The sequence below is a fragment of the Streptomyces sp. CRN 30 genome (genome assembly GCF_034105845.1).
Genome location: NZ_JAVRHI010000439.1, coordinates 1 through 115,063 on the forward strand (window position 1 = coordinate 1; position 115,063 = coordinate 115,063).

A 115,063-nucleotide genomic window follows, 5' to 3' on the forward strand; every position below is an offset into this window, starting at 1 on the left:
CCCGGGTCGGAGGCGGCCACGGCCGCCGCCCCGCGCACGGCCGCCGCCGCGGACGACGGTGCCGTCGCCGCCGTGAGCCCGTCCGTCCGCGGCGATGCCACTCAGGTCAGGGAGGTCCGATGAGTGCCGGGGATGCCGGGCCGCGCAAGGGGCGTTTCCCCCTGCGGGTCAGGCGGCGGCCCGTCGTGTGGGAGCGGCAGGTGCCGACCTGGCGGCAGGCGCGGCCCGCGATCATCACCGGGGCGCTGAAGCGGGCCGGTGCCCGGCCGTCCGGCAACTGGTTCGTGCTCGGCGCCCGGAGCGACGTACGACCGGGCCGTCCGCTCGCCGGGACCGTCGCCGGTGAGGAGGTCGTCGTCTGGCGGGACGCGCGCGGGCGGCTGGTGGGCGGGCCGGGCGTGTGCCCGCACCTCGGCGCACCGCTCGCCGACAGCCCCGTACGGTGCGGCACCCTCGTCTGCCACTGGCACGGACTCGCATTGGACGGCACGCCGACCGCCGGATGGGAGCCCCGGCCCGTGCACGACGACGGCGTCCTGGTCTGGGTCCGCCTCGACCGCGCGGGCGGGGAGGAACCCACCGCCGCGCCCGTGGTGCCGGCGCGGCCCCCGCTCGCCACGGCCGTCCACTCGGTGTGGCGCGGCGTCGGACGCTGCGACCCGGAGGACGTGGTCGCCAACCGCCTCGACCCCTGGCACGGCGCCTGGTTCCACCCGTACTCCTTCGTCGATCTCACCGTCGTGAGCGAACCCGACGGGACCGACGACGGCGACCGGTTCGTCGTCGACGTGTCCTTCCGGCTCGGCGGCCGCCTCGTCGTCCCGGTCCGCGCCGAGTTCACCGCCCCCGAGCCCCGCACCGTGACGATGCGCATCACGGAGGGGGAGGGGGTGGGGTCCGTCGTGGAGACGCACGCCACGCCGCTCGGGCCGGACGAGTCCGGCCGCCCCCGTACCGCCGTCGTCGAGGCCGTGCTCGCCGCCTCGGAGCGGCCGGGGTTCGCGGTCGCCCGGCGGCTCGCACCGCTGCTGCGCCCCGCGATGGGCGCCGCCGCCGGCCGGCTGTGGCGCGACGACCTCGCCTACGCCGAACGGCGCAGGCACCTGCGCGACCGGGGCGAGTTCCCCGGCTGACCGACGAGACCGATGAGGAAGACGCCATGCAGACCTTCCTTCCGCACCCCGACTTCCGCGCGTCGGCCCTCGCACTGGACCGCCGCCGCCTCGGCAAGCAGCGGGTCGAGGCGCTCCAGGTGCTGCGCGGCCTGACCGTGCCGGGCTACGGCTGGCGGCGGCACCCGGCGGTGAGGATGTGGCGCGGCTACGAGGAGGCGCTGGTCCGCTACGGCCTGGACATCTGCCACGTCTGGCGCGACCAGGGACACCAGGACAGCGTCGCGGCCTCGCTCGTCGCGGGCATCGGCGAACTGCGCCCCGGCGCCCCGGTCCGCGGCCAGGCGGAGCTCGCGGACGCGGGTGAGCTGCCGCCCTGGCTCGGCGACGAGGCGTTCCACCTCAGCCACCGCTCCGCGCTGGTGCGCAAGGAACCCGAGGTGTACGCGGCCCTGTTCCCCGAGGCGCCGGACGACCTGCCCTACGTCTGGCCCGACTCCGACCGGGCGGGCCTGCTGTGAGCGGGCACCTCGCGCGGCCGCTCCGGGCGGGTTCCCCCGGCGCCTTCTATAGGGTGACCGCGTGGCGAGTGCGGAGGACCGGGGCAGCCGGGGACGACAGCGGGGGACGGACACGACGGCGGGAGCGGCGCCCCCCGACACCGGTCTGGCGGCCTTCGCCGTGCAACTGCGCCGGGCGAACGGCGAGATCAACCGGCTCGTGCACGGTTTCGCCGGTGAGTACGGTCTGCACGCCACGGACGTGCAGGCGCTCGCGGCGATCCTCGACGCCGAGGAGCCCATGACGCCGGGGCGGCTGCGCGAGCACCTCGGTCTCACCTCGGGCGCGGTGACCGCGTGCGTGGACCGCCTTGAGCGGGCGGGACACATCCGCCGGGTCCGGGAGAGCGCCGACCGCAGGGTCGTCCACCTCCACTACGCGTCCGGCGCGATGGCGTCGGCCCGTTCGTACTTCCGGCCGCTGGCGCGGGCGACGGACGCGGCCCGCTCGCGGTTCACCGAGGACGAGCTGGCGGTGGTGGTGCGTTTCCTCGCCGCGCTCAACGAGGAGATGTCCGCGCTCGGACCGGACCGGAAGTAAAACTCTCTCGATGATTGAGATAACTTGATGATTGAGATTGTTCCGTCATCGAGCTAGCTCTGGAGAGCCATGCCCGTCTCCCCGCGCCGGACCCGCTGGGTCCGGTGGCTGCTGCCCGCCCTGCTGCTGATCGTCTGGCTGGGGGCCGGCGGGACCACCGGCCCGTTCGCCGGCCGCCTCGGCGAGGTCGCCACCAACGACCAGGCCGCGTTCCTGCCCCGCAGCGCCGAGTCCACCGAGGTGATCGACGAGCAGAAGGCGTTCTCCCAGGACGAGACGCTCCCCGCGATCGTCGTCTGGACCGCCGACGGCGACACCGCCGTACGCGACCGGCAGGGCGCGGCCACCGAGGCGCTCGCCTCCCTCACGGGCACACCCGGCGTGACCGGTGAGGTCTCGCCCGCGGTCCTCGCCGAGGACGGGAAGGCACTCGAAGGCGTCGTCCAGCTGCGGCCCGACCTCGGCGACGGCCTCGCCGACGCCCTCGACCGCATCCGGGACGCCGCGGGCGAGGTCCCCGGCACCGAGGTGGGCATCGCCGGACCCGCCGCCAGCCAGGCCGACCTCTCCGACGCCTTCGCCGGCATCGACGGCCTGCTGCTCGTCGTGGCACTCGTGGCGGTCCTCGTCATCCTGCTGCTGGTCTACCGCAGCGTGCTGCTGCCCTTCGTCGTCATCCTCGGCGCGGTCTTCGCGCTCGGCGTGGCCTGCGCCGTCGTCTACGTCCTCGCCGACCACGACGTCGTACGGGTGGACGGCCAGGTCCAGGGCATCCTCTCCATCCTGGTGATCGGCGCCGCCACCGACTACGCGCTGCTGCTGACCGCCCGCTACCGGGAGGAACTCGCCCGCCGCGAGGACCGCTTCGCCGCGATGCGCGCCGCGCTGCGCGAGTCCTGGGGCGCCGTCGTCGCCAGCGCCGCCACCGTCGCCCTCGGCCTGCTCGCCCTGCTGCTCAGCGACCTCACCAACAACCGCGCCCTCGGCCCGGTCGGCGCCATCGGCATCGTCTGCGCCGTCCTGACCACCCTCACCTTCCTGCCCGCCGTCCTGGTCCTGCTCGGCCGCGCCGCCTACTGGCCCGCCCGGCCCCGGCAGGCCGAGGAGCGGCGGGGCATCTGGCACCGGGTCGCCGGCCTGGTCGACCGTGCCCCGCGCAAGGTCTGGGCCCTCTCCCTGATCTGCCTGCTGGCCGCCGCCGCGTTCGCCCCCGCCCTGGACTCCGAGGGCGTCCCGCTCGACGAGACCTTCGTCGGCGAGGCGCGGTCGGTCGAGGCGCAGCGCACCCTCGGCGAGCACTTCCCCGGCGGCTCCGGCAACCCCGCGGTCGTCATCGCCGACGCCGGCCGCCTTGAGCAGGTGACGGCCGCCGCCGAGAAGACCGACGGCGTCGCCTCCGCATCCCCCGTCACCGCCTCGGGCCGTCCCGGCGGCGGGGAGCCGCTGACCGTCGACGGCCGGGTCCGGGTCGACGTCACCCTGGCGGACGCCGCCGACAGCGACGCGGCCAAGGACACCGTGGCCCGGCTGCGCGACGCCCTGCACGCCGTGGACGGCGCGGACGCCAAGGTCGGCGGCTACACCGCCCAGCAGTACGACACGCTGCGCACCGCCGAGCGGGACCGCACCCTCATCGTCCCCGTCGTCCTCGCCATCATCTTCGTCATCCTGGTGGCGCTGCTGCGCTCCCTGCTGCTGCCGGCCGTGCTGGTGGCCACCGTGGCGCTGAACTTCCTCGCCACCCTCGGGATCTCCGCCCTGGTCTTCCCGCACGTCTTCGGCTTCACCGGCACGGACCCCTCCGTACCGCTGTACGGCTTCGTGTTCCTGGTCGCCCTCGGCGTGGACTACAACATCTTCCTGATGTCCCGGGTCCGTGAGGAGTCCCTGCGGCACGGGGTGCGCCAGGGCATCCTGCGCGGTCTGGTCACCACCGGCGGGGTGATCACCTCCGCGGGCGTGGTGCTCGCCGCGACCTTCGCGGCGCTCGGCGTGATCCCGCTGGCGTTCCTGGTGCAGATCGCCTTCATCGTCGCCTTCGGTGTCCTGCTCGACACCCTGGTGGTGCGGTCCCTGCTGGTGCCCGCGCTCGCCCGGGACATCGGCCGCCGGGTGTGGTGGCCGGGCCGGCTCAGCCGTAAGTGATGTGACGCCGCGCGCGGCGGTGCGCCGACCCGGGGGGTCAGCGCATCGCCGAGCGCTCCTTGGCGAAGTCGTACAGCTCCTCGGAGGTCGAGATCAGCTCCTGCTGCTCGGAACGGGAGCCGACCATCGGCTGCGACCCGTGCAGCGGCACCTGCGCGCTCTCGGGGAGGAACTTCACGGTCACCAGCCCGATGACACCGGCCACCATCAGGTAGTACGCCGGCACCAGGTCGTTGCCGGTGGCGTTGACCAGCGCCTCGGTGAACAGCGGGGTGGTGCCGCCGAACGCCGCGACGGCGAAGTTGAAGCCGATGCCCATGGCGGCGTAGCGCACCGCCGTCGGGAAGAGGGCGGGCAGGGTGGCGGCGCTCGGCGCGGCGAAGCAGGCCAGCAGCGTGGCGAGGATCAGCACGCCGAACACCGGGCCCACCGTGCCGTCCGCCTTCAGGAGCAGGAAGGAGGGGACGGCGAGCAGGATCATCGCGACGGCGCCGACCGCGTACAGCGGACGCCTGCCGACGTGGTCGCTGAGCCGGCCGAGGAAGGTGATGAGCAGGACGATCCACACCATGCCGATGAGGACCAGCAGGTCGGCGAAGCTGGTGGAGCGGCCCAGTGTCTCGGTCTGGTAGGTCGGCAGATAGCCGGTGACCATGTAGTTGGTGACGTTGTAGAGCAGGACCAGGCCCATGCAGATCAGCAGCGGCCGCCAGTGCCTCTTCACGATCGTCCTGAACTCGCTGCCCGCCGACTCCTGGGCCATGTTCTTCTCGTGCTCGTCCAGTTGCTGCTGGAAGGCGGGGGACTCCTCCAGCTTCAGCCGCATGTACAGACCGATGACGCCCAGCGGACCGGCGATCAGGAACGGCAGGCGCCAGCCCCAGGAGAGCATCTGGTCGTCGCTGAGCGCGAGGTTGAGGATCGTCACCAGCGCGGAGCCGAGGGCGTATCCGACGAAGGTGCCGAAGTCGAGCCAGCTGGAGAGGAAGCCGCGCCGCCGGTCGGGTGAGTACTCGGCGACGAAGGTGGTGGCGCCGCCGTACTCGCCGCCGGTGGAGAAGCCCTGCACCATCCGGGCGAGCAGCAGCAGGATCGGCGCGGCGATGCCGATGGTGTCGTAGCTCGGGATCAGACCGATGCAGAACGTGCCGGCCGCCATCATGATCATGGTGGTGGCGAGCACCTTCTGCCGGCCGATGCGGTCGCCGAGCGGCCCGAAGACCAGCCCGCCCAGCGGCCGGACGACGAACGCCGCGGCGAAGGTGGCGAACGACGAGATCAGCTGCGCGCCCGGCGAGGCGCCGGGGAAGAAGACCTTGCCGACGGTGGCGGCGAGGTAGCTGTAGACGCCGAAGTCGAACCATTCCATGCAGTTGCCGAGGGCGGAGGCGCCCACCGCGCGTTTGAGCAGGGGCCGCTCGACGACCTGCACGTCCTCCTCGCGGAAGGCGCGCTTGTTCCGTCGCAGCCGGCGGGTCAGCTCCTCACGGACCTGCCCCGGCATGTTCGCGACCGCTTTCGGCATCTTCATCCGGCCCAGAGGACCCGACCGGCCGTCGGGCTTGGCGTCTGACACGCTGCCGCCTTTCTGTTCCGTCACGGCTTTTGCCTACGCGAATTCTGTGCCGCACTGATCGTCCGGCGCACGCCGTGGCTGCTGCCCGGGTCGGCGCCGAGTCACACGGGGTCAGTGCGTGACAGTACCCGTTCCGGGGTGCTACGAGGCTTTTGTGACCCTCTGTCCGGTCGGGTGCGTGCCGCCGAACAGGTGGCGTACGTCACTCGTGCGCCCTGTGGGGCACCGCCGTTCGATTCAGTGACAAAGAGCAGGCGTGTTCGAGGAAAGTGCGGGTACGCGACCTGTTGCCGGTCCTCGCGGACCCGGCACTGCAACGGACGACTCGGGAGGGCGCGTGATGACGGCGGCGATGACGACGCGGAAGACGGACGTCGACGGGGAAACGGCCCGGCTGCCCACGGTCGCCGACCCGTCCAAGGTGGCGCCGAAGGACGCCCGTGAGCTGTCGCGGGTCTTCTTCGACCAGCTCGCGGTGTTGGAGGAGGGGACGCACGAGTACCAGTACGCGCGCAACACCCTGATCGAGATGAACATGTCCCTGGTCCGCTACGCGGCCTCCCGGTTCCGCAGCCGCGGCCCGGAGGAGCGCGAGGACATCGTCCAGGTCGGCATGATCGGGCTGATCAAGGCCATCGACCGGTTCGAGCTGACGCGCGAGGTGGAGTTCACCTCCTTCGCCGTGCCGTACATCGTCGGCGAGATCAAGCGCTTCTTCCGCGACACCTCCTGGGCGGTGCACGTGCCCCGCCGGCTCCAGGAGGCCCGGGTGGAGCTGGCCAAGGCGACGGACGAACTGCGCAGCCGGCTGGGCCGCACGCCGACCGTCAAGGAACTGGCCGAGCTGATGAGCCTGACGGAGAACGAGGTCGTCGAGGCCCGGCTCGCCGCCAACGGCTACAACTCCTCCTCCCTGGACGCGGCCCTCGGCGGCAGCGAGGACGGCGAGACCGTGCTCGCGGACTTCATCGGCACCGAGGACGCGGCGCTGGAGCTGGTCGAGGACTTCCACGCGCTCGCCCCGCTCATCGCCGAACTCGGCGAGCGCGACCGGCAGATCATCCACATGCGGTTCGTGGAGGAGATGACCCAGGCCCAGATCGGGGAGCGGCTCGGCGTCTCGCAGATGCACGTCTCCCGGCTGCTGTCGCGGACCCTGGCCCGGCTGCGCGAGGGCATGCTCACCACGAAGTGACCTGACCTCCGGTACGGCAGAGACCGGCGCCCCCGTCCGACGGGGGCGCCGGTCTCTGTCGTGGCCGCGGGCCGATCCTGTTCAGTCAAAGTTGACGAAATTGTTGACGATAACTCGGCGGGGTCATACGTTCACGTGCGCATCAGGCGTCCCGCAGCAGACAGGAGTGACGTGATGAAGCGCAGGAACATGGTGAGGGCGGTGGCCGTCACCGCCGCCGCACCGGCGCTGGCCGCCACAGCCGGGCGCGCGTCGGCCGCCGTCCGCCCGAAGAGCGACCCCCTCGCCTTCGACCCGGACGCGTACACCACGCTCACCGCGACGATCCCCACCGACGAGGGCGAGAAGACGGTGACGTACCGCTTCCACCGGGCCGTCACCTATGTCGCCCGGCCGGTCGACGCCGCCTACCAGTCCCTCAACGTCAGCGTCCCCGTCGCCGTGGACGGCCGGCCGGTCGACGCCTCCCGCGCGCCGATCCTGTTCAGCAACGCGGTCGGCGGCTACATGCCGTCCTCCACGGCGGGCGCGACCGGCGTCACCCTCAACCGGCCCAACCCGCCGCTGGCGCTCGCCGCGGGCTACGTCGTCGTCGAGCCCGGCGCCCGCGGCCGCACCCTCGTCGCCGCCGACGGCACGTACTACGGCACCGCGCCCGCCGCGATCGTCGACCTCAAGGCCGCCGTCCGCTACCTCAGGCACAACGCGGGCCGGATACCGGGCGACACCGAGCGCATCGTCGCCACCGGCGTCAGCGCGGGCGGCGCCCTGACCTCGCTGCTCGGCGCCACCGCCGACGACCCCGCCTACGAGCCGTACCTCCGCGAGATCGGCGCGGCCGACACCAGCGACGCGGTGTTCGGCGCGGCCCCGTACTGCCCGATCACCGACCTCGAACACGCCGACATGGCGTACGAGTGGAACTGGGGCACCAACCCGCTCCCCGGCGGCGGCCGGGCGGACCCGGCGCTCTCCGCGGAACTGCGCGCCCTGTTCGCCGAGTACCAGGCGTCGCTCCGGCTCGACGGACGACGGGGCTTCGGCCGCCTCACCGCCCGCGGCTACGACACCTACCTGACCAGGACCTATCTGGAGCCGTCGGCCACCGCCCACCTCGCGGCCCTGACGGCCGACGGGCGCGCCGCCTACCTCGCCGCCAACCCCTGGATCACCTGGAAGCGCGACAAGGCGTCGTTCACCTGGGACGACTACCTCACCCACGTGGGCACGCGGAAGAAGAACGTCCCGTCCTTCGACCTCCTCGACCTCTCCAGCCCCGAGAACAACCTCTTCGGCACCGGCACCGTCAAGGCGCGGCACTTCACCGAGTGGAGCCTGCGCCGCGCCACCGGCGACGACCGGGCCCGCCTCGACGCCGACCTGCCCGCGAAGCTCCGGCTGATGAACCCCATGCCGTTCCTGCGGCAGGGCAACCCGCACCGCGCCCGGCACTGGTTCATCCGCGTCGGCGCCAAGGACACCGACACCTCGCTGACGGTCGTCGGCAACCTCGCGGCGGCGCTGGAGAACCTCGGCGACGATGTCGACACCGCCTTCTACTGGGACGGCGGCCACGGAGTGAACCTGGACGCGCCCGACTTCGTCGCCTGGATCGGCCGGACCTGCGCCCGGTGACCCCGGGGCCCGGCCGACCCTGTCGGCCGGGCCGCTACCGGCGGCTGCGGACCAGCAGCCAGAGGAAGTACGGCGTGCCGATGACCGCCGTCATCAGACCGGCGCCGAGCTGCGACGGCGCGATCACCGTCCGGCCGAGCAGGTCGGCCGCGCAGACCAGCGTGGCGCCCAGCAGCATCGCGACGGGCACGACCCGCACATGGCGCCGGCCCACCAGGGCACGGGCCGCGTGCGGCGCGACCAGGCCGACGAAGCCGATGGTGCCCGAACAGGCCACGGCGGTCGCGCTGAGCAGGACGCCGATCAGGAGGAAGCCGAGGCGTCCGGCGCCCACCCGCAGCCCCAGCAGCCGGGGCGTGTCCTCGTCCAGCGACACCAGGTCCAGCTCGGTGCGCCGGGCCACCGCCACGACGACACCGACCAGCAGGACCAGCGCCACCGGCAGGACGTCCGGCAGCGTACGGCCGTAGGTGGAACCCGACAGCCAGGTCAGCGCCTTGGTGGCGTTGAACGGGTCGGTGAGCACGATGAGCATGCTGATCAGCGCCGTCGTACCGGAGGCGACACCGATGCCGACGAGGACGAGGCGGTTCTGCCGGAAGCCGTCCCGCGCGGCGAGACCGAAGACCAGGACGGCGGTGACCGCGGCCCCGGCCAGCGCGGCGCCGGCCAGGCCCCAGGAGGTGGCGGCGGCGGGCGCGGCGGTCACCAGCACCACCGCGCCGAGCGCGGCGCCCCCGGAGACCCCGAGGACGCTGGGCTCGGCCAGCGGGTTGCGGGTGACGGCCTGCACGAGCGTGCCGGACAGGGCCAGCGCCGCGCCCGCCGTCAGCGCCGCGAGCACCCGGGGCACCCGGGTGTCCAGGACGAAGGTGACGGTCCGTCCGGCCCGGCCCTGGAGCCAGTTGACGACGTCCCCGAGGAGCAGCTTGCTGTCGCCCACCAGGACGGCGGCGATCACGACCCCGACGAGGACGGCCACCAGGACGGCGGTGGTCGCCAGGAAGGCGGCGCGGCCCGGGATGCGCAGCCGGTCCGGCGCGCCGGACTCCCCGGTGTCCCGCACCCGCAGCGCCATGGAGACCAGGAAGACCGCGCCGACCAGGCTGGTGACCACACCCGTGGGCACGGCCACCGCGGTGTCGGCGGGGACCAGCGCCCGCAGCAGCACGTCCGAGCCGAGCACGAGCACCGCACCCGTCAGACCGGCCACCGGCATCGCGGCGCGGGCCTTGACCAGCCCCCGGAACCGGCGGGCCAGCGGCCGCGCCAGGGCGGGCGCGCACAGGCCGACGAAGCCGATCGGCCCGGCCAGTGTCACCGCTCCGGCGGAGAGCAGCGCGGCCAGCACGACGGCGGTGACGCGGGTGGAGCGGACGGGGACACCGAGGCCGCGGGCGGCGTCGTCGCCGAGGGCGAGCGCGTCCACCCGGCGGGCCGTCAGCAACAGCCCGGCCAGCCCGAGCACGGCGACCGGCAGGATCTGGAGCACGCCGTCGAAGCCGTTCTGGCTGATGCTGCCCTGGTTCCAGGCGTAGAGGCCCTCGGTCTCCTCGGGGAAGAGCAGCAGCAGCCCCTCCGTGACGGAGCTGAGCCCGAGGGCGAGGGCGGTGCCGGCCAGCACCAGCCGGACGGTGCCGGTGCCGAGGCCGGAGAGGCCGAGGACGACGGCCGCCGCCGCCAGGCCCCCGAGGAACGCGACCCCGGAGGAGGCGAGCAGCGGCAGGGAGAGACCGGACGCCGCCGCCAGGCCGAGCGCCAGGTACGAACCGGCGTTCACCGCCAGGGTGTCGGGGGCGGCGAGGACGTTGCGGCTGACGGACTGGAGCACCGAACCGGCCATGCCGAGGACGATGCCGACCAGCAGGCCGGCCGCCGCCCGCGGCAGCCGCGAGGCGATCACCACGGAGGCGTCGGAGGGGTCGGCCCGGCCGATCAGTGCCTTGCCGACCTCGGCGGGGCCGACGGAGGCGGTGCCCTGGGTGACGTCGACGACGGCCAGGGCGGCGACCAGGAGGACGAGTACGGCCGTCACCGCGGCCGCGCCCGACCGGGTGGTCGGAGCCGCCGGCGGGCCGATGGCGGGTTTCGTGGCGGTGACGGCCATGGCCTCGCTACTTCGTCAGGGTCTCGACGACGGCGTCGATGTACGCCGACATCGACCCGGGGCCGCCGAACATCCAGATGCCGTCGTCCAGCCGGTGCACGTCGCCGGCCTTCACGAACGGCAGGGACTTCCACACGGCGTTCTTCTTCAGCGCGCCGGTGAAGGGCGTCGCGCCGTCGTCCTCGTCGTTGCCGATGTACGCGAACCGCGTGTCCTTCGGCAGGTCGGTCAGGCCCTCGACGTCGGTGGAGCCGAGGCCGTAGGACTCGTCGCCCTTGACCGTCCAGGCGTTCTTCAGACCGATCGCCGTGTTCACCTCGCCGATGAGCGAGATGTCGGTGTACGGGCGCAGCGTCACCTGGTTGGAGGCGACGTAGCCGTCGGCGAAGGCGAAGTCCGTGCCGTCCAGGCCGGCGTCGGCGATGGCCTTCTTGCCCTCGTCGACCTTGGCCTCGAAGTCCTCGCGGAGGGCCTCGGCCTTGTCGGTGGTGCCGGTCGCCTTCGCGATCATGTCGACGTTGCCGAGCATCCGGTCGATCTGGCCGGTGCCGTCGGCGGACTTCACCGAGAGGACCGGGGCGATCTTCTTGAGCTGCTTGACCGCGGAGGCCGGCAGGTCGGTGGTGGCGACGATCAGGTCCGGCGAGAGCGCGGCGACGGTGTCCATGCTGGGCTCGCCGCGGGTGCCGATGTCCTTGGGGTCGTTCTTCAGCGGCACCGACGAGTCCCAGGTGTCGTACCCCTTGGGGTCGGCGACGCCGACCGGGTCCACGCCGAGCGAGACGAGGGACTCCACGACGTTCCACTCGGTGGCGACGACCTTGGTGGCCGGGCCGTCCAGCTTCACCTTCGCACCGGAGGAGTCGGTGACGGTGATCGCCTCCGAGGACTTCTCGGCGCTGTCCGCGGCCGGCTCGGTGGTGCCGCAGGAGGACAGGGCGAGCGCCGCGGCGGTGACGGTGACCGCGGTGAGGAGCGTTCGTCTCATGAGGTGGTGCCGAGCCTTTCACGTCGGGTGTGGTGACGGCCGATCGGGCGGGTGCGCAGCCGGCCGGTGAGGGGGTCGGTGTCGACATCGATGCGGATGCCGTAGACGGCGGTGAGCCGTTCCGGGGTGAGGACCTCTTCGGGCGTGCCGTCGGCGACGATGCGGCCCGCTTCGAGCAGGGCGACACGGTCGGCGACGGCGGCCGCCTGGTCGAGGTCGTGCAGGACGACGCCGACGGCGATGCCGTGGTCGTCGGCCAGGTCACGGATGAGGTCGAGGAGTTCGACCTGGTAGCGCAGGTCGAGGTAGGTGGTCGGCTCGTCGAGGAGCAGGACACCGGTCTCCTGGGCGAGGCAGCTCGCGAGCCAGACCCGCTGGAGCTGTCCGCCGGAGAGGTGGTCGGCGCCGCGCTCCGCCAGCTCGGTCACGCCGGTCAGGGCGAGTGCCCGGTCCACGGCGGCCGGACCGTCCGGGTCGGCCCGTCCCCAGCGGCCCCGGTAGGGGTAGCGGCCGAACTCGACGACGTCGCGCACGGTCAGTCCGCCGGGCGTGGGACGGCCCTGGGTCAGCAGGGCGACGTACCGCGAGAACTCACGGGACGTCAGCGCCAGGCCGTCGGTGTCGGTGTCGATCCTGAGCGTGGCGCTGCGGGCGCGCTGGAGCCGGGCGACCGTGCGCAGCAGCGTCGACTTGCCGCTGCCGTTGGGGCCGACCAGTACGGTCACCTCGCCGGGGCGCAGGTCGACCGCCGCGCCGTGCACGACGTCGACACCGTCGTACGCGACGGTCACGTCCGTCGCGGACAGCTCATGACCGCGCAACCGACGGGCGCTGTCCGTTTCTTCACCAGATCTCACCTGGCGAAGGTTAGCCTAACCTCTCTTCGTCCAGGATTCCGGCTTCCACAGGCCCGCGCGGTTCAGGGACGCCGGGCAGTGCAGGTAGATCTCGTCGATGTGCAGCACGAGCGCCAGCGCCGGGCGCTTGCCGTCCCGCGCCATCGCGTCGAAGAACGGGGCGTCGGTGAGGATGCGGGCCCGGCCGTTGATCCGCAGCACCTGCTTGCTGCCCGGTATCAGGTACAGCAGCCCGGCGTGCGGGTTGTCGAGGATGTTGTGGAAGCTGTCGCCGCGCCGGTTGCCCGGCCGGTCGGGCAGGACGACGGTGCCGGCGTCCAGGACGTGGGTGAAGCCCGGGGCGTCACCGCGCGGGGAGACGTCGCAGTTCCCGGCCGTGTCGGAGGTCCCCAGCAGGCAGAACGAGGAGCGGGCCAGGATGTCCAGGTCCTCCTCGGTCAGCCGGTCGTGGACCTTGTCGATCACGAGCGGCCACGGCTCGCCCAGCAGTTCGCGCAGCTCCGCGCGGGAGCCGAGTTCGACCCAGCCCTCGCCGGTGACGGTGACGGTGTCCGGCCGGTTCTCGGTGGTGTCGATCGTGTGCGGCAAGGCCCGCTCCAAGCTGTGCGATGTCGATGGGTGGTTGCGACTGGGTGGTTGCGACCAGAACATTATCTGATGTTAGGTTCGCCTTACCTGATCACCGGTTGTTCCCCGTCCGGTGACTCGGGCCGCTCATCTGCCCACAAGGACCTCCCCATGCGCCCAGCCCCTCCCCACCGGCCGGCCCTCCGGTGAACGCTCCCGCCCCCGCCCCCGTGCGGGACGACGGGACGGCATCCAAGGCCACCGGCCGCCGGTTCGGCGGCGCGGCCCTCACGGCGGGACTCGTCCTCCTCGCCGCCCTGCTCCTGGCCTCCGTCATCCTCAGCCTCGCCGTCGGCTCGTCTCACGTGCCCCTGCGTGACGTCGTGCACGGTGTGTTCGACCCAGACCGCTCCGTCCGCGCCCAGCTCGTCGTCCGGGAGGTGCGCGTCCCGCGCACCCTGGCCGGCCTGCTGGCCGGCGCTGCCCTCGGCCTCGCGGGCACCGTGATGCAGGGCGTCACCCGCAACCCGCTGGCCGACCCCGGCCTCCTCGGTATCAACGCGGGCGCGGCCGTGGCCGTCGTCTTCGCCATGAGTGTGCTCTCCCTGACCGAACCCGGCCAGTACATCTGGTTCGGTTTCCTCGGCGCCTGCCTCGCGGCGGCACTCGTCTACGGGGTGGCCAGCTTCGGACGCGAGGGCGCCACCCCCGTGAAGCTCGCCCTCGCCGGCGCCGCCGCCTCCGGACTGCTGATCTCCCTGACCGACACGATGCTGCTGACCGACAGCCAGACCTACGACCAGTACCGGTTCTGGCAGGTCGGCGCGCTCAACGGCCGGGACCTCGACGTCATCCGGCAGGCGCTGCCCTTCGTCGTCGTCGGCGGCATCCTCGCCCTGGCCATGGGACCCCGGCTCAACGGACTGGCGCTCGGCGACGACATCGCCCGCGCCCTCGGCCAGCGGGTCGGCGTGGCCCGGCTGACCGGAGCCGCCGGCGTCGTCCTGCTCTGCGGCGCGGCGACGGCGGTCGCCGGACCCATCGGCTTCGTCGGACTCGCCGTCCCGCACGCCGTCCGCATGCTCACCGGCCCCGACCACCGCTGGATCCTGCCCTACAGCGCGCTGCTCGCCCCGCTCCTGCTGCTGGTGGCCGACGTCATCGGCCGGGTGATCGCCCCGCCCGGGGAGGTCCAGGTCGGTGTCGTCACCGCCGCCGTGGGCTGCGTGCCGTTCATCCTGCTCGTCCGCAGACGTGGAAAGGCGGAACTGTGAACGCCCCTGCCGCCCAGGCCCGTCCCGCCCCCGCCGCGGTCGCCGAGGCGGCCGCCCGCGTCGGCCGGCTGCGCCGCGTCCGCCGGGCCCGCTTCACCGCCGTGTGCGCGGCCCTCGCACTCGTCGCGTTCGCCGCGCTGGTGCTCTCCCTCACCGTCGGCGACATCGACGTCCCCCTCACCGACGTCCTCGCCGTGCTCACCGGTCGCGGGGACGCCGGCACCTGGTTCATCGTGGGGGAGCTGCGGCTGCCCCGGGCGCTCCTCGCCCTCCTCGTCGGCTGCTGCTTCGGACTCTCCGGCGCCGTCTTTCAGGCACTGCTGCGCAACCCCCTGGCCAGCCCCGACGTCATCGGCGTCAGCGCGGGCGCCAGCGCCGGAGCCGTCCTCGCCTCCATGGCGTTCGGCCTCAGCGGCCTCGCCATGTCCGGCAGCGCCCTGGCCGGCGCGCTCCTCGCGGGCACCCTCATCTACGCGCTGTCCTGGCGGGGCGGGGTCAGCGGCGGCCGGTTCGTGCTCATCGGCATCGGCGTCGGCACCGGACTCGTCAGCCTGCGCTCCTACCTGATGACCCGCGCCGAGGTCACCGAGGCCGCCAACGCCTTCGTCTGGCTCACCGGCAGCCTCAACGGCCGCTCCTGGGACCAGTTCTGGCCGCTGCTCGGCTGCGCCGTGGTCCTCCTGCCGCTCACGCTGGCCGCCTCCCGCGGCCTCGGCGCGCTCCAGCTCGGCGACGAGGCGGCCGGCGGCCTCGGCGCCCGGGTCCAGCACAGCCGCCTCGCCCTGCTGGCGGGCGCCACCGCCCTGGTCGGCGTGGCGACCGCGGCGGCCGGACCCATCGGCTTCGTCGCCTTCGTCTCCCCGCCCATCGCCCGCCGCCTGGTACCCGGCCAGGGCGCCGCCCTGGTCCCGGCCGCGCTGACCGGCGCCGCCCTGGTCTGCCTCGCCGACTTCGGCGCCCAGCACCTGCTGCCCGGCACCCAGGTACCGGTGGGCGTGATCACCAGCGTCATCGGAGCGCCGTACCTGCTGTGGCTGCTCGCCCGTGCCAACCGGGTCGGCCGCGGCGGCTGAACCGCGTACGCCCCTGCTCCCTCCCTTCCCGCCCGCCCCACCGTCCCGACGTAGGAGAACCCGGTGTCGTCCCAGCACACTCTTCAGACCCGTGACCTCGGTCTCGGCTACGGGGAGCGCCAGATCATCTCCGGTCTCGACGTCGACCTGCCGCCGGGGCGGTTCACCGTCGTCGTGGGACCGAACGCCTGCGGCAAGTCGACGCTGCTGCGCGCCATGGCGCGGCTGCTGACCCCCACCGCCGGCACCGTGCTCCTCGACGGCGAGGACATCCGCCGCACCTCCACCCGCGAGGTCGCCGCCCGCCTCGGCATGCTGCCGCAGAGCCCCGTCGCGCCCGACGCCATCACCGTCTCCGACCTCGTCGGCCGGGGCCGCTACCCGCACCAGGGCTGGTTCCGCCGGTGGACCGCCGCCGACGACGAGGGCGTCGCCGCGGCCATGCTCGCCACCGACGTCCTGGACCTCGCCGACCGGTCCGTGGACGAACTCTCCGGCGGGCAGCGCCAGCGGGTGTGGATCGCCATGGCCCTGGCCCAGGAGACCGACATCCTCCTCCTGGACGAACCCACCACCTACCTCGACATCAGCCACCAGCTCGACGTGCTGGACCTGCTGACCGACCTCAACCGGGACCGCGGCGTCACCCTCGCCGTCGTCCTGCACGACCTCAACCTGGCCTGCCGCTACGCCGATCACCTGATCGCCATGAAGGCCGGCCGGGTCATCGCGGAGGGAGCGCCGAACGACATCGTGACCGAGTCCCTCGTGCACGACGCGTTCGGACTGCGCTCGACGGTGATCCCGGACCCCGCGTCCGGCACCCCGATGGTGGTGCCCCTCGGGCGCCACCACGTCCCCTCCACCACCTCCCACTGAACCGCAGCACCGCACAGAGAGCCCAGACACCCTCATGTCCTCCAGCACCCCCCGCAGAGAGCGCCGCCGCGCCTGGCGCCTGTTCGCCCCCGCCCTGGTCCTGACCCTGGCGGGCTCCCTCGCCGCCTGCGGCGGCTCCTCCGACGACGACTCGGACGCCGCCTCCGCCGACTCCTCGGCCAAGGCGTCCGCGAGCGCCTTCCCGGCGAAGGTCGCCACCAAGTTCGGCACCGTCACCGTCGACGAGCAGCCCAAGCGCGTCGTCGCGCTCGGCTGGGGCGACGCCGAGACGGCCCTCGCCCTCGGCGTGCAGCCCGTCGGCCAGAGCGACTGGCTCGCCTTCGGCGGCGACGGCGTCGGCCCCTGGGCCGAGGGCGAGTACGACAAGAGCCCCGAGAAGATCGGCACCCTGGAGCCCGAGTACGAGAAGATCGCCGCGCTCAAGCCGGACCTGATCCTCGACACCAAGTCCAGCGGCGACCAGACCCGTTACGACACCCTCAGCAAGATCGCCCCGACCGTCGGCGTACCGAAGGGCGGCGACCAGTACAAGATCGGGTGGGAGAAGCAGACCACCATGATCTCCCAGGCGCTCGGCGTTCCCGACAAGGGCGAGGAACTGGTCGCCGAGACCGAGGAGAAGTTCGCCGCCGCCGCGAAGGAGCACCCGGAGTTCAAGGGCAAGACGATCACCGTCGGCTCCCGTACCTCCGTCGGCTGGGGCGCCTACGTCCGGGGCACGGACCGGATCGGCTTCGTCGAGGACCTCGGCTTCGAGAACAACCCGAAGGTCGAGGCGGAGGCCGGCGAGGCCTTCTCGGTGACCGTCTCCGAGGAGAACCTGGAGATGCTCGACGCCGACCTCGTCGTCATGGCGCCCATCGGCATCAAGGCGTCCAAGATCTCCGGCGACGCGCTCTACAAGTCGCTGCCCGCGGTGAAGGAGGGCCACGACGTCGTCTTCGACGACACGGACATCAGCACCGCCTTCGCCACCAGCTCCGTGCTGTCGATCGGCTACGCCCTCGACAAGGTCGTCCCGCTCTTCGCCGACGCCCTGAAGTGACCCGTCAGAACGCGTAACGCACGCGCAGCCAGGGGGCGTGGACACCGATCAGCTCACGCAGGGTGTCCACCGCCGCCGCCTTCGGCCGGTTGCGGTAGCGCACGTTGCGCGCCCCGTTCTGGGACACCTTGGCCTGCTGGAGCTCCGGCCGCCACAGCAGCTCCTCGGCCCGGGGGTGCCAGCCGAGGTTCACCTCGTGCAGCCCCTCGTTGTGCGTCAGCATGATCACCTCGGCGGCGGCCTGCCGCTTGACCCGCTCCGGCAGGACGTCGTCGAGGTGGACCAGCAGCTCCCGCCAGGCGTCCTGCCAGCCGGGGCGGAGCACCACGGGGGAGAGGTTGAGGTGCACCTCGTACCCGGCGTCCAGGAAGTCCGCCGCGGCGGCGATCCGCTCGGGCACGGGCGAGGTCCGCAGGTCCAGCAGCCTGGCGTCCTCGGGCGGCATCACCGAGAAGCGGATCCGGGTCCGGCCCCGCGGCTCCAGGGCGAGCAGGTCGGGATTGACGAACTTCGTGGCGAACGACGCCTTCGCCGTCGGCCACTGCCGGAAGGCGCGCACCAGGTCCGCGGTGTTGTCGCTGATCAGCGCGTCCACCGAGCAGTCGCCGTTCTCCCCGATGTCGTACACCCAGGCTTCGGGGTCGCACTGGTTCGGCTCGGTCTTCGGGCCCTGCCGGGCGACATGCCGGCCGATGTGGGCGATGATCCGGTCGATGTTGGTGAAGACGGTGACCGGGTTGGCGTACCCCTTGCGCCGGGGCACGTAGCAGTAGGCGCAGGACATCGCGCAGCCGTTGGAGGCGCCCGGCGCGATCCAGTCCGCGGACCGGCCGTTCGGGCGCGTGACGGGCCGCTTGCGCTCGCCCAGGACCAGGGTCTCGCCCTTCACCCGGACCCAGCGCTCCACGTTGCCCTCGTTGCCGTGCAGCCCCGGGATGCCCCAGTGGGACTCCACCTCGATCAGCCGCGCCTCCGGGAAGCGCGCCCGGATCTCCCGGCCGCGCGGCGACACGGCCGCCGCGGGCTCCGCGTAGATCTCCCGCACGAAAAGCATCCGCCGGGCCGCCTCGGAGTCCCGGAACCCCGGTCCGGCCGGCGGGGCCTTCGCAGCCGGGGCGAGCGCGTCGAGTCCGAACAGCGCGTCGGAACCGGCGTCCGGGGTGCTGGACGGAGAGGGCATGAGAACTCCGGGACAGAAGGTGCGCGAGGTACGGAAACGGACCCCGCCCTTTCACTCTACGGCGCACACGGTACGTGCTCGACCTGTCACCCCCGGTCCGCGCACGGGCGCCGGAGAACGCCCCGTGTCCGGAACCCGACCCGGGGCATACGGGTGACACGACGTCAGGAGACGTCACCGGAACCGAGGAGGCCCCGTGCTCGCCATCGTCGCCGCCGTGCTGTTCTTCATCGCGTTTCTGATCAACGCGGCGGACATCTCGACCAACGACATCTTCACGTCGGTCAACTTCATGCTCGTCGGGCTCGCCCTGCTGGCGCTGCACGTCGGCGGGATCGGCAGCGGCTGGGCGGCCCGTGGCCGCCGCCGCTGACGGGCCGCCGTCAGCGAACGCGCGCCACCGCGGCGTAGATACCGCTCTCCTCCGGCCCGGGGCTCTCCTGCCCCGGGCCGGACCACTCGGTGGCCGTCACCAGGCCGGGCTCGACCAGCTCCAGGCCCTCGAAGAACCGGGCGACCTCCGGCCGGGTACGGAAGCCGAGGCGGATGCCGCCCTTCGCGTACTGCGCGACCACCTGCTCCGCCAGCTCGGGGAAGAGGTCGATCGCGGCGTGCGAGAGGACCAGGTAGCTGCCGGACGGCAGGGTCGCGACCAGCCGCCGGACGATGCCGTGGGCGTCCTGGTCGTCGGGGACGAAGTGCATCAGCGCGATCAGCGACAGCGCGATCGGCCGGTCGTAGTCGAGGACCTCGCGGGCCCGGCGCACGATCTCGTCCGGGGTGCGCACATCGGCCTGGATGTAGTCCGTGGCGCCCTCGGGGTGGCTCACCAGCAGCGCCTCGGCGTGCCGCAGCACGATCGGGTCGTTGTCGGCGTAGACGACCCGCGCGGTCGGCACGGCCCGCTGGACGATCTGGTGCAGGTTGGGCTCTGTGGGGATGCCCGTGCCGATGTCGAGGAACTGGTCGACGCCCTGCGCGGCCAGCCAGGCGGCGGCACGGTGCATGAACGCGCGGTTCTGCCGCGCCGCGTCGTGCGCCTCGGCCGGCAGGGTCCGGCCCACCGCCTCGTCGACGGGATAGTTGTCCTTGCCGCCCAGCAGCCAGTCGTAGACGCGCGCGGGGTGCGCCTTGCTGGTGTCGATCTCCAGGGGGCGGGAACTGTCCGTCGTCATCACAGGGCTCCGTCGCGTCCGGGGTGCGTCGGGACCGCACCTGCGGATCATCGTACTGCGCACGCGGACGGGCCTTGACGACAGGTGAGTTGGGGCCGCGCCGGTCAGTCGGCCTTGAGCGTGCGCGGCGGCCGGTAGGACCACTCACGGTCCGCGTCGGTGATCCGGCGCAGCACCTGGGCCGGGGTGCCGGCGACGACCGTCATCGGCGGGACGTGCGCCGTCACCACACTGCCCGCGCCGACCACCGACCCCCGGCCGACGGTGACCCCCGGCATGATCTGGGCCCCCGAGCCGATCCACACGTCGTCCTCGATGACCACCGGCGCCGAGAACTGGGTGCCGTCCCGGCGCAGCTCCGGATGGACCGGGTGGCCGGTGGTCGTGACGGTCACGTGCGGCGCGAACATCACCCGGTCACCGACGACCACCTCGACGTCGTCGACGAGGGTGAGGCCGAAGTTGGCGTACACCCCGTCGCCGAAACGCGTGTTGCGGCCGTAGGCGACATGCAGCGGCGGCTCGATGAACAGACCGGTGCCGACGGCGCCGAACAGCTCCCCGAGGAGCGCGTCGCGGCCCGCCTGGTCGCGGGCGCCGGTGCGGTTGTAGGCGTCGGCCAGTTCCTTGCCGCGCAGCCGCTCCTCCGCCAGCGCCTCCAGGCCGGGGTCACCGTCGCAGTACAGCTCGTGGGCCGCCATCCGGCGGCGGGTCTCGGTCTCGCGGGGATCGGGTGTCACGGGTCCTCCTGGAAGGGCGACGGTCCGCGCGCCCCCCGGCGGGGGGCGCGCGGACCGGGAGCGGTGTACTAGAGGGCCTGCCGCAGGACGGCCACCTCGCGCGGGCCGAGCACGAGCGTGCCGTCGGCGCCGGTGGTGCCGGTGAGGACCTCACCGGGCACGTCCGTGACCGGCACGGTGTCGTCGGTGCGGTTGACCAGGAACACGTACCGGGCGTCGGCACCGCGCCGCACGGCCGCCTCGACCCGGCCGCGCAGGGCGGCGGGCAGCTCGCTGGAGACCCCGGCGGGCTCCAGCAGCCGCGGCAGCAGCGCGGTGAGCCCCGCGACACCGAGCCGGGTGGAGACGTACGCGGCCGAACCGGCGCCGGCCGGCCGCCGGGTGACGGCCGGGCGTCCGGCGTGCACCCCGGTGCGGTAGCCGGCCAGGACCTCGGTGGCCGGGTCGGTGACGGTGACCCGGTCGGTCCACAGGCTGCCGGTGGAGGCGTCGTCCAGCTCCACGGTGTCACCGGCGAGCAGCGGACCGAACTCCTCGACGCGGATGCCGAGCAGCTCGCGCAGGGCGCCCGGGTAGCCGCCCAGCCACACGTGGTCGTTCTCGTCCACGACACCGGAGAAGTACGTGGTGACCAGGTGCCCGCCCTGCTCGGCGAAGCGCGTCAGCTCCTTGGCCAGCCCGGCGGGGACCAGGTGCAGCACCGGCGCGATGAGCACCTTGTGCCGGTGCAGGTCGGCGCGGGTGGTGACCACGTCGGCGCGGACCCCGAGCGCCAGCAGCGCGGAGTACCAGTCCAGCGCCTCCTGCCGGTAGTCCAGCAGCGAGGTGGGGTGGGAGTCCTGCTCGCTCGCCCACCACGACTCCCAGTCGAAGAGGATGCCGACGTCGGCCGCCTCCCGGTCGCTGCCGGCGACCGGCGCGAGGGTCTTGAGGGTGTTCCCCAGCTCGACGACCGCCCGGAAGAGGTCGCTGTCGGCACCGGCGTGCGGCACCATCGCCGAGTGGTACTTCTCGGCGCCGGCGGCCGACTGCCGCCACTGGAAGTAGCACACCGCGTCCGCGCCGTGCGCCACGTGCGTGAGCGAGTCACGGGCCAGGTCGCCCGGCCGCTTGGCGATGTTGACGGGCTGCCAGTTCACGGCGCTGGTGGAGTGCTCCATCAGGAACCACGGCCGGCCCGCCGCCAGGCCGCTGGTGAGGTTGGCGGAGAAGGACAGCTCGTCGCGGTCCTGCGGGCCCGGCACCACGTAGTGGTCGTTGGAGACGAAGTCGACCTCGGCCGCCCAGTCCGCGTAGTCCATGCCCTTGGTGCCGCCCATCACCATGAAGTTGGTGGTGACCGGAATCTCCGGGGTGATCTCCCGCAGGATCTCCCGCTCGGCGCGCAGGTGGTCCTTGAGCGCGTCCGAGGAGAACCGCTTGAAGTCCAGCTGCTGCGTGGGGTTGGGGTGCGAGGCGGCCAGCCGCGGCGGCAGGATCTGCTCGAAGTCGGTGTAGCGCTGCGACCAGAACGCGGTGCCCCAGGCGTGGTTGAGGGCGTCGAGCGAGCCGTACCGGGCGCGCAGCCAGCCGCGGAAGGCGCGGGCGGCGTCGTCGGAGTAGTCGTAGATGTTGTGACAGCCCAGCTCGTTGGAGACGTGCCAGGCGACCAGCGCCGGGTGGGCCGCGTAACGATTCGCCATCTCTCGCACCAGGCGCAGCGCGTGCTCCCGGAAGACGGGGGAGGTGGGCCGCCAGTGCTGCCGGGCGCCCGGCCACACCGTCTCGCCGCGCTCGGTGACCGGGAGGATCTCCGGGTGGGCGGTGGTGAGCCACGGCGGCGGTGAGGCGGTGGCCGTCGCGAGGTCGACGCCGATGCCGTTCGCGTGCAGCAGGTCCATGACCTCGTCGAGCCAGCCGAAATCCCAGGTGTCCGGACCCGGCTGGAGCCGCGCCCAGGAGAAGATCGCCACGGAGACGACGTTGACGCCGGCCTCGCGCATCAGCCGGACGTCCTCCTCCCACACCTGACGGGGCCACTGCTCGGGGTTGTAGTCGGCGCCGTAGGCGAGACGGGGAGTCCGGTCGTCGTCCGGGCCGCCGGGCCGCGACAGGAGGGTGGAGATCATGGCGGTCCTTCCAAGTGGTGCATGTGCGAAGGGGCGGCGCGGTCTCGCCGCGCCGCCCCCTGGGGTTCTTGCTACTGCTCGGCTACTTGACGGTGAAGCCCTGCTCGTTGCCGTACTTCACCGAGGCGTCCTGCCAGCTCTTCAGCGCGTCGGCGAGCTTGGTGTCCGAGGCGTAGGCCTTGCCGACCGTGTCGTTGAAGATCGAGTTGGCGTAGACCTGGTAGGGCAGGTACGCCCAGTCGTCGGCGACCTGGGCGGCCGACTCGGCGAAGATCTTGTTGGCCTGCTGGCCGCCGAAGTACTCGAACTTCTCGTCCTGGAACTTCGAGGACTGCAGGTCCTCGGTGGTCGCCGGGAAGGCGCCGCCCTCAAGACGGGTCTGGACACCCTTGCCGGAGTTGGCGTACTCGACGAAGGCGTAGGACAGGGCCTCGTTCTTGCCCAGCTCCGGGAGGGCGAGGGCGCTGCCGCCGTTCTCGGCGCTCGCCTTGCCGCCTTCCTTCCACTGCGGCAGCGGCGCGACGCGCCAGTCACCGGAGGCGTCCTTGGCGCCGGACTCCAGGTTGGCGGGCATCCAGGCGCCGGTGGGCAGGGCGGCTATGGTGCCGTCCGCCAGGCCCTTGAACCACTCGTCGCTCCAGCTGCTGACCGGGGCGACCAGGTCCTCGTCGAGGAGCTGCTGCCAGGTGTCGGCGAAGGTCTTGGCGCCCGAGTCGGTGAAGTCGATGCTCACGTTGGTGGAGCCGGTCACCGAGTAGGGACGCGATCCGGCCTGCCACAGCAGGCTGGTGGTGAAGCCGGCGTCACCGGTGTCCGCCATGATGTACGCCTTCGGGTCGGCCTCGTGCAGCTTGCGGCCGGCCTCGACGAACTCGTCCCACGTGGCGGGGACTTCGATGTCGTACTTGTCGAAGACCTTCTTGTTGTAGAACAGCGCCATCGGACCGGAGTCCATCGGCAGCGCGTACACGCCGTCGGTGCCCGCCTGGACGGCGGTCCACGGGCCGGGGGAGTAGTGCGCGGCGAGCTTGTTGGCGCCGTAGGACGTGAGGTCCGTCAGCTCCTTGGTCAGCGCGTACTGGCCCATGGCGTAGTACTCGATCTGAGCGACGTCCGGGACGCCCTTCTTCGCCGAGATGGCGTTGGAGAGGGCGGTGTACTGGTCGGCGTTGGTCCCCGCGTTGACGAGGTTGACCTTGACCTTCGGGTGCTCCTTCTCGAAGTCGGCGGCCACCTCCTTCAGGGTGGGCTCCCACGCCCAGACGGTGATCGTGCCGCCCTTTTCGAGAGCTGCCTTGATGTCCGACTCGGACACGGACTTCTGGCTGGATCCGTCGTCGGAGTCACCGCAGGCGGTTGCGCCGAGGGCGAGTGCGCAGACGAGTCCGATACTGCGCAGCAGGCGGCGCGAGTGCTTGTGCATGGTCGAGCTTCCACTTCCTTGTGGCCGTCATTGGCCCTGTCGGGGGTGTGCAGGACATGGAACATGCGTGGGGGGACTACGTGGGGGACGCTGCTGTCACTCCTTGACACTCCCGGCGGCGAGCCCGGACTGCCAGTACCTCTGGAGCAGCAGGAAAGCGGCGACCAGCGGCACGATGGTGATCAAGGAACCGGTGATGACCAGGTTGAACACAACCTCGCCACCGGCCGTCTGCGCCTGAGCGTTCCAGGCGTTCAGACCCAGGGTCAGGGGGTACCAGTCGGGGTCCTTGATCATGATCAACGGCAGGAAGTAGTTGTTCCACGTCGCGACCATGGTGAACAGCAGGACCGTCACAATACCGGGAGCCAGCAACGGCAGTGCAACTCGGAAGAAGGTTCGGGCCTCGCTCGCACCGTCGATACGCGCGGCTTCCATCAGTTCGGTAGGAATCGCGTCGTTGGCGAAGACCCACATGAGGTACAGGCCGAACGGCGAGATCAGCGACGGGATGATGACGGCCCAGGGCGTGTTGGTGAGCCCGAGCTTGCTGAACAGCAGGAAGGTGGGCACCGCGAGCGCGGTGGTCGGCACGGCCACAGCGCCGATGATGACCGCGAACACGGCCTTGCGGCCCGGGAACTTGTACTTGGCCAGGGCGTAACCGCCCATCACGGCCAGGAAGGTGGCGCCGCCGGCCCCCACGACGACGTACATCAGGGTGTTGAGCAGCCAGCGGGTGAAGACGCCGTCGTTGTAGCTGAACGTCTGGCTGATGTTGTCCCAGAGGGCGAAGTCGTCGTCGAACCACAGGCCGAACGAACCGCTCAGCCCCTCCTGGGTCTTGGTGGCGCTGATGACCAGCCAGATCAGCGGCACCAGGCTGTAGAGCAGCACCAGGCCGGTCAGGACGGTCAGCAGCACACTGCGCTGCGGCTTGCTGGCGGAGCTCTGCCTGCCGCGGCGGCGGTGGGAGCGCAGCCGGGGCGCCGCGTGCGAGCGGCCGGCCGGGGTGCCGTAGGTACGGCTGGAAGCCTGGGTGGTGGGGGTGGTCATCGCTGCTTCACGCTCCCTTGCGCATGCCGCGGAGCTGGACGACATAGGCGATGACCATGGTGATCAGACCCATGATGATGGCGACCGTCGCGGAGTAGTTGTGCTGCTGCCCGTTGAACGACAGCGAGTACGTGTAGAAGTTGGGCGTGTAGTCCGTGGTGATGGCGTTCTTCGCCAGCGGCCGCATCACGCTCGGCTCGTTGAAGAGCTGGAAGCTGCCGATGATGGAGAAGATCGTCGCGATCACCAGCGCGCCGCGGATCGCCGGGAGCTTGATGGCGGTGATGACACGGAACTGACCGGCGCCGTCGATCTGGGCGGCCTCGTACAGCGAGTGCGGGATGACCCGCAGCGCCGCGTAGAAGATCAGCATGTTGTAGCCGATGAACTCCCAGGTGACGATGTTGCCGATGGAGGCCAGCATCAGGTCCGCCGAGAGCGGGTTGGGCAGCGATATCCCGAACGCGTCGTTGATGTCGCCGACCAGGCCGTAGCGGGTGCCGTAGATGAACGACCACATCAGGGTCGCGACCACGGCGGGCACGGCGTACGGCAGGAAGATGGAGATCCGGAAGAAGTCACGGCCGTAGAGGCGCCCGCTGTCCAGTGCCAGGGCGACCAGCAGCGCGAGCCCCAGCATGATGGGCACCTGCACGACCAGGAAGAGCAGCACGCGGCCGAGCGAGTCCCAGAACCGCTCGTCCTGCAGGGCCTGCTGGTAGTTGTCCAGGCCGACGAAGGTGTTGCCGCCGATCAGCTGCTCGCGGAAGAGGCTCAGCCAGATCGAGTACGCGATCGGCGCGAGGAAGACCAGGGCGAACACGGCCACGAACGGACCGAGGAAGCCCCATCCCGTCCAGGATCGGCGGTCGCGTCGCGCGCGGGGCGGTGCGGGCCGCGGTCCGGTGGCCGCTGGGGGGTGCAGCGTCGTCATGATTTTCCTTGCTGGTTCACTTTGTGTGACTCTCGCGATGTTTACGTAAACATCGCACAGCGCGGAGACGGGCTGGGGTTGTTAGGTTTACGTCAACATCCGGTGGCGGCATGTCTACCGTGCCCCGGGGAAGACGGTCAAGTGGCCTGTGGGCCACGGCCGGGGCAAGCACGACGCGAGCAAGGAAAGGCGGTGGACGGCGAGTGGACACGGTCGAGCGGGCCGAGGCGAACACGCCCGCACCGGCGGGACCCCCGGGGCCACCCGTGACAGAACCGCGGCGCAGGCGCGGCGGCCGGGCGCAGAACGCCTCGATGGCCGATGTGGCCAGGCTGGCGGGGGTCTCCTCACAGACCGTCTCCCGTGTCTCCAACGGCTACGCCGGGGTGACCGAGGAGACCCGCAGACAGGTGCGGGCCGCCATGGAGCAGCTGGGTTACCGGCCCAACAGCGCGGCACGGGCGCTCAAGAGCGGTGAGTTCCGCACCATCGGAGTGATCACCTTCACACTGGCCACGACCGGCAACGTGCGCACGCTGGAGGCGATCGCGACCTCCGCCGCGCACGAGGGGTACGCGGTCACCCTGCTGCCGGTGGCCGTGCCCACGCAGGACGAGGTGCGCGGCGCGTTCTCGCGCCTGGAGGAACTCGCCGTCGACGCGGTCATCGTCATCATGGAGGTGCACCTGCTGGACGCGGCGACCGTCACCCTGCCGCCGTACGTGCAGGTCGTGGTCGTCGACTCCGACGCGGGCGAGCACTACACGGTCGTCGACACCGACCAGGGCGGCGGCACCCGCGCGGCCGTGCGGCACCTGCTGGATCTCGGCCACGAGACGGTGTGGCACCTCGCCGGCCCGGAGGACTCCTACGCCGCGCAGCGCCGCGCGGACGCCTGGCACACCACCCTCACCGAGGCGGGGCGCACACCGCCGCCGCCGGTCCGCGGCGACTGGTCGGCCGAGTCCGGTTACCGGGCCGGTCTGGAACTCGCCGCGCGCGAGGACTGCACCGCGGTGTTCGCCGCCAACGACCAGATGGCGCTGGGGCTGCTGCGCGCCCTCAACGAGAGCGGGCGGCGGGTGCCGGACGACGTGAGTGTCATCGGCTTCGACGACATCCCCGAGGCGGGTTCGTTCCTGCCGCCGCTGACCACCGTCCATCAGGACTTCGCCGAGGTGGGCCGGCTGTGTGTGGCGGCGGTGCTGCGCAAGATGCGGCAGGACGTTCCGGAGCACGGGACGACGCTGGTGCCGACCCGGCTGGTGGAACGGGCCAGTACGGGGGCTCCGCCGGGGCGGTGAGGGCCGGTGCGCGCGGGTGGCGGACGAGTGCCCGCGCAGGCGGGCAAGTGTGCCCCGACGGGCAGGACCGGTGTCTCGGCCGACGCGGGAGTCAGGCGTCGTCGGTCCCCTCCCCGGCACGGGTGTGCCGGGGGAGCCAGTGGTGTTCCCGGAACCAGTGGCCCACCAGCGCCCCGCCGAACACCACGAAGCCCACGCCGATCAGCCAGGACTCCACGACGAGGACGATGCCGACCGTGCCGTAGCTGATCGCGTTGTCGAGGATGAGCGGGGTGAAGACCAGGTACGAGAACCCGCGCAGGCCGATGAGACCCACCATCGTCGCGACCGCCCCCGGCAGCAGGTCGCGCCAGCGGACCTGACTGCCCAGCAGGAAGTGCTGGCCCCACCAGAAGAACAGGGTGCCGGTCACCGTGGACAGCACGATCCGCGCGGCACCGTGCAGCCCGGTCCGCGTCTGCACCTCCTGATAGAGGTAGGCGGTCAGCATCACCACCCAGGTCAGCTGGCGCCAGACGCGGTGCCAGGGCCCCGAGGGCAGGCCCCAGATCCGCTCGTAGCCGTTCTGCACGCTCGCCGCGAAGGAGACACCGAACACGGCGAGGAGCAGACCGCCCCAGATGCTGGTGGTGCCGATGACCTCACGGGGCGGGCTGATGATGTCGGTGAGGACCCGCGCCGACCGTCCCGACAGGCCCATGCCGTCGGCCAGCCACGCCGCGAAGCCGCCGCGGCCGAGCGGGTCGGCGGCGGCGACCACGATCAGCAGGGGCGCGAGGGTGACCAGCGCGAGGGTGGCGAACCCCATGGCCCGGTGCATCAGCTCCAGCTCCCGGCCGCGCCGGACCAGGGCGGTGGCGGCCAGCCGGTCCCACAGGCGGTGGAACGGGCTCAGGAACCGGTTCACGACAGCGCGCTCCTCGGGACGGTCCACGGGACGGCCCGTGGGCGGGGCCGTCCGCACCGGGCCGGTCGAACCAACGTAGCCCGCCGCCCGCCCGGCCGCGCGCTGCGCGGGCCACGCGGTCGTAGGAGGGGTCGCCGCCTCAGACGGAGCGCGGCGGCGCCGTCAGGTGGGCGCCGAGCTGCTCGACCAGCTCGCCCATGGTGTGCCCGACGAGGCCCGCGTCCGCCTCCTCGCCGGTGACCACCGCGAGGTGCGCGCCCTCACCGGCCTCCACGATGAACAGGATGCCGCCGTAGAACTCGGTCATCGCCGAGCGCACCCCGCCGCTGCCGTCGCCGAACTCCGCGGACGCCCCGTGGGCCAGTGCCTGGATGCCGGCCGCGATCGCGGCGAGCTGGTCGGCCCGGTCGGCGGAGAGGCCGGGGGTGTGGCACAGCTTCAGCCCGTCGCGGGAGAGGACGAGCGCGTGGCGCGCGCCGGGGGTGCGCTCAAGGAGGCCCTCGATGAGCCAGGTGAGCTGGGAGTCGGCGGTCGTGGTGCCGGTCATGGGGTCGTGTCGCCTTCCGGTCGCGCGAGCGAGGGAACGGGCCGGCGGCCGGCCGTCCGACCCGCCGACCGTCACTCCGCGTTCAACGAGCGATCACTATACGAGAGTTACTGATCGATTCGGACTTCTCCGCACCTTCTTCACAGCCGTTCCCCGGCGACCTCGGCCTCGTCCGGGGGCGCGCCCTCGGGCCGTCGGCGGCGGGCCCGGCGCAGCCGCATCCGGTCGAGCCGGGAGACGACCGGCGAGGCCGTCGTGCCGTGCAGGACCACCGAGACCAGGACGGTGAAGGTGACCACCGCCCACAGCTCCTCGGCGGGGACGTGGAACTCGTGCGTGCCGAGCGCGTACGCGAGGTAGAACAGCGTGCCGATGCCGCGCATCCCGAAGAACGCGGTCACCAGACGTTCGCGGGGCCCGGCGGCCGTCCCGAACTGCGCCGCCCAGCCGGTCAGCGGCCGTACGACGAGCAGGAGCAGCAGGCCCACCAGGGCGCCCTGCCAGGTCAGCGCGGCGAGGGCGCCCTGGGCGACGTACGCGCCCAGCAGGAAGAGGAGCCCGGCCGTCAGCAGCCGTTCGACCTGCTCGACGAAGTCGTGCAGGACGGTGTGGTAGCCGTGGTCGTGTTCGGCGGCGCGGATGGCGCAGGCCGCGACGAAGACGGCCAGGAAGCCGTAGCCGTGGACGAGTTCGGTCACCCCGTAGGCGAGGAACGTCGCGCCGAGGGCGACGAAACCCTCGCGGTGCTCCGACAGGCGCAGCGCCTGCCGTCCGGCGCGGAAGAACAGCCAGCCGAGCAGCCGGCCCACCGCCAGTCCGGCCAGGACGCCCGCCGCGCACCGGTAGGCCACCTCGACCAGCAGCCAGTCGCCGATCCAGGAGCCGGAGAAGCCGGTGCCGGCGGCGGCGGTGAGCGCGCAGGCGGCCATGACGAAGGGGAAGGCCAGCCCGTCGTTGAGGCCGGCCTCACTGGTGAGGGCGAACCGCACCTCGTCCTCGTCGTGTTCGGAGTCGGTGGGGGCACCGACCCGCACCTCGGAGGCGAGCACCGGGTCGGTGGGGGCGAGGACCGCCGCCAGCAGCAGCGCGGCGGCCGGCGGCCAGTCCAGGAGCCACCAGGCCAGCAGGCCGGTCACCGCGACCGTGACCGGCATGGTGATGGCGAGCTGACGCCAGGTGGACTGCCAACGCAGGCGTCCGAAGGGGCGGTTGAGGGCGAGTCCGGCACCCATCAGCGAGACGACGACGCACATCTCGGTGAGGTGCTCCACCCACACCCGGTCGGTGACCGGGTCGATGTCGGGCACGGGGCCCGGCAGCAGGTGCAGGGCTATCCCGCACAGCAGGAAGACGAGGGGCATGGACAGGGGGCGTCCGGCCACCAGACGGGGCAGGACGGCGGCCGCGAGAGCGCCGGCCCCCAGCAGCATGAAGAGGAAGTCGGCCGTGGTCACCGCTGTCGTGTGCCCCCGGCACGGTGGGCGTACGCCCTCCCGTCAGGTCAGTCTGCCTCCCTCGCAGACGCGCCGGGCGACGTCCCGCAGCTTCTCGTTGCGCTCCTGGGAGTAGCGGCGCAGCACATCGAACGCCTGCTTCTCGGTGAGCTTGTGACTGCCCATCAGGATGCCCATGGCCTCGCCGATGGTGTGCCGGGTCTCGATGGCCTGCTGCATCTGGGCGTGCTGGCGGGCGCTGGAGAAGGCCACCGCCGCGTGCGAGGCGAGCAGCCAGCCGGCCGTCTCGCTCGCCTCGGTGAAGGCGCCGGGCCGGCGGGAGTAGAAGTTCAGCGCGCCGAGGTCCTCGTCCTCGGTGTACAGCAGGATGCCCATCATGCTGCCGATCCCCAGCTCGCGGGCGCGGGACACATAGGCCGGCCAGTGCTCCGTCTCGGCTGTGAAGTCCCTGATCCGGAATGTGCGCTCCTCGGAGGCGGTGCGGGCCACGTCGAAGCAGGGGCCCTCCGCGAGGCTCTCCTGGAGCCGGTCGCTGTCGATCACGAGCTGCTCGGTGGGCGCCAGCGACCGGACCTCCTTGTCGCGTACGAGCAGGATGCCCGCGGCCTCGCACCCCTCGACCAGTTCGGTGGCCGCCCGGGTGATCCGTTCCAGGGTGTCGTCCACCGACTGCTGGGCCAGCAGGTCCCTGGAGAGAGACGCCATCTGCCGGGCGAAGATCTGCCAGTCCACCGTCATGCCGTCCTCCTTCCTGTCGGTCCGATGACCCCCGGGTCCCAGCATGCAGGGGTCCGGCCCGGTACGCCTGCCCGGGAACGGACGCGGCAGGCTCAGACGTCGCCGTCCACGGAGGCGCGCAGCCGGGCGCTGGCCATCCGCATGTGCTCCGCCATCGCCCGGTCGGCGGCCTCCGGGTCGCGGGCGCGGATGGCCTCCAGTACGGCGTCGTGCTCGCAGAGCGTCCCGCTGACCGTGCCCTCGATGTCGCTGACCCGCTCCATCCACACCTGGAGCAGGGCCCGGATGCTGTGCAGGATGTCGCTGAGGACGCTGTTGCGGGCGATGCGGGCGCACTCCAGGTGGAAGGCGATGTCCGCGTCGATGAAGGCCGTGACGTCGCCGCGCGCCGCGCGCATGTGCCCCAGGTGGGCCTCCAGCAGGGCCACGTCCTCGTCGGTGGCCCGTTCGGCGGCCAGCCGGGCGGAGACGCCCTCCATGTAGGTGCGGACCTCGACCAGGTCCTGGGTGCGGCGCTGGCCGAGCATCAGCCCCCAGTTGATCGCCCGGGGCAGGAACTCGGAGGTGCCCTCGCGCACGTACGAGCCGGAACCCGGCCGGATCTCGATGATGCCCAGGACGTCCAGCGCGGACAGCGCGCCGCGCACGCTGGAGCGCGCGACCCCGAGCGCCTCGGCCAGCTGCCGCTCGGCGGGCAGCCGGGTGCCGGGCTTGATGTGCCCGGCGGAGAGGTGGTCGAGGAGCCGCTTGGCGACCTCGCTGACGGAGGACTCGCGCACCACGGGGCGCAGCAGCCGCGCCAGGTCGGGAGCGGCGTCCGGGGACTGCTGATCAGGCTGACTGGTCACGGTCACCAGTCAACCAGATGGCCCCGCACCCGCACTGACCAGCCGGTTCATCGGCCGTACGAGTGAGGTTTGTCAAGAGTTGGGCTGCTTCGAAATCTATGATCGTCGCCACACTGGTAAATTGGTGACCAATTTGGATCGGCGGCATAGCGTGAGATCGATCCGGACGGCCGCCCTTCGTCGGCGTGCCGCCGCGTGACCCACCCCGGACGGAGCTGTCCGGGCGAGCCGAGGAGTCGCCATGGTCGCCGACGCGCCATCCGCGGCAGTCGAGAGAACTGCCATCAAGAAGATCTCAGTCCGCCTCGTTCCGTTCGTGGCCCTGATGTTCTTCGTGAATTACCTGGACCGCACGGCCGTCTCGTTCGCGGAGCCGAACGGAATGGGCCAGGACCTTGCCCTGACCGCCGCCCAGTTCGGGTTCGCCTCCGGAATCTTCTTCCTCGGCTACATCGTGCTGGAAGTCCCCAGCAACATGGCCCTGCACCGCTTCGGGGCCCGCCGCTGGCTGGCCCGGATCATGGTGACCTGGGGCATCGTCTCCCTGCTCTTCACCTGGGTGAACAGCAGCGGCGGCCTCTACACGCTGCGCTTCCTGCTCGGCGTCGCCGAGGCCGGGTTCTTCCCGGGCGCCATCCTCTTCCTGAGCCAGTGGGTGCCCTCCCGCCACCGCACCAAGATCCTCGGCCTCTTCTACCTCGCGCAGCCGCTGACCACCGTCTTCGGCGCCCCGCTCGCGGGCTGGCTGATCGGCCACCACGGCCTCTTCGGCCTTGAGGGCTGGCGCGTGATGTTCCTCTTCGTGTCGATCCCCGCGATCCTGCTGGGCGTCATCGCCTGGTTCTACCTGATCGACAGGCCCGCCGACGCCAAGTGGCTGACGCCCGCCGAGCGCGACTGGCTGACCGCGGAGCTGGCCGCGGAGAACGCCCAGAAGGACGGCCACGAGGAGAAGCACGCCAAGGGCGACCTCAAGAAGGCCTTCACCAGCGGCCGCGTCTGGATCCTCGCCGTCGTCTACTTCGGCTTCATCTACGGCCTGTACGCGCTGGCCTTCTTCCTGCCGACGATCATCAACGGCTTCCAGGACCAGTACGACACCACGTTCAGCGTGATGGACAAGGCCTGGATCACCGCCATCCCGTACCTGCCGGCCGCCATCGTGCTGTTCTTCTGGACCCGGCACGCCACCAGGCACGGCACCCGCACCTGGCACGTGGCCGGCCCGGCGGTCGTCGGCGGCCTCTCCATCCCGCTCGCCCTCTACATGGGCTCGCCCACCGCCACGGTCGCCGTCATCACCGTGACCGCGTGCGCCATCTTCGCCGCCCTGCCCGTCTTCTGGTCGGTGCCCTCCCGCTTCCTGACGGGGGCCGCCGCCGCGGCCGGCATCGCCCTGATCAACACGGCGGGCAACGTCGCCGGGTTCGCCTCCAGCTACATCACCGGCTGGCTCAAGGACTGGACCGGCGCCTACTACGTACCGCTCTACCTGGTCGGCTTCTTCATGCTGGTCTCCGCCGCCCTGATGATCTGGCTCGCCACCCGCCACAGCACCGACGAACCGGCCCCCGACCCCGAGCACCAGACCATGGAGGCCCTTCGATGACCCGCCTGTTCAACGACCCCGCAGCCTTCGCCGACGAGGCGCTGGAAGGCTTCGCCGCCGCCCACCGGCGCTGGGTGCGGCCCGTCACCGGCGGCGTCGTACGAGCCGGGGGCACCCCCGAGGGCCAGGTCGCCGTGGTGATCGGCGGCGGCTCGGGCCACTACCCGGCCTTCTCCGGCCTGGTCGGCCGGGGCCTCGCGCACGGCGCGGCGGTCGGCAACGTCTTCGCCTCGCCCTCCGCCGCCCAGATCCGCTCCGTGGCCCGCGCCGCGCACGGCGGCGCCGGAGTCCTGCTGATGTACGGCAACTACGCCGGTGACGTCCTGCACTTCGGGCAGGCCGCCGAACGGCTCGCCGCCGACGGCGTCGACGCCCGCACCTATGCCGTCACCGACGACGTGGCCAGCGGCTCCCCCGAGGAGGCGGACAAGCGCCGCGGCATCGCCGGCGACCTGCCCGTCTTCAAGGCGGCGGCCGCCGCGGCCGAGCGGGGACTGCCGCTCCAGGAGGTGCTGAACGTCGCCGCGCACACCGGCGCCCGCACCCGCTCCTTCGGCATCGCCTTCTCCGGCTGCACCCTCCCCGGCGCCGACCACCCGCTGTTCACCGTTCCCGAGGCCCGCATGGCCGTCGGCCTCGGCATCCACGGCGAGCCCGGCATCGGCGAGCAGGACCTCCCCACCGCGGACGAGGCCGCCCGGCTGCTGGTCTCCGCCCTGCTGAAGGAGATACCCGAGGAGGTCGGGGAGGCGTCCGGGCAGCGCGCCGCGGTCGTCCTCAACGGCCTCGGCTCCGTGAAGTACGAGGAGCTGTTCGTCGTCTACCGCAAGGTGGCGGCCCTCCTCGAAGAGGCCGGCGTGGAGATCGTCGACCCCGAGGTCGGCGAACTCGTCACCAGCTTCGACATGGCCGGTGTCTCCCTCACCCTGACCTGGCTGGACGACCTCCTCGAAGAGCTGTGGCGGGCCCCCGCCGACACCCCGGCGTTCCGCAAGGGCACCCTCGGCGAGCCCGAGCAGCCGGTCCGTCCGGCGGCGGAGGCCGAGGAGACCCAGGACGCGGACATCCCCGCCGCCTCCGACGCCTCGCGGCGGGCGGCCGGGACGGTCCTGGCCGCGCTGGAGGCGGTGGCCGCCACCGTCGACACCCACGTCGAGGAGCTGGGCCGGATCGACGCGGTGGCCGGTGACGGCGACCACGGCATCGGTATGCAGCGCGGCTCGACGGCCGCGCGTCTGGCCGCGACCGAGGCGCGCGCCCTGGGTGCGGGTGCGGCCACCGTCCTGACCCGTGCCGCCGACGCCTGGGCGGACAAGGCGGGCGGTACCTCCGGTGCCCTGTGGGGTTCGATCCTGCGTGCGATCGGTTCCGCGCTGGGTGACGAGGAGGCTCCGGACGCGGCTCGTGTGGCCGCGGGGGTGGCGGACGCGTCGGCCGCCGTCCGGCGGCTGGGCGGCGCCGAGGTCGGCGACAAGACGATGGTCGACGTGCTGGTGCCGTTCGCCGACACGCTCGCCGCGCGGGTGTCGGCGGGCGACGGCCTGAACACCGCCTGGGACCGGGCCGCGACGGCCGCGTCGGAGGCCGCCGTCGCCACGGCCGGCCTGCTGCCCCGCAAGGGCCGGGCGAGGCCGCACGCGGAGAAGTCCCTGGGCACGCCGGACGCCGGTGCCCACTCCCTGGCCCTGATCACCCGCGCCGTGCACGGCGTGCTGACCGAGCAGATCGAGGAAAGCTGAAATGAGCGACAAGCTGCGGATCGTCGTCGGCTGTGACGACGCCGGCTACCAGTACAAGGAAGCCCTGAAGAAGGACCTGGAGAACAGCGACCTGGTGGCCGGGGTCGTCGATGTCGGTGTGGACGCCGACGGGCACACCGCCTATCCGACGGTGGCGATAGCCGCCGCCGAGATGGTGGCCCGGGGCGAGGCCGACCGCGCGCTGCTGGTGTGCGGCACCGGGCTGGGTGTCGCGATCGCCGCCAACAAGGTCAAGGGGATCCGCGCCGTCACCGCGCACGACTCCTTCTCCGTGGAGCGGGCGGTCCTGTCCAACAACGCCCAGGTGCTGACCTTCGGCCAGCGCGTCGTCGGCCTGGAACTGGCCCGCCGCCTGGCCAGGGAGTGGCTGACCTACCGCTTCGACGAGACCTCCGCCTCCGCCGCGAAGGTGCAGCTGATGTGCGACTACGAGGCCGAGGCCGCCTGATGTCCCGCCCCGTCCTGCTGGGGGTGAGCCTGAAGATGTACTTCGGTCACCACCAGACCCTCAACTGGGCGCGCAAGGTGGCCGACACGGCCCAGCGGCACCCGGCGGTCACCTCCGGCGCCGCCCGGCTGTTCGTGCTCCCCGCCTTCCCGGCCATCGTCCCCGCCGCCGGCATCCTCACGCCCTACGGCATCGAGGTCGGCGCCCAGGACCTGGCCACCGAGGACGCGGGACCGTACACCGGCGAGGTCGGCGGCCCCTTCCTCAAGGAGATCGGCTGCCGCTACGCCGAGGTAGGCCACGCCGAACGCCGCCGCCTCTACGGCGAGGGCGACACGGTCGTCGCCGCCAAGACGGCCGCCGCCCTGCGCAACGGACTCACCCCCGTCCTGTGCGTCGGCGAACGCGACGAGGTGCCGCCCGCGCGGGCCGCCGAGCGCACGGTCGCCGAGGCCGAGCGGCTGCTGCACGGACTGAGCGGCGCGGTCGTCCTCGCCTACGAACCCCAGTGGGCGATCGGCGCCCCGGAGCCCGCCTCCACCGAGCACATCGCCACCGTCTGCACCGCGCTGCGCGGCTGGCTCGACAGCCGTCCGCGGCACGCCGGTTCGACCGTCATCTACGGCGGCAGCGCGGGCCCCGGCCTGCTCAGCCGCCTGGGCGGCAGCGCGGGTGGCCTCTTCCTCGGCCGTTTCGCACACGACCCCGCCAACGTCGAGGCGATCCTCGACGAGATCCGCACCCCGGTGGGGGTGTCATGACGGCCTACGGCATCAGCACCTACGCCTACTTCTGGCGGATCTCGGCGCGCGCCCCGCAGCCGATGACCCTCACCGAGATGCTGCACGACACCGCACGGCTCGGCGGCCAGGTCTTCCAGATCTGCGACTACGCGCCGGTGGAGTCCTACGACACCGCGCAGCTCGCCGACGTCCGCGCCACCGCCCGCGACCTGGGCGTGGAGCTGGAACTGGGCACGCGCGGCGTGCGCACCGAGCACCTGCGCGCGTATCTCGGCATGGCGGAGGCGCTGGGCGTCACCTTCGTCCGCTCCATGCTCAACACCGCCGACCACCGGCCGACCACGGACGAGGCCGTCACCCTGCTGAAGGAGACCGTGCCGGCCTACGCCGACGCCGGTGTCACCCTCGGCCTGGAGACCTACGAGCAGGTCTCCACCGACGACCTGCTGACCGTCGTCCGCGGTGTGGGCAGCGACCACCTCGGTGTCGTCCTCGACCCGGGCAACAGCGTCGCCCGGCTGGAACGCCCCGTCGACGTGGTGACCGCCACCGCGCCGTACGTGGTCAACATCCACGTCAAGGACTTCGCCTTCACCCGCCGCGACGGCTGGGTCGGCTTCACCTACGCCGGCTGCCCGCTCGGCGAAGGGCTCCTCGACTACGACGGCATGATCGCCGCCGTGCGCGAGGCCCGCGGCGAGAGCCGCATCAACCAGATCGTGGAGCACTGGCTCCCGTGGCAGGACGACGGCTTCGACGTCACCGCCCGGCTCGAACACCAGTGGACGCAACACAGCATCAACACTCTTCTGAGGAGCGAGTAATGGCCACCGAGAACGAAATCCAGGCCGACGCCACCACCGTCGCCGTCATCGGGGCCGCCGGCAAGATGGGCCAGCGTGTCTCCAACAACCTGGTCAAGAGCGACTTCCGGGTCCTCTTCAGCGAGGCGTCCCCCAAGGGCCAGGAGCTGATCAAGGGCCTCGGCCGCGAGCTGACCGAGTCCGCCGACGCCGCGGCCCAGGCCGACGTGGTCATCCTCGCCGTGCCGGACGTCGTCCTCGGCAAGGTCTCCGAGGAACTGGTGCCGCTGATGAAGCCGGGCACCGTCGTCCTCACCCTGGACCCGGCCGCCGCCTACGCCGGTCTGCTCTTCGAGCGCGACGAGATCCACTACGCCTGCGCCCACCCCTGCCACCCGTCGGTGTTCCTGGAGCGCACCACCAAGGAGGAGTGGCAGGACACCTTCGGCGGCATCGCCGCCCCGCAGGAGGTCGTCGCCGCGTACGAGGGCGGCGACGAGGCCAAGCAGAAGCTGGCCGACTCCGTCATCCGCGTGATGTACGCGCCCGTCGTGGACGTCCACTGGGTCACCGTCAAGCAGCTCGCCGTGCTGGAGCCGACCCTCGTCGAGACCATCGCCTGCATGGTCGGCGCCCTGCTCACCGAGGCGCTGCACGAGACGGTGCACACCGTCGGCGTCCCGGAGAAGGCCGCCCGCGCGATGCTGCTCGGCCACACCCAGGTCGCCCTCGCCAACACCCTCAAGGGCTCCAACCCGTTCTCCGACGCCTGCCTGATCGCCATGGACTACGGCCGTGAGTCCATCGTCCGGGAGGACTGGAAGAAGGTCTTCGAGGACGACGAGCTGGACAAGGTCATCACGCGCATGCTCAAGATCAAGGAGATCAAGCGCTGACCCGAGTCAGGGCCCGCGCGACGGCCCGGCCCCGCCGCCCTCGGGGGACGGCGGGGCCGGGCCGTTGTCGCACCCGGGGACCGGCGTCTAGGCGGTGGTGCGCCGCCGCTCGAACGCCCAGTCCATCTTCGGCTCCATCACACAGCGGAAGACGCGCCGCACCGGCGCCGTGCACAGCAGCGTGACCACGACCGCGGCGACCACCGTGACGGCGATCTCCCCGACGGGCTCGTGCGTCCACGCGGCGTGGCTCCAGTGCCAGTGGTTGGCGGCCTGGACGACGAAGCCGTGCAGCAGGTAGCCGTAGAGCGTGCCCGAACCGAGGGCGGTGAACCACGTCCGGCGGCCCGGCACCCAGGCCAGGAAGCAGGCGACGAGCGTCAGCGAGCAGCCGAAGATCGCCAGCGTCATCAGCGGCCCGTACCAGGCGGCCACGTCCATCTGCTCGGCGCTCGCCCGGTGGAAGAACCAGCCGTAGTCGAACCGCGGCACCAGCCAGTAGGACAGCGCGAGGGCGCCGAGGAAGACCGGCACGGCCGCGATCCGCGCCGCGCGGCGGCGCACCAGCCGGAAGTGCTCCGGCTTCAGACACAGCCCCAGCACGAAGTACGGCAGGAACTGCAGCGCCCGCTGGAGGTCGAGGTCGTCGCCGATGTCCGGCGAGAGCGTCGCCAGCATCGCGACGGCCAGCGCGATCGGCAGCGGCCACCGCACCGCCCGCCAGAACGGCGTGGTCAGCCGCCAGATGAACAGCGCCGCCAGGAACCAGGTCAGATACAGCGGGTCCAGCAGACTGATCGCCCGGTCCGGTTCGCCGTCGCTCCACCGGGTGAAGAACGTGTACGCCGTCTCGAAGACGACGTACGGCACGACGACCCCGGTGAACAGCCGCTTCATCCGGCTCGGGCTCGCGTCGAAGTTCCGCGAGAAGTAACCGGAGATGACGATGAACGCCGGCATGTGGAAGGCGTACACGACGGTGTACAGGGCGGTGACGGCGCGGCTGCCGTCACGCAGCGGCTCCCACGCGTGTCCCACCGCCACCAGCACGATCGCCAGGTACTTCGCGTTGTCGAAGAACGCGTCCCGCTCTCCGGCGGGCTCGGCCTTCGCGCTCGCGGCGGGGCGTGGAGCGACTCCGGCCGCCCGTGCGGTGGATATGGCCTCTGTCACACCGCCCCCACCGCGTCACAGGAGCAACGCGAAGCCGGGCTGACGCGTCTTACTGAAGATACGGGAGTGGTGAGGACGGTAGACATCTCTGCCGCCTCACCACTTCCCGCGATCTCAAACCTCCTCGGCGGAATTCCTTCTTCCCGTTCTCAACTTCCGTAAGTACGCAGGTAGTCGAAGTGCGCGGTGGCGCCGGCGGTGTTCAGGGAGACCAGGCCGATGCGCAGCGCCTGCTCAGCGGGGAGGGTCCAGACCCCCGTCCAGGTCCAGTGCGTCCCGTCGGTGCTGGTCGCCGCCCGGACCTCGTGCTCGCCGCCCTCGGTGTCGGCGTGGTACGCCAGCCGCATCCACAGGGTCTCCGCCGCCGGACCGCCGAACATCGGCCCGTACGCCACCGGCGTCGGCGGTGTGGTGGTGGGCCGCGCGCCCTCCTTGGCGAACTCGGTGACATGGGTCACCTTGCCGTCGGTGTGGCTGACCGGCAGCACCGAGTGGACCAGCTTGAAGTAGTGGTCGTCGTCGCCGTACAGCACCAGACCCGCCTGCTGGTTGCCGGGCCCGTTGGCCAGACGCAGTCTCGTCTCCACGGTGAAGTCACCGGCCGGCGCGGAGCGGGTCAGCACCGAGGCGGTGTTGTTCGCCAGATGCAGCTCGGCGTTCTGCGTCGGCCACGTCAGGGCGCCGTCACCGGTCCCCGCACCCGCGGCCGGACCGCGCACCCAGCTCCACTCCGAGGAGAGCGCCGTACCGTCGAACTCGTCGCTGTGGGCCGTGAGCAGTTCGCCCGGCGCCGGGTCGGCGACCCGCCGGGTGACCGGCGTGTACAGCTTCACCGCGCCCGTGTTGTCCGCCTGCGCCCCGGTGCCGCGGGCGGCGACACCGACCCGTCCGGCGCGCGCGGCGGCGGCCGGGACCGTACGCCGCTGGGTGGCGACCGCGTCCCGTAGCCGGTCGGAGCCGACTTCCACGGTGAGCTGCCGGCCGCGCAGTTCGGCGGTGACGTTGTGCCACGTGTCCCACGCGAAGTCCGGCGGCAACGCGGTGACCTGCCGGCCGGCGCTCACACCGCGCACCCGCACGTCGGTCACCAGCGCCCCGCGGTCCCGGTCGAGCCAGGCCACCACGTGGTTGCCGGTGTCCCGGTAGGCGAGGACCAGACCCGCGCCGCCCGCCGCCGAGGTCACCCGCAGATCGGCCTCGGCCCGCACCCGGGCACCGGCCGTCCCGTCGGACACCAGATAGGCCGGTGCGGAGCCGCCGCTGTGGGTGACGTACCCGCCGGAGTCCGCCTCGCTCGCGGCCGACCAGGCCCGGGTGCCCGCACCCCGTGCCCGCCAGCCGGTCAGGGAACCGTCGCCGAAGTCGCCGCCCGCGTCCCACTCGGTGACGGGGGCCCGCTGCGGGCCGGTGGACGGTCCGGCCCCGGCGCGCACCACCGGCCAGCCGTCGATCCAGTCCAGCCGGTCGACGAGCATGGGCCGGCGGCTCAGTGTGCGGTCGATGCCGTCGACGCGGTCCAGGTCCGGGTCGTCGGCGGGGACGGCGTGGTAGAAGAGCCAGTCCTGGCCGGCGAGGTCGGTCTGGAGGGAGTTGTGGCCGGGCCCGATCCACCGGTCGCCGCCCGCGCCGACGACGACACCGCCCTTGCTGCTCGCGGCCATCAGGTCGACGCCCCGGTCGTCGGTGAAGGGACCGGTGGGGCTCGTCGACCGGCCCACCTTGACCTGGTAGCCGCTGTAGGCGCCGTCGCAGCAGCCCGCGTCGGAGTAGAAGAGGTAGTAGCGGCCGTCGCGCCGGACCACGAAGCCGCCCTCCATGCGGCGGCCCTGCGCGACCTCGGTGACCTCGCCCTCGATGCGGGTGCGGTCCGCGTTCATCCTCGCGACGCAGATGGTGTCGTAGCTGCCCCAGTACAGATACGGCTGCCCGCCGTCGTCGGTGAACTGGGCCTGGTCGATGTCGCCGGTGGCGCAGCCGCTGTCGGGGTCGAGCACCGCGCCCCGGTCGGTCCACGGACCGGTCGGCGTCGGGGCGGTGGCCACGCCGACGGTGTCCTTGTCGGGAACGGAGTAGTAGAGGCTGTAGCGCCCGTCCGCGTAGCGGATGTCGGGGGCCCACAGCCGGGACCCGCCGTGCCAGGCGGGCTGGGTGTTCGGGGTGAACACCTCCCCGGCGTACTCCCAGTGCGTCATGTCCGCCGACCTGAGGACCGGCAGCATCCGCTCACCGGTCTCTCCCCGCGTCTGGAAGACGGGGTTCTGGGTGCCGTACGCGTACCAGTAGCCGTCCTTGCCGCGGATGACCGCCGGGTCGGGGAAGGTGTCGACGGTGCCGGCCGTCACCGGGTTCTCGTACGTCGTCGTCGCCGCGGGCACGGCGGCGGCCCGCTGGGCGGGCGGCAGGGCGGCCAGCAGCACACCGGCCAGCGCGGCGGCCACCTGGACCGCGCGGATCCTTCTTCGGTTCATTCCCGCATGTACCCCTCTACTCGAAGGAACTCAGCGTCGGGTCGTAGTCGGACGCGCCGATGTCGTACATCGGTGTCATCCAGTGGTAGAAGTTGTCGCCGCGCTCGCGCAGCAGGTCGTACAGGCGGCGCATCATGCGGCGCCGCACGGCCTCGAACTCCGGGTGGGTGTACCGGTTGGACAGCTCGTGCGGGTCGGCGTCGAGGTCGTACAGCTCGTTGACCGACTCGGGGTTGACGACGAGCTTGTAGCGCTCCTCGCGCAGCATCCGCTGCGGGTAGGGGAAGTGGTGGCCGTGGAACTCGGCCAGCAGCTCCTTGGGCCACTCCGGCTCCTCGCCGCGCACCAGTGACAGCAGGGAGCGGCTGTCGGTGGCGGGGGAGGGGTCGGCGCCGGCGAGTTCCAGGACGGTCGCCGTGCAGTCGGTGAGGGACACGAACTCGTCCCGCACCCGCGGTTGCTGGCCGGGCACCCGCACGATGCCGGGGATGCGGTAGATGTCCTCGTACATCGCCGGGCCCTTGTCGTGCAGCCGGTGGGCGCCGGTGAACTCGCCGTGGTCGGCGGTGAAGAACACCGAGGTGTCGTCGGTGAGGCCGAGTTCGTCGAGGCGGGTGAGGATGCGGCCGATCTGCTCGTCGATGAGGGTGACGTAACCCCAGTAGACGGCGATGAGTTTGCGGGTGACCTCGATCGGCATGGTGTCGAAGGTCCAGTGGGCGCTGTAGTTGCGCTGCACGGGCGGTTTGCCCTCGAAGGTCTCCGCGATCGACGGTGGCAGCTCGACCAGCTCCGGGTCGTACATGTCGTAGTACTCGTCGGGCAGCAGGTACGGCAGGTGCGGGCCGAAGAAGTGGGTGGCCAGGTAGAACGGGCGGCCGTCGGCGGCGAACTTGTCGAGCTGCTCGACCGCCCGGGTGGCGAGGTAGTGCTCGAAGGTCGCCTCCACCGGCTGCTTGAGGCGGGCGGCGAGCAGGTTGCCGGGGTTGCCGTTGGGGGTGGTGCCGCGCACGAGATCGGTGATGCGGTACGGCGGCAGCCCCCGTTCCTCCAGGTAGGCGAGGTAGTCGGGGTGGTCCACGGGGTTGTGCCAGCCGGGCAGGTCGGGGCCCTCGAAGCCGTAGGAGGCGGCGTTGCGGTGGGTGCCGACGTGCCACTTGCCGACCAGGCCCAGCTGGTAGTCGCGTTCGGCGAGCGCGGCGGGGAAGGTGAAGGCGTCCTCGCGGAGGTCCTCGAGGTAGCCGACGTTGCGCTCGTAGTTGGCGAGGAGCCGGTGGCGGAAGGGGGCCTGGCCGGTGAGGAGGCTGGCGCGGGCCGGGGTGCAGATGGCGGTCGGTGTGTAGAAGCGGTCGAAGCGGGTGCCGGTGGCGGCGAGCCGGTCCAGGTTCGGGGTGGCGACGTGCGGGTTGCCGTAACAGCCCAGCGTGTCCACCCGGTGCTGGTCGGTCATGAGGAAGAGGAGGTTCACGCGCCCGCCTTCGTGTAGAGGTCGGCCGTGTAGAACGAGTCGGCGGCGGGCGCCTTCTTCAGCTGGCCGGTACGCACGAAGAAGTCGCTCATCCCGTCGAGCCACTCGCCGACGGTCCCGTCCTTCGTCTTCGCGACGAGTTCGGCGGTGGTCAGTGTCTCCACGTTGGCGGCGTCCGCCCTCACCTTGTCCACGGACACCTTGAGCAGCTTCGCGGCGAGTTCGATGGACTCGTCCTTGTGCGCGGCCCGCCAGTCGTTGGCCTCCTGGAGGACCTTGATGACCTTCTCGTTGGTCGCGTCCTTCACCTCGTTCCCGGCGACGAACGCGGTGGGGAAGTCGCCGCCGATCTCCTTGGTACTGGCCACCTCGACCAGATCGGGCACCTTCTCCTTGATGGTGGGGATGAGCGGGTACCAGATGCCCGCGCCGTCGATCTGCCCGGAGGAGAACGCCGTGACGATCGTCGTCGCGTCCATCACCACCTTCTGGATGTCGTCCATCGTCATCCCGGCCTGCTCCAGGGCCAGGTTGAGGACCATCTCGCCGGACGTGCCCTCGGGCACCCCGACCTTCTTGCCCTTGAGGCCCTTGATGTCGCTGATGCCGGGCTGCGCGATGACCCGGTCCGCGTAGGTGAGGGTGTTGATGGCGACGATCTTCGACTTGCCGGACGCGGGCAGCCACATGGCGCCGGGGCCGATGTAGCCGTAGTCGAGATTGCCGGTGCCGAGCGCCTGGATCTGGATCGGCCCGTTGACGAAGACCTTGTACGAGGCGGAGATGCCGTGCTTCTTCCACAGGCCCTGGTCGTCGGCGATGGCGAGCAGGCTGGCCCCGTTGTAGTCGGCGATGTAGCCGAACCGGACGCCGGCACCGTCGCCGCTCCCGCTGTCGTCGGAGCCGCAGGACGCCACGGAGAGGGAGAGTCCGGTGACGGTGAGTGCCGATATGAAGCCGCGTCGGGACATGGGCATGACAGAGTCGTCCTTAAGGGGTGCGGGTGGGGTTGAGGGAGGGAGGAGAGAGGAGGGTCAGGCGGCCGGGCTCTGGTGGTACACCGAGTGCCACACGTCGTTGCGGATGCGGGCGAACTCCGGTGACAGCCGCAGGTCCTCGGTCCGCGGATAGGGCAGGTCCACCTCGATGATCCGGTGGATACGGCCCGGCCGGGCGGCCATGACGATCACACGGCGGGCCAGGTACACGGCCTCGTCCACGTCGTGCGTGATGAACATGACCGTGCGCTTGTCCCGGGTCCACGTCTCCAGGAGCTGGTCCTGCAACTGCACCCGGGTCAGCGCGTCCAGCGCACCGAACGGTTCGTCCATCAGCAGCACCTCGGGATCGACGGCGTAGGCCCGCGCGATGGCGCAGCGCTGCTTCATACCGCCCGAGAGGGTCTTCGGCAGCGCGTCCGCGAAGTCGGTGAGACCGACCAGGTCGATCGCCCGCTCGGCCCGCCGCCGGCGCTCGTCCGCGGAGAGCGAGCCCAGCTTCAGCCCGAACTCGACGTTGCCGCGCACGGTGAGCCAGGGGAAGAGCGCGTACTGCTGGAAGATGACACCGCGTTCGGGACCCGGTCCGGTGACGTGCGCGCCGTCCACCAGCACCTCGCCCGCCGTCGGCTCCACCAGCCCCGCCGCCAGGTTGAGCAGTGTCGACTTGCCGCAGCCCGAGGGGCCCACGACGGTGACGAACTCCTGGTCGCCGATGTCCAGCGACAGCCCGTCCAGGGCGGTGAACTCGCCGCCCTTCACCGGGAAACGGCTGACCACGTCCCGGAAAGATATCTTGGCGCCGGTCTTGGTGAGAGGCGTGTTCATCGGCGTTCCTGCCATCCGGTCAGACGTCGTTCGGCGAGCAGCAGCAGCCGGTCCATGAGGAGTCCGATCACACCGATGGTGATCAGCCCGACGAAGATCGTGGGTATGTCGTAGTACGTCTGGGCGTGCATCATCTCGTAGCCCAGTCCCTTGTCGGCGGCGATGAGTTCGGCGGCCACCACCGTCCCCCAGGCGGCGCCCAGACCGATCCGCATGCCGACCAGCAGGAACGGCGTCGCGGCCGGGATCACCACCTTGAGGAAGACCACCCGGTCCGGGGCGCCGAGCACCCGGGCGGCGTTGATCAGCGTGCGGTCCACGTCCACCACCCCCTGGAAGGCGGCCACCACACTGGAGAGGAACGCCGCCAGGAAGATGACGAACACCTTCGGCGTCTCGCCGATGCCCATCAGCACGATCGCCAGCGGGATGATCGCGAGCGGCGGCACCGTACGGAAGAACTGCACGTACGGCTCCAGCAGGCCGCGCGCCAGCGGGTACCAGCCCATCACGAACCCCACCGGCACGGCGAGCAGCGTGCCGAGGGCGAACCCGAGGAACACGCGGCGCAGGCTGGCCAGCGCGTCCGTCGCGAGCGTGCCGTCCTTGACGAGCTCCACGGCGCGCGAACCGACCGAGAGCGGACCGGGGACGTCCACCAGATGGGTCGCGGCGGCTGCCGCCCACACGGCGACGCCGAGGACCATCGCGACGAGGTTGAGGAGCAGCGGGTGCGGGGAGCGCCGGCCCCGGCGGCGGACGGACGCGGCGGGCGTCTTGTCGGGTGCGGTGATCACAGCCATGGCGGCCTCTGCGGGTGCGGGAGGTTCACGGTCACTCCAGGGAGTCCGGCGCGGGATAGCGGTCGAGGAGAGGGGATTCGTGCAGGACGAGGGCGATGGCGCCGAGCGCGCCGCCCGCCTCGCCGAGGGTCGCGGCCCGCAGGTCGGCCCGGGACCGGGAGATCGGCATCAGATGGGCGAGCAGGGCCCGTTCGACGGCGGTGAAGAGCACGGGACCGGCCTCGGCGAGTTCACCGCCGAGCACCGTCACGTCCGGCCCCACCGCGTTGCACACCGCGGCGAGGACGGTGCCGACCCGGGTGCCGACCGTCGTCAGGACACGGGCGGCGGCCGCGTCGTCGGGCAGCGCGGCCAAGAAGGCGGGCAGGTCCGGTGCGCCGGCGCCATGGGCCTCCAGGACCGCGCCGATCGACGCGACGGTCTCCAGGCACCCGTCCTTGCCGCACGAACATCGGCGCCCGTCCGGCTCGGCCGTGATGTGGCCGAACTCCCCGGACAGGCCGTGTGCGCCCCGGTGCAGGGTCCCGCCGGTCACCAGGCCGCCGCCCACGCCGTGCGACAGCCGCAGGTACAGCACGTCCTGCACCCCGGCCGCCGCACCCCACGTCGCCTCGGCCAGCGCGGCCAGACGGGTGTTGTTGTCGACGAGGACGGGGACGCCGAAGCGCTTGCGCAGGAGGAGGGGGAGGTCGGTGCGGGCCGGAGTGCCGGGGGCCCGGTGCTGCGGGGCCCCCGGGCGGGGCGCGTCCTCGGCGTCCGCCGTCAGGTCGTCGACCGGGCCGACCACGCCGACGCCGATGCCGCTGAGGGCGCCGAGGCGCAGCGCCCCTCCGGCGAGCCGCGCCACCAGCCGCTCGGCCAGGTCGACCCGCGCCTCCCAGCCGAGGCCGGCGGAGTGCGCCTCGCTCGCCGAACCGATCACCTCGTGCGCGACGTTGACCGCGGCGACGTGCACCGCGCGCCGGGCGAAGTCGATCCCGATGACCTGCCCGGCCCCCGGGTGCAGGCTCAGCGTCTCGACCGGACGGCCCCGCCGCCGCTCGGCGGGCGCGGGCGCCGTGGCCACCACGGCGCCCCCGTCCATGAGCGCGACGACGATGTCGTACAGCGTCGTACGGGACAGCCCGCTCAGCTTGCCCAACTCGGCCCGGCTGAGCGGGCCGTGCGTGCGCAGCAGACGCAGGACGAGTTCCTCGTGCCCGCGCCGCAGCCGGGCGAGGGGTCCCCGGGGTCCCTGGTGGTCGGAAGCCATGCCGTCAGGATGGGAGCGCCGCGCTTTAACGTCAACAGTCCGGAATAAATCAGCGGGCATCCTTCACGAGGCCGCAACGGTGCGCAACAAAGCGACGGGAACGGCCGGAACGGCCGGCCGGCCGGTTCAGGCGTCGCGTACGCAGCGGAAGCCGAGGTTGCCCGTGCTGCTGTCCGGTGTGTTGGAGGTGCGCGCCGCGACCCGGTAGCGGTTGCAGTACGAGTCGTGGCACAGGTACGAACCGCCGCGCATCACCCGCGCGTCGCCCCGGCCCGGACCCTTGGGATTGGTCCGGGGCCGGGTGCCGTGCTCCGTGCCCCAGTGGTCCGCGCACCACTCCCAGACGTTGCCGGCCACGTTGTACAGCCCGAACCCGTTGGGCTCGTAGGCGTCCACGGGCGCGGTGCCGCGGTAGCCGTCCTCCGCCGTGTTCTTGGTGGGGAAACGGCCCTGCCAGATGTTGCAGCGGTGCTCCCCGCCCGGGGTCAGCTCGTCGCCCCAGGGGTAGCGGGCCTGCTCCAGCCCGCCGCGCGCCGCGTACTCCCACTCCGCCTCGGTGGGCAGCCGCAGCCCCGACCAGCGGGCGAAGGCGGCGGCGTCGTTCCAGGAGACGTGCACCACGGGGTGGTCGGCGCGGTCGCCGACCGTACTGCCCGGTCCCTCGGGCGCGCGCCAGTACGCGCCCTCGACACCGCACCACCAGGGCGTCTGCGGCGGGCGGGGGGCGCCGCGCCGCAAGGTGCCGGGGAGGAACCCGGCGAACACGTAGGACCAGCCGAACCGTTCGGCCTCCGTGACGTGTCCGGTGGCGTCGACGAAGCGGGCGAAACGGGCGTTGGTGACCGCGTGCGCGTCGATCAGGAAGGGCGACACGGTCACCGGGCGGACGGGGCCCTCGCCGTCCTGCGGGAAGCCGTCCCGGTCGGCGGTCCCCATGAGGAAGGTGCCGCCGTCGAGGCGGAGCATGCCGGTGCCGGTGGACCTGCCGACGGTGAGGCTCACCGGGACCGGCGCGGGAAGTGTCGGGCGCGCGCCTCCCGACGGTGCGCAGCAACCGCGCGGCTCCGCCTCGGATCCCGCCACCTGACCTCCCGCATCGGACCGTTGGATCATGCACCGAGGCTACGACACGGGCGGGGGCGTCCCGCGCTCCGCGGGGGACTGGATGCGCAGGCCCGGCCTGCGGCGGTGGACGGTCAGGTACGTCATCCCGTCCGGGCCCGCCCGCACGCCCCGCGCCGATCCGTGCGGCAGCCAGGTCAGGCCGCCGGGGCGCAGGGCCTGGAGCGGACGGTCGTCGGTGTCGGTCAGGGTGCCGTCGCCGCCCAGGACCAGCAGCAGGACATCGAGGTCCGGCTCGGTGTGCGGGGCGACGCGCGCCGCCGGGGGGAGGTGGACGACGTTGGCGTCGAGCTGCCTGCCGCTCTCCGCCAGCTTCCAGAGCGCGCCGGACGGGGCGTCCGGCAGGGCCGCGAGCGCGGCGGTGTCGCACAGGAACCGGGGGAGGGGCGCGGTGGGGTTCTCGTCGTCCGCCGTCGTCATCCGTGTCACCGTCCGCCGTCGTCGTGTGTGTCGTACCGCACAGGATTCGAGTCGACTCCCAAAGACGAATCTAGCATGCGTATTTGCTAGCCTCAGGGATGTGCGGCTGACGAAATTCACCGACCTGGCCCTGCGTTCCGTGATGCGCCTGGCGGTGGTGAGAGACGGAGACGATCCGCTGACCACGCGGGAGGTGGCGGACACCATGGACGTGCCTTATACCCACGTGGCCAAGGCTGTCACACGTCTGCAGCACCTCGGCGTCGTGGAGGCGCGGCGCGGTCGCGGCGGCGGCCTGGCGCTGACCGAACTCGGCCGCAGGTCCTCCGTCGGCTGGCTGGTCAGAGAGTTGGAGGGGGACGGCGAGGTCGTCGAGTGCGAGGGTGACGTGCCGTGCCCGCTGCGGGCCGCCTGTCGGCTGCGCGGCGCGCTGCGTGCCGCGCAGGAGGCGTTCTACGCCGCTCTCGATCCGCTGACCGTCGCCGACCTGGTGTCCTCGCCGACGGGCCCGGTCCTGGTCGGGCTGTCGGTCCGCCCCGTCACGTAGAACGCGTCGCGCGTGCGCCGGTGTCATCGGCGTCGATCGGCGCAGGTCCGGTCCGGCTCGATCCACACAACAAAACACGAAGATCATTTACCAATTAGGAGTCCACTGTGCTCTCCGAACAGTCCGCCCCCGTGATCCGGGCCACCCTCCCGGCGGTCGGCGCCGCCATCCAGGACATCACCCGGCTCTTCTACCGCAAGTTGTTCGCGGCCCACCCGGAACTGCTGCGGGACCTGTTCAACCGGGGCAACCAGGCCAACGGGGAGCAGCAGCAGGCCCTCGCCGGATCGATCGCCGCGTTCGCCGGGATGCTGCTGGAGCACCCCGACACCCGCCCCGACTCGATGCTCTCCCGGATCGCGCACAAGCACGTCTCGCTCGGCATCACCGCCGACCAGTACAAGATCGTGCACAAGCACCTCTTCGAAGCGATCGTGGAGGTGCTCGGAGACGCCGTCACCCCCGAGGTCGCCGCCGCCTGGGACGAGGTCTACTGGCTGATGGCCAACGCGCTGACGGCCGTCGAGGCACGGCTCTACCAGGAGGCCGGGCTGCCCGCCGGCGACGTCCAGCGGTCCATGGAGATCGTCACGCGCACCGAGGAGACCCCCGACTCCGTCTCCTTCCTGCTCCGCCCCGCCGACGGCAGCCCGGTGCGGCCGTTCCGCCCCGGCCAGTACGTCAGCGTCCAGGTGACGCTGCCGGACGGCGCCCGGCAGATACGCCAGTACAGCCTCTCCTCGGCCCCCGGCCGTCCCGAGTGGCGCATCACCGTCAAACGCGTAGCCGCAACCGGCGGTCCGGACGGCGAGGTCTCGTCCTGGCTGCACGCAGGCGCCCGTGAGGGTGACGTCCTCACGGTGTCCGCGCCCTTCGGCGACCTCGCCCTGGAGCAGGGTGACGGACCGCTGCTGCTCGTCTCCGCGGGCATCGGCGTCACCCCGATGGTGGGCATGCTGGACCACCTCGCCGCCACGGGGTCCACCCGGCCGGTGACCGTCGTCCACGCCGACCGCGGACCGGCCGACCACGCCCACCGCGAGGAGCAGCGCGCGCTCGTCGAGGCGCTCCCGGACGGCCGCCTCCACCTCTTCTACGAGGAACTCGGCGACGGGGCGCCGGAGTCGGCGTCGGCCGGCCGCGCCGACCTCGCCGCCGTCGACCTGCCCGAGGGGCTCACGGTCTACCTCTGCGGTCCGGTGCCGTTCATGCGGGCCGTCCGCGGTGACCTGCTGCGCCGGGGCGTACCTGCCGAGTACGTCCACTACGAGGTGTTCGGACCCGACCTGTGGCTCGGGGAGCAGGGGGAGCAGGGCGAGCCGGAGGGGGCTGCGGCGTAGCGCGAGCGAGGCGGGTGAGTGGGAGGCGGTGAGTGGGGGAGGCGGTGAGTGGGGGTCGCTGAGCGGGGTGCGGGTCGTCAGGACCGGTCGGACCGACCGGACCACGCTGCCCAGCGGCCGTCGCGCCGGGCCACCGTGATGTCGCGCCCGAAGCAGGCGGTGAGCCGGTCGTCGGTGAGCACCTCGTCCACGGGTCCGCGGGCGAGGACGCGGCCCTCGCGCAGCAGCAGCGCGTGGCCGACGACGGGCGACAGCTCCTCCAGGTGGTGCGTCACCGTCACGGTGGCCAGCCGCGGACGTCCCTCGGCCAACTGGTGCAGGGCCTCGATGAGGTCCTCCCGTGAGGGCAGGTCGAGGGCGTTGAACGGCTCGTCCAGAAGCAGCAGCGCCGGGTCGGCCATCAACGCCCTGGCGATGAGGACCCGGGCCCGCTGACCGCCGGAACACACGCCGAACGGGCGGTCCGCCAGCTCCTTGATGCCCAGCTCGGCCAGGAGTTCGTGGGCCCGCTGCCGGACCTCGTCGTCGTACATCCGCCACAGCGGCTGCACCGTGCCGGTGTGGCCCGTCAGGACGACGGCGTGCGCGCCGAGGCTGTCCGGCACCCGCTGCGCGGAGGAGACGTGCCCGATACGGGCGCGCAGTTCGCGCACGTCCACCCGGCCGAGCCGCGCGCCCAGCACCTCGACGCTGCCGGCGGTGGGGTGCGTCAGTGCGCCGAGCAGCCGGAGCAGGGTGGTCTTGCCGGCGCCGTTGGCGCCCAGCAGCGCCCAGTGCTCGCCGGACCGTACGGACCAGTCGACGGCGTCGAGGATCACCTGGTCGGTCGTGAACCGGCGGACACTGACGTCCCGGAGCAGGACGACGGCCGCGTCCCGGTCGTTCTCCACCGTGCCCACCGTGCCCACCGTGCGGTCCGCTGTCTCCTCGGCCATGTGCGCGCTCCTTCCCGGCTCCGGACGGCGCCGTCCGTGGGGCCACGGTAGGTGTACGTGGCATGTTGTCGCCGGGGTGTCCGAGTCCTGGACGGGCGGGGGTGCGTCGCCGGTGCCGGCGTGCGGCCGGCGCACCGCGTACCATCGTGCGGTTCGCGCCCGCCCGCCGAGTACCGTCCCGAGGATCGTCTTCCCTTGTCCGCCGTCCTGCCGCCGCCTCGCACCCACGCCCGACTGCTCGACCGGGAGCACCTGGTCCGTACCGAGGACGGTGTCCGTCTGCACGCCCTGCTGTGGCGGGCCGGTCCCGGCTGGCGGATGGTGTCCAGCGCCGTGCTGGGCGGGGGGATCGCCGAACGGGAGTGGGTGCTCAACGCGCAGGTCGCCCACGGCTACCGACGTACCGATCCGGCCCGGCACCTGGCCGGACTGGCCCGCGCCGCCGGGGCCGAGGGGCCGGGCGTCGGTCTGATGACGGCCGCCGAGGTGGCCGATCCCGGCTACGCGTGCGACGGGGGAGCGGAGGCCGTGGCGACGGCCGGCATCTCGGTGCGCGGCTGGGCGGCGTCCCCGCAGGACGGCACCCCCGGCGCGGCCCCGCCCGGGACGATCAACATCGTCGCCGCCGTCCCCGTGCCGCTGACCGACGCCGCTCTGGTCAACGCGGTGATGACGGCCACCGAGGCCAAGACGCAGGCACTGCTGGACGCGGGCCACGACTGCTCCGGCACCCCGACGGACGCGGTGTGCGTCGCGGCCCGTGCCCCGTACCCCGGTACGGAACCGCACGCCTTCGCCGGTCCCCGCTCCGAGTGGGGCGCCCGCCTGGCCCGCGCCGTCCACATCGCCGTCCTGCTCGCCCTGGGGGCGGATAGGGAGGCGGCAGCGCGGTCCTGAACCCTCGCCGGGTACACGGCCGTCCCCGCCACCGACTCCACGGACCGTCGGTCTCACGACAGGTCGATCAGCCGCTCCAGGGACGTACCGTCCGCCCAACGCCGCAGCAGCCCGCCGTCCATGAGACGGGTGCCGGTCCGGTGCCGGGCCCACCGGGCGTCCCGGTCGGTGAACGTGCCCCGGTGCACGATCAGCCGCAGCGGCGGCTCGGTTCCGGCCCGCCGGGGCCTCAGGTCGGGCGGGTCCTCGTCGGGCAGCGGCTCGGCGACCGGACGGAACGCCACCTCAAGCCGGTTGCCGCGAGGGTGACGCGCCCGGACCCGGGGCCGTACCCGTTCGGCGGACGGTGGCAGGACCGACCAGCCGTCCCTGCGCAACATGCGGCACACCGCCAACGCGAGCCCGGCGGCGTCCAGTTCGGCGATCTCCTCGGCGGTGTAGAGACCGCGACGGCGCCGGGCCGGCGGGCGCAGCCGTCCGACGACGACCGGCACGACGACGGCGAGCAGCGCCAGGAAGACGGACGGCACCACGACGCCGAGGGAGCGGTAGCCCACCACGAGACCCGCGACGCCGGCACACAGCAGCAGGACGCAACCGGTCAGTGCCGGGAGCACCTCGCGCAACTCCGGTCCGTGCCGCCCCTGCGCCCGCAGCAGTCGCACCGCTTCCCGTCGGCGGGCCCGGCGGGACAGCTGCCCCTCGGTCGTGCTGCCGGTCGTGCTGCCGGTCGTGCTGCGCCACGATGTCACCGGAGCCGGCCCCCCTGCTCCCCGCCCGTACGGGCCCACGCCTGTGCGGCATACGAGCCAGACATACCCCGCGCGGGCGGGCCGTCGTCGACGCGGCTCGCTTTCGGTCAGCTTTCGGCCGAAACAGTGGTAGCGGCGGGCGTTTGCGCGTCGAGCGAGTGGCAAACCGATGTCCATGACTGAACCGAACAACAACACGAATCAGAAGACCGACCAGAAGACCGATCAGAAGACCGATCAGAAGACCGACGCCGCCAAGGCGACCGCGGCGAAGGCGCGGAGCGGTGCCGACAAGGCCACCGCCCCCGCGACGCAGACCGCGAAGAAGGCCGCGGACAAGGCCGGTGACGCGGCGTCAACGGCCGGTTCGGGTGCCCAGCGCGCGGCCGGTGCGGCCTCCGGCGCCGCCCAGACGGCCGTCAAGGGTGTCGAGGCGGGCCGCCAGGCCGTCATCGCGACCACGGGTCAGGTCGCCGGGGTCGCCAAGACGGCCTGGACGGTGATAGCCCACCGCAAGCTCGTCGCCGCGGGTGTGGGAGCCGGGATCACCGCGCTGACCGCCGCGTCCTACGCGGTCGGCCGTCGCTCGGCGCAGCACTCCCACGGCCCGGTCACCCGCCTCACCGGCGGCCGGATCTGACCCGCGGACCCGGACGGCCACGACGCGCCCCCCGGCCCGCCGCGGGCCGGGGCGGGCCCGTCGTCCCTCCGCAGGGGCGCGCCGCGAGGCTCCCACCCCCACCTCGGAGCGCACGCCCCCTCCCCCCGAGGGAAGATAGAGCCGCTACCCCTAGCAGATTCGACGCGGAGGAGCGGTCGCATGCAGCATGACCGAGCCGGTGAGCCGGCCGGACCCGAGGACCTGATCGACGTAGCCCGGCTGGTGACGTCGTACTACGCCCTGCGTCCCGACCCGGCGGAGCCGGGACAGCGCGTGGCGTTCGGCACGTCCGGGCACCGCGGTTCGTCGCTGGCGGCGGCGTTCAACGAGGATCACATCGCCGCGACCAGCCAGGCCATCTGCGAGTACCGCAGGGACCAGGGCACCACCGGCCCGCTCTTCCTCGGCGCCGACACCCACGCCCTGTCGGAGCCGGCGCGGGTGACCGCCCTGGAGGTGTTCGCCGCCAACGACGTCACCGTGCTCATCGACGAGGCGGACGGCTACACGCCCACCCCCGCGGTCTCCCACGCAATCCTTACCCACAACCGGGGCCGTACCTCCGGCCTCGCCGACGGTGTGGTGGTCACCCCCTCGCACAACCCGCCCGCCGACGGCGGCTTCAAGTACAACCCGCCCAGCGGCGGCCCGGCCGGTTCGGACGCCACGTCCTGGATCCAGGACCGCGCCAACGACATCATCGCGGCCGGGCTGAAGGACGTACGCCGGATGCCGTACGAGAAGGCCCTCGACGCCCCCGGCACCGGCCGCTACGACTTCCTCGGCACCTACGTCTCCGACCTGCCCGCCGTCCTGGACCTGGACGCCATCCGGTCCGCGGGTGTGCGTATCGGCGCCGACCCGCTGGGCGGCGCGTCCGTCGCCTACTGGGGCCGTATCGCCGAGCAGCACCGCCTCGACCTGACGGTGGTCAACCCGCTCACCGACCCCACCTGGCGGTTCATGACGCTGGACTGGGACGGCAAGATCCGCATGGACTGCTCGTCGCCGTACGCGATGGCGTCGCTGATCGAGCGGCGGGACCGGTTCGATATCGCCACCGGCAACGACGCCGACGCCGACCGGCACGGCATCGTCACCCCGGACGCCGGACTGATGAACCCCAACCACTACCTCGCCACCGCCATTTCCTACCTCTACGCCCACCGCGCCGAGTGGCCCGCCGACGCCGGGGTCGGCAAGACGCTGGTCTCCTCCGGCATGATCGACCGGGTCGCCGCCGACCTCGGCCGGCGGCTGGTCGAGGTGCCCGTCGGGTTCAAGTGGTTCGTGGACGGACTGGTCGACGGTTCGCTCGGCTTCGGCGGCGAGGAGTCCGCGGGCGCGTCCTTCCTGCGCCGGGACGGTTCGGTGTGGACCACCGACAAGGACGGCATCATCCTGGCCCTGCTCGCCTCCGAGATCACCGCCGTCACCGGCAAGACGCCGTCGGAGCACTACGCCGCGCTCACCGCGCGGTTCGGTGAGCCCGCGTACGCCCGGATCGACGCCCCGGCCACCCGCGAGGAGAAGGCGCGCCTGGCCAAGCTCTCCCCGGCGCAGGTCACGGCCGACACCCTGGCGGGCGAGCCGGTGACCTCCGTGCTGACCGAGGCGCCGGGCAACGGCGCGTCGATCGGCGGCATCAAGGTGTCCACCGAGAACGCCTGGTTCGCGGCCCGCCCCTCGGGCACCGAGGACGTCTACAAGATCTACGGTGAGTCCTTCCGCGGCGCGGACCACCTCCGGCAGGTCCAGGACGAGGCCAAGGAGGTCGTCCTGGCCGCTCTCGGCGGCTGACCCCGCGCCGACAGCGCCGCCGACCCGTCACGGTCGGCGGCGCTTTTTCACACCCGTTCATTGAACGTTTCAATGAGTGTCGGTCGATCATCTTCTGTGTGAAGTCTTGACGCCACCTGTGCCTCGCCTTACCGTCTCCGGCGACTTGCTTAAACGTTTCAAAGGTTGCGCTGTCCGTTCGAAGGAGCACGGCACTTGTCCGCACACCGCACGTTTCCGAGACCCTCCCGCCGTGGGGTCATCGCCGCCGCGTCCGCCGCCGCGGCCGTCACCGCCCTGCCGACCGCCGCCGCCCCGGTCGCCGCGGCGGCGGCCACCGAGGCCGCCGAGACCGCGGGCGCCACCGGACCGGCCGGCCCCGGCCCCGCCCTCGCCCCCTTCGCCCTCTCCGAGGTCCGGCTGCTCGACGGCCCCTTCCTCGCCAACATGCGCCGCACCTGCGCCTATCTGCGCTTCGTCGACATCGACCGGCTGCTGCACACCTTCCGCCTCAACGTCGGCCTGCCGTCCACCGCTGAGCCCTGCGGCGGCTGGGAGGCGCCCGACGTCCAACTGCGCGGCCACACCACCGGCCACCTGCTCAGCGCCCTGGCCCAGGCGTACGCCGCCACCGGCGAGGCCGTCTACGCGGACAAGGGCCGCGCCCTGGTCGCCGCGCTGGCCGCCTGCCAGCAGGCCGCTCCGGCGGCGGGCTTCCACCGCGGATACCTCTCCGCCTTCCCCGAGTCGGTCTTCGACCAGCTGGAGGCCGGCGGCAAGCCCTGGGCGCCGTACTACACCCTGCACAAGATCATGGCGGGGCTGCTCGACCAGTACCGGCTGGCCGGGGAGAAACAGGCGCTGACCGTCCTGCTGGAGATGGCCGCGTGGGCCGACGCCCGCACCGCGCCGCTGTCCCACGAGCGGATGCAGACCGTGCTCAAGGTCGAGTTCGGCTCCATGAACGACGTCCTCACGCGGCTGTACCAGGAGACCGGCGACCCCGCCCACCTGCGTACCGCCCGGCGCTTCGACCACGAGGAGCTGTACACGCCGCTGGCGGCCGGACGCGACGAACTCGCCGGGCGGCACGCCAACACCGAGATCGCCAAGATCGTCGGCGCGGTCCCGGAGTTCGAGGCGACGGGGGAGCGGCGCTACCTCACCCTCGCCGACACCTTCTGGACCGCCGTCGTGCGCCACCACTCGTACGCCATCGGCGGCAACTCGGACAAGGAGCTGTTCGGCCCGCCCGACGAGATCGTCAGCCGGCTCTCCGAGGTCACCTGCGAGAACTGCAACAGCTACAACATGCTGAAGCTGGGCCGGCACCTCTTCCTGCACCGGCCGGAGCGCACCGAGTACATGGACCACTACGAGTGGACCCTGTACAACCAGATGCTCGGCGAGCAGGACCCCGACTCCGACCACGGGTTCGTCACGTACTACACCGGACTGTGGGCCGGTTCGCGGCGCGAGCCCAAGGGCGGCCTCGGCTCTGCCCCCGGCAGCTACAGCGGTGACTACGACAACTTCTCCTGCGACCACGGCACCGGCCTGGAGACCCACACCAAGTTCGCCGACACGGTCTACTTCCGTTCTCGCGAGGGGCATCCGCCCGCGCTGTACGTGAACCTGTTCGTGCCCTCCGAGGTGCGCTGGGAGCAGACCGGTGTGACGGTGCGTCAGGAGACGGAGTACCCGTCCGCCGGACGGACCCGGCTGACCGTGACGGCCGGACGGGCCCGGTTCGCGCTGCGGCTGCGGATACCCGGCTGGGTCGCCGACACCGGCTCCGCCCCCGTGCTGAAGGTCAACGGCCGCACCGTCGGCACCCGGCCGCGCCCCGGCGCGTACGTCTCGCTCGACCGCCAGTGGCGTACCGGCGACACCGTCGAACTGACCCTGCCCCGCCAACCCGTCTGGACCCCCGCGCCGGACAATCCGCAGGTGACATCGTTGTCCTACGGTCCGCTGGTCCTCGCGGGCGAGTACGGCGACGAGTCCCTGGCCACCATCCCCACGATCCGCCCGCGCACCCTGCGCCCCGCGGCGGGACGGACCGTGGAGTTCACCGCCGTCGCCGACGGGCGCACGGTGACCCTGCGGCCGTTTAACGAGGTGCACCACCAGCGCTACAACGTCTACTGGGCGGTGACCCCGCGCCAGGGCCGGGAGCGGGACGTCGTCCGCTACCCCCTCGACGAGGGCACCGGCACCACGGGCACCGACGCCACCGGCGCGTTCGGCGCGGCCACCCTCGCCGGCGGCGCGGCCTGGACCGGAGACGGCGACGGTACGACGGCCGTGGCACTGGACGGCACGGACGGCCACGTCGCCCTCCCCGCCGGGCTGCTCGCCGGCCTGAACGAACTGACCGTCAGCGTCCGCGTACGCGTCGACGCCCTCGCCGCCTCGGCCCGCGTCTTCGACCTCGGCTACCACAAGGAGACGTACCTCTTCCTCGCCGCCACCACCGGCGCCGGCCGGGCCCGCGCCGCACTGCGCGTCGCGGGCATGGAGGGCGAGGACGTCGTGGACGCGGCGGGTCCGCTGCCGGTGGGCCGCTGGACCCACGTGGCGCTGACCCTCGGCGGCGGCACCGGCGTGCTGTACCTGGACGGCGTCGAGGCCGGCCGCAACCCGGCCATGGTCTCCGGACCGCTGCTGCTCGGCGCGACCGCCCGCAACTACCTGGGCCGCTCCCAGAACACCACGCACCCCTATCTGCGCGGCGCGGTGCGCGACTTCCGGCTGCACAACCGCGCCCTGTCCGCCGCGGACGTCGCCCGTCTGGCCGCGGGCTGAGACACCCCGCTCCCGCAGCCGCCGCCCCCTCCCCGTTCCCTTAAGGACCACCCATGCCCGAAACCCCCGAATTCCCGCTGTCCAGACGCGGTTTCGTCGTCGCGGCCGGTGCCGCCGGCACCGTCGTCGCCACCGGGCTCCCCGCCCGCGCCGCCGCTCCCGGCACCCCCGCCGCAGCGGCGTCCGCCGCCTCCGCCGCGGGCTTCTCCGCGCGCGCCTTCACCGACCCGCCCAAGGACAGCCGCCCCACCGTCTACTGGTACTGGAACGGCCCCGTCACCCCGGAACTCGTCGACCGGCAGATGGCCGACCTGCGCTCCAAGGGCATGTACGAGGTCATCCTCTTCTCCTTCGACAACGACGCCATGCAGCCCGCCTTCTTCACGGAGGGCTGGTTCGACATCGTCGGACACGTCCTGCGCACCGCCGAGAAGACCGGCATGCGGGTGTGGCTCTTCAACGACGACCACTTCCCGAGCGGCCGCGCCGGTGAGTACATCGTCAAGGGCGGCACGGTCGGCGGCCGCACCTACCCGCCCCGTCCCGACCTCCGCCTGAAGGCGCTGTGGCGGTCCACCACCGTCGTCGAGGGCCCGGCCCGCGTCGACCTCGGCCGCAGCACCGGCCTCGGCGTACAGGCGGGCGCGCTCGTCGCCGACGCCGCGGTCCTCGACGGCGCCGCCGCCCTGCGCGGCGGTGACGGATGGACCGACTACACCGTCACCGGCAGCGCCAAGGCCGACCACACCGCCGCCGGCCTGGTGGTCCGCGCCTCCGCCGACGCCCTCGACGGCTACGCGGTCACCTTCGACCAGAGCGGCGTCACCACCGTCACCCGCCTCGCCCGCGACGCCGACCCCGTGGAACTGCTGCGCAGCACCCGCACCGACGGCTTCAACAAGACCAAGTTCCACACCGTGGCCGTCACCGTCAGCGGCGACCGGCTCTCCGTCACCCTCGACGGCAAGGACAAGGGCTCCGTCACCGACGACCGGTACGCCGCCGGCAGCGCGGGCGTGCGGGCGGTCGGCGACGAACGCGGCCTGTGGGACACGTTCACCGTCACGGCCGCCGACGGCACCGCGCTCCACACCTCCGCCTTCGACGACCCGGCCGCCGCCGGTGACTTCCCCGACCGCGACGCCCTCCCGCTCACCGCCGTCGCCGCCGCGGCCCGGCCCGCCGGCACCACCGACGTCACCGACCTGACCGAGCGACTCGGCCGCACCTGGCAGGTCCCCGCCGGACGCTGGCAGATCGACCTCTTCGGCGGCACCCCGCTCATCGACGACAGCCAGGGCTACAGCCGTTCCTACGTCGACCTCCTCGACGACGAGCCGGTGGAGCTGTTCCTCGACATCGTCCCCGGCGAGTACCACCGCCGTTTCGGGCGGTACTTCGGCAACGTCGTCCCCGGATTCTGGGACGACGAGCCGTTCTTCGCCTCCGCCGAGGCCCACTTCAAGCGGCTGCCCTGGTCACCGACGCTGGAACGGGCCCTGCGCGAGGTGGACGTCGACCCCGGCGTGGCCTACGCCGCCGCCTTCGACGACCTCGGCCGCCCCGGCCGCATCGCCCGGGGCCGCTACTGGAGGGCCGTCTCCGACCGCTTCGCCCGCTACTTCGAGAAGCAGGCCGACTGGTACGAGCGCCGCGACGTACAACTGATCACCAACCCGCTCTACGACGAGACCTCCCCGGCCAAGCGCATCCCGACCACCGGCGACCTGCACAAGGTCAACCAGTGGGCGCACGTCCCCGGCGGTGACATCATCACCGCCGAGTACGTCGCCGGGGAGCAGACCATGCTGCCCCGCAACCCCGTCTCCGTCGCCCACCAGATGGGCCGCGACCGGGCGCTGATGGAGATGTTCGGCAACATGGGCTGGCAGGTCACGCCGGGCTTCGTGCACGCCACCGTCGGCGCGCAGGCCGCCCGCGGTGTCAACCTCACCGTGCTGCACGCCCTGTGGACCGACGAGAAGGTCGTGTACTTCCCGCCGCCGTTCGGCCCCCGCGCCCCCTGGTGGTGGGGGATGAAGCCCCTCGCCGAGTGGATCGGCCGGGTCATGGAGGCGGGCCGCGGCACCTCCGCCGCGCGCACCGCCCTGCTCCAGCCGCAGCGCGCCGCCGAGCAGTGGACCGGCACCGACCGGCAGGGCGAGGTCGACGGCGCGCTCTCCGACGCCGCCTACGCCCTGGAACGCGCCCAGGTCGACTTCGACCTGCTGCACGAGGGCGCCCTCACCGGAGACGGGGAACTGCTCGTCCACGCCAGGACACGCGGCGGCCGGCTCGCCGTCGGCGCGGCCCGCTACGACCTGGTGGTGGTGCCCCTGACACCGGTCCTGGACGCGGCCGGCATCCGCGCCCTCGGCTCCTTCGTGCGCGCGGGCGGCACCGTCGTCGCCGTCGGTGACCTGCCCGCCGACGACGCCGACGGCAACGACCGGTCCCTGGCCCGCGCCCTCGCCGACCTGTTCGGGAACGCCGTACCGGGCAGCCGGAAGCTGGGCGCCGGGCGTGCGGTGCGCGTCGCCGACACCACCGCGCTGGGCGCCGCCGCGCACGACGCCGGGGCCGCCGCCGCCCTCCTCGACCCGCCCCGGGACGCGATCCGGGTACTGCGCGTCACCCGCGGCCGGGACACCGCGTTCCTGCTCAACAACGAGAGCGGCGCCGACGTCGGGACCACCGTCACCCTCCCCGTCACCGGCGCCCCCGAGCTGTGGGACCCGGCGACCGGCGAGACCGGACCGGCCCCGCTGTACCGCTCCTCCAAGCGGGGCCTGCACATCCCGCTGGTGTTCGAGCCGTACCGGACGCATGTCGTCGTCGTCCGGCACGACGGGCGAGCCGGACCCCACCTGACCTCCGCCCCGCTGCCCGTCCTCGACGTACGCCGCTCCGGCCGCGTCCTGCGGGCCACCGTCGAGGCCGCCGCCCCCGGCACCCACCGCCTCACCGGCACCGACGGCGGCCACACCTACCAGGGCACCGTCCGCGTCACCGACACCCTCGCTCCGCTCACCGTCACCGGTGCCTGGACCCGCACCCTGGAACAGGACGGCGCCGTCCCCGTCACCGGCCCGCTCGGCAGCTGGACCGAGACCGCGCCGCTCTTCTCCGGCAGCGCCACCTACACCACCACCGTCGACGTCGACCGGGCCCGCCTCGACGGGCGGCGCGTGCTCCTCGACCTCGGGGAGGTCCGGGACATCGCCGCCGTGACCGTCAACGGCACCGCGCTCCCGACGCTGCTGTGGGCACCGTTCGTCACCGACGTCACCCGGCTGCTCGTCCCCGGCGCCAACCGGCTGGAGGTCCGGGTCGCCAACACCCTCTCCAACGAGCGCAACAAGCCGCTGCCGTCCGGCCTGCTCGGCCCCGTCGCACTCCGCTTCCACCGCCGCGCCACCGTCGACCTGACCCGTGTCTGACACCCCTCGGGACACCGAGCCGCACCCCGTGAGGAACCGCATGCCCAGACCCCGTCCCGCGCTCGCGCTGACCGCCGCCGCGACCGCCCTCGCCACCGTGCTGGCCGGCGCGACCGCCGCCGGTGCCACGGCCACCACCGCCATCAGCCCCGTCCACCCGCGCACCCAGTACCTCCGGCAGGCCCTGGGCATCGACGACACCACCCCCGACCTCAGCTGGGAGACCACCGCCCGCGCCACCGGCGTCCTGCAGTCCGCCTACCGGGTGCAGGCCGCCACCTCCCCGGAGCGGCTGCGCGCGGGCCGCCCCGACCTGTGGGACTCCGGCAAGGTCCGCTCGGCGGTGCCGGGAACGACGTACGCGGGCCGGGAACTCGGCTCCCGCACCCGGGTGTACTGGCGGGTCCAGCTCTGGTCGCAGCGCGGCGGCGCCTCCGGCTGGAGCGGTACCGCCGTCTTCGAGACCGGGCTGACCCGGCAGTCGGACTGGAACGCGGACTGGATCACTCACCCCGACTGGCGGCTCGGTGAGCGCGATGTCACCCCGGTCGTCGTCAAGGTGCCCCGGACGACGTCCCGCTACGTCCGCCTCGACGTGACGAAGCTGGGCCTGCCCCTCGCCGAGACCTTCCCCGCCGAGACCTGGCGCCTTCAACTCGGTGAGATCGACGTCCGGGACACCACCACCGGCACCACCGGGCTCGCCCAGGGGGCCGCGGTCACCGCCTCCGAGACCAACACGGTCCGCAAGACCTGGGAACCCGCCCTCGCCGTCGACGGACTGCCCAACAGCGCCCTGCAGACGGCGGCCGGCTACTCCAGCGCCGCGCACACCGGCGCCGACGTCTCGGACACACCCGTCACCCTCACCCTCGACCTGAAGTCGGCGAAGACCTTCGACGAGGTGGCGCTCTACCCGCGGGCCGACGTCCTCACCGACGACGGCCGCGTCCCGCACTTCCCCGTGGACTACACGGTGTCGAGCGGCGACGAGGCGGCCGGAGCCTTCACCGAACTCGCCCGCGTCACCGGACAGCGGCCGCCGGAGCCGTACCTCCCCTCCGGACTGCCGCTGCTCACCGACGACTTCACCCTGCCCGCCGGCGCGGACAAGAAGGTGCGCGGCGCCCGCCTCTACATCGCCGGACTCGGCATCTACGACGCCACCGTCAACGGCGAGCCCGTCGGCGACGCCGTCCTCGAACCCGCCAACACCACCTACGACGAGCGCGTCCAGTACGCCACCTACGACGTCACCGACCGGCTGCGCAAGGGCGCCAACACCCTCGGTGTCGCCCTCGGCAACGGCATGTCCAACGTGGTCTCCACCGCCGACCGCTACCGCAAGCTGTACGGCAACATCAGCGACCCCAAGCTCATCGCCCGCCTGGAGGTCACCCTGGCCGACGGCACCACCCGTACCGTCACCAGCGGCGACGGCTGGCGCACCGCGCTCGGCCCCACCACCTCCTCCAACTGGTACGGCGGAGAGGACTACGACGCCCGCCGGGAGATCCCGCACTGGGACGAACCGAGCGGTGACCGCCGGAAGTGGGAGCACGCCGTCACCGTCGCCGCCCCCGGCACCGCCGGCCGGCCCGCCGAGCTGAGCGCCCGCGAGACCGAACCGATCCGGGCCGTGGAGACCCTGAAGGGCAAGGAGGTCGACGGTGCCGACGGCAGCCGCGTCTTCGACCTCGGCCGCAACATCGCCGGCTGGCCCGAGATCACCGTGACCGCCCCGAAGGGCACCACGATCCGCGTCTACCCGTCGGAGTCCCTCAAGGACGGCCACGCCTTCCAGTCCGTCTCCAACGTCGGCTCCCCGCTGTGGGACAGCTACACCACCGGCGGCGGCCGCGACGAGTCGTGGCACCCGAGCTTCAGCTACCACGGGTTCCGCTACCTGGAGCTGAAGGGCGTCCCCGACGGCGCGAAGATCACCGTGCGCGGCAAGGTGCTGCGCACCGACAACGCCTCCGCCGGGACCTTCGACAGCTCCGACCCCCTCATCGACGGCATCCACTCGCTGATCCGCGGGGCGATCGAGGGCAACATGATGAGCGTCCTCACCGACTGCCCCAGCCGCGAGAAACTGGGTTGGCTGGAACAGAACCAGCTGGTCTTCGGCGGCCTCGCCGGCAACTACGACATGCGCTCCTACCTGCGGAAGATCGTCCGTGACATGGCCGACGCGCAGACCGCGGAGGGCCTGATCCCGAGCACCGTCCCCGAGTACACCAGCCTCCCCGGCGCCTACCGCAACGACTCCAACTGGGGCGGCGCCTTCGTCCTCGTCCCCTGGCAGCTGTACACCACGTACGGCGACAAGGAGACGCTCACGACGTACTACCCGCGCATGAAGGAGTACGCGGCCTTCCTGGAGACGCAGGTCTCCGGCGGCATCCTCGACTACGGCCTCGGCGACTGGTTCACCCCGGACAGGACCTTCCCGCGCGCGGTGGCCGGCACCTTCGGCTACTGGCGGGTCGTCGACGCCCTGAGCCGCGTCTCCGAGGTCCTCGGCGACGAGGAGGCCGCCGCCGGGTACCGCGCGAAGGCCGACGCGAGCGCCGAGGCGCTCGCCGCGAAGTACTACGACACGGCCACCGGCACCTTCGGCGGCGGAGGCCAGGGCGCCGAGGCGCTCGCCCTCGACATGGGCGCCTACCCGGCGGGGGAGCGGGACCGGCTGCTCGCCCACTTCACCGCCTCGGTCGAGGACGCCGGCCACCACCTGCAACTCGGGGAGATCTCCCTGCCCAGCGCCTTCCGGGTGCTCTCCGGCGCCGGACGCGACGACATCGTCCACGAGATCGCCACCCGGACCACCAGCCCCAGCTACGGCTACCAGGTGCTCGCGGGCAACACCACGCTCGGCGAGTCCTGGGACGGCGGCCCCGGGCAGTCGCAGAACCACTTCATGCTCGGCGCCATCGACTCCTGGTTCACCACCCGCGTCGCCGGCATCGACCAGACCGCGGACTCCGTCGGCTACCGGGAGCTGCTCATCGCCCCGGCCGTGGCGGGCGACCTCACCTCGGCCTCCGGCTCGTACCGCACCCCGTACGGCACCGCCCGCACCGACTGGCGACGTGACGGCGACCGCTTCCGGCTCACCCTCGACGTCCCGGCGGGCAGCACCGCCGAGGTCCACGTGCCGACGGACGGCGGCCGGCCCACGGCCCCGTCCGGCGCCCGCCCGGTGCGCGTGGAGGGGTCAGTGGCGGTGTACGAGGTCGGCTCCGGGCACTGGAGCTTCCGCTCCACCCTGCCCGGCGCCTGACAGCGGCGCCCGTGAGAAGGCGGGTGTGCGCCGGAACGAGCTGGGCACCCGCCTCCCGCGGGAAGGTGCAGGGGCGTGGCGGTACGGCAAGGGACGGCCGTACCGCCACCCGCACGCCGGTCAGCCGGCGGCGTACGCCACGACCTTCCCCGGGTTGAACAGGTGCTCCGGGTCGAGCGCGTCCTTGATCGCCCGGTTGAGGTCCAGCACCTCGGGACCCACCTCGGCGCTCAGCCCGTCCCGCTTCAGCAGCCCCACCCCGTGTTCGCCGGTGACGGTGCCGCCCAGCTCCAGGGCCTCCGCGATGATCTCGTGGAACGCGGCCTGCGCGCGCCGCCGGGCCGCCTCGTCGCCGGGCGGCGTGATCAGCAGGGGGTGCAGATTGCCGTCCCCGGCGTGGGCGATGTTGGCGATCAGCGTGTCGTGCCGCTCGGCGATCGCGTCGATGCGGCCCAGCATCTCCGGCACCGCCGCCTTCGGCACGCAGATGTCCTCGGTGAGCACCGGGCCGAGCCGCTCCAGCGCCGGGTAGGCCAGACGCCGCGCCTCGAAGAGGGCGTCCGCCTCCCGCTGGTCGGTGGAGCGGACCGCGTAGGTCGCCCCGCCCGCCTCGAAGCAGCGGCGCATCTCCTCGGCCTCCAGGTCACCGGCCGCGCCCGGCGCGTCGGTACGGCCGAGGAGCACGACCTCGGCCTCCGTGGACAGCCCCATGCGCTTCCACTCGTCGACGGCCTTCAGACAGTGCCGGTCGACCAGTTCCAGGGCCGAGGGGGTCAGCCCCGCGGCGGCCACCGCGGCGACGGCCCGCCCGGCGTCCACGACCGACGAGAAGTAGCCGGCCACGGTGTGCTCGGGCTGCCGCGCCGGGCGCAGCCGCACCGTCACCTCGGTGATCACCCCCAGGGTGCCCTCGGAACCCACCAGCAGCGAGGTCAGGTCGTACCCGGCGACGCCCTTGGCGGTGCGGCGGCCGACCCGGACCAGGTCGCCGCGGGCCGTGACGAACTCAAGGCCCAGCACGTAGTCGCGGGTCACCCCGTACTTCACGCAGCACAGGCCGCCCGCGTTGGTGGCGACGTTGCCGCCGATGGTCGACCAGGGGGCGCTGGCCGGGTCCGGCGGGTACCACAGCCCCCGCTCGGCGCAGGCCGCGCGCAGCGTCTCGTTCACCACCCCCGGCTCGACCACGGCGAGCCGCTCGACCGGGTCCAGCTCCTTGATCGCCGTCATGGCCTCGGTGGACAGCACCACGCAGCCGTCCACCGCGTTGGCACCGCCGGACAGCCCGGTGCCCGCGCCGCGGGTCACCACGGGCACCCCGTGCTCCCGGCAGACCGCGACGGTACGCCGCACCTCCTCGGCGGTGCGGGCGCGGACCACGGCGAGCGGTGTGCCGTAGGGCGCCCATTCGGCGTGGTCGTGGGCGTACCGCCCGGTGGCGTCCGGGTCGGTGAGGACACGGCCGGGCGGCAGTGCGCGCAGCAGGTCACCGGCCGGTCCCTCGGGAATCGTTTCATCGTGCATGGGTCTCACGCTACGACCCGTGCAGCGCGACCGTCAGCCCACGGATCTCGTACCCGCCTATGGCGTCCCGGAAGGCGACCCGCGGCGGCGCGGCCATGCGGATGCCGTCGAGGGCGGTGAGCCGGCTGAGGAAGACGTCGGTCTCCAGCAGCGCGATGTGCGCGCCGGGGCAGCGGTGGGGGCCGTCGCCGAAGGACAGGCCGGACCGTCCCGGCCCGCTCTCCAGGACCCGGTCCGGGCGGACGAGCAGCGGATCGGTGCCGACGGTTCCCGGGTCGGTGTTGGTGTCCTCCAGGAAGAGTTCCACGCACTCGCCGGGGCGGACGGCCGCCGGTCCGTCCGGTGTGCGCAGCTCCAGCGTGGTGGTGGCCCGGCGGCGCAGCCGCGCCACCACCGGCTCCAGGCGCAGCAGCTCCTCCAGCACGGCGAGGCGTCCGGTCTCGTCCGCCGCGCGGTAGCGCGCCATCAGCGCCTCGTCCGTGAACAGGTGCCAGGCCGCGAGGGAGACGAACTCCCGGGTGGTGACCATGCCGGCCGCGGCGAAGGTCAGGCACTCGCCGAGGATCTCCGCGTCCGAGCAGCCCTCGTCGATGAGGTGCGAGATGAGGTCGTCGTGCCGGCGGCGGCGGTGGGCGCGGGCGGCGGGGCGCACGTCGGCGAGGTAGACGCGCAGCCAGTTGGTGTTCTGCCGCACGAACCAGTACAGGCCGCGCGGGCTGGTGAGACCGGGCTCGCCGAACTCCTCCGGGAAGAACCGCTCCAGCCTCCGGCGGATGCCGGGGCGGCCGTACTTGAGGCCCACCACCTCGCTCACCACGCCGATGGCCAGCTCGAAGGCGAGGTCGCCCAGACGGGCCGTGCCGGCCGCGCGCACCTTGGCGATCTGCTCCTCGGCGATCCGCACCATCGGCTCGCGGTAGTGCTCGTCCACCCGGCGCGGGGTGAAGAAGCGCGCCGTCCGGCGCCGGTGTTCGCGGTGTTCGGGGCCGTCGCGGTAGAGCACGGGCCGCCGGATGCGCGGCGGGAGCTTCTCCACGGTCTCGACGCCGAGTCCGGCCTGCACGGTGCCGGGGCCGCGCAGCAGCTCCCGCGCCACGTCGTAATCGTGCACCTGCCAGGTGCCGTCGGCGGCGCGGCTGACCGGGCAACCCGGCCGTTCCCGCCCGGTCGACCTTGCGTGCGGAACCTCGGCCGTCACTCACCGGCGCCTCCCCCTGCCTCGTGGCGTGCCGTGCGGTGCGCGTCGTCGCGCGAGGCACAGCATCCGGCACGACGGGGCCCGCCCACCAGACCGCGTCGGCTCTCACCTCACCCGCTCCGCCGTAACTCCGCGCCGGAGTACGGGGCGACGCCGTCAGCGGATCAGCAGCAGGACCAGGGCGACGGTTCCCCAGGCGAGGACCACGGCCCGCAGCGCGGCCTGCGGCAGCCGGCGGCCGAGTCCCGCCCCGGTCCGGCCGCCGACCGCCGAACCGGCCGCGAGGAGCAGCACCGCCGTCCAGTCGAACTCCGCCGCGTACAGGAAGAATCCGGCGGCGACCGTGTTCACCATGCCGACCAGCACGGTCTTGAGCGCGTTGAGCCGTTGCAGCGAGTCGTCGAGGAGCGCGCCCATCAGCGACAGGTAGACGGTGCCCTGCGACGCGGAGAAGTAGCCGCCGTACACGCTGGCGAGCGCGAGACCCGCGCTCAGTGCGGGACCGCCGTCCTGCCGGGCGGCACGGCCGGTCCGGCCGCGCCGTTCACGCATCCGCGCGTTGAGCCGGGGCTGCACCGCGACCAGGACCAGCGCCAGCCCCACCAGCACCGGCACGATCATGTCGAACGCCGCACCGGGCAGCACCAGCAGCAGCCAGGCCCCCACCAGCCCGCCCGGCAGGACACACGCGCCGAGCCGCAGCACCCGGCGGCGCCGGCCGCGCAGTTCCCGCCGGTAGCCGATGGCCCCGCCGACCGAACCGGGGACCAGGCCGAGGGCGTTGGAGACCGTGGCGGTGACCGGCGGCAGCCCGACGGCCAGCAGGACGGGAAAGGTCACGAGCGTCCCGGACCCGACGACGGTGTTGAGCGCGCCGCCGACGACACCGGACAGCAGAACGGCGGTCATCTCCAGCGGCGTCATGACACGGGAGCGGCGGAGGGGGAGTGGGCAGGACGCATGAGACGGACGGTAGCCCGCCGACGGTTCGGTGCCCGCCGAAGGGTGCCGCACACTCACCGGAACACCGCGTCACCCCCACAGTTCGTCGCTGACGCAGATCCGGGCGCCCATGTTCCGCTCCATCATGCGCAGCGCGGCGTCCGCGAGATCCGGGTGGATGTGGGCGACGGCGTCCCGGGGGACGACGACGTCCAGGTGACGGATGTGCGCGTCGAGAGCGGAGTACAGCACGCACTGCTCGGTGACCTGACCGGTCAGCACCAGTTCCCCGATGCCCAGTTGGTGGACCAGGTAGGTCAGCGGCGTCTCGAAGAAGATCGAGTGCCGGGCCTTGACCACGAAGAGGGACGCGTCGTCGGGACGCAGCGGTTCGACCAGTTCGGCGTGGGGTCCGGCGAGGGCCTTGTCGAGGAGTTCGCCGTGGTGCGAGCGCCACTCACCGAAGTTGTCGTTGACGTAGATCACCGGAACGTCCGCGGCCCGCGCCCGCTCCAGCAGGCCGGTCAGGACGGGCACCACGGCCCCGGCCGAGGGCAGCAGGTGTTCGGCGTCCTTGTGGTCATAGGTGTTGATCATGTCGATGACGACCAGCGCTGTCTTGCTCATGCACCCCAGGGTTCCCCCCTGTGTACGTCCCAGCGACCCGGGCGCCGATCACCCGCCGGACCGGCACCTTGTCCGTCCGGCCCCCCCCGTCCGGCGTACGGCGGCCCCGTCGCTGTCGGGCACCGGGCGTGACGTGGTGTAACAGTCTGTCCATGATGTGGTCACGAAACGATGAGACGGCACAGCACGGCACCGCGGTCCTCCGCGCCGCCCGGCACGTCCTGGTCACGCTGACGGCCGCGGCGGCGCTCGCCGCCCCCGCGGCCCCCGCCGCGGCCGGAGCGGTCCCCTCCGGGCCCGACTGGGACGCCATCGCGGCGTGCGAGTCGAGCGGCGACTGGAAGGCCAACACCGGCAACGGTCACTTCGGCGGGCTCCAGTTCACGCAGTCCAGCTGGGCGGCGGCCGGCGGGCTCGCGTACGCCCCCCGCGCGGACCTGGCCACCCGCCGCGAGCAGATCGCCGTGGCCGAGCGGCTCGCCGACCTCCAGTCCATGTCCGCCTGGGCCTGCTCCTGGGCCGGGTGAGTGGCGCGGTACCGCCGTTGAGGTGATTTCCGCACTCCCCGGCGCTGACGGCGCGGCGCCGGGGATATCGACGAAGGCATGAGTTCTGTGCGACGTCTCTTCTCCCCCCGTACGGCGGCCGCGTTCTGTGCCCTGGGAACCTCCGCCCTCTTGCTGACCGCCTGCGCCGGCACGGACACGACGCGTGCCGATGTGGCCGCCGCGGCTCCGACCAGCCCGTCCGCCGGTACGGGCATGCCCTCCGGTGCCTCGACCGGCCCCTCGGCCGCCTCGACCGGTCCGTCCTCCTCGTCGTCCTCCCTCACCGAGGACCAGGCCCAGCGCGAGAAGCTGGTCCCCAAGGCCAAGGTGACCTGGGACAAGGCCGCCGACATGGCCGTCAAGGAGGTGTCCGGCGGCAAGCTCACCCAGATCGAGCTGACGAGCGCTTCGGACGACGAGTCCTCCAGCGCGAGCCCTTCCGGTGACGCCTCAGCCGAGTCCGGCTCGCCCAGCGCGAGCAGCCCGGCGCCCGCCCCGTCGGCCGGCGCCCCGGTGTGGGCGGCGAAGGTGGCCGCCGAGGACGGGACCCTGCACGACGTCCACATCGACGCCGTCACCGGCAAGGTCTTCAAGTCGGAGACCGACGCCGACCAGGACGCGGACGACAAGAGCGAGATCGCCGACCGGCTGAGCAAGGCCGACCAGACGGCGGAGCAGGCCGCGAAGGCCGCCACCGACAAGGCCCAGGGCACCGTCACCGGTGTCGAGCTGGACGAGAACGACGACCAGAAGCTCATGTGGTCCGTCGACGTCGTCAACACCGACAACTGGAACAAGACCACCGTCGATGTCGACGCGGGCAGCGGCGACGTCCTCAGCCAGCACGTCGACCGCGACTGACCGGACCACTTCCCGAGACCGGCCCGTGCCGCCCGCGTCCCCGCGGACGGCACGGGCCGGTCCGCGTGCGCCGTCGCCACCGGCGTGTCCGGCTCGACGAGGTCCGGATCTCGACATCTCGACGGCCTGTGCTGTTCTGTGCTGTCGGTCGAGTGAGAGCCGAACGACCAGGAGACCCCCATGACCTTCCCCGCTCCGCTGCGCGGCGTCGTCCCGCCGGTCCTCACCCCGCTCACCCCGACGGGTGAGGTGGACACCGCCTCGCTGCGCCGCCTCACCGAGCACCTCGTCGGGGCGGGGGTGCACGGCCTGTTCCTGCTCGGTTCGAGCGGCGAGGCCGCCTACCTGACCGACGCCCAGCGGCGCACCGCGCTTAAGACGGCCGTGGCGGGCGCGGCCGGACGCGTCCCCGTCCTGGCCGGGGTCATCGAGACCACCACCGCCCGGGTACTGGACCGGGCCGCCGACGCCGTCCGGGCCGGGGCCGACGCGCTGGTCGCCACCGCGCCCTTCTACACCCGCACCCACCCCGTCGAGATCGCCGACCACTTCCGCCGCGTCCGCGCGGGCGCCGGCGTCCCGCTCCTCGCCTACGACATCCCGGCCGCCGTCCACACCAAGCTGCCCCGCGACGTCGTGCTCGGCCTCGCCGCCGACGGCACCCTGGCCGGCCTGAAGGACTCCAGCGGCGACGAGGGCTCGCTGCGCCGCCTGCTGGTCGACCCGCGCCGCCGCGCGCCCGGCTTCTCCGTCCTCACCGGCTCCGAACTCACCGTCGACGGCGCCCTGCTGGCCGGCGCCGACGGCGTTGTGCCCGGCCTCGGCAACGTCGACGCGCACGGCTACGTACGGCTCTACGAGGCCGCCGCGGCCGGGGACTGGGCCGGGGCCCGCGCCGAACAGGACCGGCTCGCCGCCCTGTTCTCGCTCACCGAGGCGGGCGACCCCGCCCGCATGGGCGCCAGCTCCTCCGCGCTCGGCGCCTTCAAGGCCGCTGCCCGCCTGCTCGGCCTCATCGACTGCGCCGCCACCGCCGCCCCGCAGGTCCCGCTCGACGACACCGCCGTCGCCCACGTCCGCGCCCGGCTCGTCACCGCCGGACTCCTCTGACACGCATCCGCACCGGACCCGCCATGCCGACCGCGCGCACCGCCCCCGTCACCCCTCCCTGGTACCGCGAGATCACCCGGGAGAAGTGGAAGTCCTTCTTCGCCGCCTGGATCGGGTACCTCCTCGACGGCTTCGACTTCGTCCTCATCACCCTCGTCCTGACCGAGATCGCCGACGACTTCGGCCTGTCGGCCGTCGAGTCCGCGAGCCTGGTCTCCGGCGCGTTCGTCACCCGCTGGCTCGGCGGCGCGGTGCTCGGCGCCCTCGGTGACCGGTTCGGCCGCCGCAGCGCCATGGTGGCCAGCATCCTGCTCTACTCCGTCGGCACCTTCGCGTGCGGCTTCGCCTGGGACTACACCAGCCTGTTCACCGCCCGGCTGCTCATCGGCACGGGGATGGCGGGGGAGTACAGCGCCAGCGCCACCTACGTCCTGGAGAGCTGGCCCGCCCGGCTGCGCAACCGCGCCTCCGGCTTCCTCATCTCCGGATTCTCCCTGGGCGGCGTCCTCGCCGCCGAGGTCTACGAGCACGTGGTGCCCGGCCACGGCTGGCGCTGGCTCTTCTACATCGGCCTGCTCCCCGTGGCCGTCGCGCTGTGGGTGCGCCGGGCCCTGCCCGAGGCCGACGACTGGCAGGAGCGGGTGGGTGGAGCGGCCGAACGCCCCAACCCCTTCCGCCCGCTGTTCACGGGCCGGCGCCGGGCCACGCTCAACACCGTGCTGGCCGTCGTCGCCACCGGGTCGCTCTTCGCGGTGTTCACCCCGCTCGGCGAGGGCCTGGTGCCCGTGCTGTCCGTCGCCGCCGCGGCCTGCCTGACCGCGTTCGCCGTGCAACTGGGCGGCCGCAAGAGGTGGTTGCTGTTCGTCGCCCTGTGCGTCACCGTGTTCTGCGCGTTCCTGTACAGCTGGCCGGTGCAGGCTCTGCTGCCCACCTACCTCAAGACGGAACTCGGCTACACCCCGGGACAGGTCAGCGACGCCCTCTACTTTGCCGGGTTCGGCACGATGGCGGGCTGCGTCGCCACCGGCTTCCTCGGCGACCGGTTCGGCACCCGGCGGACGTACGGCTGCACCCTGCTGATCGGCACGGCGTTCGTCTTCCCCGTCTTCGCGGTCCGCGACAGCCCGGTCGGCCTCGGGCTGCTGCTCTTCCTGCTGCTCGCCTGCGCGCAGGGCGTCTCCGGGCTGCTGCCCAGGTACATCGCGGGGCACTTCCCGACCGAGACCCGCGCCGCGTCCCTCGGGTTCACCTACAACGTGGGGGCGCTGGGCGGTGCCGTCGCCCCGGTGCTCGGCGCCCGGCTCGCCTCCGGGATGTCCCTCGGCCAGTCGCTCGCGGTGCTCACCTTCGCGCTGACCCTGGTGGTGGTCCTGCTGATCGGCTTCGACGTGCCGGCCCGCCTCAACCGGCTCATCGACCCCGAGGCCGTACCGGACCACCTCGTCACCGAGGCCGCGACGGCGGCCGGCCCGCGGGACGGCGCGCCGCCCGTCATGACCCGGGGCGACGACACCGCCTGACACACCGCCGGTTCAGCGGCCGGAACTGTCCGTCTCCACCACCTCGGACGACTTCGGCGGGTTCACCCCGAGCGAGTCACCGAAGCCGCTGAAGGTGGTGACGGTGTGGAAGTCGTCGCCCTCGTAGACGGACCTGAGCAGGTACGGCTCGCCCTCGGCGGCCACGTGGAAGGTGTACGTGGCGTCCGGGTAGGCGTCGTCGGTGACGGTCAGCTTCCGGGCCGGCTTCCCGTCGATCCGCTCGACCGCGCCCTTCTCGACGGTGCCGAAGGAGGTGAACGGCCGGGTGCAGGACGCGATGCCGCCTCCGGCGCTGTCGGCGCTGTCGGCGTCCACGGGGGTCTTCACCCAGAGCCGCTGGGCGGTGGCGGCCCCGGTGTCGCTCTTCTCCCACCGCTGGAGATAAGCGCTGTCGGGACGGACGTAGTCGGTGGCGCCGATGCGGATCTGCTCCAGGGTGCCGCCCTCGGACCACGTCGTCCGGGAGCTGCACCGGTCATCGAGGTCGGTCACGAGCCGGCTGGTGACGGTGTCGCCCTTCGCGGGGGTGCTGGTGACCTCGATGGTGACCGACGACAGCCCCCGCATCGCGGCGTTGGCGTCGTCGAGGAGTTCCTTGCCGGAGCGGCTCTCCGCCGCGCCGCCGCCCCCGCAGCCGGCCGCTCCCGCCGTGACCAGCAGGCAGAACAGCCCCGTCGCGACCCTGACTCCACTGCGCACCGCAAGCGCTCCCTCGTCGGTTCCCGTGTCCGGTGTGTCACCGTCCGTCCCGGCACGGCGCGGGGAGCCTACCAGGGCGGACGACGGGAACGATCTACCGGCCGGCGCCCCCGCGCACGAGACCGGCGAAGCGCCGGGCCACCGCCCGCCAGACCACCGAGGCGGCGGGCTCGTCCCGCTCCGCCGCGCGGACGAGCGCGTCGGGGTCCGCGCCCCGCCGGCGCAGTTCCGCCGGGTCCCACGACCGGAGCCGGGCCGCGCCCGCCTCGGGATGAAACTGCACACCCCAGGCCGCCGCACCCACCCGGAACGCCTGGTACGGGCAGTCCGCGCTCTCCATCAGCCACACGGCTCCGGGCGGCAGCGCGGTGACCGCGTCCACATGGCGCTCGACGGCCGTCACCCGGCGCGGCAGCCCACGGAAGAGCGGATCGGCGTCGGCCTCGGCCCGCACGGTCAGCGGGGTGCTGCCCAGCTCCGGCGTACCGTGCTCCGCCCGTACGGTGCCGCCCGCGACCCGCGCGAGGAGCTGTCCGCCGAGACAGACGCCGAACACCGGCGTACCGTCCCGCAGCGCCTCGGCGACCAGCTCCCGGGTGGCCGCGAGCCAGGGGGCGCGGTCGTCGTCGTCCGGGAGGTAGCCGCCGCCGAGCACCAGGACACCCGAGTGGGGGCCGGGGCGGCGGGGGACCACGGCACCGTCGTAGGCGCGTACCACCCGCAGCGGCACCCCGTCCGAGACCAGCCAGTCGCCGAAGCGGCCCGGTCCGCCGCCGGGGGTGTGCTGCACCACGAGCAGCGGCGGCACGTCCCGCCCGCCGTCCCGCCCGCCGTCCCGTCCACCGGGCCGGGCGCCACCGCAGCCGCCACCGCCGCCACCGCCGTCAGTCGCCGGAGTCACCGCTGCTCCGTCCGGAGCCGTTCGACCGCGCGGAGCGGCTGAGGACCTCGCCCGCCCCCCTGGTCACGGCGGCGACCACGCGCACCCAGCGCGGACCGCCGCGTTCCGCCCAGACGACGCAGACACAGCCCCCGACGGCGAGAGCCAGTACGACGGACAGGATGAACACGGTCACGGCGGTCCCCCTCGGACGATGGTCACCGGTGAGCACCGGTGATCGGCGTCATCCTGTCAGGAGGGGTCCCGGGCCGTCACGGCAGCGGCGTGCCGCCGGTCGCGTTGACGATCTCCGCGGTGATGTACGACGCCTCCTGCGACGCCAGGAAGACGTACGCGGGCGCCATCTCGGCCGGCTGGGCGGGCCTGCCGATCGGGGCCTGCTTGCCGAACTCCGCCGTGTCGGGGAGCGTCGCGGGGATCAGCGGTGTCCACACCGGGCCCGGGGCGACGGCGTTGACGCGCACGCCCCGGCCGATCACCATCTGGGCCAGCCCCTGGGTGAAGGTGACGATGGCGCCCTTGGTCATGGCGTAGTCGAGCAGCTGCGGACTCGGCTTGTACGCCTGCACGGAGGCCGAGTTGATGATGCCGCCGCCCTCGGGGATGTGGGGCAGCGCGTACTTCGACAGCCAGAACATGCCGTACAGGTTCGTCCGCATCACCCGGTCGAACTGCTCCGTGGTGATCGCCTCGATACCGTCGGGCTGGGCCATCTGGTACGCCGCGTTGTTGACCAGGACGTCGATCCGGCCGAAGGCGTCCACGGCGCGTTCCACCAGGGAGCGGCACTCGGTCTCCTCGCGGATGTCGCAGGCGACGGGGATCGCGCGCCGTCCGGCGTCCTCGATCCAGCGGGCGGTCTCCGCGGCGTCGTCCTTCTCCGCCTCCAGGTGGGTGAAGAGCACGTCGGCGCCCTCGCGGGCGAAGGCCAGCGCCACGGCCCGGCCGATCCCCGAGTCGCCGCCGGTGACGACGGCCTTGCGGCCCTCCAGCCGTCCGCTGCCCCGGTAGCTCTCCTCACCGTGGTCCGGAGGCGGGTCCATCGGCCCGGTCCAGCCGGGGTGGGCCTGGTCCTGGTCGGGGAAATCGGGCTGCGGATGCCGGTGGGCGGGGTGCTGCGGCTGGTTCACGGTGCGGCCTTTCCTCATCTCCGGTACGTCTGCCGGCGGGACTGCCGGGTGCCCGTGCCGGGTGTGCCGGAAACGAGTGGGTTCCGCGAGGGACGGGTGACGACGTTTACCGGGACGTGACCGGCCCTGCCTTGCCGTACTCCCAGTAACAAGATCATCATTTGAGGTGAGAGCCTCAGGCAACTTCCGAGGCCGTTTCCCCCGATCCCCATCCCCCGTTGCTGCCGCGGCCCGAAGGTTCGTCGTGCGTGGTCCGCGGTTCCCCCGTGTCCGCCAGGGAGTCCCGCATGCAGTCCTTAAACCGTCCCCAGTCGAGTCTCGCGACCCGCCCCCACTCCCTCGAACAGGCACAGTCCCTGGAGCAGGCCCGCGCGGAGTACGAGGCGCACACACGCGGCTGCCGCCAGTGCCTGGCGGACACGGTGCCGTGCGCCGCGGCCAAACACCTCAGACGCGTGTACAACAACCTGACGCGGGCGGCCCGCCCCCGCCCCGGAGGCCGCTGACCCGTGTGACCTGCGGTGCGCCGGAGGACCTGGCTCCGGTCGGCCGGACGCGGCGGGCCGGGCACGGCGGGCGGCGCACCCGGGTGAGCGCCATGCCACACACCTGATGGTTCCGGTTTTTTCTGGGTAGACGGCTGCCGTAACGGTCGGAGCTCAGGAAGCGGGCGGATCGGATGGACAGGGCTGCCCAGAATGACGGCCGGGTCGAGAACGGACTGGTCTGGATGTCGGCGGCGTACGAAGGAGTGCCGGGCGACATCGCACGGGCGCGGGAAATGGCTCGCGCCTTCCTCGTGCGGCTCAGGCACGAGCACGGGTTCCCGGTGGCGGACCGCGCCGAGGACGTGGTGCAACTGGTGGTCAGCGAGCTGGTGACCAACGCGTGCAAGCACGCGTCCGGTCCCGCGCTGGTGGATCTGACCCTGGTCGACACCCGGGTGGAGGTCTCGGTCCGGGACAGCGACCCCGCGCTGCCGGTGGCCCGGACCGCCGACCCGGCACGGGTGGGCCAGCACGGCCTGGAGATCGTCATGGCCCTCTCCGAGAGTTTCGAGGTGGACCGCGAACCGGTGGGCAAACGCACAAGAGCCGCGGTACGCGTCCTTGACGAGCCGAGGCCGGAAGCTACCGGGCACGGACCGGCGGCCGACTGACCGCCGAGATCTGGAGCCTGGGGTCCGCGGGCCTGAGTCCGGAGTCCGGGGCCCCGGGGGGCTGGAAGCCCGGAGCCCGGAGCCCGAAGTCCGGAGCCGGGGGCCCAGAGCCGGGGGCCGGGAGCCCGAGGTCCGGGGCTTGGAGCCCGGGGTCCTGGGCCTGGAGCCGGGAGCCGGGAGCCGGGTGCCGGGAGCCCGGAGCGGGGGCCGGGTGCCCGGTAAGCCGGGTGGCCCCGTCATCCGCTTCCCCGCCACGGTCCGGCGCCACCGCGCCCACCCCCGCGCCACCGCGTCTGCCCCCGCGCCACCGCATCCGCCCCCGCACCACCACGTCCGCTCCCGCACCACCGCGTCCCGCTCGTCGGCGCGAGGGTGTGTGCGACGGGTGGGGCAGGAGGCGCGGGCGGGGCCGTCGCGACCGGCGGCGCGGACGGCCGGAGGCTTAGCGCCGCGTGTACCTGGAAACGACTACTCCCGAACGGGTGTCGTAGCGACGGCCGGACGGCGCGGAGGGGGTCTTTACGTGAGTGTGCCCTTGTACCTGAGGCCGCGGGTGGAACCACCGCTCGCCTCTCTGCTGAGGGACGGGCCCTTCCTGCACTCACTGGCGGACACCCTGGGATCACCGCTCAACGTGCTGCTCCCGCAGGTCGTCGCCGACAACGCCGAGCGTTTCCGCGCCGTCTACCGCCGTCACCACCTGGCCGGCCGGGTGTACTTCGCCCACAAGGCGAATCGTTCCAGCGCTCTGGTGCGGCGGCTGGCCGCAGCCGACCCGGCCGCCGTCGGCATCGACGTCGCCTCCCTCGCGGAGTTACGCCACGCCCTGGGCAGCGGGTTCACCGGCGACCGCGTCATGGCCACCGGCCCCAAGGACCCGGAGTTCCTGTGGCTGGCCGCCCGGGTGGGAGCCACGGTGAACCTGGACTCCCCGGGCGAGCTGGAGCAACTGGCCGGACTGGTCAGGAAGTTCGGCCTGGCGAAAGTGGACGTACTGGTACGTCTGTCCGGCTTCGAGGCGGACACCGCACACGGCGCCGGCACCCGCGTGCTCTCCCGCCGCAGCCGCTTCGGCACCCCGGTACGGGACGCGGACGCCCTGTGGGCGGCCCTGGAACGGCACACGGACGCCGTCGAACTGACCGGCGTCGCCTTCCACCTGGACACCACCGCCCAGGAGGAGAAGGCCCGCGCCCTGGAGCGGTGCGTGCTGCTCATGGACGACTGCCGGGCCCGCGGCCTGGCACCCCGCGCCGTCGACATCGGCGGCGGCTTCGGCGTCGGCTACGTCGCCGACGCGGGGGAGTGGGAGCGCTGGACCACCGCCCTGAGCGAGGCGGTCCTCGGCACCCGGCCGCCCCTGACCTGGCGCGGCCACGGCTACGGCCTGCGCAACGAGGGCGGCACGGTCCGGGGCGCCGCCGCGCTCTACCCCGCCCACCGCCCCACCGCGGGCCCCGGCTACCTCGACGAACTGCTCACCCGCCCCGCCCCGGTACTGGGCCGCCCGCCCGCCACCCTGCTCCTGGAACACCTCCACGACCTGTACGTCGAACCCGGCCGCGCCCTGGTCGACCAGTGCGGCCTGTCGCTGGCGCGGGTGCTGGACGTCCGGCCCACGCCCGACGGCCCGCCCCTGGTACGCCTCGGCATGAACGCCGGTGACGTGAGCCTGGAGGAGCACGGCGTACTCGTGGACCCGGTCCTGATCCCCCGCCGCGACGAACACCGTGACACGTCCCCTGACGCGTACGGCGCGGCGGCCGGTGACGGTCCCGTCGGCGTCCACCTCGTCGGCAATCTCTGTCTGGAGGCTGATCTGATCACCCGCCGTCTGGTCTTCCTGCCCCGGCAGCCCCGCGCCGGGGATCTGCTGGCCTTCGTCAACACCGCCGGGTACGCGATGGACTTCCACGCCCACCACGCGCAACGGCAGCCGGTCGCCCGGACGGTGGCGGCCGAGCGCGAGGGCGAGTCCTGGCGCTGGTGCCTGGACGAGGACTACTGGCCGATCACACACCCGCAGGGAGTGCCGTCATGAGGTACGACAGCATCACGGAGGCCATCGGCAACACCCCGCTGGTCCGCATCGACCCCGAGGTGCACGGACTGCGCCACATCGACCTCTACGCCAAACTGGAGATGCTCAACCCGTTCGGCTCCGTCAAGGACCGGCCCGCCTGGCACATGGCCCGCCCGCACCTGGAGGCCGCGGCGGACGGCGACGGCACCGTGGTGGAGCTGTCCAGCGGCAACACCGCCAAGGCCCTCGCCCTGCTGGCCGGCCTGCACGGCCTGAAGTTCAAGAGCGTCACCAACCGGATGCGGGTCCCCGAGATCAAGGAGCTGCTGCTCCTGCTCGGCGCCGAGATCGAGGAACTCCCCGGCCGGAGCGAGTGCCTCGACCCCACCGACACCGACGACCCGCTCACCCGCTTCCACCAGGCGCTGACCGAGCCGGGCAGCACCTACCTGCACACCGACCAGTACTTCAACCCGCGCAACGTCGAGGCGCACGCCGAGGGCACCGGCCCCGAGATCGTGAAGGACCTCGACGGACGGGTCCCGGACTGGTTCGTCGCCTGTGTCGGCACGGCCGGCTCCTCCACCGGCGTCGCCCGGGTCCTGCGCGAGCACGACCCGGAGGTCCGGGTCCTCGGCCTGGTCGCCGACAAGTCCGACTTCATTCCCGGTATCCGCACCATCGACGAGGTCCACCAGGTCGGCCTGTTCGACCCGGGGACCTACGACTCCCTCGCGTCGGTCACCTCCCAGGAGGCCATCGACGGCATGATCACCCTCGTCCGCCGCTGCGGACTCCTCTCCGGCCCGACCGGCGGCGCCGCCTACCACGGCGCCGTCCGCCACCTGCGCGCCGTCGACGAGGAACTGGCGGGCACGGGACGCCGGCAGAGCGCGGTCTTCATCGTCTGCGACCGCGCCGAGAGCTACCTCAGCTACGTCCGTGACCGCCGCCCCGAACTCCTCGGCCGGGCCCGCCGCGCCCACGCCCCGGCGGCGGTCACCGACGCCGAGGCCCGCGCGGAGGCTCGGTCCGTCACCGTCGACGAGGCCCGGCAGTGGATCGCCGGGAGCGGCCCCCGCCCGCTCGTCGTCGACCTGCGCGGCCCGCACGCCTACACCGCCCTGCACATCGAGGGCTCCCTCAACATCGTCGACGAGGTCTTCGAGGAACTCCTGCGCGGCGGGCTGCCGTTCAGCAAGAAGACCCCTGTGCTGCTGGCGTGTCCGGTCGGCGAGAAATCCCTGCGCCACGCCGCGCTGCTCACCCGCATGGGCCACCCGGACGTACGGAGCCTGGCCGGCGGGATCGTCGCCTGGCGGGACGCGGGCGCACCGCTGGTGCGGGAATGAGCGCCGTGTACCCGCTGCGCGAGGCGGGCCCCGGCAGCAACGCCCCGCGGCGGCTGCGGGAGGAGTTCCCCATCGTCACCGCCCACCCGGAGCTGGCGTACCTCGACTCGGCGGCGACCTCGCAGAAACCCCGGGCCGTGCTCGACGCCGTACAGACCTACCTCACCACGTCCAACGCCAACGCGGGCCGCGGCACCTACCCGTGGGCCAACCGCACCACCGAAGTCGTCGAGCGCGCCCGGCAGCGGGTCAAGGAGTTCCTCGGCGACCCCGACCCCGCCCGCTCCTCCGTCCACTTCACCAGCGGCACCACCGAGGGCCTGCGCACCGTCGCCCGCGACTGGCTCGTCCCCCTCCTCACCGACGGCGACGAGATCCTGGTCCCGTTCGCCGACCACCGGGCCAACCTGGAACCCTGGCTGGAGGCCCGCCGGCTCCTCGCCGAACGCGGCACGGACATCCGCGTACGGGCCCTGCCGTACCAGACCGCCTCCGGCGACTACGACCACCGCGCCCTCGCCGACGCCGTCACCCCGCGCACCCGCTTCGTCGCCGTCACCCATGTGCACCACGTCTACGGCGGTGACATGAACGTGCACCGCATCCGCGCCGCCGTCGGCCCGCACGTGCCGGTCTGCCTGGACGCCGCGCAGAGCGTCGGCCACCTCCCGGTCGACGTCGGCGACCCCGGCCTCGACGTCGACTTCGTGGTCTTCTCCGGGCACAAGGCGATGGCCCTGCCCGGCACCGGCGCGGTGTGGGCGCGCGACACCCGCGGGCCCGCGCTGCGGCCCGGCGGCTGGCAGGGCACCCCCAACACCGTGGGCATCGTGTCGCTGCTCGCGGCCCTCGACTGGCTCGACGAGGCCGGACCCGAGCGGATCGCCCGGCACGCCGTCGGCCTCGCCACCCGCCTGACCGACCGGCTGCGCCACCTGGACGCCTACGAGATCCTCGGCTGCCCCACCAGCCTCGCCGCCGGCACCCCGCTCCCCGAGAGCCAGCGGCGGCAGGGCATCGTCACCTTCCGGCACCGCGGCATCCCCTCCGACGACCTCGGGTTCATCCTGTTCAGCCACGGCTTCATGGTGCGCGCCGACAGCCTGTGCCAGGCGGGCGCCGACCCGACGGAGGGCGCGGTACGGGTGAGCCTGCACGTCTACAACACGGAGGAGGAGATCGACCGCCTGCTGGACGTCCTGGAGTCGCTGGCCTGAACGGTAAGTGATAACCGTTTCCACCTGTAGATTCGTCGCGTTGTTCAGAACGACGCGTCGGACGGTACGGGCGAGAGACGGAAGAGGTGGCGCGACCAGATGGGCGTGAGCATGGATACGGCCAGGACGTGGGTGGAGCGCTGGGAACGGCAGCAGCGGCGGTACGCGGTCGACCGCGAGGAGCGGTTCACCGTCATCGCCGACGTCGTCGAGCACGTCACGGCCGGCCGGCCCCGGCCGCTCCTGCTCGACCTGGGCTGCGGCCCCGGCTCCCTGGCCGCCCGGCTGGTCCGCCGTCTCCCCGGCGCGGAGGTCGTCGCCGCCGACATGGACCCGCTCCTGCTGGAACTGGGCCGCACCCACCACGCGGACGCCGCGCGCTACGTCGACACCGTGATCGGCGAGGACGGCTGGACCGCCGACCTCGGGCTGCGCCGTCCGCTGGACGCCGCCGTCTCCACCACCGCCCTGCACTACCTCGACCCGGCCACGCTCCTGGACACCTACCGGTCCCTCGCGGCGCTGCTGCGGCCCGGGGGCGTACTCGTCAACGGCGACCACTTCCCGCCGGAGTCGGCCCCCTGCTCCGCGCTCACCGCCCGGGTGGGCCGCCGCCGCGCCGAGCGCACCGGCACGCACGCCGACGAGGACTGGACGTCCTGGTGGCGGGAGGCGGCCCGGGACCCGGAGCTGGCCGACCTGTTCGCCGAGCGGGAGCGGCGCCGGCCGGCCGGGGGAGGCGGCGGCACCGAGGCCCTCTCCGTGCGCCGGCACACCGAACTGCTGCACACGGCCGGCTTCGGACACGTCACAACCGTCTGGCAGTTCGGCGACAGCTGCGTCCTGGCGGCCGTCAAGAACCAGTGACGGCCGAGCCCGGGGACGCCCGAGAGCGGGCACGTCCGAGGACCGCTGACGCCCACGGGCCGGGTGGTGACCGAGACCGGGGGACGGCCGAGGGTCGGGGCAGGCGGCCGAGGCTCGGTGGCGCTCAAGGGGCGGGTGGTGGTTGAGGACCGGTGGTGGCCGCGAGCGGTTGGCGGCCGAGGGCCGGGGCGGGTGGCCGAGGGTCGGTGGCGGTCCAGGGCCGGGGCGGGTGGCCGAGGGTCGGTGGCGGTCAAAGGCCGGGAGCGGCCGAGACCGGTGCATGGCCGCGGACCGGTGGTGGCCGGGACCGGTGGTGGCCGAGACCCGTTCGCGGCCGGGACCGCCTGGCGGCCGTGCGCCGGTGGCGGTCAGTCCTCCGGGACGCTCGGGTCCCGGAGGGAGAGCGTCATGAGGATCTCGTCGCGGTCGTCACCGGGGGCCACCCGCAGCGCCCCCGGCCACCGGCCGACCTCCGTCCAGCCGGCCTTGCGGTAGAACTCCTCAAGACCGAGACCGGCCCGGACGGACAGCTTCAGCCGCTCCAGGCCCATCTCGTCCCGCGCCACCTCCCGGGCCCGCCGCAGCAGCGCCGCGCCGATGCCGAGGCCGCGCAGCGACACCTGGGTCTGGACATGGTTGACGACACCGCAGTGCGCCTCCAGCGGATGCGACTCGCGGCGGACCAGCAGCCAGCCCGCGAGCCCGCCGCCGACGGCGGCCCCGTCCTCGACGGTGGCCACCAGCAGCCGGCACCGCTGCGGGTGCAGGCCCGCCACCAGCCGGTCGAGGGCCGGCGCGAGATCCGCCGGGACGATCGGCGGCGGCGGGCACTCCGGCGGGAGCACCGCACCGCCCGCGTCGGCCACCGCCGCCCAGCAGGCGAGGAGGTCGCCGCGCAGGCCCGCCGGGAGGCCGTCGGGCCGGGTGATCTGGCCGAACGCGAGGGTGTGGGCCGGTCCGTTGCTCACGGCTTGCGGGCCACCGCCCCGTACATCGCGATGTCCTCGTCCCGGATGCCCTGCTCCCCGCTGCCGTCCGGGTGCCACTTGTGCACCTGCACGATGCCCGGCTCGACCACGTCGAGTCCCTCGAAGAACGTGTGGGCCTCGTCCAGGGTGCGCAGCCGCATCGGCATGTCGCGGGCCGCGTACTCCCGGGCGACCCGCGCCACCTCGGCGGGCGCGAACTCCGCCGTGCCGATCGACATCGCCAGGTAGCTCCCCGAGGGCAGCGGTTCGAGGAGCCGGCGCACCACACCCACCGCGTCGTCCTCGTCCAGCATGAAGTGCACGATGGCGATGACGGTCAGCGCCACCGGCTGCGTCAGGTCGAGGGTCTCCCGCAGCTCGGGCGCGCCGAGGATGGCCGCCGGGTCGCGGAAGTCGGCCTCGATGTACGAGGTCCGGCCCTCGGGCGTGCTGGCCAGCAGCCCCTGGGACAGGGTGAGCACGATGGGGTCGTTGTCCACGTAGACCACCCGCGCGTCGGGGGCCACCGCCTGGGCGATCTCGTGCAGGTTGGGCGAGGTGGGGATGCCGGTGCCCACGTCGAGGAACTGACGCACCCCGGCCGTCTCGGCGAGCCAGCGCACCGCCCGGTTCATCCAGTCCCGGTTGGCGCGCATGTGGACCGGCAGGGCGGGCCACTCCCGGGCCATGGCGTCGCCCGCCTCCTGGTCCGCCGGGTAGTAGTCCTTGCCGCCCAGGATGTAGTCGTAGATACGAGCGGAGTGCGCGTGCTCGGTGTCGATGCGGTCAGCGGGCCATCCGTTGTCGGGCACCGTGGTGTCTCCCCTTCGGGTCGTGAGCTTCGGGTCGTGCGGTTCGGGCCAACGCCCCACAAAGAAACCACACTTCACGGCGGTCACGGCAGTCACACGGTAAGTTCACAGCTCCTTGCGCAGCGCCAGCAGCGCGGCCTCGGTGCGCCCCGCGGGGGTCGCCTGGGCACCCAGCCGGTCCAGGGCCTCGCGGTACACCACGACGTCGTCGCCCTTGTCGAGGTAGACGGCGCCCACGAGGCCGCTGAGGTAGACGACGTCGGGGAGTTCCCGGGCCCGGAAGCGGAACAGGTCGAACGCGCCCGCCCGCATCGCGGGGTGCGGACCGTTGGCGAACGGCATGAGCTGCACCGTCACGTGCGGCAGCCGGTTCACCTCGATGAGATGGCCGACCTGCGCGCGCATCACGTCCGCCCCGCCCACCGGCCAGCGCAGCACCGTCTCGTCCAGCACCACCCACACCCGCGGCGGGGTCCGGCGGGTGAGCAGGTCCTGGCGGCGCATGCGCAGCGCCACCCGCCGCTCGGTGGCCTCGGCCGGGGTGTGCGGGTTCCCGGCGCTGAGCAGGGCGCGCGCGTACGCCTCGGTCTGCAGCAGCCCGTGGACGAACTGGCTCTCGTAGGCGCGGATCTGGAGCGCCGCCTGCTCCAGGCTCAGATAGGCGGCGAACCAGTCCGGCATGACGTCGCGGTAGGTGTGCCACCAGCCGCGCTTGTTGGCCTCGCGCGCCGAGGCCAGGAAGGTGTCGATCTCCTGCCGGTCCGTCACCCCGTACACCTGGAGCAGCTTCTCGGCGTCGGCCAGGCGCAGCCGGGCCACCTTCGCGGCCTCCATCCGCCGGATCGTGGAGTGGCTGACCCCGATGGCGGTGCCGGCCTCCTCGTAGGTGAGTCCGGCGCGGGTGCGCAGCTCCTCCAGCTGCCGGCCGAGGATCATGCGAAGGACGGCGGGGGCCCCGCCCCAGTCGGTCTCCGCGTCCACGCCTCGTCCTCTCGCTCGCCCGCTCACCGGGCAACCGTCTCATGTGCTCGGGCGGCCCGGTCACAAACGGCCACGTCGCCGCGTGGTGCAGCATGCACGGCACCACTTGCAAATTTCAACTTGCCGGTTGCGAGCCGTACTCGGGAGGTGCCACAGTGGAGTCACCGTTCCGGTTGACGACCACGGACAGCAGACCGGACGGCCCGATCGAACCGGGGGAGACCGAGCTGGAATCCGGCGTATTCGGGCGTGGCCGCCGCCTGCGGTCCGCACCGGCCGCCGGCCGCGCGGGCGTCCCCGGCGCGCAGGCGGACGGAAGGCGATGGCGATGGACGGCCCCCACCTTCCCCGGCCGCCGCACCCACCGTCCGGGCGTGACCGGCCCGCCGCGGTGACCGATCCGTGTCGCCTGCCGCCGGCCCGCCCGAGCCGGAGCGGCGGAGCGACCGCGCGGGACGAGGTCTCCGGTGGACCACCGGGGCGGCCTCGGCACCCGCGACAACCCGGAGGCGGGCATCCCGGTCGACTCCCCGGGCCCACGGCCCCGACCGGCTCGCCTCCGGGCACCCTTCCCGCCCGCCGTCCCACCGGACACACCTCCGCGTCCCGCCGGCCACCCCGGCGCCCGGCGACGTGCCCGGTGCCGCTACCACTGCCGGGCGCGCGACCAGCCGCCCGGCTGCCCGTGCCGGTGACAGCTGCCCGAGGACGGACGACGACCGCGTCGAGCGTGCCCTCGCCCGGCCACCGACCGCACCGCCGGCGGCCCGCGCCGCCGTGAACGGCCCACCCCCCACTCGGCCGAAGGACCCGTGTCCCATGATCCGATCGTTCCGTCCCGACCGTCCTTCACCCTTACGCCGACGGCCGGCACCGCCCGACCACGGCGGGCGGCTCCCGATCCCCGAACGGCTCTCCGCGGACCTCGGTTACGACGCCGTCGGCCTGCCCCGCGAGCACGGCGAGCACCTCCTGGACCGGCTGCCGGTGGTCGGCTGTGTCTTCGCCGACGACCGGAACTGGTGGTGGATCGTCCCCGCCGGTTCACAGATCGGCGTCGACTGGCCGCCCGGCACCACCTACTCCGTCGGCGCCCGGGTGGCCGACCCGTCCTGGACGCCCACCCAGCGGCCGGGCGGGGGACGGCACCGGCCCGGCCTCATCCACGCGCCGCGCACCGGTTCGCCCTACACCCCGCCCATACCGCTGTACGTCCTCACCTGCCGGCTCGCGGGCACCTCGCCGCGCTGGCGGCTGGACGCCTGCGGCTGACGCCGGCGCGGGCCCGCTCTCCGGCGGTGGCCGGCACCGAGACCATCGCCGCAAGGGTGACAAAAGGGGCAATACGGATTAACGTCCTGAGCGGGCTCACCCACCGGAGTGACTATGTTCGGCAAGCGCCCCGCGCAGGACGGCGACGAGCTGCTCGCCAGGCTCGGCTCGCTGACCACCCAGGCACGGCGCCACGCGGAGCTGCAACGGACCCGCGTGGAACTGGCCCTCGCCCTGCAACGCGGCATGCTCCCCGCCGACCTGCCCTCGGTACCCGGCTTCCACCTGGCCGTCCGGTACGCGCCCGCCTGCTCCGGGCTCGACGTGGGCGGTGACTGGTACGACGCCTTCACCCTGCCCGACGGCCGCGTCGGGCTGTCCGTCGGGGACGTGCAGGGCCACACCACGGACGCGGCGGCCTTCATGGGTCAGGTACGGGTCGGACTGCGGGCCCTGGCCTCCGTCACCGGCGACCCCGGCGAACTGCTGGCCCGTACCAACGACCTGCTGGTCTCCCTGGGCGCGGACCGCTTCGCCACCTGTACGTTCATGCGGCTCGACCCGGCCACCGGGGCGCTGGAGAGCGCGCGGGCCGGGCACACGCCCTGCGTGTGGGCCACGGCGGACGGCCGGTCCGGGGTCTCCGACGACGAGGGCGGCCCGCCGCTCGGTGTCCTCGGCGGCGCGGAGTACCCGGTGACCCGGTACCGGCTCACCACGGGCGGCGTCTTCGTCCTCCTCACCGACGGCGTGGTGGAGGGCCCGGCCCTCCGCGTCGACGACGGCCTCGACCAGGTCGTCCGCCTCGCCGGCGCGGCGGCGGTCGCCCACCTGGAGGCCGGCTCCCTGGCCGCCGCGGTCATCAAGAACGCGGAACGCGTCGGCCACGAGGACGACGCGGCGGTCCTGGTCGTGGGGCACGACGGGCGGGAGGCGGCGGCCGGGCCGGACTGACCGCGGCCACCCGCCCCCTCGCGCCACCCGCCCCCTCGCGCCACCCGACTCCGCGCGCCACCCGACTCCGCGCGCCACTCGACTCCGCGCGCCCGGCGCTCGGCCCGGGTGCGGTTCGGTTCCGTCTGTCCGTCACTCGGCCCAGTCCGTCTGGCCCCTCGGGCGGGTGCGTTGTGCGATGGACGGGTGGTGGGTATGCGTGACCGGCCGCGAGCGGTCGTGTTCGGGGTGGAGACGCTGGGGGTCGCGGCCTGTTACTACGGGGCGGGACGCCTCGGACTGCTGCGCCGGCTCGTCGTCGAGGACGCCGTCGTCACCCCCGTCTGGCCGCCCACCGGCGTCGCGCTCGCCTTCCTACTGGTGCTCGGCCTGCGCGCGGTCCCCGGCATCGCCCTCGGCGTCCTGGGCGTCGTCGTCTCGATCTCCACCCCGGCGCTCTCCACCCTCGGCGTCCTCGCCGGGAACACGGCCGCCCCCGTCCTCGCCTGGCTCATGCTGCGCCGCGTCGGCTTCCGCGACGATCTGGGCCGGCTGCGCGACGGACTCGCCCTGGTGTTCCTCGGCGCCCTCACCGGCATGCTGGTCAGCGCCACCACCGGGGTCGCCCTGCTGGCCGCGACGGACAAGATCGACACGGCTGCCCTGCCACTCGTCTGGCTCGCCTGGTGGACGGGTGACGCCATGGGCGTCGTCATCGTCACCCCCCTGCTGCTCCTGCTGTACCGGGCCCGCCGGGGCCCGCCCCGCCCGCCCGATCGGACCGGTCCGCCCCACCGGATCGAGGCCGCCGCCCTCACGGCCGTCGCCTGCGCACTCGTACCCCTGGCCACCCAGAGCTCCGCCAGCCTGCTCTTCCTGGTGTACCCGCTGCTGATCTGGACGGCCCTGCGCTTCCGGCTCGCCGGCAGCATGCTGTGTGCCCTCTTCGCCTCCGTCCTCGCCACCCTCGCGGCGACCGACCAGCGGGGCCCCTTCGCCGCGCTCACCGACGCCGAGATCATGATCAAACTCCAGGCGTTCAACGGCACCATGGCCCTCACCGCGCTCCTGCTCTCGGCGGTCATCACCGAGCAGCGCGACACCCGCCGCTCCGTGGAGCTGGCCTGCCGGGAACTGGCCGAGGCGCTGGAGCATCTCACCGCCGGCGCGGGCGAACCCCCGCCCGGCCGGAGCCGCACCGGGGACGACCCGCCCGCGTAGCCGGATCCATGGTTCCGGCGCGGGTGGGTAGGCGCGCCCGGATCACGGCATTCCCTACGAGGACAGGAGCAGGACGGTCCATGGCGTACGTACCTGACCGCTCGACCTTCGACGCGTCCGCACCGACGGCATCGGCGTTGCCGGACTGGGCGCGCGACCACGTGACGACGCTGATCGGGGTCCCTCTGCGCATCGTCCTGATCGTGATCGGCGTGGTCCTGGTCCGGATGGTGGCCAAACGCGCCATCACCCGTGTCGTCCAGCGCATCCTGCAACCCGCCGAGCACGAACGGGAGCCGGGCCGCAGGCCCGGCCGCGGCCCGGCGGTGCTGCACCGCGACCGCAACCGCGCCCGCGAACGGCGCGCCCGCACGATCGGCTCGGTGCTCAGCAGCATCGTCTCCGTCGTCCTCTTCGCGGTCGCCGTCGCCATGGTGCTCGACCAGATCGGCATCGCCCTCGGACCGCTGCTGGCCAGCGCCGGCGTGGTCGGCCTGGCCATCGGCTTCGGCGCCCAGAGCCTGGTCGCCGACTACCTGTCCGGCATGCTCATCATGATCGAGGACCAGTACGGCGTCGGTGACTCCGTCGACCTCGGCGAGGCCGTCGGCGAGGTCGAACACGTCGGCCTGCGCCTCACCCACGTCCGCGACCTCAACGGCGGCCTGTGGCACATCCGCAACGGCGAGATCCTGCGGGTCCGCAACGACAGCCAGGAGTGGGCCCGCGCCGTCCTGGACGTGGCCGTGGCCTACGAGGCGGACCTCGACGAGGTCTACCGCGTACTGGAGGAGGCCGGCCGGTCCCTGCGCGAGGACCCCGCCTACAAGGGGACGCTGCTGGAGGACCCGTCGGTCTGGGGCGTGCAGTCGCTCGACGTCGACAAGGTCGTGGTGCGGCTCGCCGTCCGGACCGCGCCGCTCCAGCAGTGGGCCGTCACCCGGGAACTGCGCCGCCGGGTCAAGGACGGCCTCGACGCGGCGGACATCGAGATCCCCTACCCGCAGCGCGCCGCCTGGCTGCGCAACGACGACGCCTCCGACGGCGCGTCGGCGGCGTCGGGCTGACGTCGCACGCCTCCCGTCGGCGTGACTCCGGCGTGTCTTTCGGGTGATCGTCGCCGGATCACGCACCCTGGGACGCACGGCGCGGAAGGCATAGCGACGTCCAACTCGTACGACATTCGGAGACACGCATGCGTAAGCGTATGTTCGCGGCCGCTGGGCTGCTGGCCGTGACGGCCGCGCTGATGGGCGCCGGCGCCGCCGTCGCGGCCGACGGTCCGCAGCGGTTCGAGCTGGAGGGCGGCTACTTCGACCACCGCTCCGACGCCCGGCTCGGAGAGGTCTACGGCCTGAACAACGGCATCGCCTGGGGCAGCAAGAGGGAGCAGCACCAGGGCGCCGAGCTGGAGATCGAGTCCGAGTCCGGCCACGAGGGCGGTCACGAGGGCGGTCACGAAAGCGGTCATGAGGGCGGCCACCACGAGTGAGTCCCGTCCGCGGGTCCGTTCCACGGACACCGTGAACAGGCCCGGTCCCAGCCGCCCGACGGCCGGGACCGGGCCTGTCCGCGTACGGGACCCGCGGGACCGGACCTGTCCGCGTACGGCGGTCAGGACGGCTGCCGGGGCTCCTCGGCCGGCTCCGCCAGCACCACCCGTACCCCCCGTGCGGTGAACGCGGCCACGTCGGCCGCCGCGGCGGACGCGTCGGTGACCAGCGTCCACCCCGGCGGCAGCGCCGCCCACGCGTGGAACGGGGCACGGCCCAGCTTCGCGGCGTGCGCCAGGACGTACGTACGCCGCGCCCGGCGGGCCATCAGCTCCTTCAGCCGGGACTGCCGCAGCTCCGCGTCGCAGATCCCGCCGTCCGCCGTCACGCCGTCCGCCGACAGGAAGACCCGGTCGAACGTCATCCGCTCCAGCGCCGCCTCCGTCAGCGGGCCGACGAACCCCTGACTGAGCGGGCGCCAGGTCCCGCCGAGACACTCCACCCGTACGGTGTCGGCGTCCGCCAGCGCGTTCAGCGCCGTCAGTCCGATGGTGGCGACGGTCAGATCCCGCGCCGTCCGCAGCTCGCGGGCCAGTGCCCCGACCGTCGACCCGGCGTCGAGCAGCACCGTCTCGCCGGGCCGCACCCGCGCCGCCGCCCACCGGGCGATCGCCCGCTTCTCGGCGTGGGCCTCCCCGGCGCGCTCCCGCAGTGACGGCTCCGCAGCCGGGTGCAGGGCCATCGCTCCGCCGTAGGTGCGGGCGAGCCGGCCGTCGGCGGTGAGCCGGGCGAGGTCCCGGCGGATGGTGGAGGCTGTCACGCCGAACCGCCGGGACAGCTCCGCGACGTCGGCGGGGCCGGTGGTGGTGGCCAGGCGCAGGATCTCCTCGCGCCGGGCCCGGGAGCCGGTGGTCGGCACGGGAGGTCCTCCGGTGGTACGGGGCGGTCAGCGGGCGGTGGAGAGTTCGGCGGCCTGTCTGAGCGCCTCGATCATGCTGCCGGCGTCCGCCCGGCCCGTTCCGGCGATGTCGAAGGCCGTGCCGTGGTCGACGGAGGTGCGGATCACCGGGAGCCCGACGGTGATGTTGACGCCGCCCTCGATGCCGAGGACCTTGACCGGGCCGTGGCCCTGGTCGTGGTACATCGCCACGATGAGGTCGTAGTCGCCGCGCGAGGCCAGGTAGAACGCGGTGTCGGCGGGGAGCGGGCCGCGCGCGTCGATGCCGTCCCGGCGCACCTTCTCCAGTGCCGGGACGATCTTCTCCTCCTCCTCGCCGTTGCCGAACAGGCCGTTCTCACCGGCGTGCGGGTTGATGCCGCAGACTCCGATCACCGGGTCGGCGTTTCCGCCCCGGCGCAGCGCCTCGTGGCCGCGGCGCACGGTCCGTTCCACCAGCCCCGGCTCGATCCGGTGCACGGCGTCTATCAGGCCGATGTGCGTGGTGACGTGGATGACCTTCACCCGCTCGGTGGACAGCATCATCGACACCTCCGCCACACCGGTGAGGTCGGCGAGGAGTTCGGTGTGCCCGGGGTAGACGTGCCCCGCCGCGTGCAGCGCCTCCTTGTTGAGCGGGGCGGTGCAGATGCCGTCGATCGCGCCGGCGAGGGCGAGCCCGGCGGCGTGCTCCACATACCGGTAGGCGGCCTCGCCCGCCGCGGCCGAGAGGTGGCCCCAGGGCAGGCCGTCGGGGAGTACCGCGAGGTCGACGACGTCGATCCGGCCGGGGGCGGGTCGGGCGTCGGCGGGCGTCGCCACGGCCACGATGTCGCACGCGACGCCGAGGACGCGGGCCGCCTCCCGCAGCCGTGCCGCGTCGCCGATCACCACGGGACGGCACCGGGCCAGCGTCCCGGCGTCGAGGACGGCGGGCACGATCACCTCTGGCCCGACCCCGGCCCCGTCACCCATGGTGACGCCGATCAGGGGCAGTGTCCGCTGTTCGCTCACCGGGGGCCTCCTGGGCCGGTAGGAAGTCGGGGGGACATCTCCGACCCACCGGCCACCGGTCCCTCTCGGGACGGTGGCGTGGGCGGTCCGGATCGGGACGGTGGCGCGGGCGGATCGAATGGGGGCGGTGGCGTGGGCGGATCGGATCGGGACGGCGGCGTGAGCGGGTTCAACGACCGCGGTCGTAGGGCCGCCGCGATCCGGACCAGCGAGTCCAGGTCGCCGAAGCTGCCGGGGCGGGTCACCACCGAGCGGCCGTCCGGGGTCCGGCAGTGCACGGCGCCGTGGTGGATCTCCGCCACCGGACGCAGCACGGTGACCCCTCGGGCGTCGAGAACCCGGCGGGCGGTCTCGCCGCCGGTCAGCACGAGGTCGGGCCGCTCCGGGAGGTCCGCCACCGCCCGCGCCAGCCCCGCCACGATCCGGCGCGCGGCACCCGGCCGCACCCCGCCGGACCCGTCCACGGACAGCACGGTGACCGTGCCGTCGGCGAGCGCGGGCACCGCCGCGGTCCCCGGACCGGCCAACTCCCCGGGAGTGAGCGCCACATGCCGGGCCCCCGCCGCCACCAGCCGCGCGATCTGCGCGGTCACGACCGGTTCCGCACTGCCCGCGACGACGAGCAGCGGACGCCCGGACGAGCCGGCCGCCGGCTCCCGGCGGGGTGACGGGATACCGGTCCGCCGCCCCAGGGCGCCCGCCAGACCGCCGCTGCCCAGCAGCCGGCAGTCCGGGCCGAGCAGCAGCGCCGCCCCGGCGATCTCGTCCAGGTCGGCGTCGGTCACGGCGTCGCACACGGGGTGCCGCCCCCGCGCCGCCAGTTCCCGGAACCGTTCGGCGAGGAACACGGCACCCCGCCGTACGTCCTCCAGCGGTACCGGCGCGGTCGGCAGCGGTGCCAGTGCCTCGGGCAGGGACCGGGGCGCGGACCGCACCTCGGCGCGCCAGGCGGCGCTCTCGTGCAGCGGCACCCCGTCGACGCGCACGACACCGCCGACCACGGTCCGCCGGGCGGCGGGCAGCGCGGTCGTGGCCACCACGGTCATGGCCCCCGCCGCGAAGGCGGCGGCCTCGGCCCCCACCTGCCCGCGCAGCAGGCTGTCGCACTTCTTGTACAGCAGCGCCCGCCGCGTGGGGAGCGCCGCGCGTACGGACGCGGCGGCCAGGTCCGCGTCCAGGTACCGCGAGTCGAGGTCGACGACCAGCGCCTCGCCGGCGGGCGGCACGGGCTGCCCGGCGCGCAGCGCCAGCCGGGCCGGCAGCCGCAGCAGCGCCGCGACCTCGGCCGCGCCGGACAGATCGTCGGCGAGCGCCACGACCGGTTCCGCACCGAGCACTTGACCCTCCCACCGTCCGCCGGGGCCCGTCCGCCGTGGCGCCGATGGTGGCACAGCATGCGCGTTGTGCGCGAGGGTCTTGCGCACAACGCGCACCTCGTGCGAGCGTGCACGCCACGGTCCGCCCAGCCCCGCCAGGACCCGTCCCGCACCGGCCAGTTCGAGCGGAAGGACCCGCCGTGAGCACCGGCACCCGACCCGACCCCGAGGGCATCGCGCTGCCCTCCGTCCCCCTGCCGCTGTCCCGTCTGGTGCTCGGCACCATGACCTTCGGCGACACCGCCGACCGGGAGGCCGCCGCCGGCCTCCTCGACGCGGCCCTGGACGCGGGCGTCACCGGTGTCGACACGGCCAACGGCTACGCGGGCGGCGAGAGCGAGCGCATCCTCGGGGCGCTGCTGCGCGGACGGCGCGACCGGGTCGTCCTCGCCACCAAGGCCGGCATCCCCCACCCCGACCAGGGCGAGCACGCCCCGCTCTCCCCGGCCGGCCTGCGCGCGGCCCTCGACGGCAGCCTGCGCCGGCTCGGCACCGACCACGTCGACCTCTTCTACCTGCACCGCCCGGACCGCGGTACGCCCGTGGCCGACACCCTCGCGACCGTCGCCGGGTTCGTCGCCGAGGGGAAGGTCCGCGCGCTCGGCGTCTCCAACTACGCCGCCTGGCAGATCGCCGAACTGACCCGCACCGCCGACGAGGTGGGCGCGCCGCGCCCGGTCGTCGCGCAGCAGATGCACAACCTCCTCGCCCGCCGGATCGAGGAGGAGTACGTCGAGTACGCGGCGGTGACCGGCCTGCGCACCATGGTCTACAACCCGCTCGGCGGCGGCCTGCTCACCGGCCGCCACCGCTTCGGGGAGCCGCCCGCCACCGGCCGCTTCGGCGACTCGGGGGTCGCGGCGATGTACCGGGAGCGCTACTGGGACGAGCGGCTCTTCGCCGCCGTCGCGAAGCTGGCCGCCGTGGCGGACGGGGCGGGCGTCCCGCTCACCGAACTTGCCCTGCGCTGGCTCCTGGACCGTCCCTCCACCGACGCGCTGCTGCTCGGCGGTTCCCGCCCCGGCCAGCTGCGGGCGAACATCGCCGCCGCCGGGGCCGGCCCGCTCCCCGCCGACATGACGGCGGCCTGCGACGCCGTCGGAGCGGACCTCCGCGGCCCGATGCCCGCCTACAACCGCTGACCCGCCCGTCCTGCAACCGCTGACCCGCCCGTCCCGCAACCGCTGACCCGTCCGTCCGACGGCACGGGCGCCCGCCCGGTGCTCGTGGTGCCGCCGCATCCGGATGGCCGAGAGCTTCGCCACAGGCAGGGCACATCGCGGGGTTCTCGGGGTATCCGGGCAGCGAGAGGAGGCGGCCGCCCAGACGTTGCGGCCGTGGCGCGGATGAACGGGCAGGGGGCTGGTATGTCGCGAGGGGCGGGGAGAGCGCCGGGCGGGGGACACCGGCGGAGCGGCACTCCGGTGCCGCGGACCGCGGGCGTCGCAGGTCAGGCCGTACGGCCGTCGTTCTCGCGTCCGTCGCCGTGTATGCGCGTCGCCGCCGCGTCGCAGAACGCCTCCAGCCCCGCCAGCAGCGCGGTGCGCTCGGCCGCCGGCATCAGGGCGAGCACCGACCGCACCTCCCGCTCGCGGCGCACCCGCAGATCGGCGAGGAAGGCGTGGCCCCGGGAGCTGAGGCGCAGCCGCACCTCGCGCCGGTCGGCCGGGCTCGTGACCCGTTCGACGAAGCCCGCCGCCTGGAGCCGGTCGCAGAGCCGGCTCGTGGACGGCGGGGTGGACGCCAGGGAGTCGGCGAGGGTCCGCAGGTTGATGCCCTCGTGGTGTTCCAGCATGTGCAGGACGCGCAACTGGGACGCGGAGGCGGGCGCGGTCGAGGCCCGCCCCCACAGGACTTCCAGCAGCTCCGCGGCCGTGGCGGTCACGCGAGCGACCTCTTCGGGATCCGGACGGGGACGCAAGACGGTCACGGTCACACTCTCGCAGGCGCTGGGTGGGCCGCCAGCGTACTAGGCGCGGGTCGACCGCCAACGGTTCCCGCGTCCGACGCGGCTGTCGGAGCGACGTTCTCCCGGCAAGAAGAAACCTCGTGATCCATCTGATAAGAGACAGGTGTATTCACTACCGTGAACAGATTTGTGGCCGCCGTACGCGCTCTGCGCACGGCGGCGCCCCATGAGCTGCCCGACACGGTCCGCGATGTCGTCGTGAAGGAGTACGGGGCCCTCGGCGTCGAACTCTTCCTGGCCGACTACGGCCTGACGGTGCTGCGGCCGGTGTCGGTGCTCCCGGACACCGCGGACCCCGTGTCCGTGCACAACAGCGCGGCCGGCCGCGCCTTCGGCGCCCAGGAGCCGTTCGCGGAACCGGCCGCCGACGGCGGGGAGCGGCTGCACCTGCCGGTCACCGTACGCGGCGACCGGCTCGGAGTGCTGTCGGTGACCCTGCCGGCCGGGGCGCGCGACGACGACCGCCTCGCCGAGCTGGCGGAGATCGCCGAGGTGCTCGGCCACGAGGTGATCGTCGCGGAACGGGACACCGACCTCTACCTGCGGGCCCGCCGTACGGACCGGCTCACCCTGGCCGCCGAGATGCAGTGGCAGCTTCTGCCCGGCCGCTCCTGCGCCCGCCCCGAGTACGAACTGGGCGCCCAACTGGAGCCCGCCTACGCCATCTTCGGTGACAACTTCGACTGGTCCGCGACCGCCGACCGCCTGATGCTGTACGTCACCAACGGCATGGGTGAGGGCACCGAGGCGTCGCTGTTGACGAACCTGGCGGTCAACGCCCTGCGCAACGCCCGGCGGGCCGGCCTTCCCCTCGCCGACCAGGCGTGCCTCGCCGACCAGGCGGTCTACGCCCACTACCGGGGCCGCAGCTACCTCTCCGTGCTCATGTTCGACTTCGATCTCGCCACCGGACGCGTCCTGGCGGTCGACGCCGGATCGCCCCGGCTGCTGCGGCTGCGCGCCGGGCGCGTGGAACAGATCGAGTTCGAGGCCCAGCTGCCGCTCGGCATGTTCGAGGAGACCGACTACGTGGCGCAGGAGTTCCAGGTGGAGCCCGGTGACCGGCTCGTCTCCGTCAGCGACGGCGTCTACGAGGCGGTCTCGTCCGAGGGGGAGACGTACGGCCGCACCGCGCTGGCGAGGGCCGTGCAGGCCACCCGGCTGCTGCCCGCCGCCGAGGTCCCCCGGGCCGTACTGCGCGAACTGACCGGCCACCGCGGCCGGTCCGCGCCGGACGACGACGCCCTGGTCGTGTGCCTGGACTGGCACGGACGCTGATTCCCGCCCACCGGCCGCCGGGCTCCCGGCGGCCGTGTGTTGTGACCGCCACCGGCCCGGCGCTACTGTTTGTCATACGGCAATGATCGGCCGGGGTGACGCGGCCGACGGCGGTCGCGGAGCCGCGCGGAGGGGAACGATGCAGGTGACGCAGCGGCACGCGGGGTACGGACCGGTGTGCGCGGCGACGGCTGTCCGGGCCCCTGGGAGGCGCGGGTGACGGCCGCCGCGGGACGTACCGTCGCGGCCGGTCTGCCGATCGGCTCGGACGTCGACCTGACCCGCGTCCGCCAGCGGGTCCGGCAGGCCGCCACCGGCTGCGGGTTCGGCCTGGTGCAGCAGACCAAACTCGTCACCGCCGCCAGTGAACTGGCCCGCAACACCCTCGTCCACGGCGGTGGCGGACACCTGGAGATCGGCACGCTGTGCGACGGGCGGGCCCGCGGCGTGCGGCTCGTCTTCAGCGACCGCGGCCCCGGCATCGGCGACGTCGAGCAGGCGATGTGCGACGGCTACAGCACCGGCGGCGGTCTCGGCCTCGGGCTGAGCGGGGCCCGGCGCCTGGTGCACGAGTTCGCGGTCGACACCGCACCCGGCCGCGGCACCACGGTCACCGTCGTCTCCTGGGAACCACCGGCACCCCCGCCCTGGCCCGCACCCTGACCTCCGGCCCCCCGGCCGGACCCTGACCTCCGGCCCCCGGCCGGACCCTGAAGGCGCCCGTCCGGTCGGAACCCCCACGTCACGTACGTCACGTACCCGCCCGGTCGGAACCCGGTGTCCGTACCGCCCGGGGCGTCACTCCGGAGCGGGACCGGGCTCGACGGCCGGACGCGGCTCAATGGCCGGACGCGGCTCGACGGCCGGACGCGTGCCCGCGTCCCCCGCCGACAGGAACGACCGCAGCCCGCGGCGCAGCGCCGCCCGGTCGGCGGGAGCCATCATCGCCAGCGCCGCGGCCAGCGCCTGCGCCCGCCGCTCCGCCACGTCCCCGAGGACACGCCGCCCGTGCGGACTCAGCCGCAGCTGCACCTCGCGGCGCCGGCGTGGATGGGACTCCCGCTCCAGCAGCCCGGCCGCCTCCAGCCGGTCGCAGAGCCGGCTGGCCGTGGGCGCGCCTATCTCCAGCCGCTGCGACAGCGCCGTCAGATTGATCCCCGGCGCGGCTTCCAGAACCCGCAGCGCCCGCAACTGGTGCAGGGAGAGGCGCAGTACCGCGCCCTGCGCCGCCAGCGACCACAGCGTGGTCAGACTGTCCACGGCACCGGCGATGTCGCGGGCGATCAGGTTCGGGTCGTCGCCCTCCCGGTGTGCCGGGGCGTCATCGGGACCGTTGAGACGGGTCACGAGCACATCACTTTCCGTAAGCTCCGGACCGTACGGGTGTCACCCCCGCCTCTGCGCTCTACCCGAAGACGTACGGGGCAAGCGGGCTCTCCGTCTCACGATTCGATCTCCCCGCGCGGCTCAGCGGGGCCGGTCGCCGGCGATCGCGACGCGCTCGGCGACCCGGCGGTGGGAGCCGTAGTCGTTCACGGCGTAGTGCTGGGTGGCGCGGTTGTCCCAGAACGCGACGTCGCCGGGCTGCCAGCCGAACCGCACCTGGAACTCCGGGACATGGGCCTGCTGGAACAGCAGTCGCAGCAGCCGGTCGCTCTCGTCGCGGTCCATTCCGGTGATGTGCGTGGTGAAGGAGGCGTTGACGAACAGCATGCGCCGCCCGGTCACGGGGTGGGTGCGTACCACGGGGTGCTCCACGGGCGGGAACCGCTCCTGGAAGGGCGCGAGCCGCTCGGGGCCGTAGAAGCGGGCGAAGCCCGGAATGAAGTCGTGCACGGCGCGGGCACCGTCGATCCGCTCCTTCACCTCCTCGGGGAGGTTGTCGTAGGCGGCGGCCATGTCCGCCCACATGGTGTCGCCGCCGGACGGCGGCACCTCGCGGAGCTGGAGGACGGCGCCCAGCGCGGGCCGTTCACGGAAGGTGACATCGGTGTGCCACACGTTCTCGAACGTCACCGGCGCCCCCTCGGCCTTGTCGAAGCGTGCCACGTCCGCGCTGGTACCGGTGGCCAGCAGCGGATTGGTCTCCAGCTCGCCCCAGTTGCGGGCGAAGGCACGCTGCCGCTCGGAGGTGAGGTGCTGGCCGCGGAAGAAGAGGACCTTCCACTCCAGCAGCGCCCGGTCCAGCTCCTCGCGCAGCGCGGGCGTCAGCGGCCGGGACAGGTCGACGCCGCGTATCTCGGCGCCGATGGTGCGGGCCAGGGGCGCGACGTCGAAGAGGTCGTACGGGCGCTCCTCCCACCCCTCGGGCAGCCGGCGCAGGACGCGCGGGCCCTCGTAGATCCCGTCCGCCGGGATGCGGGCCGCGCGGAGGGCGGGTGCGGGTGCGGGAGCGGCGGTCGTGACGGTCATGGGGGTCCTCTCCTTCAGCTCCTCGACGCCGGACCGGCGGGAGCGGGGCACGCGGCGGCGGCACGGACAGGACGCGACACCTCGGTACGGGGCGGAGCGTGCGTCCGTGGCACACCGCCGGCGCGGGGCCCGGCCGGGCGGCGGCGGGTGGGCGCCCGGTGCGACGGGACGCCGGTGGATGCGGGACGTGCGAGGGGCCGTGCGGGCCCGCGGAAGGTCTCCGGCTAACGGCCGGAGCGCTCACACCCGGTCCGCCTCGGGACGCGCAGAGGCCCCGCGGCTGACTCGAACCAGTAGATGAGCATGGCTCCGATTGTGTGAGCGCCGCTCCGCCCCTGTCAACGGGGTGTCGCGGTGGGCCCCGGCCCGGCCCGGCGCGGCGCGGCTACTCGGGCGGTGTCGGGGTGTCGCGGGTGCGGTACATCGCCTGTACGTCCAGCTCCAGCTGCACGGTCGGACCCACCACCGCGATGCCGCGCGCCAGCATGGAGCGCCAGTTCAGCGTGTAGTCCTCGCGGTGCAGCTCGGTCGTGGCCAGCGCCGCGCAGCGCAGCTCCTCGCCGTAACCGCCGTTGACCGTGCCCAGGTAGGTGGTGTCCAGCGCCACCGACCGGCTCACACCGTGCATGGTGAGGGTGCCGTTGAGGACCCACTTGCTGCCGCCGCGGTAGGCGAAGCGCGTACTGACGAAGTCGATGTACGGATAGTTCCGCACGTCGAGGAAGTCCGCCGAGCGCAGGTGGTTGTCGCGGGTGGTGTTGCCCGTGGTGATGCTGGCCGCGTCGATCCGGACCTGGACCCGGGAGTCCGACATGTCCGGCGCCATGTGGACGGCGCCGTCGAAGCGTTCGAACCGGCCGTGCACATGGGCCATGCCGACGTGCTTGGCGATGAACCGGATCGCGGTGTGCGGCGGGTCGAAGAGCCAGCCTCCCGCCGGCGGCAGGGCGAGCTGCCGGGCCGGCTGCAACCGGACCACCGCCGGTTCGTCGGCGCCGCCGGTCACCTCGACGCTCTCGCGGTGCGGCTCCAGTCCCTCGGCGACGAACAGCATGCTGTAGCGCCCGCGCGGCAGCGCGGCCACGAAGTAGCCGTACGGGTCGGTCGTGCCGCGGGCCACGACCTGGTGGGTGTCGAGCGCGGTGACCGTGACGTCGGCACCGGCCAGGGGCTGGTCGACGGGGTCCAGGACGGTGCGGCTGACACCGCCGGCACCGGCCGGGAGAGGCAGCGTGAGACCGGAGGGGGCGGCCGTGGCGTTCCTGTGCCACCGGCGCCGGAGCAGGCCGAGGGCCATGGTGTTCACCTTTCGTGGGGGTCGTGCCGGAGAGCGGAGCCGATGATGTGCACGGGCAACGCTCCCGTGGGGGAGGGCGGAGACAGGCGTTCAAGATCATGGGTCGGGCGGGGTGTCCGCGTGTGTCTCATTACGAGACACCGGGCATGTTGTGGAGGCGTCCGGGGTACCGCGCGGGCCGCCTGAAAACTGGGCCCGGTACGGTGTGGGACGTCATGACCACGGCAGATCACTCCTTCCCAGTCGCACACGAAACCTTCACTTTCCCTTCGCTCGCGCGGGTGCGGCGGGCCCGGGAACGGTTCCTGACGGGCCGTCCGCTGCCCGACGGCGTCCCCGAGGAGGTGGTCTCCGCGTGGCGGCGCGCCCGCTTCTTCGGAGTACGACCCGACACGGCGTGGCCGACCCCGGGGGGCGGCGGTACGGAGACGCCGGGAACGGAGACCCGGGGAACGGGGACCGGCAGTACGCAGACCGGGGGAGCGGAGGCCGGGGAAGCCGGTCGCGGTCGTCGGCCGGCCGGTTCCGTGCCGCTGCTGGCGGCGGCCCGGCCCGCCCTGGAACGGCTGGCGCCGGGTCTCGACGGCGGCCGGGTGGTGCTCCTCCTCACCGACGAGCGGTCACGCGTGCTGTGGTCGTCCGGGGGCGCCGTCTGCCGCGCGGGCGCCGACCTGGCCGAGCGGCGGGTCGGGCACAACAGCGCGGCCCTCGCGCTGCGCACTGGCCGCCGCCGGGCCGTGCACGGGCCCGAGCACGTCCTCGACGCCTGGCAGGACACCTCCGCGGTGAGCGTGCCGGTCGCGGACCCGGCGGGACGCGTCCGCGGCACCGTCACGGTGGCGTCCCCGCTGTGGCCGGAGGGCGCCCCGCCCCCGCAGGCGGCCCTCGCCGAGGCGGTCGCCGCCCTCGTGGAGACGGAACTCGCGGCCCGGTCCCGTCCGGCGGAACGGGTTCTCCTGGACGCCTACCTCGCGGCGGCCCGCGGCGAGGACCGCGCGGTCGTCGCCTTCGGCGGCCACAGCCGCCTGGTCACCCGCGCGGCGGCCCGTCTCCTGTCACCGGCGGACCTGGACCACCTGGAACGGCACACGGGCCGGATGCGCGGGACCGGGGGAGCGGCGGACCCTGCCGCCGCCCCGCGTGAAGCCGCCGCCCCGCCGTCCGGTGATGCCCCCGCGGCTGCGCCGGTCCCGGCGTTCGACGTCGGGCTGGAGGGCGGAGTGGTGGCCTCGGTGTCGGTGACTCCCGTGTGTCATCGGGGGTCGGCCGTCGGGGTCGTGGCCGAGCTGGAACCCGTACCGCGTCCGTCCGGGCGGAGCACCGCACGGGCCGGAGTCGCGCTGGCCGGCCGGTCGGTGCCGTGGCGGCGGGCGGTCGAACGGGCCGCGGAACTCGCCGCCGGCCGCGCCCCCATGCTGCTCACCGGCGAACGCGGCACCGGCAAGACCGCCCTGGCCCGCGAACTCCTCGACGACCCGCTCGTCCTGGACGCCGCCGAACGCGGCCCGGACGAGGACGCCCTCCCCGTCGACGGCCGCCCGCTGCTCCTGCGGCACGCGGAGTGCCTGGCCAGGCCGGACACCGCCGCGCTCAACCGGCTGCTCGACACCCGCCCGGACGCGGCGGTCGTCCTCACCTACACCCCCGGCACACCCCCGGGCCCCTGCCTGCAACGGCTCCTCGACACCCTGTCCGCCCGCACCGTCACGCTGCCAGCGCTGCGCGAACGCCCCGAGGACATCGGGGAACTGCTGTCCGCCGTGGCACCCCGCCCCGCCGCCGGTCACCCGCCGCTCACCTGGACCCTGGACGCCCTGCGCGCCCTGGAGCGCCACCCCTGGCACGGCAACGTCACCGAACTCACCCACGTCGTACGGGCGCTGGCCGTACGGCGCCGGACCACGGGCCCCGTACGGCGCTGCGAACTGCCCGACCCGGTGCGCCAGGGACCCGCCGCCCGCCCGCTCAGCCCCATGGAACAGGCCGAACGCACCGCCATCCTGGAGGCACTGCGCCGCCACGGCGGCAACAAGGCCCGCACGGCGACGGCCCTCGGCATAGGCCGCGCGACCCTCTACCGCAAACTCCGCAGTTACCAGGTCTGAACCGCCGAGCCGCTGAGCTGTCGGGCCGTCGGGCCGCCGACATCTTCCCGCACACGGTGCGCGGGTGGGACGACCCCGCGCCCGGATCACCTGAGTACGCGTACTCAGACCACCCCCGCCCTCCACCCCTCCCCCCGCCCCGGCCCACCCCCGCACGATGGGACACCATCCCACTGCGGAAGAGGCACTCATGCCACATGACCTGCACGCCCGCGTGGCCACCACCGACGACCTGCCCTGGATCCACGAACTGCGCCACCGCGTCTACGCGCGGGAACTGGGCCAGCACGCCCCCGACCCCTCCGGGCGACTGCGCGACGCCGTCGACGGCCACAACGTCTACCTGGTCGTCACCCAGGACCACGACAGCCAAGCCGGCCCCGACCGCGCCGGCTTCGTCAGCGTCACCCCGCCCTCGGCTGGCCGCTACGCCCTCGACAAGTACCTGACCCGCGAGGAACTCCCGGTCCTCGACGAGGACGGCGTCCACGAGGTACGCCTCCTCACCGTCGAGCCGCACCACCGCTCGACCCTGGCGGCACCCCTGCTGATGTACGCCGCGCTGCGCTGGATCGCGGCCCGCGGCGGACGCCGCGTCGTCGCCATGGGCCGTACCGACCTGCTCCCGATGTACCTGGCCACCGGCCTGCGGACCGTCGGCCGCACCGTACGCGCCGGTGCGCAGAGCTTCGAGGTGCTGACCGCCGACGTCGCGGAACTGGCCCGGACCGCGGCCGGCCGCCACCGCGCCACCGTCGACCGGCTGCGCGCCCGTACGGACTGGCGCCTCGACATCCCCTTCGACTCCCACCCCGCCACCCGCGCCGGCGCCGACCCCACCGCCTGCGAACACGGCGGCGCCTCCTTCACCGCCATCGGCACGGACTTCACCGCGCTCCACCGCCGCCACCGGATCGTCGCCGCCGACGTGCTCGACGCCTGGTTCCCGCCGGCCCCCGCCGTACGGGCGGCGCTCACCGAGGACCCGGCCTGGACCGCGCGGACCTCCCCGCCCGCCGGCGCCGAGGGGCTGCTCGCCGAGATCGCCGCGGCCCGCGGCCTGCCCCGGGACACGCTCGCGGTGGGCGCCGGCTCGTCCGACCTCATCTTCCGGGCGCTGGGCCGCTGGCTGACCCCCACCAGCAGGGTCCTGCTGACGGACCCCTGCTACGGCGAGTACGCCCATGTCACGGAGAAGGTGATCGGCTGCCGGGTCGACCGGTTCCCGCTGCGCCGCGAGGACGGCTGGCGGATCGACCCGGACCGCCTGTCGGCCACCGTCGCCGCGGGCCGCTACGACCTCGTCGTCCTGGTCAACCCCAACAACCCGGCCGGCCGGCACGCGCCCGCCGCCGAACTGCGCACCGTACTGGCCGACGCGCCGCCACAGACCCGCTGGTGGATCGACGAGGCGTACATCGGCTACGTAGGACTCACCGAGTCCCTCGCCCACCTCGCGGCGACCGACCCCCGGGTGGTGGTCTGCCAGTCGCTGTCGAAGATGTACGCGCTGTCCGGGCTGCGCGCCGCCTACCTGGTGGCCGAGCCGGACACCGCGGCGCGGCTGCGCCACTGGACACCGCCCTGGCCGGTCGGCCTGCCGGCACAGCAGGCGGCCGTGGCGGCGCTGCGCGACCCGGCGTACTACACCGAACGCTGGCTGCGCACCCACGCGCTGCGCCGCGCCCTCGCCGCCGATCTGGCGGCCGTCGACCGGTCGGTGGTCGTGGAGGAGTCGGTGGCGAACTTCCTCACCGTCACTCTGCCGCCCGACGGCCCCGGGGCCGCGCGGCTGGTCGCGGAGTGCCGCCGCCGGGACGTGTTCCTGCGCGACCTGTCCCCGCTGTCCCCGCGGTACGAGGGCCGGACGGTACGGATCGCGGTCCGGGACACCGAGGAGAACGCCCGTATCGTCGCGGCGTACGGGACGGCACTGAGGACACTCGTCCCGGCACCGTCCGCCGTGCCGGTCACACCGGCACCGGCCCCGGCACCGACAGCGGCACCCGCGCCGACCGCGGAACCCGTATCGGCAGCGGCCCCCGCACCGGTCGCCGTCGCCGTGGGCTGACACGGACGGACCCGCCCGGCCCACGCGTCGCCGCGCGGAACCGGGTGGGGTCGGGTGGGTCGGGCGGGCGCGAAGGACTACGCCCCGGCCGCCGGCCCGGCCGTCTGCACGACCTCGAAGGACCACAGCGTGGACCCGCTCGCCGCCGGCTTGGGACGGTCGCCCGCCGGGGCGTCGCCGCCCTGGTGGGCGGTCTTCATCGGGCCCTCCATCCACGCCTGGAAGGACTCCTCGTCGCGCCACCGCGTGTACACCAGGTAGGTGTCGGTGCCCTCGACCGGACGCAGCAGCTCGAACCACTCGAACCCGTCGGAGTTCTCCACGGCGTGCGCGCGGGAGGCGAACCGCTTCTCCAGCGTCTCCCGCTGCTCGGCCGGGACGGTCAGTACGTTGATCTTGACTACGCTCATGTTCCTCATCCTGCCGTACGGGGCGGTGGCGGGCCGGTCCGGGTCACCCGCGTGCCACCCCCTGGCCGTGCCGTGCGAGCAGCGCCGAGCTGATCTCCCCGGCGCGCACGGCGGTGGTGGACAGCAGCGTCGAGGTGATGCCGTGGCTGTGCTCGGTGCCGCCCTGGAGGTAGACGTCGGCGGTGACGTTCGGCGCGGTCTCCACCCGGTGGTCGCGGCCGACGCGCAGCGCGTCCTCGTCGTCGCGCAGGCAGAGCTTGCCGATCTCGCCGAGGTTCTCGCCGATGCTCTGGGGCCGGTAGCCCGTGGCGTACACGAGGACGTCGGCGGGGAGCAGTTCGCGCTCGCCCGTCGGCAGGAACTCGACCGTCACCCGGACGTCGTCCGCGCGGGTCTCCACCTCGCGGATGCGGGACACGTTGAGCATCCGCAGCCGCTGCCTGCCCTGCACCTGCTCCTGGTACATCGTCCGGGACAGCGACTCGATCAACTCCATGTCGACCACGGAGTAGTTGGTGCTGCGGTGGTAGTCGAACAGGGACTGCTTGACCTCCGCGGGAGCGCCGTAGAAGACGTCCACCGCCTCCGGGTCGAAGATCCGGTTCGCGAACGGGCTGTCGTCGGCGGGGGTGTAGCCGTACTTCGCGAACACCGAGCAGATCTCGGCCTCGGGCAGCCTGCGGTGCAGGTAGTCGACGGCCTCGGCGGCGCTCTGGCCGGCACCGAGGACGACCGCGCGGCGCACCGGCCTTCCGGAGCGCACCAGTTCGTCGACCCGGGGCAGCAACTCGCTGCTGTGCCAGACGGTGTCGGACAGCGACGCGCCGGCCGGCAGCCGGGGCTCCAGGCCGGTGGCCACGCAGAGCGCGCGGGTGCGGCGCACGGTCCGGCCGGAGGGCGCGGCCGGGTCCCGGCTCACCACGTCGAACCAGCGGATCTCGCCGTCCTCGGTGACCGGCCGGACCGAGACGACCTCGGAGCCGTACGCCACTAGGTGGCCGAGCCGGGCGGCGGCCCACTCGAAGTAGTCGTGGAACTCCACCCGCAGCGGGAAGAGCGTCTTCTGGTTCAGGAAGTCGGTCAGCCGGCCGCGTTCGCGCAGGTAGCACAGGAAACTGAAGTCGCTGGTGGGGTCCCGCATCGTCACCAGGTCCTTGAGGAACGACACCTGCATGGTGGCGTCGTCGATCAGCATGCCCCGGTGCCAGCCGAACCGCGGCTGGCGCTCCAGGAATCCGGCGCGGAACCCGGCTCCCGGCCGCGCCGTCGCACCTTGCTCGTGCAGGGCGATCGCGAGGGCGAGGTTGGCCGGCCCGAACCCGATACCCAGTACGTCGTAGACGGAGTCCGGCCCACTCTCCAGCGTCGTCACCGCGTCATCGCCTCCCGTTGGGGGAACACGATGTCCCCGAGAAATTGGAAAGAACAGAAAGAACACAGACTGCTTCGGGCAGGCACATGCTAGATAAGGTGAGCCTAACCTGACAACGGGTGGAGTGGCTGTCACTGCCCCCGCGTACGGCGTGACCTGGAAGGAAGACGATGAGCAATCCGTTCGAGGACCCCGAGGGCGTCTACGTGGTGCTGGTCAACGACGAGAATCAGCACAGTCTGTGGCCGGAATTCGCCCAAGTGCCCGCCGGGTGGCGCGTGGTGCACGGTCCCGCCGGGCGGCAGTCCTGCCTGGAGTACGTGGAGACCCACTGGACCGACATGCGGCCCCGTACCCTCGCCCGCACGATGGACGGCTGACCGCCGGGGCGTTGTCAGTGGCGAGTGCGAGGCTGATGGGCATGGACGATGCGGAGTTCATGCGCGGCCGGGTCTACGGAGCCGAGCACGCCGATCCCGGGCCGCGGGCCGGACACGAGTACGCGCAACTCGTGGGCGGCCCGCTGGACGGCCTGCTCCTGGACGTCACCGGCACCTTCGGGGGCGGCGTCCCGGAGGGCGTCGCGCTCGCCACCGAGATAGGCCGGTACGGCGCCGGGGGCCGGGCTGTGTACGCCCCGCGCCCGGCGGACGGCAGACGCTTCGACTGGCAGGGCGACATCCCGTGAACGCCGCCCGCCGGGCCCCGCCTTCGGTACTCGGTGTCCGCGAGGCCGCCCGCCGGGCCCCGCCTCGGGACCCGGTGTCCGTCGCCGTCCTCGTCCGCTCTCAGACGCCGCTGTCGCGCAGCAGCGGCAGTGTGTCCGAGGTCAGGGGGCGGGGCTCGGCGTCGGTGTCCACGAGGACGACGTCGCAGCCGGCGGCACGGGTGAGCGCGCTGGTGAAGCTGGAGTCGGCGAACTGGACGAGCGCGCCCCGGGGAGAGCGGCCGACCGCGACGGTACGGGCGCCCAGTTCGGCCGCGTGCCGGGCCAGCTCCCGTCCGGCGGCGGCGTGGTCGCCGACACTGGTCAGGACCTGTCCGGAGGCGGTGACGCCCTGCCCGGAGAGCCGGTCGAGATGGGTGGCGACGGCGGCGCGGGCCCGGTCGTCGCTCTCGGTGTCGACGGCCTGCTGCTCGACGACGGCCGTCTGCCGGACGTGCACCACTTCGAGCGGGCTGCCGGCGTCGCGGGCGAGGCGTGCCGCCGCGTCCACGATGGCGGCGGCCCGGTCGTGGTCGCCCACGGCCACGACCACCGGACGCGTCCCCGGCGCGGCCGGAGCGCCGACGGCGACGAGGGACGGCGTGACCGACTCGCCCTGGGAGGGCGCCAGTTCGGCCTGCCGCAGCAGGCGGTGGCCGCTGGCCAGCACCGGGACGGCGAGCAGGAAGGTGGCCGCCCCGAGGTAGAAGGGCACGCTCAGATCGGTGGCGTCGGCGAGCTTCCCCGCGACGTAGGGGGCCAGCCCGCCGCCGATGAACCGCAGGAAGCCGTAGGCGGAGGAGGCGACGGGACGCTCGACGGGGGAGACGAGCATGACGGCCTGGGTGGTGAGGGTGTTGTTGATCCCGATGAACGCGCCGCTGACGATGACGGCGACGATCACCGTGCGGGGAGAGTCGACGCCGGCGGCGATGACGGCCATCACGATGCCGAGGCCGAGCAGATTGGCGTAGAGGACCGGCGCGGTGCCGAACCGGGCCTGGAGCCGGGGCGCGAACAGGACGCTGAACGCGGCCACCAGCAGACCCCAGCCGAAGAAGACCAGACCGAGCCGGTGGGCGTCCAGTTCCATCGGATAGGGGGCGTAGCCGAGCATGGTGAAGAAGCCCCAGTTGTACAGCAGGGCCATGATGCCCATGGTCGACAGACCCCGGTGGCGCAGGGCCCTGAGCGGGGCGACGGGGGAGGTGGGCCGCGCGGGCTTCGGCAGGGAGGGGACGAAGAGGACGGTGGCGACCAGTGCCACGGCCATCAGGACGGCGACGCCGAAGAACGGGCCGCGCCAGCTGAGGGCGCCCAACTCGCCGCCCAGCAGCGGGCCGACGGCGATACCGAGGCCGAGCGCGGTCTCGTAGAGGATGATCGCACCGGCGAAGCCGCCGCTCGCGGAGGCCACGATGACGGCGAGCGAGGTGGCGATGAACAGGGCGTTGCCGAGCCCCCAGCCGGCCCGGAAGCCGACGATGCCGTCGATGGAGCCGGTGGCGCCGGCGAGGGCGGCGAAGACGACGATGACGGCGAGGCCCGTGACCAGGGTGGGCTTGGCGCCGATGCGGCTGGAGACCCAGCCGACGAAGAGCATGGCGACGGCGGTGACGATGAGATAGCTGCTGAACAGCAGGGAGACCTGGCTCGGCGAGGCGTCCAGGCTCTCGGCCAGGGCGGGCAGGATCGGGTCGACGAGCCCGATGCCCATGAACGAGATGACACAGGCGAAGGCGACGGCCCAGACTGCCTTCGGCTGCCTGAACGGACTCGCGGGCTTGTGGTGCGTGGTGCTCATGCGCGGTGTTCTCCCTCGACTGCCGGGGGCGGAGAGACGCGGGTCGAACCCGTCGGCATGCGCCCGCGGAGCTGCGGAACACTGGGCACGGCGCTGCCGCGAGACCTCGCGGTAAGCCGATTATGCATATAGTTGTACTCTGCATCAACACTCGCGCGGTCAAGACTCCGTGCGGTCAAGAGTCCGCGGTCAAGAGTCCGTGCGGCACGGAGGTCATCCGTGCGGCACGGAGGTCAGGTCGACGTGATCCGGGAGATCGCCTCCAGCGTCAGCGCCCGGTCGTGCGGTTCCTCGGCCAGGGCGCGGTGCAGGGTCAGACCCTCGATGAGGGCGTCGAGCTGACGGGCCGTGTCCGGGTCGAAGTGCCGCTCCAGATGGACCCGGCTGCGGCCCATCCACTCGTGGGTGAGTGCGCGGTAGACCGGCCGGCGGGCGGCGAGCGTGTACAGCTCCTGGGTGAGCACGAGATCCCGCCGGCTGCCCTCGGAGAGGATGTGCACGAGGTCGGCCACCGCCTCCCGGGCCTCGTCGCGGTCGGCCGGCGCGGCGAGGTGCTCGTCGAACAGCGCGACGATGTGGTCGGTGAAACTGCGGAAGGCCTCCCGCAACAGGGCGTCGATACCGCTGAAGTGGTATGTCATCGAGCCCAGCGGGACGCCCGCGCGCGCGGCGATCTTCCGGTGCGAGACGCCCGCCACCCCCACCTCGGCGATCACGTCGAGGGTGGCTTCGACGATGCGCTCGCGGCGCCGGGGGTCCGTGTGTCCGGTGGCCATGGCGCGCGGGTCAGAGGTCGCGGACGGGCCGGGCGGGGCTGCCCACGGCGACGACACCGGCGGGCACGTCCTTGGTGACGACCGCGCCCGCGCCGATGACGGAGTTGTCGCCGATCGTGACGCCGGGCAGGACGATGACGCCGCCGCCGAGCCACACGTTGTCGCCGATGGTGATCGGCAGCGCGGCCTCCAGTCTGTCGCGGCGGGGTCCCGGCTCCAGCGGGTGCGTCGGCGTCAGCAGCTGGACGTTCGGCCCGATCTGGCAGTCCTTGCCGATGGTGATCGCCGCGACGTCCAGTGCCGTCAGGTTGTAGTTGACGAAGGTCCGCGCGCCGATCGAGATGTTGCTGCCGTAGTCGACGTACAGCGGCGCGCGCACGTGTGCCTCCTCGCCCAGCGAGCCGAGCAGTTCGACGAGGACCGGCCGTGCGGCCTCGGCGTCCTCGGCGAAGGCGGCCTGGTAGCGGGCGGCCAGCCGCATGGCCCGCTGCTGCCGGCGGGCGATCTCGGGGTCGTCGGCGATGTAGAGGTCGCCCGCCCGCATGCGCTCCAGATTGCTGCGGGGGTCCTGCGCGAAGTGGTCCGTCGTCGGCATGGGCCGATCGTACACCGTGGAGCGTACGATCGTACGCTCCACGGCGGGCGGCGTCGCGAGCCGTCGTTGCGCGGCCGTTCGGCGGCGTCAGGCGGTGGTGCCGCGTCGCGGCTGGAGCACTCCGGAGAGCGCGACCACCAGCACGCCGGCCAGGGGGACGACGAGCAGGCCCGCCCGCAGGCCGGTGGAGTCGGCGACGAGCCCGACGACCGGCGGGGAGAGCAGGAAGCCGAGCCGCATCAGCCAGGAGACGACGGTCAGCCCGGTTCCCGGCTTCAGGCCGGGCAGTTCGTCGGCCTCGTGCATCGCGGCGGGGACCAGGGTCGCCACGCCGAGTCCCGCCGTGGCGAATCCGAGGACCGTCCCGGCCGTCGTCGGCACGGCCAGCGCCAGGCCCATGCCGGTCGCGGCGACGAGGCCCCCGGTGCGGGCCACGGTCCGCTGGCCGAACCGGTCGACGAGCCGGTCGCCGACGAGGCGGCCGACGAACTGGGCCCCGACCAGCGCGATGTAGCCGGAGGCCGCGAGCGTCGCCGTCGCGTGCAGCGACTCGGAGAGGTAGAGCGCGGCCCAGGAGTTGCCCGCGTCCTCGACGAGCGCGCCGGCCGTGGCGATGAGGACGAGGGCGGCCAGCACCCGGACGGTTCCCCGCCCGGGGACCGCCCGCCCGGCGCTCCGCACACCGCGAGCACCCCACGACCCGGCCTCCGCACCCTCCGACGAGCCCTTCCCGGCCTCCCACGCACCCCTCCCGGCCTCCGAGCCCGCCCTGACCTCCGCGGCCTCCGGTGCCGAGGCCCGCCCTGCGGGAACCTCCGGAGACGGAGACGGAGCCTCCGGTGCCGCCGCTGCCGCGGCGTCCTCCGTCTCGGGGCCGGGCAGGCAGAACCGCAGCGCCACGCAGGCCGCGACCGCGAACACGACCCCCGATATCAGCAGATGCTGCCCGCGCGGCAGACCGAGCGCGATGGCACCGGCGGCCATGGAACCGCCGGTCACCGCGCCGATGGACCAGATGGCGTGGAAGCCGTTGATGATGGAGCGGCCGTAGCGGCGCTGCACCCGCAGACCGTGCGCGTTCTGCGCGACATCGGTGACCGCGTCCATCGCCCCGGCCAGGAACAGCGCCGCCGCGAAGACCCAGACCGACCCCGCGAGCGCCGCCGCGAGGATGCCCGCGCCGGTCAGCAGGGTCCCGGCCACCGCGACGCGGGCCGAGCCCAGGCGCCGGACGAGCACCCCGGCCGCCGGTCCGGCCACGACGGCGCCGGTCGCGAAGGCCGCGACGGCCAGGCCGTAGGCCGTGTTGCCGATCCCGAGATCGTCCTTGATCTGCGGAAACCTCGGCAGGAGGTTGGCGTACAGGGCCCCGTTGGTGAAGAACAGGACGGCCACGGCGACCCGTGCCTGCCGCACGGCCGGTGCCGGCCGTCGGAGAACGTCAACAGTCATGCGCGGGAGCCTACAGCGGCGAGCGTACGACCGTACACTCCCGTGCGAGGTGCGGGAATGGAGCGGGGACGACCGCTGTTGTGCAGGGCAGCAAGACATCAGGGAAAGGAACACCGTGGCGCGCAGCAGTGCACGTCCCGTCGTCAAGCTGAGGTCGACGGCGGGAACGGGCGTCACCTACGTGACGCGCAAGAACCGACTCAACGACCCCGACCGGCTGGTCCTGCGCAAGTACGACCCGGTCGCCGGGGCGCACGTCCCCTTCCGCGAAGAGCGCTGACGACACCGGAGAGGAGCACCCCATGAAGGTACGGAACTCCCTGCGGGCGCTGAAGGCGAAGCCCGGCGCACAGGTGGTGCGCCGACGGGGCAGGACGTTCGTGATCAACAAGAAGGACCCGCGCTCCAAGGCCCGGCAGGGCTGACGCGGGAAACGGCGGCGCCGCGCACCCTCCGGGGTGCGCGGCGCCTCGCGCGAGGAAAAACCGTTGCGGGCGGCCGTCGATCCGCCGACTCTTCTCCCATGTGCCCAGCCTTCCTGCGGCCCGCGGCCCTCGCCGACGTGCCCGCCGTCACCGCGCTGCTCAACGAGATCGACCGCATCGAGATCGGCCGCGCGGAGACCGACGAGCACACCGTCGAGGCCGACCTGACCCACCCCGGCACCGACCTGGCGCGCGACTCCTGGGTGGGCGTCGCCGACGACGGCCGGCTCGTGGCGTACGGACTGCTGTGGGACGAGTCCGGCGGCGAACGGATCGACATCGACCACTACGTGCTGCCCGACCACCAGGACACCGGCCTGCGGCTGCTCGCGGCGATGGAGGACCGCGCCCTGGCCAAGGCGCGGGAGAACGGCGCCGGGCGCGCGGTCGTCCACCTCCACCTCAACTCCGCGCCCACCACCGACACCGCCGCGCTCGCGGCCCGGGGCTGGCGCACCGTACGCCGCTACCACGTGCTGCGCCGGCCCCTCGACCCCGCGCGGGACCTCACCCCCGGACCACCGCCAGGGACACGGATACGGGCCTGCGCCACGGAGGCGGACCGCCGCCGCGTACACGCGCTGTACCAGGCGTCGTTCGCCGGCCACTTCGACTTCCAGCCGCGCACCTACCGCCAGTGGCTGCACGACGTGGACGCCGAGCACCTGGACTGGTCCCTGGTCTGGATCGCGGCCACCGACGGCCTCGGGGACGCGGGGTTCCTGCTGGCCCGGGACGACCGCGAGGCCATGGGCTGGATCCGCTCCCTCGGCGTGCTGGACGCGGCGCGCGGACGCGGCCTGGGCGGCCTGCTGCTCCGGCACGCCTTCGCCCGGTTCGCCGCGGGCGGCCGGGACACCGTCGGCCTCGGCGTCGACACGGCCAACGCGACGGGCGCGCCCCGGCTGTACGGACGGCACGGACTGACGCTGCACTACGCCGTCGACACGTGGGAGGCCGTCGTCGCGGCGCCGGCGGACGCGAAGGCCCGGGTGACCTGAGACCGTTCTGCCACGGCACCCGTCCCCGCCGGCGTGGGGACGGGTACCGCTCCGTACAGCGCGACGGCCGCGCCCACCGTCACACCTGGGACGGCAGGACACGGCCGTTGCCCGCGTCGCGGCGTACGGTCAGGCGCGTACGTCAGGCCGCCGCGGCGAAACTGCTCGTGACGGCCGTGTCCGTACGGGCGTGCACCACCAGCCGCAGACCGCGGGTGTCGGCGTTGTTCTCCAGCATCCGGCGGAGCGGGGCGCTGTGGGTCACCACGGACATGAGGATGCCGAGCCGGGCGCAGAACTGGTGGGCCCGCAGGACGGCGCTGACCGCCGCGCCGCCCGCCGCCTCGTCGGAGAGGACGACGACGACCGGCCTTGGCCGGTGGGCGTCGACCAGATCCGTGATCCTGTTGGCCAGGTCGGCGCGTCCGCCGATCCCCGGGTCCCGCTCCACCGTGATGACCAGCACCGCGTGGTCCAGGCGGTACGACAGCATGGCAACCTCCGATCCCCACCGTTCGTGCCCGGTGTATCCGGAAGGAGGGTGCCCCGAGAAAGGGCCGCGATACCCGGGAGATGCCCAGGTGCCTCCTGACGGCTCCCCGGGCCGCCGGGACACCTGGACGGCGCGGGGCCGGCCCCGGGGCGGGTACGGCCGGGGAGCCCAGGCCGTGCCCGTCCCGTCTGGTGGGAGTCGCCCGGCGGTGCGACGCTGGGTGGGACGAGGGTCCGAGGCAGGGTCGACACAGGGGAACCCGGGAGGGCACCGATGGGACGGGACGTTCCGGCTCTGGTCTTCACCCGCGAGGACCGCCGCCGGTACCGCATCAAGATGCAGGAGTGCCTCGACTCGTTCGCGCAGATGCTGCGCGAGTCACGGTTCGAGGCGGAGCGGCCCCAGGTCGGCCTGGAGATCGAGCTGAACCTGGTCGACGCCGACGCCGAACCGGCGATGCGCAACAGCGACGCCCTGGAAGCCATCGCGGACCCCGCCTGGGCCACCGAGCTGGGCCGCTTCAACGTGGAGATCAACATCCCGCCGCGCCGGCTGACGGCGGGCGGCCCCGACGCCTGGGAGTCCGAGATCCGCGCCGCGCTGAACCACGCGGACGAACGCGCCAGGTCGGTCGGTACCCAGCTGATCATGACGGGCATCCTCCCGACGCTGCGGCAGGAGGACGCCGGCGGCGCCGCCCTGTCCGAGAACCCGCGCTACCACCTGCTCAACGACCAGATCTTCGCGGCCCGCGGCGAGGACCTCCGCATCGAGCTGGACGGCGTCGACCGGCTGCGGACCTACGCGGACACCATCACCCCGGAGGCGGCGTGCACCAGCACGCAGTTCCACCTCCAGGTGGCGCCGGAACAGTTCGCCGACTACTGGAACGCGGCCCAGGCCATC

At 73.1% G+C, this 115,063-nt stretch carries 105 protein-coding genes (1 of these 105 cut by a window edge); 52 read left to right on the forward strand and 53 right to left on the reverse strand.

What is annotated here, in order from left to right; all coding sequences use genetic code 11:
- Positions 1-119 precede the first annotated feature (119 nt).
- From UW392_RS48355 to UW392_RS48370, 4 genes are all read left to right on the forward strand, one after another.
- A complete protein-coding gene (locus UW392_RS48355; protein ID WP_320781745.1) occupies positions 120-1,133 on the forward strand; it encodes a DUF5914 domain-containing protein in 1,014 nt (337 codons plus the stop codon).
- 26 nt (positions 1,134-1,159) lie between these two features.
- Complete coding sequence (locus UW392_RS48360) at positions 1,160-1,633, forward strand: MSMEG_6728 family protein (protein ID WP_320781746.1); 474 nt, start codon at positions 1,160-1,162, stop codon at positions 1,631-1,633.
- Positions 1,634-1,694: 61 nt separating this feature from the next.
- Positions 1,695-2,213, forward strand: coding sequence for a MarR family winged helix-turn-helix transcriptional regulator (locus tag UW392_RS48365; RefSeq protein WP_320781747.1), 519 nt, complete (start codon positions 1,695-1,697; stop codon positions 2,211-2,213).
- A gap of 69 nt (positions 2,214-2,282) precedes the next feature.
- Positions 2,283-4,358 (forward strand): MMPL family transporter, encoded by a 2,076-nt coding sequence (locus UW392_RS48370; RefSeq protein ID WP_320781748.1) that lies wholly within the window; start codon positions 2,283-2,285, stop codon positions 4,356-4,358.
- 37 nt (positions 4,359-4,395) lie between these two features.
- On the opposite strand, the gene proP is transcribed toward UW392_RS48370, so the two are convergent.
- The gene (gene proP / locus UW392_RS48375; protein ID WP_320781863.1) at positions 4,396-5,883 is read right to left on the reverse strand and encodes a glycine betaine/L-proline transporter ProP; all 1,488 of its coding nucleotides are present in this window, start codon (positions 5,881-5,883) and stop codon (positions 4,396-4,398) included.
- A gap of 403 nt (positions 5,884-6,286) precedes the next feature.
- Here proP and UW392_RS48380 point away from each other — a divergent pair, with 403 nt between their 5' ends.
- On the forward strand, positions 6,287-7,129 hold the full coding sequence (locus UW392_RS48380) for an RNA polymerase sigma factor SigF (RefSeq protein ID WP_320781749.1): 843 nt from the start codon (positions 6,287-6,289) through the stop codon (positions 7,127-7,129).
- 174 nt (positions 7,130-7,303) lie between these two features.
- On the forward strand, positions 7,304-8,764 hold the full coding sequence (locus tag UW392_RS48385) for a subtype B tannase (RefSeq protein ID WP_320781750.1): 1,461 nt from the start codon (positions 7,304-7,306) through the stop codon (positions 8,762-8,764).
- A 34-nt stretch (positions 8,765-8,798) separates the two neighbouring features.
- Here UW392_RS48385 and UW392_RS48390 read toward each other — a convergent pair whose 3' ends face one another.
- The 4 genes from UW392_RS48390 to UW392_RS48405 are packed head-to-tail and all read right to left on the reverse strand — an operon-like array spanning position 8,799 to position 13,304.
- Positions 8,799-10,871, reverse strand: a complete 2,073-nt coding sequence (locus UW392_RS48390) for an iron ABC transporter permease (protein WP_320781751.1) — start codon at positions 10,869-10,871, stop codon at positions 8,799-8,801.
- A gap of 7 nt (positions 10,872-10,878) precedes the next feature.
- The gene (locus UW392_RS48395) at positions 10,879-11,859 is read right to left on the reverse strand and encodes an iron-siderophore ABC transporter substrate-binding protein (protein WP_320781752.1); all 981 of its coding nucleotides are present in this window, start codon (positions 11,857-11,859) and stop codon (positions 10,879-10,881) included.
- Positions 11,856-12,716, reverse strand: a complete 861-nt coding sequence (locus tag UW392_RS48400) for an ABC transporter ATP-binding protein (RefSeq protein ID WP_320781753.1) — start codon at positions 12,714-12,716, stop codon at positions 11,856-11,858. The genes UW392_RS48395 and UW392_RS48400 overlap by 4 nt, the downstream gene beginning before the upstream one ends.
- A gap of 15 nt (positions 12,717-12,731) precedes the next feature.
- Positions 12,732-13,304, reverse strand: coding sequence for an MSMEG_1061 family FMN-dependent PPOX-type flavoprotein (locus tag UW392_RS48405; protein WP_320781754.1), 573 nt, complete (start codon positions 13,302-13,304; stop codon positions 12,732-12,734).
- A gap of 209 nt (positions 13,305-13,513) precedes the next feature.
- Between UW392_RS48405 and UW392_RS48410 the strand changes: the two genes are divergently transcribed.
- The 4 genes from UW392_RS48410 to UW392_RS48425 all read left to right on the forward strand — a co-directional run bounded on the left by UW392_RS48410 (position 13,514) and on the right by UW392_RS48425 (position 17,575).
- Positions 13,514-14,557 carry a FecCD family ABC transporter permease gene (locus tag UW392_RS48410; RefSeq protein ID WP_414497532.1) on the forward strand — a complete coding sequence of 348 codons (1,044 nt, stop codon included), beginning with the start codon at positions 13,514-13,516 and terminating at the stop codon, positions 14,555-14,557.
- On the forward strand, positions 14,554-15,630 hold the full coding sequence (locus UW392_RS48415; protein WP_414497525.1) for a FecCD family ABC transporter permease: 1,077 nt from the start codon (positions 14,554-14,556) through the stop codon (positions 15,628-15,630). The genes UW392_RS48410 and UW392_RS48415 overlap by 4 nt, the downstream gene beginning before the upstream one ends.
- Positions 15,631-15,693: 63 nt before the next feature.
- Positions 15,694-16,509: an ABC transporter ATP-binding protein gene (locus UW392_RS48420; protein WP_320781755.1), complete on the forward strand. Its 816-nt coding sequence runs from the start codon at positions 15,694-15,696 to the stop codon at positions 16,507-16,509.
- A gap of 34 nt (positions 16,510-16,543) precedes the next feature.
- On the forward strand, positions 16,544-17,575 hold the full coding sequence (locus UW392_RS48425) for an iron-siderophore ABC transporter substrate-binding protein (RefSeq protein WP_320781756.1): 1,032 nt from the start codon (positions 16,544-16,546) through the stop codon (positions 17,573-17,575).
- A gap of 4 nt (positions 17,576-17,579) precedes the next feature.
- On the opposite strand, the gene UW392_RS48430 is transcribed toward UW392_RS48425, so the two are convergent.
- Positions 17,580-18,755, reverse strand: a complete 1,176-nt coding sequence (locus UW392_RS48430; RefSeq protein ID WP_320781757.1) for a spore photoproduct lyase family protein — start codon at positions 18,753-18,755, stop codon at positions 17,580-17,582.
- A gap of 196 nt (positions 18,756-18,951) precedes the next feature.
- Here UW392_RS48430 and UW392_RS48435 point away from each other — a divergent pair, with 196 nt between their 5' ends.
- A complete protein-coding gene (locus UW392_RS48435; protein WP_320781758.1) occupies positions 18,952-19,128 on the forward strand; it encodes a hypothetical protein in 177 nt (58 codons plus the stop codon).
- 10 nt (positions 19,129-19,138) lie between these two features.
- On the opposite strand, the gene UW392_RS48440 is transcribed toward UW392_RS48435, so the two are convergent.
- The 6 genes from UW392_RS48440 to UW392_RS48465 all read right to left on the reverse strand — a co-directional run bounded on the left by UW392_RS48440 (position 19,139) and on the right by UW392_RS48465 (position 26,191).
- A complete protein-coding gene (locus tag UW392_RS48440; RefSeq protein ID WP_320781759.1) occupies positions 19,139-19,930 on the reverse strand; it encodes an SAM-dependent methyltransferase in 792 nt (263 codons plus the stop codon).
- A gap of 104 nt (positions 19,931-20,034) precedes the next feature.
- Positions 20,035-20,670: a sugar O-acetyltransferase gene (locus tag UW392_RS48445; protein WP_320781760.1), complete on the reverse strand. Its 636-nt coding sequence runs from the start codon at positions 20,668-20,670 to the stop codon at positions 20,035-20,037.
- Between the two features lie 68 nt (positions 20,671-20,738).
- A complete protein-coding gene (locus UW392_RS48450) occupies positions 20,739-22,778 on the reverse strand; it encodes a beta-galactosidase (RefSeq protein WP_320781761.1) in 2,040 nt (679 codons plus the stop codon).
- Between the two features lie 82 nt (positions 22,779-22,860).
- Positions 22,861-24,201, reverse strand: coding sequence for an ABC transporter substrate-binding protein (locus tag UW392_RS48455; RefSeq protein ID WP_320781762.1), 1,341 nt, complete (start codon positions 24,199-24,201; stop codon positions 22,861-22,863).
- A 96-nt stretch (positions 24,202-24,297) separates the two neighbouring features.
- Positions 24,298-25,257: a carbohydrate ABC transporter permease gene (locus tag UW392_RS48460; protein ID WP_320781763.1), complete on the reverse strand. Its 960-nt coding sequence runs from the start codon at positions 25,255-25,257 to the stop codon at positions 24,298-24,300.
- Positions 25,258-25,264: 7 nt separating this feature from the next.
- Positions 25,265-26,191 carry a sugar ABC transporter permease gene (locus UW392_RS48465; protein ID WP_320781764.1) on the reverse strand — a complete coding sequence of 309 codons (927 nt, stop codon included), beginning with the start codon at positions 26,189-26,191 and terminating at the stop codon, positions 25,265-25,267.
- 203 nt (positions 26,192-26,394) lie between these two features.
- Between UW392_RS48465 and UW392_RS48470 the strand changes: the two genes are divergently transcribed.
- Entirely contained in the window at positions 26,395-27,495 is a 1,101-nt protein-coding gene (locus tag UW392_RS48470; RefSeq protein ID WP_414497526.1) for a LacI family DNA-binding transcriptional regulator, read from the forward strand.
- 91 nt (positions 27,496-27,586) lie between these two features.
- Here the strand turns inward: UW392_RS48470 and UW392_RS48475 are convergent, their stop codons facing one another.
- The 5 genes from UW392_RS48475 to UW392_RS48495 all read right to left on the reverse strand — a co-directional run bounded on the left by UW392_RS48475 (position 27,587) and on the right by UW392_RS48495 (position 31,995).
- Positions 27,587-28,402: a ribonuclease BN gene (locus tag UW392_RS48475; RefSeq protein WP_320781765.1), complete on the reverse strand. Its 816-nt coding sequence runs from the start codon at positions 28,400-28,402 to the stop codon at positions 27,587-27,589.
- A gap of 139 nt (positions 28,403-28,541) precedes the next feature.
- The gene (locus tag UW392_RS48480; RefSeq protein WP_320781766.1) at positions 28,542-28,949 is read right to left on the reverse strand and encodes a roadblock/LC7 domain-containing protein; all 408 of its coding nucleotides are present in this window, start codon (positions 28,947-28,949) and stop codon (positions 28,542-28,544) included.
- 140 nt (positions 28,950-29,089) lie between these two features.
- Positions 29,090-30,403, reverse strand: a complete 1,314-nt coding sequence (locus tag UW392_RS48485; RefSeq protein WP_320781767.1) for a cation:proton antiporter — start codon at positions 30,401-30,403, stop codon at positions 29,090-29,092.
- Positions 30,404-30,445: 42 nt separating this feature from the next.
- Positions 30,446-31,141, reverse strand: a complete 696-nt coding sequence (locus UW392_RS48490; protein WP_320781768.1) for a GAF and ANTAR domain-containing protein — start codon at positions 31,139-31,141, stop codon at positions 30,446-30,448.
- Between the two features lie 92 nt (positions 31,142-31,233).
- Positions 31,234-31,995, reverse strand: a complete 762-nt coding sequence (locus UW392_RS48495; protein ID WP_320781769.1) for a FadR/GntR family transcriptional regulator — start codon at positions 31,993-31,995, stop codon at positions 31,234-31,236.
- A gap of 235 nt (positions 31,996-32,230) precedes the next feature.
- Between UW392_RS48495 and UW392_RS48500 the strand changes: the two genes are divergently transcribed.
- From UW392_RS48500 to UW392_RS48525, 6 genes are read left to right on the forward strand one after another with little or no spacing between them, the layout of a single operon-like run.
- Positions 32,231-33,598: an MFS transporter gene (locus UW392_RS48500; RefSeq protein ID WP_320781770.1), complete on the forward strand. Its 1,368-nt coding sequence runs from the start codon at positions 32,231-32,233 to the stop codon at positions 33,596-33,598.
- Positions 33,595-35,337 (forward strand): dihydroxyacetone kinase family protein, encoded by a 1,743-nt coding sequence (locus UW392_RS48505; RefSeq protein WP_320781771.1) that lies wholly within the window; start codon positions 33,595-33,597, stop codon positions 35,335-35,337. Before UW392_RS48500 ends, UW392_RS48505 begins: the two co-directional genes overlap by 4 nt.
- Before the next feature lies 1 nt (position 35,338).
- A complete protein-coding gene (locus tag UW392_RS48510) occupies positions 35,339-35,806 on the forward strand; it encodes a ribose-5-phosphate isomerase (RefSeq protein ID WP_320781772.1) in 468 nt (155 codons plus the stop codon).
- Positions 35,806-36,567: a triose-phosphate isomerase family protein gene (locus UW392_RS48515; RefSeq protein WP_320781773.1), complete on the forward strand. Its 762-nt coding sequence runs from the start codon at positions 35,806-35,808 to the stop codon at positions 36,565-36,567. Before UW392_RS48510 ends, UW392_RS48515 begins: the two co-directional genes overlap by 1 nt.
- Entirely contained in the window at positions 36,564-37,373 is an 810-nt protein-coding gene (locus tag UW392_RS48520) for a sugar phosphate isomerase/epimerase family protein (protein WP_320781774.1), read from the forward strand. Before UW392_RS48515 ends, UW392_RS48520 begins: the two co-directional genes overlap by 4 nt.
- Positions 37,373-38,248 carry a phosphogluconate dehydrogenase C-terminal domain-containing protein gene (locus tag UW392_RS48525; protein WP_320781775.1) on the forward strand — a complete coding sequence of 292 codons (876 nt, stop codon included), beginning with the start codon at positions 37,373-37,375 and terminating at the stop codon, positions 38,246-38,248. Before UW392_RS48520 ends, UW392_RS48525 begins: the two co-directional genes overlap by 1 nt.
- 87 nt (positions 38,249-38,335) lie before the next feature.
- Here UW392_RS48525 and UW392_RS48530 read toward each other — a convergent pair whose 3' ends face one another.
- The 9 genes from UW392_RS48530 to UW392_RS48570 form a co-directional block, all read right to left on the reverse strand.
- Positions 38,336-39,421: an acyltransferase family protein gene (locus UW392_RS48530; RefSeq protein WP_320781776.1), complete on the reverse strand. Its 1,086-nt coding sequence runs from the start codon at positions 39,419-39,421 to the stop codon at positions 38,336-38,338.
- Between the two features lie 149 nt (positions 39,422-39,570).
- The gene (locus tag UW392_RS48535; RefSeq protein ID WP_320781777.1) at positions 39,571-41,889 is read right to left on the reverse strand and encodes a family 43 glycosylhydrolase; all 2,319 of its coding nucleotides are present in this window, start codon (positions 41,887-41,889) and stop codon (positions 39,571-39,573) included.
- Between the two features lie 16 nt (positions 41,890-41,905).
- Positions 41,906-43,357: a sulfatase-like hydrolase/transferase gene (locus tag UW392_RS48540; RefSeq protein WP_320781778.1), complete on the reverse strand. Its 1,452-nt coding sequence runs from the start codon at positions 43,355-43,357 to the stop codon at positions 41,906-41,908.
- Entirely contained in the window at positions 43,354-44,334 is a 981-nt protein-coding gene (locus UW392_RS48545) for an aliphatic sulfonate ABC transporter substrate-binding protein (protein ID WP_320781779.1), read from the reverse strand. Before UW392_RS48545 ends, UW392_RS48540 begins: the two co-directional genes overlap by 4 nt.
- Positions 44,335-44,391: 57 nt before the next feature.
- Positions 44,392-45,198, reverse strand: coding sequence for an ABC transporter ATP-binding protein (locus tag UW392_RS48550; RefSeq protein WP_414497527.1), 807 nt, complete (start codon positions 45,196-45,198; stop codon positions 44,392-44,394).
- Positions 45,180-45,986, reverse strand: a complete 807-nt coding sequence (locus UW392_RS48555) for an ABC transporter permease (RefSeq protein WP_320781781.1) — start codon at positions 45,984-45,986, stop codon at positions 45,180-45,182. The genes UW392_RS48550 and UW392_RS48555 overlap by 19 nt, the downstream gene beginning before the upstream one ends.
- A 31-nt stretch (positions 45,987-46,017) precedes the next feature.
- The gene (locus UW392_RS48560; RefSeq protein ID WP_320781782.1) at positions 46,018-47,238 is read right to left on the reverse strand and encodes an ROK family protein; all 1,221 of its coding nucleotides are present in this window, start codon (positions 47,236-47,238) and stop codon (positions 46,018-46,020) included.
- A gap of 126 nt (positions 47,239-47,364) precedes the next feature.
- Positions 47,365-48,351 (reverse strand): formylglycine-generating enzyme family protein, encoded by a 987-nt coding sequence (locus UW392_RS48565; RefSeq protein ID WP_414497528.1) that lies wholly within the window; start codon positions 48,349-48,351, stop codon positions 47,365-47,367.
- 9 nt (positions 48,352-48,360) lie between these two features.
- A complete protein-coding gene (locus tag UW392_RS48570) occupies positions 48,361-48,780 on the reverse strand; it encodes a hypothetical protein (RefSeq protein WP_320781783.1) in 420 nt (139 codons plus the stop codon).
- Between the two features lie 100 nt (positions 48,781-48,880).
- On the opposite strand from UW392_RS48570, the gene nsrR reads away from it, so the two are divergent.
- The gene (gene nsrR / locus UW392_RS48575) at positions 48,881-49,327 is read left to right on the forward strand and encodes a nitric oxide-sensing transcriptional repressor NsrR (RefSeq protein ID WP_320781784.1); all 447 of its coding nucleotides are present in this window, start codon (positions 48,881-48,883) and stop codon (positions 49,325-49,327) included.
- A gap of 107 nt (positions 49,328-49,434) precedes the next feature.
- Complete coding sequence (locus UW392_RS48580) at positions 49,435-50,667, forward strand: globin domain-containing protein (RefSeq protein WP_320781785.1); 1,233 nt, start codon at positions 49,435-49,437, stop codon at positions 50,665-50,667.
- A 77-nt stretch (positions 50,668-50,744) separates the two neighbouring features.
- Here the strand turns inward: UW392_RS48580 and UW392_RS48585 are convergent, their stop codons facing one another.
- Entirely contained in the window at positions 50,745-51,602 is an 858-nt protein-coding gene (locus tag UW392_RS48585; protein ID WP_320781786.1) for an ABC transporter ATP-binding protein, read from the reverse strand.
- Positions 51,603-51,797: 195 nt separating this feature from the next.
- Between UW392_RS48585 and UW392_RS48590 the strand changes: the two genes are divergently transcribed.
- Entirely contained in the window at positions 51,798-52,499 is a 702-nt protein-coding gene (locus tag UW392_RS48590; protein WP_320781787.1) for an adenosylcobinamide amidohydrolase, read from the forward strand.
- Between the two features lie 53 nt (positions 52,500-52,552).
- Here the strand turns inward: UW392_RS48590 and UW392_RS48595 are convergent, their stop codons facing one another.
- Positions 52,553-53,251 (reverse strand): hypothetical protein, encoded by a 699-nt coding sequence (locus UW392_RS48595; protein ID WP_320781788.1) that lies wholly within the window; start codon positions 53,249-53,251, stop codon positions 52,553-52,555.
- A 169-nt stretch (positions 53,252-53,420) separates the two neighbouring features.
- Between UW392_RS48595 and UW392_RS48600 the strand changes: the two genes are divergently transcribed.
- The 5 genes from UW392_RS48600 to UW392_RS48620 all read left to right on the forward strand — a co-directional run bounded on the left by UW392_RS48600 (position 53,421) and on the right by UW392_RS48620 (position 65,225).
- The gene (locus UW392_RS48600; RefSeq protein ID WP_320781789.1) at positions 53,421-53,891 is read left to right on the forward strand and encodes a hypothetical protein; all 471 of its coding nucleotides are present in this window, start codon (positions 53,421-53,423) and stop codon (positions 53,889-53,891) included.
- Between the two features lie 180 nt (positions 53,892-54,071).
- Positions 54,072-55,712 carry a phosphoglucomutase (alpha-D-glucose-1,6-bisphosphate-dependent) gene (gene pgm / locus UW392_RS48605; protein ID WP_320781790.1) on the forward strand — a complete coding sequence of 547 codons (1,641 nt, stop codon included), beginning with the start codon at positions 54,072-54,074 and terminating at the stop codon, positions 55,710-55,712.
- A gap of 195 nt (positions 55,713-55,907) precedes the next feature.
- Entirely contained in the window at positions 55,908-58,499 is a 2,592-nt protein-coding gene (locus tag UW392_RS48610; RefSeq protein ID WP_320781791.1) for a beta-L-arabinofuranosidase domain-containing protein, read from the forward strand.
- A gap of 53 nt (positions 58,500-58,552) precedes the next feature.
- Positions 58,553-61,939: a glycosylhydrolase-like jelly roll fold domain-containing protein gene (locus UW392_RS48615; RefSeq protein WP_320781792.1), complete on the forward strand. Its 3,387-nt coding sequence runs from the start codon at positions 58,553-58,555 to the stop codon at positions 61,937-61,939.
- 40 nt (positions 61,940-61,979) lie between these two features.
- On the forward strand, positions 61,980-65,225 hold the full coding sequence (locus UW392_RS48620; RefSeq protein ID WP_320781793.1) for a family 78 glycoside hydrolase catalytic domain: 3,246 nt from the start codon (positions 61,980-61,982) through the stop codon (positions 65,223-65,225).
- A 120-nt stretch (positions 65,226-65,345) separates the two neighbouring features.
- On the opposite strand, the gene UW392_RS48625 is transcribed toward UW392_RS48620, so the two are convergent.
- From UW392_RS48625 to UW392_RS48640, 4 genes are all read right to left on the reverse strand, one after another.
- Positions 65,346-66,749 (reverse strand): FAD-binding oxidoreductase, encoded by a 1,404-nt coding sequence (locus UW392_RS48625; protein WP_320781794.1) that lies wholly within the window; start codon positions 66,747-66,749, stop codon positions 65,346-65,348.
- A 10-nt stretch (positions 66,750-66,759) separates the two neighbouring features.
- Entirely contained in the window at positions 66,760-67,845 is a 1,086-nt protein-coding gene (locus tag UW392_RS48630) for a cytochrome P450 (protein ID WP_320781795.1), read from the reverse strand.
- Positions 67,846-68,103: 258 nt separating this feature from the next.
- Positions 68,104-68,871, reverse strand: a complete 768-nt coding sequence (locus UW392_RS48635) for a sulfite exporter TauE/SafE family protein (RefSeq protein ID WP_320781796.1) — start codon at positions 68,869-68,871, stop codon at positions 68,104-68,106.
- A 108-nt stretch (positions 68,872-68,979) separates the two neighbouring features.
- Positions 68,980-69,516: an isochorismatase family cysteine hydrolase gene (locus tag UW392_RS48640; RefSeq protein ID WP_320781797.1), complete on the reverse strand. Its 537-nt coding sequence runs from the start codon at positions 69,514-69,516 to the stop codon at positions 68,980-68,982.
- Between the two features lie 152 nt (positions 69,517-69,668).
- Here UW392_RS48640 and UW392_RS48645 point away from each other — a divergent pair, with 152 nt between their 5' ends.
- The 4 genes from UW392_RS48645 to UW392_RS48660 all read left to right on the forward strand — a co-directional run bounded on the left by UW392_RS48645 (position 69,669) and on the right by UW392_RS48660 (position 73,555).
- Positions 69,669-70,043: a transglycosylase family protein gene (locus UW392_RS48645; RefSeq protein WP_414497529.1), complete on the forward strand. Its 375-nt coding sequence runs from the start codon at positions 69,669-69,671 to the stop codon at positions 70,041-70,043.
- A 78-nt stretch (positions 70,044-70,121) separates the two neighbouring features.
- Complete coding sequence (locus UW392_RS48650) at positions 70,122-70,925, forward strand: PepSY domain-containing protein (RefSeq protein WP_320781798.1); 804 nt, start codon at positions 70,122-70,124, stop codon at positions 70,923-70,925.
- A gap of 180 nt (positions 70,926-71,105) precedes the next feature.
- A complete protein-coding gene (locus UW392_RS48655; RefSeq protein WP_320781799.1) occupies positions 71,106-72,035 on the forward strand; it encodes a dihydrodipicolinate synthase family protein in 930 nt (309 codons plus the stop codon).
- 23 nt (positions 72,036-72,058) lie between these two features.
- Positions 72,059-73,555, forward strand: a complete 1,497-nt coding sequence (locus UW392_RS48660; RefSeq protein WP_320781800.1) for a sialate:H+ symport family MFS transporter — start codon at positions 72,059-72,061, stop codon at positions 73,553-73,555.
- 12 nt (positions 73,556-73,567) lie between these two features.
- Here the strand turns inward: UW392_RS48660 and UW392_RS48665 are convergent, their stop codons facing one another.
- The 4 genes from UW392_RS48665 to UW392_RS48680 form a co-directional block, all read right to left on the reverse strand.
- Entirely contained in the window at positions 73,568-74,275 is a 708-nt protein-coding gene (locus tag UW392_RS48665; RefSeq protein WP_320781801.1) for a hypothetical protein, read from the reverse strand.
- Between the two features lie 94 nt (positions 74,276-74,369).
- Positions 74,370-75,083: a type 1 glutamine amidotransferase gene (locus UW392_RS48670; protein ID WP_320781869.1), complete on the reverse strand. Its 714-nt coding sequence runs from the start codon at positions 75,081-75,083 to the stop codon at positions 74,370-74,372.
- A 76-nt stretch (positions 75,084-75,159) separates the two neighbouring features.
- The gene (locus UW392_RS48675) at positions 75,160-75,351 is read right to left on the reverse strand and encodes a hypothetical protein (protein ID WP_320781802.1); all 192 of its coding nucleotides are present in this window, start codon (positions 75,349-75,351) and stop codon (positions 75,160-75,162) included.
- Between the two features lie 76 nt (positions 75,352-75,427).
- Positions 75,428-76,306, reverse strand: coding sequence for an SDR family oxidoreductase (locus UW392_RS48680; protein ID WP_320781803.1), 879 nt, complete (start codon positions 76,304-76,306; stop codon positions 75,428-75,430).
- Between the two features lie 287 nt (positions 76,307-76,593).
- On the opposite strand from UW392_RS48680, the gene UW392_RS48685 reads away from it, so the two are divergent.
- The 6 genes from UW392_RS48685 (at position 76,594) to UW392_RS48710 (ending at position 82,924) form a co-directional block, all read left to right on the forward strand.
- Positions 76,594-76,812, forward strand: a complete 219-nt coding sequence (locus UW392_RS48685) for a hypothetical protein (RefSeq protein ID WP_320781804.1) — start codon at positions 76,594-76,596, stop codon at positions 76,810-76,812.
- Positions 76,813-76,985: 173 nt separating this feature from the next.
- Entirely contained in the window at positions 76,986-77,465 is a 480-nt protein-coding gene (locus tag UW392_RS48690) for an ATP-binding protein (protein WP_320781805.1), read from the forward strand.
- Between the two features lie 523 nt (positions 77,466-77,988).
- Positions 77,989-79,506 (forward strand): Y4yA family PLP-dependent enzyme, encoded by a 1,518-nt coding sequence (locus tag UW392_RS48695; RefSeq protein WP_320781806.1) that lies wholly within the window; start codon positions 77,989-77,991, stop codon positions 79,504-79,506.
- The gene (locus UW392_RS48700) at positions 79,503-80,840 is read left to right on the forward strand and encodes a pyridoxal-phosphate dependent enzyme (RefSeq protein WP_320781807.1); all 1,338 of its coding nucleotides are present in this window, start codon (positions 79,503-79,505) and stop codon (positions 80,838-80,840) included. Before UW392_RS48695 ends, UW392_RS48700 begins: the two co-directional genes overlap by 4 nt.
- Positions 80,837-82,057: an aminotransferase class V-fold PLP-dependent enzyme gene (locus tag UW392_RS48705; RefSeq protein ID WP_320781808.1), complete on the forward strand. Its 1,221-nt coding sequence runs from the start codon at positions 80,837-80,839 to the stop codon at positions 82,055-82,057. The genes UW392_RS48700 and UW392_RS48705 overlap by 4 nt, the downstream gene beginning before the upstream one ends.
- A 99-nt stretch (positions 82,058-82,156) precedes the next feature.
- Positions 82,157-82,924, forward strand: coding sequence for a class I SAM-dependent methyltransferase (locus UW392_RS48710; RefSeq protein ID WP_320781809.1), 768 nt, complete (start codon positions 82,157-82,159; stop codon positions 82,922-82,924).
- 368 nt (positions 82,925-83,292) lie between these two features.
- Here UW392_RS48710 and UW392_RS48715 read toward each other — a convergent pair whose 3' ends face one another.
- The 3 genes from UW392_RS48715 to UW392_RS48725 all read right to left on the reverse strand — a co-directional run bounded on the left by UW392_RS48715 (position 83,293) and on the right by UW392_RS48725 (position 85,685).
- On the reverse strand, positions 83,293-83,892 hold the full coding sequence (locus tag UW392_RS48715) for an N-acetyltransferase family protein (RefSeq protein WP_414497530.1): 600 nt from the start codon (positions 83,890-83,892) through the stop codon (positions 83,293-83,295).
- Positions 83,889-84,704: an SAM-dependent methyltransferase gene (locus tag UW392_RS48720; protein ID WP_320781810.1), complete on the reverse strand. Its 816-nt coding sequence runs from the start codon at positions 84,702-84,704 to the stop codon at positions 83,889-83,891. The genes UW392_RS48715 and UW392_RS48720 overlap by 4 nt, the downstream gene beginning before the upstream one ends.
- Positions 84,705-84,809: 105 nt before the next feature.
- Positions 84,810-85,685, reverse strand: a complete 876-nt coding sequence (locus tag UW392_RS48725; protein ID WP_320781811.1) for a helix-turn-helix transcriptional regulator — start codon at positions 85,683-85,685, stop codon at positions 84,810-84,812.
- An 819-nt stretch (positions 85,686-86,504) separates the two neighbouring features.
- On the opposite strand from UW392_RS48725, the gene UW392_RS48730 reads away from it, so the two are divergent.
- The 5 genes from UW392_RS48730 (at position 86,505) to UW392_RS48750 (ending at position 90,603) form a co-directional block, all read left to right on the forward strand.
- Positions 86,505-86,957, forward strand: a complete 453-nt coding sequence (locus UW392_RS48730; protein WP_320781812.1) for a hypothetical protein — start codon at positions 86,505-86,507, stop codon at positions 86,955-86,957.
- A 114-nt stretch (positions 86,958-87,071) separates the two neighbouring features.
- Positions 87,072-87,911 (forward strand): PP2C family protein-serine/threonine phosphatase, encoded by an 840-nt coding sequence (locus tag UW392_RS48735; RefSeq protein WP_320781813.1) that lies wholly within the window; start codon positions 87,072-87,074, stop codon positions 87,909-87,911.
- Positions 87,912-88,106: 195 nt separating this feature from the next.
- Positions 88,107-89,111: an MASE1 domain-containing protein gene (locus tag UW392_RS48740; RefSeq protein ID WP_320781814.1), complete on the forward strand. Its 1,005-nt coding sequence runs from the start codon at positions 88,107-88,109 to the stop codon at positions 89,109-89,111.
- Positions 89,112-89,191: 80 nt separating this feature from the next.
- Positions 89,192-90,178 carry a mechanosensitive ion channel family protein gene (locus UW392_RS48745; RefSeq protein WP_320781815.1) on the forward strand — a complete coding sequence of 329 codons (987 nt, stop codon included), beginning with the start codon at positions 89,192-89,194 and terminating at the stop codon, positions 90,176-90,178.
- A gap of 128 nt (positions 90,179-90,306) precedes the next feature.
- Positions 90,307-90,603 carry a hypothetical protein gene (locus UW392_RS48750; RefSeq protein WP_320781816.1) on the forward strand — a complete coding sequence of 99 codons (297 nt, stop codon included), beginning with the start codon at positions 90,307-90,309 and terminating at the stop codon, positions 90,601-90,603.
- 122 nt (positions 90,604-90,725) lie between these two features.
- Here the strand turns inward: UW392_RS48750 and UW392_RS48755 are convergent, their stop codons facing one another.
- The 3 genes from UW392_RS48755 to UW392_RS48765 are packed head-to-tail and all read right to left on the reverse strand — an operon-like array spanning position 90,726 to position 93,892.
- Complete coding sequence (locus UW392_RS48755; protein WP_320781817.1) at positions 90,726-91,523, reverse strand: DeoR/GlpR family DNA-binding transcription regulator; 798 nt, start codon at positions 91,521-91,523, stop codon at positions 90,726-90,728.
- A 27-nt stretch (positions 91,524-91,550) separates the two neighbouring features.
- Positions 91,551-92,555, reverse strand: coding sequence for a 4-hydroxythreonine-4-phosphate dehydrogenase PdxA (gene pdxA / locus UW392_RS48760; RefSeq protein WP_320781818.1), 1,005 nt, complete (start codon positions 92,553-92,555; stop codon positions 91,551-91,553).
- The gene (locus UW392_RS48765) at positions 92,552-93,892 is read right to left on the reverse strand and encodes a four-carbon acid sugar kinase family protein (RefSeq protein ID WP_320781819.1); all 1,341 of its coding nucleotides are present in this window, start codon (positions 93,890-93,892) and stop codon (positions 92,552-92,554) included. Before UW392_RS48765 ends, pdxA begins: the two co-directional genes overlap by 4 nt.
- 179 nt (positions 93,893-94,071) lie before the next feature.
- On the opposite strand from UW392_RS48765, the gene UW392_RS48770 reads away from it, so the two are divergent.
- Complete coding sequence (locus UW392_RS48770; protein WP_320781820.1) at positions 94,072-95,073, forward strand: aldo/keto reductase; 1,002 nt, start codon at positions 94,072-94,074, stop codon at positions 95,071-95,073.
- Positions 95,074-95,381: 308 nt separating this feature from the next.
- On the opposite strand, the gene UW392_RS48775 is transcribed toward UW392_RS48770, so the two are convergent.
- Positions 95,382-95,816, reverse strand: coding sequence for a MarR family transcriptional regulator (locus tag UW392_RS48775; RefSeq protein WP_320781821.1), 435 nt, complete (start codon positions 95,814-95,816; stop codon positions 95,382-95,384).
- Positions 95,817-96,017: 201 nt separating this feature from the next.
- Between UW392_RS48775 and UW392_RS48780 the strand changes: the two genes are divergently transcribed.
- Positions 96,018-97,178 carry a PP2C family protein-serine/threonine phosphatase gene (locus tag UW392_RS48780; protein ID WP_320781822.1) on the forward strand — a complete coding sequence of 387 codons (1,161 nt, stop codon included), beginning with the start codon at positions 96,018-96,020 and terminating at the stop codon, positions 97,176-97,178.
- Between the two features lie 216 nt (positions 97,179-97,394).
- On the forward strand, positions 97,395-97,841 hold the full coding sequence (locus UW392_RS48785) for an anti-sigma regulatory factor (RefSeq protein ID WP_320781823.1): 447 nt from the start codon (positions 97,395-97,397) through the stop codon (positions 97,839-97,841).
- A gap of 135 nt (positions 97,842-97,976) precedes the next feature.
- Here UW392_RS48785 and UW392_RS48790 read toward each other — a convergent pair whose 3' ends face one another.
- From UW392_RS48790 to UW392_RS48800, 3 genes are all read right to left on the reverse strand, one after another.
- A complete protein-coding gene (locus UW392_RS48790) occupies positions 97,977-98,525 on the reverse strand; it encodes a MarR family winged helix-turn-helix transcriptional regulator (protein WP_320781824.1) in 549 nt (182 codons plus the stop codon).
- A 120-nt stretch (positions 98,526-98,645) separates the two neighbouring features.
- The gene (locus tag UW392_RS48795; RefSeq protein WP_320781825.1) at positions 98,646-99,590 is read right to left on the reverse strand and encodes a TauD/TfdA dioxygenase family protein; all 945 of its coding nucleotides are present in this window, start codon (positions 99,588-99,590) and stop codon (positions 98,646-98,648) included.
- 385 nt (positions 99,591-99,975) lie between these two features.
- Positions 99,976-100,887 (reverse strand): YceI family protein, encoded by a 912-nt coding sequence (locus tag UW392_RS48800; RefSeq protein ID WP_320781826.1) that lies wholly within the window; start codon positions 100,885-100,887, stop codon positions 99,976-99,978.
- Between the two features lie 281 nt (positions 100,888-101,168).
- Between UW392_RS48800 and UW392_RS48805 the strand changes: the two genes are divergently transcribed.
- Positions 101,169-102,992 carry a sigma-54-dependent Fis family transcriptional regulator gene (locus UW392_RS48805; protein ID WP_414497531.1) on the forward strand — a complete coding sequence of 608 codons (1,824 nt, stop codon included), beginning with the start codon at positions 101,169-101,171 and terminating at the stop codon, positions 102,990-102,992.
- A 190-nt stretch (positions 102,993-103,182) separates the two neighbouring features.
- Complete coding sequence (locus tag UW392_RS48810; RefSeq protein ID WP_320781828.1) at positions 103,183-105,063, forward strand: histidinol-phosphate transaminase; 1,881 nt, start codon at positions 103,183-103,185, stop codon at positions 105,061-105,063.
- 77 nt (positions 105,064-105,140) lie between these two features.
- On the opposite strand, the gene UW392_RS48815 is transcribed toward UW392_RS48810, so the two are convergent.
- Positions 105,141-105,473 (reverse strand): antibiotic biosynthesis monooxygenase, encoded by a 333-nt coding sequence (locus UW392_RS48815; protein ID WP_320781829.1) that lies wholly within the window; start codon positions 105,471-105,473, stop codon positions 105,141-105,143.
- A gap of 43 nt (positions 105,474-105,516) precedes the next feature.
- Complete coding sequence (locus UW392_RS48820) at positions 105,517-106,845, reverse strand: lysine N(6)-hydroxylase/L-ornithine N(5)-oxygenase family protein (RefSeq protein ID WP_320781830.1); 1,329 nt, start codon at positions 106,843-106,845, stop codon at positions 105,517-105,519.
- Positions 106,846-107,015: 170 nt separating this feature from the next.
- Here UW392_RS48820 and UW392_RS48825 point away from each other — a divergent pair, with 170 nt between their 5' ends.
- Both UW392_RS48825 and UW392_RS48830 read left to right on the forward strand, forming a co-directional pair.
- On the forward strand, positions 107,016-107,225 hold the full coding sequence (locus tag UW392_RS48825; protein WP_320781831.1) for an MbtH family protein: 210 nt from the start codon (positions 107,016-107,018) through the stop codon (positions 107,223-107,225).
- Between the two features lie 41 nt (positions 107,226-107,266).
- A complete protein-coding gene (locus UW392_RS48830; RefSeq protein WP_320781832.1) occupies positions 107,267-107,533 on the forward strand; it encodes a hypothetical protein in 267 nt (88 codons plus the stop codon).
- Positions 107,534-107,633: 100 nt separating this feature from the next.
- On the opposite strand, the gene UW392_RS48835 is transcribed toward UW392_RS48830, so the two are convergent.
- The 4 genes from UW392_RS48835 to UW392_RS48850 all read right to left on the reverse strand — a co-directional run bounded on the left by UW392_RS48835 (position 107,634) and on the right by UW392_RS48850 (position 112,178).
- On the reverse strand, positions 107,634-109,355 hold the full coding sequence (locus tag UW392_RS48835) for an MFS transporter (protein ID WP_320781833.1): 1,722 nt from the start codon (positions 109,353-109,355) through the stop codon (positions 107,634-107,636).
- A 233-nt stretch (positions 109,356-109,588) separates the two neighbouring features.
- Complete coding sequence (locus tag UW392_RS48840; protein ID WP_320781834.1) at positions 109,589-110,131, reverse strand: TetR/AcrR family transcriptional regulator; 543 nt, start codon at positions 110,129-110,131, stop codon at positions 109,589-109,591.
- A 10-nt stretch (positions 110,132-110,141) separates the two neighbouring features.
- Positions 110,142-110,726, reverse strand: coding sequence for a sugar O-acetyltransferase (locus tag UW392_RS48845; protein ID WP_320781835.1), 585 nt, complete (start codon positions 110,724-110,726; stop codon positions 110,142-110,144).
- An 87-nt stretch (positions 110,727-110,813) separates the two neighbouring features.
- Positions 110,814-112,178 (reverse strand): MFS transporter, encoded by a 1,365-nt coding sequence (locus UW392_RS48850; RefSeq protein WP_320781836.1) that lies wholly within the window; start codon positions 112,176-112,178, stop codon positions 110,814-110,816.
- 115 nt (positions 112,179-112,293) lie between these two features.
- On the opposite strand from UW392_RS48850, the gene rpmG reads away from it, so the two are divergent.
- From rpmG to UW392_RS48865, 3 genes are all read left to right on the forward strand, one after another.
- Positions 112,294-112,458, forward strand: a complete 165-nt coding sequence (gene rpmG, locus UW392_RS48855) for a 50S ribosomal protein L33 (protein WP_320781837.1) — start codon at positions 112,294-112,296, stop codon at positions 112,456-112,458.
- Positions 112,459-112,480: 22 nt separating this feature from the next.
- Positions 112,481-112,603, forward strand: a complete 123-nt coding sequence (ykgO, locus tag UW392_RS48860) for a type B 50S ribosomal protein L36 (protein WP_320781838.1) — start codon at positions 112,481-112,483, stop codon at positions 112,601-112,603.
- Positions 112,604-112,701: 98 nt separating this feature from the next.
- Entirely contained in the window at positions 112,702-113,664 is a 963-nt protein-coding gene (locus UW392_RS48865; RefSeq protein WP_320781839.1) for a GNAT family N-acetyltransferase, read from the forward strand.
- A gap of 142 nt (positions 113,665-113,806) precedes the next feature.
- Here UW392_RS48865 and UW392_RS48870 read toward each other — a convergent pair whose 3' ends face one another.
- On the reverse strand, positions 113,807-114,157 hold the full coding sequence (locus UW392_RS48870; RefSeq protein WP_320781840.1) for a hypothetical protein: 351 nt from the start codon (positions 114,155-114,157) through the stop codon (positions 113,807-113,809).
- 273 nt (positions 114,158-114,430) lie between these two features.
- Here UW392_RS48870 and UW392_RS48875 point away from each other — a divergent pair, with 273 nt between their 5' ends.
- A protein-coding gene (locus UW392_RS48875; protein ID WP_320781841.1) for a glutamate-cysteine ligase family protein crosses the window boundary here: on the forward strand, positions 114,431-115,063 show its 5' end (the start). The gene runs 846 nt beyond the window's last position; only the first 633 of its 1,479 coding nucleotides appear in the window; the start codon lies at positions 114,431-114,433; the stop codon falls past the right edge of the window.

Coding starts and splice junctions, on each gene's coding strand:
- UW392_RS48560 (WP_320781782.1), bottom strand. CDS start 47,238: ATGGCTTCCGACCACCAGGGACCCCGGGGACCCCTCGCCCGGCTGCGG.
- UW392_RS48740 (WP_320781814.1), top strand. CDS start 88,107: ATGCGTGACCGGCCGCGAGCGGTCGTGTTCGGGGTGGAGACGCTGGGG.
- UW392_RS48685 (WP_320781804.1), top strand. CDS start 76,594: ATGCAGTCCTTAAACCGTCCCCAGTCGAGTCTCGCGACCCGCCCCCAC.
- UW392_RS48510 (WP_320781772.1), top strand. CDS start 35,339: ATGAGCGACAAGCTGCGGATCGTCGTCGGCTGTGACGACGCCGGCTAC.
- UW392_RS48690 (WP_320781805.1), top strand. CDS start 76,986: ATGGACAGGGCTGCCCAGAATGACGGCCGGGTCGAGAACGGACTGGTC.
- UW392_RS48430 (WP_320781757.1), bottom strand. CDS start 18,755: ATGCCCTCTCCGTCCAGCACCCCGGACGCCGGTTCCGACGCGCTGTTC.
- UW392_RS48730 (WP_320781812.1), top strand. CDS start 86,505: ATGATCCGATCGTTCCGTCCCGACCGTCCTTCACCCTTACGCCGACGG.
- UW392_RS48710 (WP_320781809.1), top strand. CDS start 82,157: ATGGGCGTGAGCATGGATACGGCCAGGACGTGGGTGGAGCGCTGGGAA.
- UW392_RS48460 (WP_320781763.1), bottom strand. CDS start 25,257: ATGACCACCCCCACCACCCAGGCTTCCAGCCGTACCTACGGCACCCCG.
- UW392_RS48535 (WP_320781777.1), bottom strand. CDS start 41,889: ATGAACCGAAGAAGGATCCGCGCGGTCCAGGTGGCCGCCGCGCTGGCC.
- UW392_RS48480 (WP_320781766.1), bottom strand. CDS start 28,949: ATGACCGGCACCACGACCGCCGACTCCCAGCTCACCTGGCTCATCGAG.
- UW392_RS48795 (WP_320781825.1), bottom strand. CDS start 99,590: ATGACCGTCACGACCGCCGCTCCCGCACCCGCACCCGCCCTCCGCGCG.
- UW392_RS48865 (WP_320781839.1), top strand. CDS start 112,702: ATGTGCCCAGCCTTCCTGCGGCCCGCGGCCCTCGCCGACGTGCCCGCC.
- UW392_RS48545 (WP_320781779.1), bottom strand. CDS start 44,334: ATGCCCATGTCCCGACGCGGCTTCATATCGGCACTCACCGTCACCGGA.
- UW392_RS48705 (WP_320781808.1), top strand. CDS start 80,837: ATGAGCGCCGTGTACCCGCTGCGCGAGGCGGGCCCCGGCAGCAACGCC.
- UW392_RS48425 (WP_320781756.1), top strand. CDS start 16,544: ATGTCCTCCAGCACCCCCCGCAGAGAGCGCCGCCGCGCCTGGCGCCTG.
- UW392_RS48615 (WP_320781792.1), top strand. CDS start 58,553: ATGCCCGAAACCCCCGAATTCCCGCTGTCCAGACGCGGTTTCGTCGTC.
- UW392_RS48500 (WP_320781770.1), top strand. CDS start 32,231: ATGGTCGCCGACGCGCCATCCGCGGCAGTCGAGAGAACTGCCATCAAG.
- UW392_RS48750 (WP_320781816.1), top strand. CDS start 90,307: ATGCGTAAGCGTATGTTCGCGGCCGCTGGGCTGCTGGCCGTGACGGCC.
- UW392_RS48550 (WP_414497527.1), bottom strand. CDS start 45,198: ATGGCAGGAACGCCGATGAACACGCCTCTCACCAAGACCGGCGCCAAG.
- UW392_RS48600 (WP_320781789.1), top strand. CDS start 53,421: ATGTCCATGACTGAACCGAACAACAACACGAATCAGAAGACCGACCAG.
- UW392_RS48465 (WP_320781764.1), bottom strand. CDS start 26,191: ATGACGACGCTGCACCCCCCAGCGGCCACCGGACCGCGGCCCGCACCG.
- UW392_RS48385 (WP_320781750.1), top strand. CDS start 7,304: ATGAAGCGCAGGAACATGGTGAGGGCGGTGGCCGTCACCGCCGCCGCA.
- UW392_RS48455 (WP_320781762.1), bottom strand. CDS start 24,201: ATGCACAAGCACTCGCGCCGCCTGCTGCGCAGTATCGGACTCGTCTGC.
- proP (WP_320781863.1), bottom strand. CDS start 5,883: ATGCCGAAAGCGGTCGCGAACATGCCGGGGCAGGTCCGTGAGGAGCTG.
- UW392_RS48380 (WP_320781749.1), top strand. CDS start 6,287: ATGACGACGCGGAAGACGGACGTCGACGGGGAAACGGCCCGGCTGCCC.
- UW392_RS48825 (WP_320781831.1), top strand. CDS start 107,016: ATGAGCAATCCGTTCGAGGACCCCGAGGGCGTCTACGTGGTGCTGGTC.
- UW392_RS48625 (WP_320781794.1), bottom strand. CDS start 66,749: ATGCACGATGAAACGATTCCCGAGGGACCGGCCGGTGACCTGCTGCGC.
- UW392_RS48635 (WP_320781796.1), bottom strand. CDS start 68,871: ATGACGCCGCTGGAGATGACCGCCGTTCTGCTGTCCGGTGTCGTCGGC.
- UW392_RS48870 (WP_320781840.1), bottom strand. CDS start 114,157: ATGCTGTCGTACCGCCTGGACCACGCGGTGCTGGTCATCACGGTGGAG.
- pgm (WP_320781790.1), top strand. CDS start 54,072: ATGCAGCATGACCGAGCCGGTGAGCCGGCCGGACCCGAGGACCTGATC.
- UW392_RS48585 (WP_320781786.1), bottom strand. CDS start 51,602: ATGGCCGAGGAGACAGCGGACCGCACGGTGGGCACGGTGGGCACGGTG.
- UW392_RS48645 (WP_414497529.1), top strand. CDS start 69,669: ATGATGTGGTCACGAAACGATGAGACGGCACAGCACGGCACCGCGGTC.
- UW392_RS48520 (WP_320781774.1), top strand. CDS start 36,564: ATGACGGCCTACGGCATCAGCACCTACGCCTACTTCTGGCGGATCTCG.
- UW392_RS48660 (WP_320781800.1), top strand. CDS start 72,059: ATGCCGACCGCGCGCACCGCCCCCGTCACCCCTCCCTGGTACCGCGAG.
- ykgO (WP_320781838.1), top strand. CDS start 112,481: ATGAAGGTACGGAACTCCCTGCGGGCGCTGAAGGCGAAGCCCGGCGCA.
- UW392_RS48360 (WP_320781746.1), top strand. CDS start 1,160: ATGCAGACCTTCCTTCCGCACCCCGACTTCCGCGCGTCGGCCCTCGCA.
- UW392_RS48440 (WP_320781759.1), bottom strand. CDS start 19,930: ATGACGACGGACAGTTCCCGCCCCCTGGAGATCGACACCAGCAAGGCG.
- UW392_RS48800 (WP_320781826.1), bottom strand. CDS start 100,887: ATGGCCCTCGGCCTGCTCCGGCGCCGGTGGCACAGGAACGCCACGGCC.
- UW392_RS48450 (WP_320781761.1), bottom strand. CDS start 22,778: ATGATCTCCACCCTCCTGTCGCGGCCCGGCGGCCCGGACGACGACCGG.
- UW392_RS48525 (WP_320781775.1), top strand. CDS start 37,373: ATGGCCACCGAGAACGAAATCCAGGCCGACGCCACCACCGTCGCCGTC.
- UW392_RS48845 (WP_320781835.1), bottom strand. CDS start 110,726: ATGCCGACGACGGACCACTTCGCGCAGGACCCCCGCAGCAATCTGGAG.
- UW392_RS48815 (WP_320781829.1), bottom strand. CDS start 105,473: ATGAGCGTAGTCAAGATCAACGTACTGACCGTCCCGGCCGAGCAGCGG.
- UW392_RS48735 (WP_320781813.1), top strand. CDS start 87,072: ATGTTCGGCAAGCGCCCCGCGCAGGACGGCGACGAGCTGCTCGCCAGG.
- UW392_RS48505 (WP_320781771.1), top strand. CDS start 33,595: ATGACCCGCCTGTTCAACGACCCCGCAGCCTTCGCCGACGAGGCGCTG.
- UW392_RS48640 (WP_320781797.1), bottom strand. CDS start 69,516: ATGAGCAAGACAGCGCTGGTCGTCATCGACATGATCAACACCTATGAC.
- UW392_RS48565 (WP_414497528.1), bottom strand. CDS start 48,351: ATGATCCAACGGTCCGATGCGGGAGGTCAGGTGGCGGGATCCGAGGCG.
- UW392_RS48840 (WP_320781834.1), bottom strand. CDS start 110,131: ATGGCCACCGGACACACGGACCCCCGGCGCCGCGAGCGCATCGTCGAA.
- UW392_RS48700 (WP_320781807.1), top strand. CDS start 79,503: ATGAGGTACGACAGCATCACGGAGGCCATCGGCAACACCCCGCTGGTC.
- UW392_RS48370 (WP_320781748.1), top strand. CDS start 2,283: ATGCCCGTCTCCCCGCGCCGGACCCGCTGGGTCCGGTGGCTGCTGCCC.
- UW392_RS48490 (WP_320781768.1), bottom strand. CDS start 31,141: ATGACGGTGGACTGGCAGATCTTCGCCCGGCAGATGGCGTCTCTCTCC.
- UW392_RS48835 (WP_320781833.1), bottom strand. CDS start 109,355: ATGAGCACCACGCACCACAAGCCCGCGAGTCCGTTCAGGCAGCCGAAG.
- UW392_RS48620 (WP_320781793.1), top strand. CDS start 61,980: ATGCCCAGACCCCGTCCCGCGCTCGCGCTGACCGCCGCCGCGACCGCC.
- UW392_RS48390 (WP_320781751.1), bottom strand. CDS start 10,871: ATGGCCGTCACCGCCACGAAACCCGCCATCGGCCCGCCGGCGGCTCCG.
- UW392_RS48830 (WP_320781832.1), top strand. CDS start 107,267: ATGGACGATGCGGAGTTCATGCGCGGCCGGGTCTACGGAGCCGAGCAC.
- UW392_RS48515 (WP_320781773.1), top strand. CDS start 35,806: ATGTCCCGCCCCGTCCTGCTGGGGGTGAGCCTGAAGATGTACTTCGGT.
- UW392_RS48810 (WP_320781828.1), top strand. CDS start 103,183: ATGCCACATGACCTGCACGCCCGCGTGGCCACCACCGACGACCTGCCC.
- UW392_RS48655 (WP_320781799.1), top strand. CDS start 71,106: ATGACCTTCCCCGCTCCGCTGCGCGGCGTCGTCCCGCCGGTCCTCACC.
- UW392_RS48395 (WP_320781752.1), bottom strand. CDS start 11,859: ATGAGACGAACGCTCCTCACCGCGGTCACCGTCACCGCCGCGGCGCTC.
- UW392_RS48555 (WP_320781781.1), bottom strand. CDS start 45,986: ATGGCTGTGATCACCGCACCCGACAAGACGCCCGCCGCGTCCGTCCGC.
- UW392_RS48745 (WP_320781815.1), top strand. CDS start 89,192: ATGGCGTACGTACCTGACCGCTCGACCTTCGACGCGTCCGCACCGACG.
- UW392_RS48570 (WP_320781783.1), bottom strand. CDS start 48,780: ATGACGACGGCGGACGACGAGAACCCCACCGCGCCCCTCCCCCGGTTC.
- UW392_RS48650 (WP_320781798.1), top strand. CDS start 70,122: ATGAGTTCTGTGCGACGTCTCTTCTCCCCCCGTACGGCGGCCGCGTTC.
- UW392_RS48355 (WP_320781745.1), top strand. CDS start 120: ATGAGTGCCGGGGATGCCGGGCCGCGCAAGGGGCGTTTCCCCCTGCGG.
- UW392_RS48850 (WP_320781836.1), bottom strand. CDS start 112,178: ATGACTGTTGACGTTCTCCGACGGCCGGCACCGGCCGTGCGGCAGGCA.